At 72.5% G+C, this 85894-nt stretch carries 76 protein-coding genes and 3 pseudogenes; 38 read left to right on the top strand and 41 right to left on the bottom strand.

Going from position 1 to position 85894, the window contains the following annotated elements; all coding sequences use genetic code 11:
• Positions 1–139: 139 nt before the first annotated feature.
• The 4 genes from ACFWPI_RS08490 to ACFWPI_RS08475 form a co-directional block, all read right to left on the bottom strand.
• Entirely contained in the window at positions 140–1189 is a 1050-nt protein-coding gene (locus ACFWPI_RS08490; RefSeq protein ID WP_079136575.1) for a transglycosylase family protein, read from the bottom strand.
• A 38-nt stretch (positions 1190–1227) separates the two neighbouring features.
• Positions 1228–2478 (bottom strand): VCBS repeat-containing protein, encoded by a 1251-nt coding sequence (locus tag ACFWPI_RS08485; RefSeq protein WP_380379467.1) that lies wholly within the window; start codon positions 2476–2478, stop codon positions 1228–1230.
• Between the two features lie 150 nt (positions 2479–2628).
• A complete protein-coding gene (locus ACFWPI_RS08480; RefSeq protein WP_063352620.1) occupies positions 2629–2961 on the bottom strand; it encodes a hypothetical protein in 333 nt (110 codons plus the stop codon).
• Positions 2962–2968: 7 nt separating this feature from the next.
• Positions 2969–3103 carry a hypothetical protein gene (locus tag ACFWPI_RS08475; protein ID WP_380379470.1) on the bottom strand — a complete coding sequence of 45 codons (135 nt, stop codon included), beginning with the start codon at positions 3101–3103 and terminating at the stop codon, positions 2969–2971.
• Between the two features lie 353 nt (positions 3104–3456).
• Here ACFWPI_RS08475 and ACFWPI_RS08470 point away from each other — a divergent pair, with 353 nt between their 5' ends.
• Positions 3457–4425, top strand: a complete 969-nt coding sequence (locus tag ACFWPI_RS08470; protein WP_380379473.1) for a LuxR C-terminal-related transcriptional regulator — start codon at positions 3457–3459, stop codon at positions 4423–4425.
• A 168-nt stretch (positions 4426–4593) separates the two neighbouring features.
• Entirely contained in the window at positions 4594–5358 is a 765-nt protein-coding gene (locus ACFWPI_RS08465) for a DUF4232 domain-containing protein (RefSeq protein ID WP_380379475.1), read from the top strand.
• Between the two features lie 342 nt (positions 5359–5700).
• Here the strand turns inward: ACFWPI_RS08465 and ACFWPI_RS08460 are convergent, their stop codons facing one another.
• On the bottom strand, positions 5701–6675 hold the full coding sequence (locus ACFWPI_RS08460) for a helix-turn-helix transcriptional regulator (RefSeq protein ID WP_380379477.1): 975 nt from the start codon (positions 6673–6675) through the stop codon (positions 5701–5703).
• A gap of 55 nt (positions 6676–6730) precedes the next feature.
• Between ACFWPI_RS08460 and ACFWPI_RS08455 the strand changes: the two genes are divergently transcribed.
• On the top strand, positions 6731–6922 hold the full coding sequence (locus tag ACFWPI_RS08455; RefSeq protein WP_380379479.1) for a hypothetical protein: 192 nt from the start codon (positions 6731–6733) through the stop codon (positions 6920–6922).
• Positions 6919–7524: an NIPSNAP family protein gene (locus ACFWPI_RS08450; RefSeq protein ID WP_380379482.1), complete on the top strand. Its 606-nt coding sequence runs from the start codon at positions 6919–6921 to the stop codon at positions 7522–7524. Before ACFWPI_RS08455 ends, ACFWPI_RS08450 begins: the two co-directional genes overlap by 4 nt.
• A 226-nt stretch (positions 7525–7750) precedes the next feature.
• Here the strand turns inward: ACFWPI_RS08450 and ACFWPI_RS08445 are convergent, their stop codons facing one another.
• A complete protein-coding gene (locus ACFWPI_RS08445) occupies positions 7751–8797 on the bottom strand; it encodes a glycosyltransferase (RefSeq protein WP_380379485.1) in 1047 nt (348 codons plus the stop codon).
• A gap of 362 nt (positions 8798–9159) precedes the next feature.
• Between ACFWPI_RS08445 and ACFWPI_RS08440 the strand changes: the two genes are divergently transcribed.
• On the top strand, positions 9160–9375 hold the full coding sequence (locus tag ACFWPI_RS08440) for a hypothetical protein (protein ID WP_380379488.1): 216 nt from the start codon (positions 9160–9162) through the stop codon (positions 9373–9375).
• Positions 9376–9629: 254 nt separating this feature from the next.
• Here ACFWPI_RS08440 and ACFWPI_RS08435 read toward each other — a convergent pair whose 3' ends face one another.
• Together ACFWPI_RS08435 and ACFWPI_RS08430 are read right to left on the bottom strand one after the other, a co-directional pair.
• Positions 9630–10178 carry a hypothetical protein gene (locus ACFWPI_RS08435; protein WP_380379491.1) on the bottom strand — a complete coding sequence of 183 codons (549 nt, stop codon included), beginning with the start codon at positions 10176–10178 and terminating at the stop codon, positions 9630–9632.
• 485 nt (positions 10179–10663) lie between these two features.
• A complete protein-coding gene (locus ACFWPI_RS08430; protein ID WP_380379493.1) occupies positions 10664–11251 on the bottom strand; it encodes a GNAT family N-acetyltransferase in 588 nt (195 codons plus the stop codon).
• A 233-nt stretch (positions 11252–11484) separates the two neighbouring features.
• On the opposite strand from ACFWPI_RS08430, the gene ACFWPI_RS08425 reads away from it, so the two are divergent.
• Positions 11485–11760, top strand: coding sequence for a hypothetical protein (locus ACFWPI_RS08425; RefSeq protein WP_380379496.1), 276 nt, complete (start codon positions 11485–11487; stop codon positions 11758–11760).
• 24 nt (positions 11761–11784) lie between these two features.
• Here ACFWPI_RS08425 and ACFWPI_RS08420 read toward each other — a convergent pair.
• Positions 11785–12362, bottom strand: a pseudogene (locus tag ACFWPI_RS08420) (XRE family transcriptional regulator).
• 194 nt (positions 12363–12556) lie between these two features.
• Here ACFWPI_RS08420 and ACFWPI_RS08415 point away from each other — a divergent pair.
• From ACFWPI_RS08415 to ACFWPI_RS08405, 3 genes are all read left to right on the top strand, one after another.
• Positions 12557–12931 (top strand): hypothetical protein, encoded by a 375-nt coding sequence (locus ACFWPI_RS08415; RefSeq protein ID WP_380379499.1) that lies wholly within the window; start codon positions 12557–12559, stop codon positions 12929–12931.
• A 244-nt stretch (positions 12932–13175) separates the two neighbouring features.
• Entirely contained in the window at positions 13176–13661 is a 486-nt protein-coding gene (locus ACFWPI_RS08410) for a hypothetical protein (RefSeq protein WP_380379501.1), read from the top strand.
• A gap of 363 nt (positions 13662–14024) precedes the next feature.
• Positions 14025–14618 (top strand): DUF4291 domain-containing protein, encoded by a 594-nt coding sequence (locus ACFWPI_RS08405; RefSeq protein WP_380379504.1) that lies wholly within the window; start codon positions 14025–14027, stop codon positions 14616–14618.
• A 138-nt stretch (positions 14619–14756) separates the two neighbouring features.
• On the opposite strand, the gene ACFWPI_RS08400 is transcribed toward ACFWPI_RS08405, so the two are convergent.
• Positions 14757–15521 carry a TetR/AcrR family transcriptional regulator gene (locus tag ACFWPI_RS08400; protein WP_380379507.1) on the bottom strand — a complete coding sequence of 255 codons (765 nt, stop codon included), beginning with the start codon at positions 15519–15521 and terminating at the stop codon, positions 14757–14759.
• A gap of 98 nt (positions 15522–15619) precedes the next feature.
• On the opposite strand from ACFWPI_RS08400, the gene ACFWPI_RS08395 reads away from it, so the two are divergent.
• Positions 15620–16483 (top strand): NAD(P)H-binding protein, encoded by an 864-nt coding sequence (locus tag ACFWPI_RS08395; RefSeq protein ID WP_380379509.1) that lies wholly within the window; start codon positions 15620–15622, stop codon positions 16481–16483.
• A gap of 130 nt (positions 16484–16613) precedes the next feature.
• Here the strand turns inward: ACFWPI_RS08395 and ACFWPI_RS08390 are convergent, their stop codons facing one another.
• Entirely contained in the window at positions 16614–16979 is a 366-nt protein-coding gene (locus tag ACFWPI_RS08390) for a hypothetical protein (RefSeq protein ID WP_063352607.1), read from the bottom strand.
• A gap of 392 nt (positions 16980–17371) precedes the next feature.
• Between ACFWPI_RS08390 and ACFWPI_RS08385 the strand changes: the two genes are divergently transcribed.
• Complete coding sequence (locus tag ACFWPI_RS08385; RefSeq protein WP_380379512.1) at positions 17372–20176, top strand: SdrD B-like domain-containing protein; 2805 nt, start codon at positions 17372–17374, stop codon at positions 20174–20176.
• A gap of 136 nt (positions 20177–20312) precedes the next feature.
• On the top strand, positions 20313–20804 hold the full coding sequence (locus ACFWPI_RS08380; RefSeq protein ID WP_380381091.1) for a helix-turn-helix domain-containing protein: 492 nt from the start codon (positions 20313–20315) through the stop codon (positions 20802–20804).
• A 76-nt stretch (positions 20805–20880) separates the two neighbouring features.
• Here the strand turns inward: ACFWPI_RS08380 and ACFWPI_RS08375 are convergent, their stop codons facing one another.
• From ACFWPI_RS08375 to ACFWPI_RS08365, 3 genes are all read right to left on the bottom strand, one after another.
• Positions 20881–21483: a ClpP family protease gene (locus ACFWPI_RS08375; RefSeq protein WP_380381089.1), complete on the bottom strand. Its 603-nt coding sequence runs from the start codon at positions 21481–21483 to the stop codon at positions 20881–20883.
• Position 21484: 1 nt separating this feature from the next.
• Positions 21485–22123: an ATP-dependent Clp protease proteolytic subunit gene (locus tag ACFWPI_RS08370; protein WP_380381087.1), complete on the bottom strand. Its 639-nt coding sequence runs from the start codon at positions 22121–22123 to the stop codon at positions 21485–21487.
• 286 nt (positions 22124–22409) lie between these two features.
• Positions 22410–24344, bottom strand: coding sequence for a PIG-L family deacetylase (locus ACFWPI_RS08365; RefSeq protein WP_380374470.1), 1935 nt, complete (start codon positions 24342–24344; stop codon positions 22410–22412).
• A 430-nt stretch (positions 24345–24774) separates the two neighbouring features.
• On the opposite strand from ACFWPI_RS08365, the gene ACFWPI_RS08360 reads away from it, so the two are divergent.
• The 3 genes from ACFWPI_RS08360 to ACFWPI_RS08350 are packed head-to-tail and all read left to right on the top strand — an operon-like array spanning position 24775 to position 28769.
• Positions 24775–25704, top strand: a complete 930-nt coding sequence (locus ACFWPI_RS08360) for a phytoene/squalene synthase family protein (protein ID WP_380374468.1) — start codon at positions 24775–24777, stop codon at positions 25702–25704.
• Positions 25701–28049, top strand: a complete 2349-nt coding sequence (locus ACFWPI_RS08355) for an MMPL family transporter (RefSeq protein ID WP_380374465.1) — start codon at positions 25701–25703, stop codon at positions 28047–28049. Before ACFWPI_RS08360 ends, ACFWPI_RS08355 begins: the two co-directional genes overlap by 4 nt.
• A gap of 48 nt (positions 28050–28097) precedes the next feature.
• A complete protein-coding gene (locus ACFWPI_RS08350; protein ID WP_380374463.1) occupies positions 28098–28769 on the top strand; it encodes a hypothetical protein in 672 nt (223 codons plus the stop codon).
• Positions 28770–28929: 160 nt separating this feature from the next.
• On the opposite strand, the gene ACFWPI_RS08345 is transcribed toward ACFWPI_RS08350, so the two are convergent.
• The 4 genes from ACFWPI_RS08345 to ACFWPI_RS08330 form a co-directional block, all read right to left on the bottom strand.
• Positions 28930–30231 carry a glycosyltransferase gene (locus tag ACFWPI_RS08345; RefSeq protein WP_380374460.1) on the bottom strand — a complete coding sequence of 434 codons (1302 nt, stop codon included), beginning with the start codon at positions 30229–30231 and terminating at the stop codon, positions 28930–28932.
• A gap of 190 nt (positions 30232–30421) precedes the next feature.
• Positions 30422–32572, bottom strand: coding sequence for a glycoside hydrolase (locus tag ACFWPI_RS08340; protein WP_380374457.1), 2151 nt, complete (start codon positions 32570–32572; stop codon positions 30422–30424).
• A gap of 134 nt (positions 32573–32706) precedes the next feature.
• Positions 32707–33453, bottom strand: coding sequence for a tRNA-dependent cyclodipeptide synthase (locus tag ACFWPI_RS08335; RefSeq protein ID WP_380374454.1), 747 nt, complete (start codon positions 33451–33453; stop codon positions 32707–32709).
• A 192-nt stretch (positions 33454–33645) separates the two neighbouring features.
• Positions 33646–34191 carry a hypothetical protein gene (locus ACFWPI_RS08330; RefSeq protein ID WP_380374451.1) on the bottom strand — a complete coding sequence of 182 codons (546 nt, stop codon included), beginning with the start codon at positions 34189–34191 and terminating at the stop codon, positions 33646–33648.
• 825 nt (positions 34192–35016) lie between these two features.
• On the opposite strand from ACFWPI_RS08330, the gene ACFWPI_RS08325 reads away from it, so the two are divergent.
• The 7 genes from ACFWPI_RS08325 to ACFWPI_RS08295 all read left to right on the top strand — a co-directional run bounded on the left by ACFWPI_RS08325 (position 35017) and on the right by ACFWPI_RS08295 (position 43511).
• Positions 35017–35661 carry a sensor domain-containing protein gene (locus tag ACFWPI_RS08325; RefSeq protein WP_380374448.1) on the top strand — a complete coding sequence of 215 codons (645 nt, stop codon included), beginning with the start codon at positions 35017–35019 and terminating at the stop codon, positions 35659–35661.
• Positions 35658–37613 (top strand): DNA/RNA non-specific endonuclease, encoded by a 1956-nt coding sequence (locus ACFWPI_RS08320; protein WP_380374445.1) that lies wholly within the window; start codon positions 35658–35660, stop codon positions 37611–37613. The genes ACFWPI_RS08325 and ACFWPI_RS08320 overlap by 4 nt, the downstream gene beginning before the upstream one ends.
• Before the next feature lie 53 nt (positions 37614–37666).
• On the top strand, positions 37667–38743 hold the full coding sequence (locus ACFWPI_RS08315) for a hypothetical protein (protein ID WP_380374442.1): 1077 nt from the start codon (positions 37667–37669) through the stop codon (positions 38741–38743).
• Positions 38744–38973: 230 nt separating this feature from the next.
• Entirely contained in the window at positions 38974–39237 is a 264-nt protein-coding gene (locus ACFWPI_RS08310; protein WP_363373866.1) for a hypothetical protein, read from the top strand.
• A 61-nt stretch (positions 39238–39298) separates the two neighbouring features.
• The gene (gndA, locus tag ACFWPI_RS08305) at positions 39299–40744 is read left to right on the top strand and encodes an NADP-dependent phosphogluconate dehydrogenase (RefSeq protein ID WP_380374439.1); all 1446 of its coding nucleotides are present in this window, start codon (positions 39299–39301) and stop codon (positions 40742–40744) included.
• Positions 40745–40878: 134 nt separating this feature from the next.
• The gene (locus ACFWPI_RS08300; protein WP_380374436.1) at positions 40879–42624 is read left to right on the top strand and encodes an amidohydrolase; all 1746 of its coding nucleotides are present in this window, start codon (positions 40879–40881) and stop codon (positions 42622–42624) included.
• 323 nt (positions 42625–42947) lie between these two features.
• Positions 42948–43511, top strand: coding sequence for a hypothetical protein (locus tag ACFWPI_RS08295; protein WP_380374434.1), 564 nt, complete (start codon positions 42948–42950; stop codon positions 43509–43511).
• A gap of 234 nt (positions 43512–43745) precedes the next feature.
• Here ACFWPI_RS08295 and ACFWPI_RS08290 read toward each other — a convergent pair whose 3' ends face one another.
• Positions 43746–45296 carry an alpha/beta hydrolase gene (locus tag ACFWPI_RS08290; RefSeq protein WP_380374431.1) on the bottom strand — a complete coding sequence of 517 codons (1551 nt, stop codon included), beginning with the start codon at positions 45294–45296 and terminating at the stop codon, positions 43746–43748.
• A 215-nt stretch (positions 45297–45511) separates the two neighbouring features.
• Positions 45512–45610 (bottom strand): annotated as a pseudogene (locus tag ACFWPI_RS08285) (oxidoreductase); the annotation flags it as partial.
• A gap of 210 nt (positions 45611–45820) precedes the next feature.
• On the opposite strand from ACFWPI_RS08285, the gene ACFWPI_RS08280 reads away from it, so the two are divergent.
• Positions 45821–46501 (top strand): hypothetical protein, encoded by a 681-nt coding sequence (locus tag ACFWPI_RS08280; protein ID WP_380374429.1) that lies wholly within the window; start codon positions 45821–45823, stop codon positions 46499–46501.
• A 34-nt stretch (positions 46502–46535) separates the two neighbouring features.
• On the top strand, positions 46536–46946 hold the full coding sequence (locus ACFWPI_RS08275; RefSeq protein WP_380374426.1) for a PPOX class F420-dependent oxidoreductase: 411 nt from the start codon (positions 46536–46538) through the stop codon (positions 46944–46946).
• A gap of 225 nt (positions 46947–47171) precedes the next feature.
• Here ACFWPI_RS08275 and ACFWPI_RS08270 read toward each other — a convergent pair whose 3' ends face one another.
• Positions 47172–48584 (bottom strand): protoporphyrinogen/coproporphyrinogen oxidase, encoded by a 1413-nt coding sequence (locus ACFWPI_RS08270; protein ID WP_380374424.1) that lies wholly within the window; start codon positions 48582–48584, stop codon positions 47172–47174.
• Positions 48585–49051: 467 nt separating this feature from the next.
• Here ACFWPI_RS08270 and ACFWPI_RS08265 point away from each other — a divergent pair, with 467 nt between their 5' ends.
• From ACFWPI_RS08265 to ACFWPI_RS08255, 3 genes are read left to right on the top strand one after another with little or no spacing between them, the layout of a single operon-like run.
• On the top strand, positions 49052–49840 hold the full coding sequence (locus ACFWPI_RS08265; protein WP_380374421.1) for a class I SAM-dependent methyltransferase: 789 nt from the start codon (positions 49052–49054) through the stop codon (positions 49838–49840).
• Entirely contained in the window at positions 49837–50865 is a 1029-nt protein-coding gene (locus ACFWPI_RS08260; protein ID WP_380374419.1) for a terpene synthase family protein, read from the top strand. The genes ACFWPI_RS08265 and ACFWPI_RS08260 overlap by 4 nt, the downstream gene beginning before the upstream one ends.
• A complete protein-coding gene (locus tag ACFWPI_RS08255) occupies positions 50849–52168 on the top strand; it encodes a cytochrome P450 (RefSeq protein ID WP_380374417.1) in 1320 nt (439 codons plus the stop codon). Before ACFWPI_RS08260 ends, ACFWPI_RS08255 begins: the two co-directional genes overlap by 17 nt.
• Positions 52169–52248: 80 nt before the next feature.
• Here the strand turns inward: ACFWPI_RS08255 and ACFWPI_RS08250 are convergent, their stop codons facing one another.
• Complete coding sequence (locus ACFWPI_RS08250) at positions 52249–52899, bottom strand: dihydrofolate reductase family protein (RefSeq protein ID WP_380374414.1); 651 nt, start codon at positions 52897–52899, stop codon at positions 52249–52251.
• 118 nt (positions 52900–53017) lie between these two features.
• On the bottom strand, positions 53018–53830 hold the full coding sequence (locus tag ACFWPI_RS08245; protein WP_380374472.1) for a DMT family transporter: 813 nt from the start codon (positions 53828–53830) through the stop codon (positions 53018–53020).
• A 138-nt stretch (positions 53831–53968) separates the two neighbouring features.
• Here ACFWPI_RS08245 and ACFWPI_RS08240 point away from each other — a divergent pair, with 138 nt between their 5' ends.
• Positions 53969–54874 carry a LysR family transcriptional regulator gene (locus ACFWPI_RS08240; protein ID WP_380374412.1) on the top strand — a complete coding sequence of 302 codons (906 nt, stop codon included), beginning with the start codon at positions 53969–53971 and terminating at the stop codon, positions 54872–54874.
• A 58-nt stretch (positions 54875–54932) separates the two neighbouring features.
• Here the strand turns inward: ACFWPI_RS08240 and ACFWPI_RS08235 are convergent, their stop codons facing one another.
• Entirely contained in the window at positions 54933–56141 is a 1209-nt protein-coding gene (locus ACFWPI_RS08235) for an SMI1/KNR4 family protein (RefSeq protein ID WP_380374408.1), read from the bottom strand.
• A gap of 434 nt (positions 56142–56575) precedes the next feature.
• Positions 56576–57205, bottom strand: a complete 630-nt coding sequence (locus ACFWPI_RS08230; protein ID WP_380374405.1) for a TetR family transcriptional regulator — start codon at positions 57203–57205, stop codon at positions 56576–56578.
• 68 nt (positions 57206–57273) lie between these two features.
• On the opposite strand from ACFWPI_RS08230, the gene ACFWPI_RS08225 reads away from it, so the two are divergent.
• From ACFWPI_RS08225 to ACFWPI_RS08215, 3 genes are all read left to right on the top strand, one after another.
• The gene (locus tag ACFWPI_RS08225) at positions 57274–58755 is read left to right on the top strand and encodes an FAD-dependent monooxygenase (protein ID WP_380374402.1); all 1482 of its coding nucleotides are present in this window, start codon (positions 57274–57276) and stop codon (positions 58753–58755) included.
• Between the two features lie 172 nt (positions 58756–58927).
• Positions 58928–59506, top strand: a complete 579-nt coding sequence (locus ACFWPI_RS08220; RefSeq protein ID WP_063352578.1) for a TetR/AcrR family transcriptional regulator — start codon at positions 58928–58930, stop codon at positions 59504–59506.
• A gap of 145 nt (positions 59507–59651) precedes the next feature.
• The gene (locus ACFWPI_RS08215) at positions 59652–61040 is read left to right on the top strand and encodes a hypothetical protein (RefSeq protein WP_380374400.1); all 1389 of its coding nucleotides are present in this window, start codon (positions 59652–59654) and stop codon (positions 61038–61040) included.
• A 68-nt stretch (positions 61041–61108) separates the two neighbouring features.
• Here ACFWPI_RS08215 and ACFWPI_RS08210 read toward each other — a convergent pair whose 3' ends face one another.
• The 3 genes and pseudogenes from ACFWPI_RS08210 to ACFWPI_RS08200 all read right to left on the bottom strand — a co-directional run bounded on the left by ACFWPI_RS08210 (position 61109) and on the right by ACFWPI_RS08200 (position 63213).
• Entirely contained in the window at positions 61109–61888 is a 780-nt protein-coding gene (locus ACFWPI_RS08210; RefSeq protein ID WP_380374398.1) for an SDR family NAD(P)-dependent oxidoreductase, read from the bottom strand.
• A 32-nt stretch (positions 61889–61920) separates the two neighbouring features.
• A pseudogene (locus tag ACFWPI_RS08205) lies at positions 61921–62274 on the bottom strand (SDR family NAD(P)-dependent oxidoreductase); the annotation flags it as partial.
• 102 nt (positions 62275–62376) lie between these two features.
• Positions 62377–63213 (bottom strand): helix-turn-helix transcriptional regulator, encoded by an 837-nt coding sequence (locus ACFWPI_RS08200; RefSeq protein WP_380374396.1) that lies wholly within the window; start codon positions 63211–63213, stop codon positions 62377–62379.
• 685 nt (positions 63214–63898) lie between these two features.
• Between ACFWPI_RS08200 and ACFWPI_RS08195 the strand changes: the two genes are divergently transcribed.
• The 3 genes from ACFWPI_RS08195 to ACFWPI_RS08185 all read left to right on the top strand — a co-directional run bounded on the left by ACFWPI_RS08195 (position 63899) and on the right by ACFWPI_RS08185 (position 70328).
• Positions 63899–68056 (top strand): hypothetical protein, encoded by a 4158-nt coding sequence (locus ACFWPI_RS08195; protein ID WP_380374393.1) that lies wholly within the window; start codon positions 63899–63901, stop codon positions 68054–68056.
• 223 nt (positions 68057–68279) lie between these two features.
• Positions 68280–69212: a DsbA family protein gene (locus ACFWPI_RS08190; protein WP_380374391.1), complete on the top strand. Its 933-nt coding sequence runs from the start codon at positions 68280–68282 to the stop codon at positions 69210–69212.
• Positions 69213–69449: 237 nt separating this feature from the next.
• Positions 69450–70328, top strand: a complete 879-nt coding sequence (locus ACFWPI_RS08185; protein ID WP_380374388.1) for a DsbA family protein — start codon at positions 69450–69452, stop codon at positions 70326–70328.
• 49 nt (positions 70329–70377) lie between these two features.
• Here the strand turns inward: ACFWPI_RS08185 and ACFWPI_RS08180 are convergent, their stop codons facing one another.
• Together ACFWPI_RS08180 and ACFWPI_RS08175 are read right to left on the bottom strand one after the other, a co-directional pair.
• Complete coding sequence (locus ACFWPI_RS08180; protein ID WP_380374385.1) at positions 70378–70851, bottom strand: STAS domain-containing protein; 474 nt, start codon at positions 70849–70851, stop codon at positions 70378–70380.
• 177 nt (positions 70852–71028) lie between these two features.
• Entirely contained in the window at positions 71029–71358 is a 330-nt protein-coding gene (locus ACFWPI_RS08175; protein ID WP_363373927.1) for a helix-turn-helix domain-containing protein, read from the bottom strand.
• A 406-nt stretch (positions 71359–71764) separates the two neighbouring features.
• Between ACFWPI_RS08175 and ACFWPI_RS08170 the strand changes: the two genes are divergently transcribed.
• The gene (locus tag ACFWPI_RS08170; protein ID WP_380374382.1) at positions 71765–73909 is read left to right on the top strand and encodes a catalase; all 2145 of its coding nucleotides are present in this window, start codon (positions 71765–71767) and stop codon (positions 73907–73909) included.
• Positions 73910–74050: 141 nt separating this feature from the next.
• Here the strand turns inward: ACFWPI_RS08170 and ACFWPI_RS08165 are convergent, their stop codons facing one another.
• The 11 genes from ACFWPI_RS08165 to ACFWPI_RS08115 all read right to left on the bottom strand — a co-directional run bounded on the left by ACFWPI_RS08165 (position 74051) and on the right by ACFWPI_RS08115 (position 82879).
• Positions 74051–74509, bottom strand: a complete 459-nt coding sequence (locus tag ACFWPI_RS08165) for an SRPBCC family protein (RefSeq protein WP_063352569.1) — start codon at positions 74507–74509, stop codon at positions 74051–74053.
• Positions 74510–74630: 121 nt separating this feature from the next.
• Positions 74631–75440, bottom strand: a complete 810-nt coding sequence (locus ACFWPI_RS08160) for a ribonuclease BN (protein ID WP_380374379.1) — start codon at positions 75438–75440, stop codon at positions 74631–74633.
• A 274-nt stretch (positions 75441–75714) separates the two neighbouring features.
• A complete protein-coding gene (locus ACFWPI_RS08155) occupies positions 75715–76140 on the bottom strand; it encodes an ATP-binding protein (RefSeq protein ID WP_380374377.1) in 426 nt (141 codons plus the stop codon).
• 144 nt (positions 76141–76284) lie between these two features.
• A complete protein-coding gene (locus tag ACFWPI_RS08150) occupies positions 76285–76650 on the bottom strand; it encodes a hypothetical protein (protein ID WP_380374374.1) in 366 nt (121 codons plus the stop codon).
• A 130-nt stretch (positions 76651–76780) separates the two neighbouring features.
• Positions 76781–79129: a PP2C family protein-serine/threonine phosphatase gene (locus ACFWPI_RS08145; RefSeq protein WP_380374372.1), complete on the bottom strand. Its 2349-nt coding sequence runs from the start codon at positions 79127–79129 to the stop codon at positions 76781–76783.
• A complete protein-coding gene (locus tag ACFWPI_RS08140; RefSeq protein WP_380374370.1) occupies positions 79126–79689 on the bottom strand; it encodes a response regulator in 564 nt (187 codons plus the stop codon). The genes ACFWPI_RS08145 and ACFWPI_RS08140 overlap by 4 nt, the downstream gene beginning before the upstream one ends.
• Before the next feature lie 185 nt (positions 79690–79874).
• Positions 79875–80252, bottom strand: coding sequence for an STAS domain-containing protein (locus ACFWPI_RS08135; RefSeq protein ID WP_380374367.1), 378 nt, complete (start codon positions 80250–80252; stop codon positions 79875–79877).
• Between the two features lie 37 nt (positions 80253–80289).
• A complete protein-coding gene (locus ACFWPI_RS08130) occupies positions 80290–80448 on the bottom strand; it encodes a hypothetical protein (protein ID WP_380374365.1) in 159 nt (52 codons plus the stop codon).
• A gap of 104 nt (positions 80449–80552) precedes the next feature.
• A complete protein-coding gene (locus ACFWPI_RS08125) occupies positions 80553–81542 on the bottom strand; it encodes a SigB/SigF/SigG family RNA polymerase sigma factor (RefSeq protein ID WP_380374363.1) in 990 nt (329 codons plus the stop codon).
• Between the two features lie 416 nt (positions 81543–81958).
• Positions 81959–82444 (bottom strand): ATP-binding protein, encoded by a 486-nt coding sequence (locus ACFWPI_RS08120; RefSeq protein WP_380374360.1) that lies wholly within the window; start codon positions 82442–82444, stop codon positions 81959–81961.
• Positions 82445–82456: 12 nt separating this feature from the next.
• On the bottom strand, positions 82457–82879 hold the full coding sequence (locus ACFWPI_RS08115) for an STAS domain-containing protein (protein ID WP_380374358.1): 423 nt from the start codon (positions 82877–82879) through the stop codon (positions 82457–82459).
• A gap of 314 nt (positions 82880–83193) precedes the next feature.
• Between ACFWPI_RS08115 and ACFWPI_RS08110 the strand changes: the two genes are divergently transcribed.
• From ACFWPI_RS08110 to ACFWPI_RS08100, 3 genes are all read left to right on the top strand, one after another.
• Positions 83194–83661 (top strand): hypothetical protein, encoded by a 468-nt coding sequence (locus ACFWPI_RS08110; RefSeq protein WP_380374355.1) that lies wholly within the window; start codon positions 83194–83196, stop codon positions 83659–83661.
• Positions 83662–83856: 195 nt separating this feature from the next.
• On the top strand, positions 83857–84999 hold the full coding sequence (locus ACFWPI_RS08105; protein WP_380374353.1) for an AI-2E family transporter: 1143 nt from the start codon (positions 83857–83859) through the stop codon (positions 84997–84999).
• A gap of 183 nt (positions 85000–85182) precedes the next feature.
• On the top strand, positions 85183–85713 hold the full coding sequence (locus ACFWPI_RS08100) for a hypothetical protein (protein ID WP_380374350.1): 531 nt from the start codon (positions 85183–85185) through the stop codon (positions 85711–85713).
• Positions 85714–85894: the final 181 nt, after the last annotated feature.

Below are 85894 nucleotides of genomic sequence, written 5' to 3'. Positions count from 1 at the left end.
GGCCTGCACCTCATGGTGCAGGCCGCCGCCCGGTGTGCGCGGTGTTGTCCGGCCGCGGTCCTCAAGGCCCGCCGCCGGCCCCGGTTCGCGTCCGGGTGAGCTGGTCGGTGAGCGGTTACCAGCTTCCCTTGATGAGCGGTTACCAGCTTCCCTTGAGGGGGATCCAGCCGGGGTTGCCGAACTTCGTCGTCACGGCAGCGGTGCTGTTGTCGTTGCTGAGGTAGAACGTCGCGGTGGCCGGGTCGTAGCCGCCGACGCTGTCCTTGCCGGAGCCGTTCCAGTCGCCGACGAGGGGCTTCCAGCCGGGGTTGCCGAACTTCGCGGTCACGGCGGTGGTGCTGTTGTCGTTGCTGAGGTAGAAGGTCTGGGTGTTCGGGTCGTAGGCGCCGATGCTGGTGACGCCGTCGCCGTTCCAGTCGCCGACCAGCGGGGTCCAACCGGGGTTGCCGAACTTCGCCGAGCCCGCAACGGTGCTGTTGTCGTTGCTCTCGTAGAAGGTGGCGGTGGCCGGGTCGTACGCGCCGATGCTGTCCTTGCCGTCCTTGTTCCAGTCGCCGACCAGCGGGATCCAACCCGGGTTGCCGAACGTCGTGGTCACGGCGACCGTGCTGTTGTCGTTGCTGAGGTAGAACGTCGCGGTGGCCGGGTCGTACGCGCCGACGCTGCTGACACCGTCGCCGTTCCAGTCGCCGACCAGCGGGGTCCAACCGGGATTGCCGAACTTCGCCGAGCCCGCAACGGTGCTGTTGTCGTTGCTCTCGTAGAAGGTGGCGGTGGCCGGGTCGTACGCGCCGATCCGGTCCGAGTACGGCTTGGCGTGGTCGGTGCTCAGGCCCGCGTTGCAGTTGGGCCAGGCGCCGGGGCCCTGGCCGGCGAGGATCTTCTCCCCTACGAGGATCTGCTGCTTCTTGGTGGCGAGATCGGGCCGGGAGGCGTAGGCCAGGCCTCCGTAGGCCTTCCAGGTGGGCAGCGTGATCTGCAGGCCGCCGTAGTTGCCGTTGTTGGTGTTGATGCTCCAGTTTCCGGTGCTCTCGCACTGGGCGACCCTGTCCCAGGTGCCCACCGAGGCGGCTTGGGCCGGTGCCTGGGAGGCGGCGGACAGGACGGCCGCCCCCAGGGCGACAGCGGCGAGCGAGCGGGTGCGACGGGTGTGACCGGTGTGACGGGTGGTCGACTTGTTCTCGGGCATGCTCAGCTGACTTCCTTTCGTGTCGGTTGGGGGGCGGACTACCAGCGGCCGGCGATCGGGACGTCGCCGGGGCTGCCGTAGACGAAGCTGGCGGCGGTGGTGCTGTTGTCGTTGCTGAGGTAGAAGGTCTGGGTGCTCGGGTCGTACGCGCCGATGCTGGTGACGCCGTCGTTGTTCCAGTCGCCGACCAGCGGGGTCCAGCCTGCGTTACCGAACTTCACCGAGCCCGCGACCGTGCTGTTGTCGTTGCTCTCGTAGAAGGTCTGGGTCGTCGGGTCGTACGCGCCGATGCTGTCCTTGCCGTCCTTGTTCCAGTCGCCGACCAGCGGGATCCAACCCGGGTTGCCGAACGTCGTGGTCACGGCGGCGGTGTTGTTGTCGTTGCTGAGGTAGAACGTGGCAGTGGCGGGGTCGTACGCGCCGACGCTGGTGACACCGTCACCGTTCCAGTCACCGACCAGCGGGATCCAACCCGGGTTGCCGAACTTCGCGGTCCCGGCGGCGGTGCTGTTGTCGTTGCTGAGGTAGAACGTCGCGGTGGCCGGGTCGTACGCGCCGACGCTGGCGACGCCGTCACCGTTCCAGTCACCGACCAGCGGAGTCCAGCCCGCGTTGCCGAACTTCGCCGAGCCCAGCGTGGAACCCGTGTTGTCGCCTTCGTAGAAGGTCTGGGTGGACGGGTGGTACACGCCGGCCTTCGTGGCTCGGGTCTGGACGTCGTCGACGATGTTCTTGTAGCGCAGCGCCTTGTACTCGCTGTTGGGGTGCGAGTCGAGGGTGCCGTTGATGGAGGCGCCGGTGACGTGCTTCACCGGGGTGGAGCCGAAGGAGTAGTACGAGAAGGTCGTGTGGGCGGCGTCGTCCCACTTCTCGAAGAGCAGGACGTGGTTGTAGTAGCTGTTGAGGACGTCGCCGGCCTTGAGCTCGCTGCGCTGGATCCCGTAGGTGTAGGAGTCCTCGATGGCCCGGGTGTCGGGGCCGGTGCCGGCGCCCAGGTGCCAGGCCATGGAGACGTAACCCGAGCAGTCCGTACGGTAGTTGCGGCCGCTGGAGTCCGGGTACGAGCCGCCCTGGTTGTAGGGGATCGACTTGCCCAGCCAGTACTGCGCCCGCTGGATGACCTCACTGCGGGTGATCTTGCCGTCGATCGAGGACGAGGCGGCGGTGACGGCGCTGGTCGCCGCGTGGGCCGCCGTGGTGGTGACGGCGGTCGCAACTATCGCACCGGAAGCGGCGAGGGAGGCCGCGAGGGCGACGTGGGCAAGCCTGGACAGCGTGGACGAAGGCATGGCGGAGCTCCTCATGCGCGTTGCGCGTTGCGGGTTGCGAGTTCGAGACGGCATCGGATGCCGGACAGCGTCGTGCGGGTTCAACGGCCGGGGGGCGCGGGTGCGGCGGTGGCGCAGCGGCCGCGGTGCGGGTTCAGCGGCGGCGTGGGTTCAGCGGCCGGGGGGCGCCGGTGGCTGGTAGCGCCGGCGCATCAGGGGTGAGGCCTGGTGGCCTCGGGCGATCAGGACGTGGGCCCGGCTCAGGGTGTCCTCCGCGACTGCGGGGTCACGGCTGGCGAGGTAGACGAGCAGGTCGACGCGGTCGGCCTCGCTTCGGACGGTGATGTGCTGGAGGCCGTCGTCGGGGCGGGCGTGGGCCCACAGGACGGCGCGGACCTCGGCCGCCTCACCTGCCTTGTCCACCTCGGTCACCTCGGCCGCCTCGCCAGCTGGAACCGGCCCGGCGCTCTGCCTGCGGTGCAGGGCGGCGTAGATGACGTCCATCCGCGGGTCAGCCGCCCCAGCCGAAGCTGGCGTTGACGGCGGTGTCCTGGGCGCTCACCGACAGGACGGCGGGGGCGGCGAGCAGCGCGCCCAGCGAGATGGCGATGGCCGCGGCGGCCTTGGCGATACGGGTCTGGATCACGATCGGTTGTCCTCAACTGTTGTTGACACGAAGGGATTTCTCCGATCGGTGCGTCCCGCGGTCGACGCGCCGTCCGGCTGCCGTCCGGGCTGACTTCCTGGCTGACTCCCTGGCGGCGATCACTAGCTTTGCCGGTCGGGGGGCGGCTCGGAAGGCCTTGCGGGTGTCGCCAATCGGCCTGTCCGACTCCGGACAGGCTGTCGCGGGCATGACAAGAACTGGACGGCGCGGCCTGCCGTCGAGGCCGGATATCCGACCTTGAGGGCGGTGTCATCCCATGAAAGGATCATGAAGCTTCGTGTGCTGTCACAGCCACGAGAGCTCACGGATCATCACACAAGGGGGACACCCTGTTGCAGGCGCTTGGACTATCGGCCCGCGCCGAGCAGGTCTACCAAGCCCTGCTCGACCACCCCGCCGCCGACGTCGAAGCGATAGCCGGGCGCTGCGCGACCACCGCCACCCAGGTCCACGACTGCCTCGACGAACTCGGCGCCCTCATGCTCGTACGCGCCTCCGCCGACCACCCCGGCCGGATGCGGGCCGTCGACCCGGCCGTCGGCCTCGCCGAGATGCTCGCCCGCCAGGAAGCCGACCTCGCCGCCCGCCAGGCCGCCCTCGCCGCGTCCCGCGCCGCCGTCACCCGCATGGTCGCCGAACGCGCCGAACACCACGCCGCCCACGGCGAACGCCTGCTGGGCATGGACGCCGTCCACCACCGCCTGGAACAGATGAGCCGCACCACCACCACGGAAGCCCTCAGCAGCCAGCCCGGAAACCAGCGGCCCGAAGACCTCGACTCCTCCCGCCCCGGCGACGCCGGCGCCCTCGCCCGCGGCATCACCATCCGCACCCTCTACCAGGACTCCACCCGCCACCAGCCGCACGTCACCGGATACGCCCACTGGCTGCTCAGCCAGGGCGGAGAAGTCCGCACCGCCCCCACCATCCCCCAGCGCATCGTCATCGCCGACCGCCGCGAGGCCCTCGTCCCCATCGACCCCGAGGACCACCGCAAGGGCGCACTGCACGTCACCGAACCCGGCATCCTCACCGCCCTGCTCGACCTCTACGAACAGGCCTGGAACACCGCCGTCCCGCTCGGCGCCACCGCCCCCGGCGACCCCACCACCGGACTCACCGCCACCGAACGCGAACTGCTGCGCCTGCTCGGCACCGGCCTCACCGACGACACCGCCGGCCAGCGCCTGGGCATCTCCTCCCGCACCGTCGGCCGCCACATGGCCTCCATCATGGAGCGGCTCAACGCCAGCAGCCGCTTCGAGGCCGGCATCAAGGCCGCCCAGAACGGCTGGCTCTGACCGGCCCGGAGTACGGCGTGTCAACCCGCAGCTCCCCAACCGAATGTCACAGTCCGATCCTCGGGATGTCCTGACGATTGTGACGCCACGCGTGCCACCGAAAGCCACTGACCGACCGTCATGGTGGGTGTCCAGCAAGCCAGCACGCACTGTCATCGGGGAGCCACCATGTCCGTCCGCCGCCGTCGCCCGCTGCTCGTCACCGCCGTCCTCGCCGTCGGGGCCGGTCTCGTCCTGACCGCCTGCGGGCCCGACAATGCCGACCCGGCCGCCGGCCCGAAGGCCTCCCCCACCACCGCGGCCGTCGCACCCGCCCCCACCGGTGCGGCTCCCACCGGCTCTGCTCCCGCAGCGGGGTCACCGACCGCACCGGCCACGGGCGCGGCGTCGCACACCCCCACGGGCGCACCGCACACCCCGTCCGGCACCAGCCCCTCCACCAGCACCCGACCCGGCGGCGGCAACGCCCCCGCCCCCACCGACGCCACCCCCTGCGACATCGGCAACCTCTCCATCCACGTCACCGCACGCCCCGGAGCACCCAGCCAGCGGGTCATCGAAGTCCACAACACCGGCACCAGCGCCTGCAGCCTCAGCTCCTCCCCCGGCGTCAACCTCGGCAACTCCACCGCCCGCGACCAGAGCAACAACATCCGGCCCGTACTCGCCAGCGGCACCCTGCGCTTCCCCGTCCCCGCAGGCCAGAACGCCTACGTCGTCATCGACCTCAACCCCGGCGGCGCCACCACCGGCACCACCCCCGACATCAACGAAATCAACGTCCTCGCCGACCAGGACGACACCAACATGCCCCTCGCCGCCACCCACAACTTCCCGCTCACCCCCGACACCCGCGTCCTCAACCCCCACATGGGCAACTACCGCGCCACCATCGCCGACGCCGTCACCTCCATGGCAGCCGCCGGCAAGTAGCCCCGGCCACACCACCGGCACCCACCGACGGCCGGACCCGAGTGAGGCGACGCGGCCACGGGCCCGGTCGGCGCTCCGGCGCGACGGTGATCAGCGGATGGAAGTGGGCGAGTTCGGCGGGTTCGTCGACTATCAAATAGCCCCGCCGGAACGGTCAAGCGTCTCGATGCACCACATCGCACCGCGCGACCCAGCGGATCGACCCCAGCGAATCGACCCCAGCGAATCGGCTCAGCGGATCGGGCAAGCAGGCCGGCCCGGGCCGGCGGACAGGCAACCCGGCACCCGTCCCGTCAGGGTCGGAGGGCAGGGGCGGAGGGCAGGGACGGGAATTCGCCCACGTCAGGCCCCGTACCGGTCGGCGAGTGCGCGGGCGGTCGCGGCCAGCCGGGCACGCAGCTCCGGTGGTTCGAGGACCTCCACGTCGGTGCCCAGTCTCAGGAACTCGTCGTGGGCGTGGCCGAGGGACTCGATGGGCACGGACGCCCTGGTCCAGCCGTCCGCCTCGGCCACCCCCGAATCCGCGACCGCCCGGTCGAACGCGCGGCCGAGCTGCTCGCGACCCCGGGCGACACCGCTCGGCGACAGTCGCACCGTCGCCTCCGCGGTGTGCAGTCGGGCATGGAAGTCGGCGAGCCCGTCCCGCCAGTGTGCAGCCAGGTCGAAGCTCGTGGGTATCTCGAACTCCTCTTCCAACTCTCGTAGTTCGAGGATCTGGTCGACCCGGTAGGTACGCGGGGTGGCACCGTCCGCGGCGGCGACCAGATACCAGCGGCCGGCCTTGAGGACCAGTCCGTACGGCTCCAGTCGCCGTTCCACCTCGGTGGGCGCCTTCCACCGCCGGTAGCGGACCCACACCCTGCGCCGGTCCCAGAGCGCGGCCGCGACGGCCGCCAGGTGCGGCGTCTCGTCCACGTCCCCGTACCAGCCGGGCGCATCGAGGTGGAAGCGCTCCTGGATCAGCCCGGCCCGCTCGCGGAGCTCCGCCGGCAGGGCGGCCCGCAGCTTGAGCTGGGCGGCCGCCAGTACCTCGCCCAGGCCCAACTCGGCCGCCGGGCCGGGCAGCCCGGCCAGGAACAGGGCCTGCGACTCATCGGCGGTCAGGCCCGTCAGCCGGGTGCGGTACCCGTCGAGCAGCTGGTAGCCGCCGCCGTGACCGGCCTCGCCGAACAGCGGGATCCCGGCGGCGCCGAGCGCTTCGAGGTCCCGGTAGACCGTGCGGACCGACACCTCCAGTTCGTCGGCGAGCTGCCGGGCCGTCATCCTTCCCCGGTTCTGGAGGAGCAGGAGCAGTGAGATCAGTCGGCTGGCGCGCACGGCTGTCAGTATCCACTGACAGGAGGTGTCAGTGGACCGGTTCTAGCCTGCGGCCATGATCGATTCCGACTTCCTCCACGGTTCCCGGGGCATGCCCGTCCGCAGACTCACCGGGGTTCCGGCCGGCGGTGACGGCCGGGAGCAGGAGTTCTCCGTGAACGGCGGACACAGCCGGGCGCTCGACCGGGTCACGGAGCTCGACCGGGTCGCGGAGCTCAGCCGTGTCCAGTTGCAGGACGCCTCGTGAGCATCGTCGAACTGCGCCAGTACACCCTGCACCCAGGTGCCCGCGACACTCTGATCGCCCTCTTCGAGCGGGAGTTCGTGACCGGACAGCAGGCGGTGGGCATCACCGTCGGCGGCCGGTTCCGGGACCTGGACGACCCGGACCGCTTCGTCTGGCTGCGCAGCTTCCCTGACATGGCGTCGCGGGCACGGGCACTGCACGCCTTCTACTACGGGCCGGTCTGGCAGGAGCACCGGGACGCCGCCAACGCGACGATGGTGGACTCGGACGACGTCCTGCTGCTGCGCGGCCCGGGCTTCACCGCCCCGGCCGACGCCGGACCGGTCGTCGCGACCATCTGCCACCCCCTGGACCCCGCCGCCTTCGCCGACCACTTCGAGCGGCACCTGCGCCCCGAACTGGCCGCCCGGAACCAGCCGTTGGCGGTTCACCGCACCGAACACGCGGAGAACGACTTCCCCGCCCTGCCCGTACGGGCCGGCGAGGACGTCCTGGTGTGGTTCACCACCGGCGACACCGCCCCCCTGCCGGACCTCTCGACACACCTGCACTCCGCCCCGCAGCAACTACACCTCTCACCCGTGCCGCAACCCTCCCGCTGAAGCCTGTCGCAGAGGGCCGTGGGTGGGCAGGCCGACGTCCGGCCCGACCTGCTGCTTCACCCGCCGGGAACGGGGTTGTGCGAGGTGGCGACGGCCTGCACCACGCTGGTGCGGGCCGTCGCTCCCCGCTTTCGGGCCTTTCGGGCCTTCGGGCCTTCGGGCCTTTCAGAGCTTTCGGGCCTTTCGGTCCGGTGGCCGGCGGGAACGGAGCAGTCCGGCTGGAGCACTACGAAGCGGCCGGTGGTTCCACCCGGGCGTGTGTCTCCGGCGGCACCGGGAAGCGCCTCAACAACTCGTCCATCCAGGCGGCCGGATGGGTGGCCGTCGCCGCGCCACCGGGGAGGGCCCGCGCTTGGCGGATGCCCTCGGTCAGCGCCTCGACGGCGGCCCGGGTGGTGTACCGGTCGGCGACCCACTGACGGCCCGCCCGCCGCACCTCGTCCTGGCCGGGCAGGTCGAGCAGCTCAAGGGCCTTGTCCGCCAGCCGATCCGTTTCGAGCTCCGGGATCCGCCACGCGGACGGCGAGTCGAACAGCTCCGCTCCGCCGCCGGCGGCGTAACCGGTCACCAGGCAGCCGCTGGCCATCGCCTCGGCCAGCGGCAATCCGAAGCCCTCGCCCTCGGGTGCTCCCAACGCGATGAACACCGACGTGTCGGACAGGACGCGAGCGACCTCCTCGTGGGGGACCGCGTGGATGTCGTACAGGTCCACACCCTCGGACCGCGGGTCGGCGTGCAGCAGACGGCGGAGCAGCGTGGTCTCGATCGGGCGCTTGCGGGACATCCACGCGATGCGCCGAACCCGCTCGGTCGATGCCGGCCGGAACAACTCGGTGTCAATGACGTTCGGCACCAGGTGCGGTTCGAACTCGGGCAGGGCGCGGCGGAACATGTCGACGCCCGCCTTCGAGATCGTCCACAGAGCCGGCCGGTCCGACCAGCCCGGATACGGGCCGGGGTCGGGGCAGGTCAGGAAGTTGACGTAGTGCCCCTGCGAGTAGATCACCTTGTGGCCGCCGGGCGCCGGGTCGTGCCCCGGGACCACGCTGACCTCGTGCAACACGAGCACGTCCTCGGGCCCGAGGTCCAAGGTCATGCCGGACAGCGTCGGCACATCGTCGTCGAACCACGTGTAGCGGAACCCCGGCGTGGGCGTCCAGCGGAACGCCTCGACGCCGACGGCCCGCAGCAGCGCGACCTGCTGGTTCAGCACCCGAATGCCGCCCAGCGGGAACTGGAACTCGAACGACGCGTAGATGACTCGGCCGGTCACCGTACCTCCCGGAGAAACAACGATCGGTGGGACCAGAGCATGGGTGGTTGGGCCAGAGAGGCGGCATCACCCTCCCGGGGCCGTGGAGCAACGTCCGTGCACAGCGGCTGGGCCTGGCCCGTACTCATACGCCCAGGGTGGCAGCAATGCCCCCGCGTGTCACCGGCCCGACACGGTCGGGGAACGTCGCACCGCTACCGGGCTGTCGGCGCGGTGTTGTTCCCGGCGCCGATCGCCATAGCCACTGCCGGTGCCTGAAATCGCGATGGTCACATCGTCTCGCCAGCAAGGTCATCGACGGCCTCACCCTGCCCGAACCCACACAAGCCCCCGCAGAGCCCGCCACCGTCCGCCAGCGCATCGTGACCGCCTTCAACGAGCGGCTCGGGCGGATCTTCCGGGTTCGCGACCTGCACGAACTACTCGGCCTGCCCGTCGACGAGCCCTCCATCGACATCACCGCTCCCGCCTGGGACGACTCGTTCGTCAGCAACTCCTCGACCAACCCGGGCGCGGCCGCCACCGGAAACGGACTACTGACTTCGGCTCGTCAGGGTGAACCTTCGCGAAGTCCCTGATGGGTCTGGAGCGGTGGTTGTAGGTCCTGGTGTGTGAGATATGCGGATGGGGCGGGCTGACCGCCGCGGGACGTGAGCGCCGGCAACTGGCGCCGGCTCCCGGTCCCCGGCGGACGCGGCCTGGTCGAATGCGTCGCGGAATGCCCCGGCCATCGCCCGCCATGCGCTCGTTGATCAGTGCCGCGAGCGGCATGGAAAGAGCGCCCCAGACCGAACGGGTCCGGGGCGCTCGGGCGCCGAACGTCAGCTACTGATCACGGGTAGACGGTCTTCGTGAGGTTCCGAGCGTACCCGCCCCACAGCGCAGTTGCCCCACCAAATGACACTGTCGCCTTCGCGACCACGCTCGGCTCACCCCACGAGAGAATCCCGAGGCGCAGCTCGCTGTCGATGATGTAAACCGCGAACTTGATGTACCTGTTCTCCCCTTCCGGATGACCCTTCAGGGACTTGAGAATGTAGTAGTTCGAGCCGATTTCTGTAACCTGCACCGGGGCATTCCCCGGCATGAGCGCGCACGTCTGGTTCACCTTCAGCACGTCTCCGCACCCACTGAAAGGGAAGTAGTCGGAGAAGTGGGTGACGGCGAGCTGGAAGACTCCGTTCTTGACGGCCCCGCCAGCGGGAGTGTCAGCCAGAGGGAAGATCCCGAACTCGCATCGGTACTGATAGTTCGAGCTGGTGTCGACCTCCGCTGAGCACCGCTCTGAAGCCGGTGACGCAACGGAGGGCGTGGCAGCTGCGGTCAAGCCGAGCATGACCGTGACGAGAAGTGCGAAAAGCCTTAGAGCCAGGCGCTTCACATCATCCCCCTTCAAGTCAGTAAGTCAGTCGATGATTTCGATTGATCCTTGCCGGATAGACCGGTCAGCGAACCATACAACTCTCAGCATGGACAGGTCACTTCATATTCAGTCACACATGCAGAATCTTTGAAGAGTTGAAAGTTTGCAGGTCAAGCCATCTTCATGTGAAGCCAAAGAATCAGTAACGCCCCATACATCACGATTGTCGACAGAGGATTCCGGCCAACATTGAGGCCGCCTGGCACGATCTGCTTCGGCGGGTCAAAATACGACGCCATTCTCCGCATCAACCCCACCGCACCGCGCGGTACGCGGCGCCAACCTGACCAGTCAACGGGCCCCGTCTATCACTCGGGCTCGCCTTCGCACGAACCGTGGGGAATCGCATCTGATGCAGGTGCGGCCCTCCTCGACCTGTGCGCACAGACGCATCCGGCCGTCCTTCAACGCCGCCTCGGCGTCCGATCGTTCGCGGCCGAGCGCTAGTAACGCCGCACTTCGTAGACTGGAATCGGCACAGCCGACGGCCGCCACTCTCGCCTGATCAACCCGAACACCCACGAGTCGGATACCTCGCCGTTCACGACGCAGTCTTCTCGCAACGTCCCTTCACGCACGAATCCGACCTTCTCCAGGACCCGGGCAGATGCCACGTTGCGTGTATCGGTCTCGGCCTGAACCCGATTCAGGTCCAGCGCGTCGAATGCCCACTGCAGCACGGCGGTTGCGGTCTCCGTCGCGAAGCCGTGGCCCCACATCGCTTCGTCGAGGCAGTAGCCCAACGACGCGCTGCGGTAGTCCGGATTCCATCCGGTCAGACCGCACCAGCCGACGAAGGCCCCGTCGGAAGCACGGTTGATGGCCACCCGGGCCCCGGTGCCTTCGTCCGCCATCTTCCGGCACATCGCGATGAAGCGCTCGGCGCGGGCCTGTTCGGTCCACGGCGGGGAGTCCCAGTAGCGCATCACACGGGTGCTGCTGTGCAGCGCGAAGAGGGAGTCCGCGTCGGCATCGGTGAAGGGGCGCAGTCGCAGGCGAGCCGTGTGCAGAACGGGGGTGGCCAGAGTCATGCGCACCATCCTGTGTCCTCTTGGGCCGGCAGAACACCGAATATCCCTCAGGGGGTACTGACGGCCGACAGGCCGAACAGGAGGGCCAGGGCGAGCTGGAGGGTTGCGGATGCCGGGCGCCGCCGCCAGAGGCACAGACCGCCGGTGACCAGTGTCGCCGTGAACGCGACGACCAACCGGGGGACAGCAGTACGGGCGCCGCATTGACGCCCGCCGAGGGCCGGGCAGAGTCCATGCCCAAGCGCGGCCTGAAGGACGGCGGCGAACAGGACGACATCCAGCGCCAGCAGACACGCCACCACGATCGGCGTGCCGTTCGAGCGATCCGACCGACCAGGCCGTCGAAGCCTCATGAATCCCCCCAGGAAGTGCGCCGCCGCGATGACCTCGTTGGCGTGACACCGAAGACCGTACAAGCCTCCGGTGACTCGACGCGATCGGCCGGCACCACCCTGCATCGCCTCAACCACCCTACTGGCGCCGCGACTTCTGCCGAGCCGGCCGCATGAGGGCCGGTACGGCCGGGGTGCGGGTCAGGTGGTGCGGGCTCGGAGGTGGGCCCGCTCGCCCTGGTGCCCGAAGAGGACGAGGAGTTCGACGGTCCGGTCGCCGTCGGGTCCGAGCCGGTGCGGTACGTGGGTGTCGAACTCGGCGGCCTCGCCCGCCCTGAGGACCAGGCTCTGGTCGCCCAGCAGCAGGCGCAGCCTCCCCGGGAGTACGTAGACCCACTCGAAGCCCTCATGGGTCTTCAGTTCCGGCTCGATGCCGGGCGCGGGCGGGATGAGGAGTTTGTGGGCCTGGACGCCGCCGGGGTGGCTGAGCGGCACGTAGGTCATCCCGTCCCGGACCACCGGACGCAGGTGGATGCGCGGGTCGCCGGTGCGGGGCGCGCCCACGAGGTCGTCGAAGGGGCACGGCGTGGACCTCGGCGAACGGCAGCAGCAGTTCCTTCCAGGGTGGGCTTGCGGGTGCCGCCCTCCAGGCGGGAGAGGGTGCTCTCGTTGATCCCGGTCCGCTCGGCGAGTTCCGCCAGCGTCATTCCGCGCCGGCGGCGCAGCTCGCGCAGGCGGGGGCCGACCGCGTCCAGGACGTCCTTCTTCGCGTTCGCCATGCCACCAGGTTGCCGAAACGGCATGGAGCGTTGCTCGGGCCCGGGGCGGTACGGGGGGCGCAGCAGCAAGGGGGAAGGGAGACGGCGGAGGCCCTGCCACCGGGGGCCGTACGCCGTGCAGCGACCGCGGATAATGGCCGTGGCCGCGGGCCGGCGGCGCCGGCGGCCTCGATCGATGGAGAGGTAGAGGACGGATGACCCTGAAGGCAGGCCGGCGCGTCAGGTTGGCCGAGGATCTCGGGATCGGTGAGGCGGTCGCCGGGGAGCCCGGGGCCGTCGTCGGGTTCCTCTCGCTGGGATCCGGGATGGAGGGCACCGTCGAGCGGGTGGACGGGGAACTCCCGGAGAGCCATGAGGTCCGCGAGTACCAGCGGCTCAAAGCGCTGTTCGAGGACTACGGGCACACCATGCCGGTGGCGAGCCGCGAGCGCCTGGAGGCGGAGATCGCCGTGCTGGAGCCGCAGTGGATCGCGCACCGGGAACGGGGGAACCGGGTGACGGTCCGGGTCCGGCTGGACAACGGCTTCGTCCTCGACGGGGCGGACCAGGACATCCTCACTCCACTGTGAGGGAGGACGTCCCGCAGCGGCGACAGTCCCGGCACTCGACTCCCGGGCCTTCGGCGGGACGGGCGGCCGCCCGGGTGCTCGTACACCACGCCAACTGACAAATGATGGACGGGCGTTGCGAACGGTGCGGTGAACGGCGCGGGCCGCACCGTCCATCGTTTGTCTGTCGGCGCGGCGCATCGTTCATCACGGCGCGGGACACAGCCCGCGCCACCCACCGAAGGCACACGGAATCGAGGGAACCATGCGTACCTCCGCACGCTTCGCGGCGTTGGCTGCGGTAAGCGCCATCGGGCTCGGCACCATCGCCACCGGCACCGCCCAGGCCGCCCCGGCCACCGCCCAGGCCACCGTCCAGGCGGCCCGGAGCACCACGGTCCACCTGCACAACGGAACCGGCTGCTCGCTCTACCGGACCAGCTACGCTCTGGCCCACGGCATCTGGACGCAGGGCCAGGAGCCGCCGCAGATCCTGGGGAACACCGGCGACGCCACCTTCCAGTCGGAGAGCAACGGGTTCCTGACCGGCACCGAGGGCTGGGCGACGTTCAGCACCTACGGCTGCGAGGAAGGCTGGCGCAACAACAACACCGTCCAGCTGCACTGGGCCAACCCCTACGCCGGCTCCAACAGCTACGACGAGAACGGCACCAGCAGCGTCTTCCGCACCACCCGTGAGAGCGGCTCCGGCGACAACGCCGACGTCTACTGGGGCGTGTGGAAGAACTGATCCCGGCCGTCGGGCACCGCCAGGGTCGGGCAAGCGCCGCCAGATAGTCCAGGATCTGTCCGGCCCCCGCCCCCCGGCGCCTGCGTCGGGTGATGCGGCGCCTGTACCGCCGCGCCGCTCGCCGCACGCCACCGCATGAAAAGCATGAAAAGCATGAAAAAACGGTGCCCCGCCCACTGGGTGCCGAACGGCCCGGGCCGTTCGGCACCCGCCGGCCAGCACCGCCGGGAAGCGGAGGGACCCGGGAACACCTCCACCACGTGCTCACCGCAGTTGCCGCAGCAACCGCCGAACGCCCCACCAGCCCCCTCCGGCCCGGTAATTCGATGGCGCGATGCGCGCCGAACCCCGACCCTGGTCACCGTGCCAGAACCCAAGCATCGGATCCGCGCCCTCCACACGGCCACCACGGTGACCGTGTACCAGGCGTACGCTCCGGAGATCGGCCTGCCCGCCGCACAGGACGGCCACTTCCCGGCTGCCTGGAAGAGGGACCGAATGACGTGGATCAAACCGTCGTTCCTGTGGATGATGTACCGCTGCGGCTGGGCGGGCAAGGAGGGCCAGGAGACCGTCCTCGCGATCGAGATCACCCGTGAGGGCTTCGAATGGGCCCTGGCAAACGCCTGCCTGGCCCACTACGAACACGGGCTGCACCCTGACCGCGCCACCTGGAAGCGCCAGCTGAAGCGGGCCCCGGCCCGGGTGCAGTGGGATCCCGAACGCGATCTGCACCTTCAGCCGCTTCCCCACCGTTCCCTTCAGCTCGGCCTCGCCGGCGAGGCTGCCGAGCGCTACGCGGAGCAGTGGATCGTCTCGATCGACGACGTCACCGCACTCGCGCACACGATCCAGGCCCAGGTGAGGGACGGTGCTCTGGAGGCCGCCCGGCAGCTCCTTCCCGCCGAGCGCCCCTATCCGATGGACGACGCGCTGCTGAACCACCTGCGCGGCTGAGCCGGTCCCGAGCGCTCGGGGCCGCGGGCTGCTCGTTCCGTCGCCGTCCGCCAGGGCGGCTCGCGACGGTCCGAGGCGTGGTGCACCGTCAGGTGACACCGGGGCCGGGGTGGCGTCGCCCGTTTCAGCCGCCGGTGATCAGCCGTCGGCGGCGAGGCGGTTCAGCCACTCCCCCAGCAGATGCTGCTCGGCGCTGCTGAGCTTCGTCTGTTCGGGCAGCGCGGCGCGCAGGGCGCGGGCGGCGCCGGCCGGGCCCGGCTCCTTCACGGCCGGCTGCCGGTTGGTGACGGCGGCGACCATGCACTCCCGAAGGGTGGTCAACAGGGCCGGGTCGCGCCGGTCCTGGGGCAGGGACAGCCAGGTGAGCACGGCGCCGCGCGCCGTGGCGTGGATGATCTGGGCCGCGAGTTCCTCGTCGACGCGGAGCCAGCCGCCGGCGGCGAGGCGCCGGATGCGGCCCATCAGGATCTCCATGCCGGCCTTGAAGGCGGCCGAGGTGGTCCCGGCGGGTTCGGTGTACATCAGGGTGTACAGCGCGGGGTTGGCCAGGCCGAACTCGACCGCGACGTCCCAGCCGGCTCTCAGGTCCTCGATCGGGTCCCGGGGGTCGGGGTCGACGTGCTTGGTGGCGAGGAACGCGGCGAAGCCGTGCTCGGCCACGGCGTCGAGCAGCCCGTCCTTGTCGCCGAACAGCCGGTAGATGGCCGGCGGCTGCAGGCCCGCCGCATCGGCGACGGCGCGGGTGGTGACCGCGTCGCGGCCTCCGCGCGTCAGCAGGCCGATGGCGGCCTCGATGACCCGCTGCCTGGTCTGCTCCCGGGCCGGGGACGCGCTGGCGGACTCGACGGCGGTCCCGGACGCGGTGCCGGTGGCGCCGTCCCGGCCGCGTGAAGGCGATGGCATGAATCAACGATACCGCACCAATGGTTCCATCGTTATTATCGGTGATACCGTGAAAGTGTTTCCACTGGAACCACCTCGTCGCGACACGGGAGCACATCATGATCATCGTGACCGGAGCCACCGGACAGCTGGGGCGTCAGATCGTCGAGAGGCTGCTGACGCGCGTACCGGCGGCCCGCATCGGCGTCAGCGTCCGCGACCCGCAGAAGGCGCAGAACCTCGCCGACCAAGGGGTACGGGTACGCCAGGCCAGCTTCACCGACGCCGCCGGCCTCGCGCACGCCTTCGAGGGCGCCTCGCAGGTGCTCGTCGTCTCCGTCGACAAGATGGGCGAGGAGTGCGTCAGGCAGCACCGCACCGCGATCGAAGCGGCCGCCACGGCGGGCGCCCGTCGCATCCTCTACACCAGCCAGATGGGGGCCGGCACGACGTCGCGCTTCCAGGCCTGCCGCGACCACGCCGCCACCGAAGAGGCCCTGCGCACCTGCGGCGTGCCGTTCACCTCGCTGCGCAACGGCTTCCACGCCACCAGCGCGGCACACTTCCTCGGCAACGCGGCACAGTCCGGCCGGCTCGCGCTCCCCGCGGACGGGCCGGTCGCCTGGACCGCGCACGCCGACCTCGCGGACGCGGCCGCCGCCATCCTGGCCGACGAGGGCCGCTTCGACGGCCCCACGCCGCCGCTCACGGGCCGACAAGCACTCACCTTCGACGACGTCGCCGCCCTCGCCACCGAGCTCACCGGCCGCCCCATCACGCGGACCGTCGCCCCCGACGACCAGTTCCGCACGCAGCTGACAGGCCAAGGCGTCCCCGCGGAAGCCGCCGACCAGCTGCTCGGCATCTTCGCCGCCAGCCGCGCCGGCGAGTTCGCCACCACCGACCCCACCCTGGCCGCCCTGCTCGGCCGCGAGCCCGTCACCCTGCGCACGGTGCTGCGCGAGCAGCTGTCCGAAAGCTGATCCACAGCGGGCGGCCGGGTGCCGGTGCCCGGTCCTGGCCGCTCGGCGCCGTCCGCGCCTCGCCCCGGGTGTGCCGGCCTGGGCCCTGTCCGGCCGATCTTGCCGGACAGGGCCCAGCGGAGTCGCCCGGTCAGGAGACGCGCTTCAGCTGCCAGGCGTTGTTGTTGAAGCTCGGGTTCGACCAGGCGACGCAGCTGCTGGTGTAGTACGAGCCGGTCTGGACCCAGCCCGCCGGCGGGTAGGTGGTGGAGCAGGCCTGGACCACGGTGCCGACGGGCAGTCCGGTGAGCTGCTTTATCTGCTTGATGTTCGGGCTGAAGCTCTGCGTGCCGCAACTGCTGCTGTAGCCCCAGCTCACGTCGACGAAGCCGGCCGGGGTCAGAACGCTTCCGCACGAGGTCGTGACGTCGCCCGGGGCGGCCTGCGCGGGCGCGGCGGCCAGGGCGAACATCGCCGCGGCGCCGGCGATGGTCATACAGGTGCGAAGACGGATCATGGGTGAGGGCTCCTTCTGATCGCGGGTGGGTGGCCGGTCAGGCCGTGGAGCCATTCCTACGGTTTGATCACCGGCTTCGGATAGCAACTTTCAGGCCTAATGGCCCCCCGGGCAGGACGGCGGCCGGGTACCGGAACGACGGCGAGGCAGGGGGCGTTGCGGTGGACGCCGTCGGGCGGGACTGCGGGGAGTTGCGGATCCGGTTCGCCGCAGGGGTCCGGGCGCTCCGGGCGTCGGGATTTCTCCTGCGGTATGCGAACTTGTGCGGTCGTATCCGAACTTGATGCGATTTCCTGCCCTTCATCTGTCACACACACCGGTGAATGCGCCCCGAAACCAGGACGTGGACGACCGGTTGTCGCTCTGCTGGGGGTCCTGTCCGGATCGGGCAGATGTCCGCCGACCATGAGAGTGGGGATCAGGTGGGGACGAGAAGGAGAAGGAAGGGCGTCGCGCGGGCCGCGGTGCTCGCCGCCGCGCTGTGCGGGGGCGGGGCGCTGACGGCGCCGGCGGCGTTCTCGCAGACGGAGGACGGGACGGTGACGGTCCGGGTGATCCGGGCCGTGGACTCCTCCGGGGTGTGGACGCCCGCGCTGGAGCCGGGGCTGGCGGGCGTGAAGGTGACGCTCACCGGCGAGGAGCGGGCCCACGTCGAGGGCACCACCGGGGCCGACGGGACGGTCACGCTGGCGCCGCCGCGGAGCCGGGAGCACGGCGGAACGTACCGGGTGCAGGTGGTGAATCCGAAGCCGGGCGTGCTGTTCCCGGCGTTCGCCTCCCGGCAGGGGCTGGACGGCGCGCCGAACCGGCTGAGCTCCAACGAGGAGTTCGTCGACCTCTCCGGCGGCAAGAACGTCTCGTACACCACCGGGCTGTGGTACCCGGGGGACTACTGCCAGCAGAACGCGCCGCTGGTGACGACCTGCCAGAACACCACCTTGGGAGGCGGCGCGCAGCGCACGCTGGTGTCGTTCCCGTACCGCGCGCGCGGCCAGGACGGCGTGGACGTCAACGTCACGAACCTCGCCACCGACGCGCAGACGGGCACGCTCTACGGCATCGCGTGGAACAAGGCCGACCGGCGGGTGTTCTCCTCGGCGTCGGCCAAGCGCACCACGGACTACGGTCCGGGCGGCGCCGGCGGCATCTACGTGACCGACCCGGCGCAGGGGCGGACCACGCTGTTCACCACCGTCCCGGACGCCGGCGGCACGGCGCACGGGCCGGGGACGGACGACGCGTTCCTCGTCGCGCCGGGCAAGGAGAGCCTCGGCGGGCTGAAGGTGACGGACGACGGCCGGGACCTGTTCGTCGTCAACCTCAACACCCGCACGCTGTACCGCTACGACGCGACCGCGCCGACGGCCGCGCAGCCGAGGGGCGTCTACCCGATCCCGGACCCGGGCTGCGCCTCGGCCGGGGACTGGCGGCCGTTCGGCCTGGGCCTCCAGGACGGCGTCGGCTACCTCGGCGGTGTCTGCTCGGGCGAGTCGACGGGCAAGGCCTCGGACCTGCGGGCGGTCGTGCTGCCCTTCGACCTGGCCACCGGCCGGTTCCGCACGGCCGTGCTGGACCAGCCGCTGGACTACCCACGCCAGTCGACCGTCGGCTCGGGCCCGTGCGACGGCGCGGGCTGGTTCCCGTGGACGAACACCTACCCGACCACGCAGAACGGCCAGACCTGCGCCGGTTTCCGCGCCCAGCCGGAGCCGGAGCTGGGCGAGATCGGCTTCGAGACGGACGGCTCGATGCTGCTGGCCTTCCGCGACCGCATGGCCGACCGGGCGACGGGCCAGTCGGGGTCGGGCGCAGCGGTGGGCGAGGTGCTGTCGGGCGGTGACCTGAACAAGGCCTGCCTGGCCGGCGGCACCTACGTGCTGGACGCCAACACCGGCTGCGGGCTCTCGCCCCGGGGCGCCCGCTTCTTCGACACCAGCCGGATGGGCGTCCACCACAACGCGGCCTACGCCGGGATGGCGCTGTCCAAGGTCGAGAACACCATCGGGACCTCCGGGTTCGACCCCAACAGCACGGCCTTCGGCTACGGCACGTCGTTCGTCCAGCGCGACGGCAGGCAGGACCCGGCGTTCGGCCTGCGGCTCAACCCGGCGAACGTGCCCGCGCCGTTCGGCAAGGGCGCCTCGATGGGCGACCTGGAGGTGCTCTGCGACCAGGCGCCGCTGCAGATCGGCAACCGGGTCTGGTACGACACCGAGCACAAGGGCATCCAGAAGCCGGGCCAGCGCCCGGTGGAGGGCGCCACCGTCCACCTGTACGACGGGCCGGGGAAGCTCGTCGGCACGGCGCGGACGACGGCGCGCGGCGAGTACTACTTCGACGACTCGAATGTGGACGGCGGGCTCAAGCCGCACACCAAGTACACGATCCGGCTGGACAACCCCGCCGACTACGCCCAGGGCGGCCCGCTGTACCAATGGGTGCCCACCCGGCACGACGTCGGCGACAACCCGTTCATCAACTCCAAGGGCGTCGTCCCGCCGGGCGCAACGTACGCCGAGCGGGAACTGACCACCGGCGGGCCGGGCCAGGACGACCACACCTTCGACTTCGGCTTCCGACCGCAGGAGGGCACGCTGACCCTGGTCAAGCACGACCAGGACGGCAAACCGCTGGCCGGGGCGACGTTCCAGCTGTGGCGCTGGAACGGCGGGCCCAGCTGGCCGCAGACCACCGGCGGGCACAAGGACTCGCCGATCGGCGATCCCTGCACCACCGGGGCCGAGGGCATCTGCCGGATCGTCGTCGGGCCGGGGACGTACTACTGGGTGGAGGTGAGCCCGCCCGACGGCTACGCGGCACCGGCCATCGCGGTCTTCGGGCCGCTGGTGCTCACCTGCGAGACCCTGGACGACGGGATCACGGTGACGGTCGTCAACCGGCTGCTCCCGTCGGCCGGTTCGGGCGCGGCCACGTCGTCGCCGGGTGCGGTCTCGACCCCGGCCCCGTCGCCGGGCCCGTCGTCGTCCTCGGCAGTGGCGGTGGCGGCGGTGGCGTCCCCGCCGCCGCCGTCGCCGAGCGCCGGGCCGTCCTGGCCCGATGAGCGGCCCGGCGGCGCGCTGCCGACCACCGGGGCGGGCAGCGTGCTGCCGCTGGGCGCGACCGGTGCGGCGGCGCTGCTGGGTGCGGGCGGCGTGCTGGTCGTGGTCGCGCGCAGGCGCGGCGCACGGCACGCGTAACGGCACGCGTAGCGGAACCCGGCCGGGCCCGTGGCGAGTTCGACGGCCACGGGCCCGGCCGGGCGGCCCGCACGGCTTCACCCAGGGCAGAACTCCACTCCCTTCCCCCGACGCCCCGGATCCCTAGGCTGGAGGAGTGAGCACTCATGCGCCGAACGAAGCCCGCGTCATCCCCCTGCGCCCGCACACCTCGTCGCCCGGTTCCGGCGGGGCGACCCGCGACCCGCAGCGGCCGGCGGGAGCGCCACCGGCGCCCGCGCCGAGGGAACCCCTGTGGCGCGACCTCGTCGGCGATGCGATGCGCCGCGAACGGCTCGCCCAGGAACGGACGTTGAAGGACGTGGCGGAGGCGGCCCGGATCTCGATCCCGTACCTGTCGGAGTTGGAGCGCGGGCGCAAGGAGGCCTCCTCCGAGGTCCTCGCGGCCGCCGCCCGGGCCCTCGGACTCGGCCTCGCCGACCTGCTCTCGCTCGCCCAGGACGAGCTGACCCGGCACACCCGGAGCCAGGCGGGCCGAGGCCTGGTGGGCCGGAGCGGGGTGGGCCGCAGTCAGGTGGGCCGAAGCCGGTTGGACCGGAGCCGCACGTCGCCCACGGGGCAGTACGACGGGCTCTGCCTCGCCGCCTGACCTGACCCGGCCCGGCCCGGCCGAAGGCCGGTACGACGGTGGTGCACCCCGCCGTACCGGCCACGGCCGCGCGGAGTCAGCCGAACGCGAGCCGTCGGCTCAGCACCTCGTCGGCGAGCCCGTAGGCGACGGCCTCCTCGGCGGTGAACACCTTGTCCCGGTCCATGTCCGCGCGCAGCGTCGCCACGTCGTGACGGGTGTGCCGGGACAGCACCTCCTCCACCTGCGAGCGGGTGCGGACCATCTCCTTCGCCGCGAGGCTGAGGTCGGACACCGTCCCCTGCCGGCCACCGCTGGCCGGCTGGCCGAGCAGCACCCGCGCGTGCTGGAGCACGAACCGCCGCCCGTGGTCTCCGCCGGCCAGCAGCACCGCCGCCGTCGACGCCGCCTGACCGACGCAGAACGTGGAGATCGGCGCCTGCACGAACGTCATCGTGTCGTAGATCGCCATCAGCGAAGTGAACGATCCACCGGGCGAGTTGAGGTAGATCGAGATCTCGCGTTCCGGGCTCTCCGACTCCAGGTGCAGGAGCTGCGCGATGACCACGTTGGCGACCCCGTCGTCGATCTCGGTGCCGAGGAAGATGATCCGCTCGTTCAGCAGCCGGCTGAAGACGTCGTAGGAGCGCTCGCCCTGCGCGGTCCGCTCGATCACGTAGGGAACCGTGTACGACCCCATGTCACAGCCCCATCCGTCGGCGCGACGCGGCCGGGCGGATGTCGGCGACCGACTCCACCACCCGGTCCACGATCCCGTACTCCCTGGCCTGCTCGGCCGTGAACCAGCGGTCCCGGTCGCCGTCGCGCGCGATCGTCTCCTCGCTCTGCCCGGTGTGCTCGGCGGTGATCCGCTCGATGGCCTTCTTGGTGAACTGGAGGTTCTCCGCCTGGATCTCGATGTCGGCGGCGGTGCCGCCGATGCCCGCCGAGGGCTGGTGCATCATGATCCGCGCGTTCGGCAGCGCGAGCCGCTTGCCGGGCGCCCCCACGGTGACCAGGAACTGGCCCATGCTGGCGGCGAACCCCATCACCAGCGTCGAGACGTCGTTCGGGATGAGCCGCATGGTGTCGTAGATGGCGAGCCCCGCGGTGACCGACCCGCCGGGGCTGTTGACGTACAGGCCGATGTCGGTGCGCGGGTCCTCCGCCGACAGCAGGAGCAGCTGCGCGCACACCCGGTTGGCCGACACGTCGTCGACCTGGGTGCCGAGGAGGACGATCCGCTGGGCGAGCAGCTGCGCCGCGAGGTGGTCGTCGAAGCGGCTGGGCGGCGTGCCGCCCTCCTCCGCGCGGGGCGCGAGCGTGGTGAGGGGAGTCATCCGGTCTCCTTGTCGAGATGCCGAGGTGTCGAGGTGTCGAGGTGTCGGGGCGGGCTTGCCCTCGACTCCACTCTTGACCCCGGGAGACCTCCGGATGCGTTTTCTCTGCCCGCCGCAGATTCGCCACGGGCAGAGGCGACGGCCCGGGCCCGGGGGGCCGCCGGGAAATAAAACGACACGGCCCCCGGGCCCCGCCGGGGGGGGGCGGACCCCCGGGCCCACCACCGCCCCCCGGTGGGCCGCCCGTAATGGCACCCCCCGGGCCCCCGGGCCCCGGGCGGGACGGTCAGACCGGCATGCCCTGCCAGCCGCCGAGGTTGGTGGGCGTCGTGCCCGCGCGGTAGTAGACGCGGCCGTCCGAACCGATCGCGAACACGTGGAGGACACCGCCGCCGTCGACGAGCGCGGCCGGGTAGTCGAGGACGGTGCCGCCGAGGTCCTGCCAGGTGCCGTAGCCGGAGTTCGGGGCGGTCTGGGCGGTGGTGCTCACGCCGCCGCCGCGGTTGCGCTCGAACAGGACGACCCGTCCGCCGGCGGTGGCCGCCGCCGGCTCGCCCACTCCTCCGTCGCCGCCGAGGGGGGCCGGGGACTGGCTCCACTCGCCGCCGGGCCGGGTCTGGTAGCTGACCAGCATCGCCCCGGTGCCGACCTCGCGGTAGGCGAGTTCGATGCGGCCGTCCTGGTCGAGCGCGGCCTTGGGCGGGCTGGCCGGCCGGGCGCCCGGGATCGGGTTCGGGCCGCCGAAGGCGCCGTTCGGAGCGGTCTGCCACCAGCCGAGGATTCCGGTGCGGCTGCTGGCGAACACCTCGATCGCGCCGACGCCGTTGCGGATCGCGGTGACCGGGTCCTGGAGGTCGGTGCCGCCCAGGTTCGTCCACGTGCCCGTCCACACCCCGCCCGGGGTGGTCTGCCGGATGCTGCTGAGGCCGCCCCCGCCGTTCTTGACGAACAGCTCCAGCCGCCCGTCCTGGTGGCCGGCCACCACGGGCACGCCGACCTGGTCCTCGTTGCCGAGCCCGGTGTTGGGGTTGCCGTGGTCGGCCCAGCTGTTCCACCACCAGCCGTTGGGCGTGCCCTGGGGCAGGGAGATGATGTGGTGATCGGTCAGGCGGCGGGCGAAGACCTCCAGCCGGCCGTCGGCGTTGGTGCCGACCGCGATGCCCGGCGCCAGCCGCCCGCCCGGGTCGGCCATCCGCACCGGACCGCCCCAACTGCCGTCCGCCTGACGCCAGTACGTGTAGAGGGCGCCGGCCCGGACGACGAAGACCTGCGGCCGGCCGTCCTGGTTCAGCCCGGCCCAGGAGGTGCCCCGCGACCAGCGGTAGTACATCCGGGAGTACCAGGCGTCGGAGTAGTTCCCCGAGTGGTCGTGGCTCGCGTACTCGGAGACGAACACGCCCTTGGCGCCGGTCGTCGCCGGGTCGAGGTTCACCGGGGAGTCGCTGATGTTGTAGTCCCGGTAGTTCACCTGGATCAGCCCGCCGCCGTACAGCAGGGCCGCCTGGCCGGCGAACTTCGCGGCGGAGACGTGGTCCGAGTGGTCGCCCGAGTAGCGGCTGTCCGGGAGTTCGTCCTGGGCCCGGAGCACGGTCGGCTGGTACGTCACCATCAGCTGCCGCAGCACCTCGACGACGTCCGCCGCCGTGTAGGTCGACGGCCCGGACAGCGGGCTGCCCACCGGGACGACCGTGGTGTCGGTGCCGCCGGCCAGGACGGCGCCGAGCCCGGCGTCGTGCAGGTTGAGGAAGATCAGGTGCACCTGGCGGTCCTTGAGGACGTACCGTTCGACCTGCTTGCCCGCGACGGTCCACGCCTCGACCGTCCAGTGCCCGACCTCGTCGGTCGCCGGGTCGGTGTCGCCGACCCCGGCCATCCGGGAGTAGGCGTTGACGGCGCCCATCTGCCGGTTCCAGGTCCGCAGCGGCTCGCCGGCGGTGTCCCAGCAGACCGTGGCGCACGGGTCGCCGGTCGCGTTGCCCGCGGTGACGAACACCGTGACGGACGGGGTGCCGAGGGCGATCGCGTTGGACAGGTCCGGGTTCATGAACAGGATGTCGTCGTCCTCGTGCGCGACGACCTGCATGAACAGCGGCCCGGAGGCGGCGGCCGGGGCCGCCCCCACGGCCGCCGCCGCGCGGGTCGCGGTCCCCTTGGCCAGGACGGGCGCGGCCAGGGCGGTGAGCGCGACGGAGGTGAGGAGTTGTCGTCGTCCGATTGCCATGTGATTCCCCCCAATTCGAGATCGGCATGTGATCACGCCAGGAGGAGGTTAGCGCATTGCCGGGCGGAAATGCCCGGGGCTGCGTCGGGTGAATTGCCAACGGGGAAAAGTCAATTGACGTGTGATCAAGTCACTTCGTTCACTCCCCGCTCATCGGACGCATTTCCGGAAGAGCCCGTTCCTGCACAGGTGGAATCGGACCAGCGGGCGATAAGACGACAAACCGAATCCAGCTCTGTGCGCCGAGCGGGGGGAGGCTGGTCGCGTGATATGACGGCGTGTCACCAAATCTGCGCCGATCGGCCTGCGGGACGATGAGCCCGCTTCGGCGCCCCACCTGGGGAGCCACGCCCGGACGGCCCTTCAGGAGATGTGCGGCCGCCGGCTCGGAGCGGGAGCCCGACCACTCGCCGTAGGAGTTCCGTTGTATTTGGACCGCTGGTCACTGGACCGGGCCGGCATCACCGATCACACGTTGCGGGAATCCTACGAGTTCTGCCGGCGGATGCTGATCTCGGTGGACGGGCGGACCTACTGGGCGGCGAGCTGCTGCGCGCCGCCGGCGGTGCGCCCGCACCTGTGGGCGGCGTACGCGTTCGGCCGGCACGCCGATCAGCTGGTGGACGGGGGTGACCGGCCGGGCCGGGCCGAGGAGTTCGAACGGTGGGCCGAACACCTCACCGCAGCTCTCGAAGACGGTGACGGCAGCAGCAGCGGTACGGGAGATCCGATCACACGTGCGCTGACACACACGGTGCACAGCCGTGGCATCCGCGTCGAGGACCTGATGGCCTACGTGGACGGCCTGCGGATGGACCTGTCCCCCGCCCACTACCCGACGTTCGCCGAACTCCGGCCCTATCTGCGGGCCGTGGGCGGCGCCCCGGCCCGGATCCTGCTCCGCGTCTTCGAGGATCCTTCACCCGCCGCCGAGCAGGCGATGACCCGGCTCGGGGAGGCCGCGCAGTTCACCGACATCGTGTGCGACATCGCCGAGGACCTGCGGATGGGCCGGCTGTACCTGCCGCTGGAGGACCTGGAGCGCTTCGGGCTGACCCGCGACGACCTCGCCGCGGAGGACAGCAGTGCCGCGGTGCGCGAGCTGCTGCGCTTCGAGGTCTCACGGGCACGAGAGCTGTGGGAGGAGGGCCTCGACGTCCTCGACCTGGTGCATCCGACCAGCCGTGCGGCCTGGCAGGCCGGAGCCGCGTTGCTGCGCGCGCCCCTGGACCGGGTCGAGCGTCGCGGCAACCAGGCGGTGGGCGCCAAGGACTGGACCACGGCACCACGCACCGCGGCGATCCTGGTGCGCAGCCTGCTGCACCCGCCGGTCGGCGCCGCAGTTCCGGCACGCCCGTGAGCGCCCACGAGGTCACACTCCCCACCCAGCCCGCACCCACCCACCCCGTACCCACCCAACCGGCACCCTCGCCGCCGCAGGCGCCGGGCCCCCTGTCGCGTCCGCCCCTCCTGCACCGGCTGGGCGTGTTCTCGGCGCGCCGGCGGGGGCTGGTCTGCGGTGTCTGGCTGCTGGCGGTCGCCGCGTCGATCGGGCTGCTGCCGCACTTCCTGTACTCGCTGCGCGCCCCTGTCGTCCGCGTCGACGGATCGGAGTCGGTGCGGGCGGACGGGTTGGCCGCCAGGGGCTTTCCGCTGCTGGGATCCGAGCAGCTCCTGCTGGTGTTCCACTCCGAGCAGCTCGATGCCACCGATCCCCGTTACGCCGACACGGTCGCGTGGACCGCGGCCGCGCTGCGGCACCAGCACGGCGTCCGGGCCGTGGCCGTGCTCCCGACCGCCGAGCAGGCGGCCGCCTCGCCCCCCGCGGACGATGTCGGCGCGCTGATGGCCGCCCTCTCACGGCTGAGCCACGATCCTCACAACGCCTACGCCTTGGTCGGGCTCGGCGGTGACGAGAGCAGACGCCAGGAGCGGATCGGCGCCCAGCAGGCCCAGGTGGGGCGGGTGGCGCAGCACTTCAGCGACGGCGCGGTCAGCGCCGCCCTGGTCGGCAGGACGCCGGTCAACGACGACCTGCGCTCCGTCGAACTCGCCGATCTGCGCGATGTCGAGGGCGTCGCCGTGATCCTGGCCCTGGTGGCGCTGCTGCTGGGCCTGGGCACGGTGGGCGCGGCCCTGGTCCCGGTGGTGCTGGCCGGCGCCGCCATCGCGCTCACTTTCGGTCTGATCGCCGCGGTGGGGCTGATCGACCCGACGCTGCGTCCCGACACCCTGCTGGTGACCGTGGTGACGGTGGTGGGGCTCGGCATCGGCATCGACTACGCGCTGTTCGTCGTCGTCCGCTTCCAGGAGGAGATCGCCGCCGGCGCCCCACCGGAACAGGCCGCCGGCCGGGCGCTGGCCACCAGCGGCCGGACGGTCTGCTACTCCGGCGCGGTGGTGGCGGCCGCCGCGACGAGCATGCTGCTGCTGCCTTCCCGGGTCTTCCGCGACCTCACCGCCGGGACCTGCACGGTGACGGCCGTGGTCCTGGCCGCGACGCTGACCCTGCTGCCTGCCGCCCTCGCCGGGGCCGTCCCCTGGCTGGGGCGCGGCGCGCTGCCCGGCCACCGTCCGGCCCGCCAGGACGTCGGCGATGCGGAGGGGCAGCCGTGGGCCCGCTGGGCGCGGCGCCTGATGCGGCGTCCGGTGCCCTACCTGCTGGCCGGCCTCGCCCTGCTCGGCGCTGCCGCGGCCCCGGCCCTGGGCCTGAGCCTGGGCGTCGACTTCGGACGCCACGCACTGGCCGGCACCCCCTCCGGCGCGGCTCTGGCGGTCCTGGAGAGCGACGCGCTCGCCGGAGCGGCGGGCCAGGTGACGGTCATGGTCCCGCACACCGCCGCCGGGCCCGCCCCCCAGCTCCCGGCGCTCCTGGATGCCTTGCGCGCGCAACCGCAGGCGGCCGTCGTCCAGGCCGTCGACAACGGCCGCGACCTCACCATGGTGGTCGTCGTCCCGGCCGTCGCCCCGGACTCTCCGGCGGGCGTCGAACTGGTGCGTCGCATCAGGGAGTTGACCGAGCCGCTGCGCCAGTCGGGCACCCCGGTCGCGGTCGGCGGGTTCGGCGCGCTGCTGCTGGACATCACGCGGGAGGTGTCCGCGACGGTGTGGTGGGTGATCGGCTCCGTACTGGCGCTGTCCCTGTGCTACCTGGTCTTCGTGTTCCGCAGCCTGCTGTTGCCGCTGAAGGCCGTGGCGATGAACCTCCTGGCCACCGGGGCGAGTTACGGCCTGACGGTGGCGGTGTTCCAGCACGGCTGGGCCCAGGGCCTGCTCGGGTTCACCTCGACGGGCCGCGTGCAGGCGTATCTGCCGGTGATCGTCTTCGCCGTCCTGTTCGGACTGTCCATGGGCTACGAGGTGTTCCTGGTGCGCCGGATCCGGGAGGAGTACCTGGCCACCGGCGACAACACCCGCGCCGTGGCACTGGGGCTGCAGCGCACCGCGCGCCCGATCACCACCGCCGCGCTGGTGATGGTGCTGCTGTTCGCCGGCCTGCTCGCCGACCGGGTGCTGGAGATCAAGGAGATCGGCTTCGCACTCGCCGTGGCCGTCGCGCTCGACGCCACCGTCGTCCGCCTGCTGCTGGTGCCCACCGTCATGCGCCTGCTGGGGGAATGGAACTGGTGGCTTCCGGCTCCTCCGATCCGGTTCCGCACCCGCGCGTCGCGCAGGGATGACGGCGTACCGAATCAGGATCTGTAAGCATACGAACGATATTTGCCCTGCACTTCCCTCGAACCAGGAGACAGCATGCGCACCGGTCGATATGTACTGGCCCTGTCCGCGGCCGCCGTGGCGATCACCGTGGCCGGCCTGACCGCGCCGCCCGGCACCTTCGACTCCCACGCCTCAGCGCAGGCCCGCGCCGCGGCTGCCGCCGCCGAGCAGGACGTCGCACTGTCCAACGGCCAGGCCGACGTCCAGCTCACCGGTCGCGCGAACCTGACGCTGGACCAGGCCGGCATCCAGGAGAACCAGAAGGGCGGGGACACCACGGGGCTCGTCGACGACGAGACCCACTGCTCCGGCGCCGGCGGCACCGCGGACCTGATGCCCGACGGCTCCCTCACCGGCACCGTCAGCTGCCAGGACGACGTCGTCTTCACCCCCACCGACGAGGCCGGCGCGGACAACGGGACCACCGGCCAGCAGGTGGAGGTGACGCAGATGACCGAGAACCTGGCCACCGGCGAGGTCGACGTGATGCTCGACGGCAAGAAGGTCCCCCTGCTCACCTGCCCCGATCGCTCCTCCGACGTCACCGTCAGCGGATCGAGCGCGCAGACCGACGACGTGGGATGCGACGTCACGCCCGGCGCCGCCGACACCTTCAACAAGAAGTTCAGGGTGAGCGTCTTCGAGCCGGGCGACGAGATCGCCCACGGCACCGGCAGCGCCACCGCGAAGACCACCACCAAGTGATCCGCACTCCCGACCCGGAAAGGCCTCCCCCATGACCGACCAGAGCACGGCCGACGACTCCCCCCGCCACACCGCTCCCGACGAGATCGCCCCCGGCCGGGGGCGATTCCCCCCCCCGGCCGGTCGATCCTCCCGAGCACCCGGCGGCGCCCAGCGGCGGTCAGCCGAGCGAGTCCACCAGTTCGGCGATCGCCGTCAGCGGCTGGTGGGCCGCGAGTTCGGCGGCCAGGTCGGCGGCGTTGGCACGGTAGGCCGGGTCGGCCAGGACCCGGTCGACGGCCTCGCGCAGCTCCGGTTCACCCGGGCGCCCGGTGCGCAGGTCGATGCCGACACCGCGCCAGGCCACCCGGGCGGCCACCTCGGGCTTGTCCTCGCTGCCGCCCGCGACCACCAGCGGCACCCCGAAGGCCAGCGCGGTGTGGACACCGCCGTAGCCGCCGTTGCTGATCAACACGTCGGCGTGCGGCAGGAGCCGGTCGAACGGCAGGTAGCCGGCGGCCCGCACGTTGTCCGGCAGGCCGCCGAGCGCCTGCGCCAGCAGCTCGGGCCCGTCCGGGCGGACCGTGGCCGCGACCACCAGCAGGTCGGGGCGGTCGGCCAGCGCCCGCACCGCGGGGACCAGCAGCTCGGTCAGGTCGTCATTGGCCAGGGTGCCCTGGGTGACCACCACGACCGGACGGTTAGAGGCCAACTCAGGCCACCACTGCGGCAGTTCCACCTCGATCCGGCTCTGCGGCGCCAGCGCGCCGATGTAGCGCAGCGAGGCCGGCGCGTCACTGCGCGGGTACTCGAACCCCGGGACGGTCAGCTGCAGGTAGTGGTCGGGCCCGGTGACGGCGGCGTTCGCCCGGGGCCCCGGCGGCAGTTCGGCCCCGACTCCGGCGAAGACCTCGGCCGCGTACTGCCGCAGCGGTTCGCCGCGCAGTGCCGCCTCGGCGTTCAACTCCCGGTTGCGGGCCAGCCCTTCCGGTCCCGCCTGGGGCGCCAGCGCGAGGCCGAAGGGCGCGGTGTCGACACTCTGCAGCATCGGCGGGGACACCCCGATGCCCACCACGGCCGGCCGCTCGTCGCGCGGATGGGCCAGCGCCAGAGCCACCGCGCCGTGGAAGAAGCAGTCACCGAGCACGACCGTGGCCGGGAACTCCGCCAGCAGCGCGCGCAGCGCCCGGTACTGCGCGGGCACCGGGTCGATGAAGATGTTCCGGGCGTCGAAGGCCAACCGCTGCGGCCCGGGCGGCAGTTCGGACCGACCCGGGAAGGAGTCGTTGATCCGGCGGTCGTCGAAATCCGCCTCCGGCGGCAGGGCGACGAAGCGCGCCCCGGTCTCCTCGGCGGCCCCGGCGAACCGCGCCCCGCCGAGGAAGACCACCTCGTGCCCGCGCGCCACCAGGTCGGCGGTGATCGCCAGCATCGGCGCGGTGTGCCCGTGCGCGGGCATGGCGGCAGTGATGATCCTGGACATGTGAAACCCCCCATAGTTGTTCCTCGGCCGGTCCGTGCGCACCCCGTGGTCCTCCCCGTGCACCCGGCCCACAGCGCAGGCTAGCCCACCACGCCGCGTCCACCCGACACCGACACCGGCGGCGGGGCGGCGGGGCCAGGCGGGACGGGCGAGGCCGCCCGTCCCGCTGGATCGTCAGGTCGTCAGGTCGTCAGGAGACCACGTCGGCCGGGCAGAGCCGCTGGGTGCCCGGGCGGCCGCGCACGGTGGCGTCCACGCAGCCGCCCGGCAGGCCGTCGTGGACCGTGGTGCCGAAGTTGGCGGTGACGGTCAGCGTGCCGTCGCCGAAGACGGTCCGCTGCACCAGGTGGTCGCCGGTCAGCCAACGGAAAGAGGTCAGCTGCCGGGTGCCGGCCGCCTGGTGCAACGGCGCGAAGTACTGCTGCAGGGCGGCCAGTTCCCGCTGGTTCTGCCCGTCGCGCGGGTCCTTGTCGCTGAGCACGAAGTTGAGCGGGGTGTTGTCGAGCATCGCCAGCAGCGCACGCGTGGTCTTCTGCTCCGGCAGTTTACTGAAGGGCAGTTCCCAGCGTTCGACGTTGACCAGCGACCCGTGCAGCGCCGTCTCGTACAGCGGCACCCGGTACCGCGGGTCGTACATCGCCTTCAGGGCGGCGGCCACCCTGGCCTGGTGCTCGGGCTTGAAGTCCGTGGTCCGCACCGGCTTGAAGAAGGTGGCGGCGGCCTGTTCCGGGGCGTAGCCGCCCCAGGCGCCGTCGTCCTTGGGGTCCTGCGGCCCGTTGTCGAAGTGCCCGGACTCCATCGCCCACAGCCGCCCGTCCACCGGGGTGCCCGAGCCGTGGTCGAAGGCCAGCACCTGGTTGGCCCAGGAGCCGGCGGACTCCGAGCCCAGGACCAGCGGGGCCGGCCGGCCCGTGGACGCGTCGTACGAGCCGTCCGTCAGGCGCCGCATCCGGGCGAGCCGGTTGGCGCGGTCCTCGTCCATGGTCATCGCGTGGGCGGGGTCGAAGTCCCGGAAGAGCTCGCCCGCCGCGTCCACGTCGAGGAAGTAGCTGTCGGCCCCGTTGGCGACCAGCGAGCGGGTGCGGTCCGCCAGGTAGTGCTGTTGCGGCTCGGCCTGCTCGAACGCCTGCGAGCTGAGGTAGCAGCCCTTCTTGTGGAAGCCGGGTTGCGGCGTCCCGTCGGCCCTGAGGACGCAGAACCGGGGGTAGACGTCGTCCGGCCAGACGGAGTTGGGGGACGAATCGTCCGTCTTCTGCTGGCCGTTGGCGAAGGAGTCGTACGGTCCGACCAGGTAGCCGGCGGCCTCGGCGGCCTTGACGTCCTCGCTCGTCATCGGGGAGTCGTCGGAGTCGTAGCCGAGCCAGAGCCGGGAGACGCCCAGTTCCTTGAGCCGGTCGAGGTAGGCGGGCCGGCGGGCGCCGCCCCAGGCGTAGGCGTGGAAGGCGCCGAGCAGCTTCGCGGTCTGCGGGTTCTGCTTGATCTTTTCGCTCAGGCTGCCCAACTGCCCGTGCTCCGCAAGCCAGTTGCGGTAGTCCACGGCCGGGGCCACCGGGGAGCCGTCGGTGAGGGAGAGGGCCACGGTGTACGTGCCGGTGCCGTTCCCGGCGGCGAACCCGTGCTCGGCCGTGGCCCGCAGCCGCCCGTCCTGGGAGGCGAACGTCAGCGACGTGCCGATGTCGGTGGGGACGATGTAGCTGACGCCGGCCCGGCCGGAGCGGAGCGTGTAGCCCCACATCGGCATGGACAGCTGCGAGCTCAGCTCCTGCTCCTCGCCGACCAGCGCCCCGTCGGAGGAGTTCCAGAACGGGTCGTCGACGGGAAGGGACAGCCCCTCGCCGCGCGGGAGTTGGACCTCGGCGGCGGCCGGGTCGGTGGCGGTCACCGGCCACCGCACCGAGGTGTCGCCGCCGCTCCCGGTGGGGGCGGTCCCGGTGAGGGCGGTCCCGGTGAGGGTGACCAGCAACCGGCCGTGATCGGCGCGGACTTCGGCCCGCAGACCCTTCTCCGGGTACGACCAGGCGGCGCCGCTCGCCGTCCTGACCGGGTCGCTCGCCCTGCCCAGCCCCTGGGCGGCCGGAGCGGACAGCAGGACCACCCGCCCGTCCTCGGTCCGGGCCTCGGCCCGCAGCGTGGCCGCGTCGATGGTGGCGGTACCGCCGCGTACCGGCACGTCGACGCGCCCGTCATGGACCCGCACCTGCATCTGCGAGGCGGAGCTGGCGCTGGCGCTCGCCACGGTTCCGGACACCAGCGCGGTGGCCACGGCGAGGACGAGAACGGCGCGCGGAACGTGCCGGCGGGCGGGGCCCGCAAGGGATGACGTATGAGTACCGGTGTGCATGACACAGTGATACGGAGGACTCCTAAGAAGTCCTTAAGAAGCGACCATTGACCACCGGTCATGCTGACGGCACCCGGGCTCGGACGTGCTGGTCCGGCGGCCTGGCAGAGCGCCCGGCGGGATGAGGGGCGCCGTCAACGCCTCCGCAGATCGAGCGAGACGACGGTCAGCCGGCGCAGTTCCTCGGGTGCGTCCGGGTGCTTCCCGTCGGTGATCTCGGAAAGGGTGCCGAACGAACCGGGGTAGACCATGACGGAAAGGCCTTCCTGGGCAAGACACGCGAATATCGCGGACTCCTCCAGAAAGTACTGTGCGGACATTTCGACCCGCCTCTCCAGGTCGGCCTCGGCGAGTTGGCCGGAATACCTGGCGTGAAAGCGCCGCCCGAACGCATCGACGGACTCCCGGAAGTTCCGGTCGGCCCGGCGGTAGTCGGCGAGGCTTCGATGGTGCTTTGCGTAGGAATCCCACCGCTGCACTTCGGAGCAGCGCAGGAACGTGAATTCGGTCCGCTCGCGTTCGGCCTCGAACAGGGCCCGGGTGTCGGCGATGAAGCGGTCGCCCAGGGCCAGCGCCCGGGAGAGCGCCTCGTCCTCCGGCAGTCCCTGGGTGGACGCCAGGGTGATCCGGTGGATGCTGTCCCCGACCAGCACCGTGCAGCGGGGGAACCGCCCGGCTATCCAGCGGAGCATCGCGGCGAGTTTTCCCGGAGCGAAGTTGCCGTTCTCCAGGCTGACGCCGAGGAAGCACTGGCCCCGATCCGCCAGTCCGGCCCGCCGGGCCGGAGGGGAGACCAAGTCAACACTCGCCTTGTAGGAGGTTTTCGGCCGATTCTCGGAGATTCCTGATATGCCGACAGAAGTCTGTTCGTAAGGAGGCACGCGAAAACCCCTCCGGGCCATCGAACGGGTGAGCGATGATCGGTACGGGATCGAAGTTAGGTTTCGCCCGATCAAGCGTCAAATTGCTTCAACTCGCCCACAGCACAGTGGCCGGTCCCGGAGTGGACCGCGTCTCCATCAGCCCGATGGCTTGAGGCCTCATAAGTCTGACGGTGCGTCTCGCCGAGTTGTTCAGTGTTCGGCGGCGCTGCGGAACTGCAGGGCGATCGCCCCGGCCTGGTGAATGTCCGTGATGCCGAGGACCGCGACGGAGCCCACCGTCGAGGCGTCGCCCCAGCGGCACACCACAGCTCCTCTGCCGATCTGGTGCCCGCACTGCATGGCTCCGCCGAGCGGGCCGGCGTCGACGTCCTGGGGGTCTTCGATCTTCGCGCCCGCGAAGAAGTTGGTCAGGCCCCAGGAGAGGGAGTGCGTGGCGTTCTCCCGGGCGAGCTTGGGATCCCACTGCGTAGTGGAGGCGTTGAAGACGAGGCTCGGCCGGGTGCCGTCCGGCGTGTCCGTATAGAACCAGTAGCGCTCGGGGGTCGCGCCCGGCACCCGGGCCGACAGACCGACTGCGGCCTCACCGGTGATCAGGTGGTAGCCGGCGACGGTTGCCGGAGCGTCGATGGTGCGCCCGGCCGGGCCTGACCGGGCCGCAGGGCCGTAAGAGGAGTCCGAACCCACCTCTACGACCACTGCGATCACCCCGGCGCCGACGAGGAGGAGAGTCGCCACAATGCTGACGCTCCTGCGCCTTCTCCGCACCGCGGCGACGCGGGGCGCCTCTTCGAGGGTGCGGGCGACGGGGTTTCGCCAGGTGCCGGTGAACCGCCAGGCGAGAAGGACAGCGATCAGAGCGGGTATACCCCACGTCCCCATGGACTGTCCGATTTGGTACGCATGCGAATGCGTGTCAACAGCGAGAAGCACGTGGCGCATCGTAGCGGGCCCACTCAGCCTCGGGAGCAGGCGGCTGCCCTCCGTCCGTGGACGGACAAGCAGGCTGTCCGCCTGCTCCGGGGGCTCGGACTCCTCACCTCCGAGCGATCCTCGGAGCCCGGTGGTCCTCCGGGCGTCCTGACTCCTCGCCGCCGAGGGTTCCGATCCGTCGGCTCGGCGCGGCACGACGCGGGTTGATCCAACTCCGGAGCACTGACTGGCAGTTGGTGGTTTCGGCGAAATGCTCAGACGGTCCTCAAATCCGACCGGAAGGTCTTGCCCCGCTGCGCTGGATGAGTGACGGTATGTCCCGGCTTCGTTTACAGAACGCAACCTGAGTCGCCCGGATGGCGGCGTGTCGTGGGGGAGATCAGCGTGGCCGAAGACGCCGACTACATCATTCCGCCGCCGGCGGGCCCGGGCGGTGGTGGCCCGCCAGGCGCTGGGGCGGCCCGTCCTGCCGGGCCGCCTTCGGCATCCGGCGCGGCGCCGTCGCCGCAGTCGCAACCGCCGTCGCCGCAGCCGCAGCCGCCGGTTCCGCAGCACGCGCCGACGGCAGGCCCGGAGAGGCCCCGGCTCACTCGGGTACCGCGCCACTGGCAGCTGATCGTGGCCGCGGTCGTGCCCTGCCTCGTCCTGGCCGGCATCGGGTGGTGGCTCTGGCCGCAGCAGCCGACGGGCCTGCCGCCGCACGTGGCCGCGGGTACGGTCCAAGCGGACCTCGTGAGCCCTGACGGCGTCAGCCGGCTGGCCGGGACGACGCTGGTCGCCGGCCCGCAGTCGGACCGGCCGCACGCCCCGCTCGCCGTGTCGCCGTCGGAATGCGCCGTCGCGGCGGGACCGACGACCCAGTCGGTCTACGGACAGGCGTGGACCGCGTTCCTGTCGGCGACCTACCAGGACGCAGGGGCCACGGGCGCCTACACCGCGAACCAGGTCATCGGCGTGTTCCCGGACAGCGAGAAGACCGGCGCGGCCTTCCAGGCGCTCACCGACGGTCTCACCAAGTGCCCGTCCTCGACGGTCACCGACCAGGCAGGTCGTACCGCGAAGTGGGCCTACACGGCCCACCCTCCCACCGAGGTCGCCGTGGCGTGGACGGCGGCGCAGGACGGCGCACAGGACGGCGGCGCGCAGTGGGCCTGCCACCACCAGGCGCGGGTGAAGGGCACGAGTCTGGTCCAGGTCGCCGTCTGCCAGGCGGGCGACGGCCAGCCGACCACCGCGAAGCTCGCCGACGAGCTCACCGGGAAGGTGAGCGGATGACCGCGTCCCCGTACGGGCCGGCCGCTCGCCACCGGCGAACCGTACGAACGACCGTGCGGACGGCCATACGGACGACCGTACGGACCACCGCACGGCGCGTCGTTCTCCTGGTGCTGGCGGCCGTGCTGGTGCCGGTCGTCGGCGCGGGAGCGCCCGCGTTCGCGGCCACCGGCGCTGCGGCCGTCGCGGCCCAGTCGGGCGGCGTCGCTCTCCTGGTGCCGTCCGGGGACGTCGCGGCCGCCTCGGCGGACCTCATCCGGGAGATCGAGGACTTCAACCGGCAGGAAGCGGAGATCGCGCAACAGGGCAAGGCCGTGGTCGCCGAGGCGGAGCAGATCACCAAGGATGCCGCCGCCCTGCGCAACGACACCGCGGCGTTCGAGAGCAAGGCCGCTGCCGCGAAGCAGAAGGCCGGCAGCTTCGGAACGCGCGCGGCGGCCCTGGCCTCCAGGATCGATGCCCACAACAACAAGCCGCACACCTTCCAACTGCCCGCGCAGGCCGCCGCGTCCAGCGCGTACGACGCCGAGGCGAGCGAACTGAGGGCCGAACAGGCCCAGCTCCAGGCCGAGAAGGGCAGCCTTGAGAGCGAGCAGTCCCAGCTCGGGCAGGAGGAGTCCAAGCTCAGTTCCAGGCAGTCCCAACTCGCCACCGCCGCCAAGGCCCAGGAGGCGAAGGCCAAGGCGCTCCAGGCCAAGGAGCAGCAGCTCCAGCCCCGGGCCCAGCAGTTGCTCCAGCAGATGGCCCAGGCCACCCAGAGCCTCGCCGACAATCCACCGGACCCGGCGGCGGCGATGGACCAGGGCGGTGACGCGGCCGCCCCTCCGCAGCACCGCGCTCACGCCCCGTCCCAGAACCAGAGTCAGAGCCAAAGTCAGAGCCAGAGCCAATCCCAGAGCCGGAGGCGGGGAGCCGACACCGTCGACACTGCCGACACCGCTGACACCGCCGGCACCGCCGACAGCCCGTACCAGCAGCCGCGCACCTCCGCCCTGAAGGCCTACGCGAAACAGGCCGGCACCACCGTCGACATGCGCCCGGGCACGGCGTACCTGCTGCCCGAAGCCGTCGGGCAGCTTCCCGCCGCACAGGCAGCGCAGCTCGGCAGCCCGTCCATCGCCTACGACGGGCTGGTCCGCAAACCCGACGGGACCTACACGGCCCTCCAGGTGCAGATGCCGGGGGCTGCCACGGCCCCCGCCCTGGAGGTCTTCAGAACCGCCATGGACCGCCGCGGCCGGCTCGTCGCGTACAAGGCCGGCGTGAAGCTCGTCATCGACGAGATCAAGTCCGTCCAGCCGGCGCCGGAGCCCCCGGCGACCGGCCCCGGGAGCCCGTCGCCCTCTCCTTCCGGCAAGGCCGCCTGCCTGACCCGGCCCCGGGGGAGGGCGAGCGGCGGCGGATGGATCCTCAACACCGAGCAGCCCGTGCCCAGTCGCAACCGGACCGCGGGCCCGAGTCCCTCCGGCTCCCGGGCCCCCGCGCCGGCCACCAGGGCCGGCAAGGCGGAGGCCTGCCTGACGAACCCCTTGGTCAAGGGGGACGAGGCCGACGGCGACATCACGGGCTGGGGGGACGCGAACGCGCAGTCTCCCAGCGGCGGCCTCGCCCGCTGCCATCTGATCGCCAACGTCCTCGGGGGAAGGGGCAGTCACAAGGAGGACTGGATCAACCTCGTCCCGTGCTACCAGCTCGGGATGAACATCAAGGGGATCAGCATGAGGATGTTCGAGGCCAGGGTCCAGAAGGAGGTGAACGCGCTGTCCGCGGACGGGGACGCCGCCGTGTACTACGTGGTGACGCCCCTCTACCGGGACGACAGCAGCACCATCCCGTGGGGCGCCAGCATGAGTGCCACGGTCCAGCTGCCCGACGGCACGTCATGGCCCGTCTTCAACGAGCAGACCCTCCTGAACGTCCCCTGGGACGGCGGGCCCAGTCTGGGGAACTGAGACCGGGCAACCGGGGACCGGGGACCCGGGACCGGTACGGCTTGGAGGCCGGCATGACCCGCACCACCCCGCCGAGGCCGGACGACATCGTGGCGGCCTTCCCACGGCTGGCCCCGCTGGCCCGGACGGCGACCCGGCTGCACCCGCGGCCCGGATCGCCGTCCCCGCGGGAGAGCTCGGTCGGAGGTCCGCTGCTGTGGCCCGCCACCGAGCCGTGGCCGCACTGCGAAGGCACGCACCGGGTGCCGGCCGTGCTGCCGGCGACCTCCCCAGCGGATGTCCGGCTGTTGCGCGAGATCCGGGCGGCCGCCCGGAGCCGACCAGCGGGTGCCCGCACCTACACCCCGCAGGAGCGCGCCGTGCTGGATCGGGCCGGCGCCGGCCGCCCGTGCCCGCAGGGGCCGGTCGCGATGCTGGCCGTGGCCCAGCTGTACGTCCGCGAGGTGCCCGACCTGCGTCCGCCCGAAGGCGCGGACCTGCTCCAGGTTCTGTGGTGCCCCTTCGACCACCCATTCGAGCACCCTTTCGACTACTCCTGGGAGAGCATGCCGAGGACCGAGCTGTTCTGGCGGTCCGCCACCGCGGTCGGCGAGGTCCTCACCGCGCCTCCGCAGCCGCCCGCGATCCAGTACGAGGACTACCTGCCGCAGCCGTGCCTGGTCTCCCCCGAGCAGGTCACCGAGTACCCCCTGGCGGTGGAGCTCGACCCGGACCTGCGCGCGCAGGTCCGGGCGTGGAGCGCCCGGCGGAAGACCGGTGCGAAGCCGGGCAGCGCCTACGACGGGGCGGAGGACGGGTACTACGACTGGGAGTTGTCCGTCGCCCCCGGTTGGAAGGCCGGCGGCTGGGCTCCCTGGAGCTTCACCGATCCCGCTCCGCAGTACTGCCGCGCCTGCGGTTGCCGGATGGACCCGATGCTGACCATCGCCACGACGGAGTGGCGCGCGGACGTCCGCAGCTGGATCCCGTACGAGGACCGGGCCGGCGCGACCCAGGCCGGTGCGACCCGGGACGCCGTCCGCCCCGACCCGGCGGCACCGACCATGATCACCGTCGGCGACGGGTACAACCAGCAGATCTACGCGTGCCCGGCGGCCCCGGAGCACCCGCACGCCGCACTGCTGCAGTAGCCGACCGGAGCCGCCGCGCTGCGCCCGGGCCGACGCCCCGTTACCCGAACGGAGTATGCCGGGCCCGGCAACTCGGCCGCCCCACCGCGGGCGACGGGCGGCGGGAGGCGGCCGCGCCGGTGCGTGAACGTCGAGCGGCTGGTGGGGCGGTCCCGGACGCGGATCGGCAGAATCGGGGTGTGGGGGCGGCCCCGGCTGCGCCGCAGGCGGCTACGTGAGAGGACCATGCCATGCCCGACTTCCACCCGAAGCACGATCATCTGATCGTCAAGCCGATCGGGGTTTCGACCCCGCAGGACCCGGAGACGTGGACGGGCGAGGTGGTGGCGGTGGGGCCCGGCCGGCAGTTGGGGAGCGGCAAGCCGCACCCGGTGGACGTCAAGGTCGGCGAGAAGATCCTCTTCAACAGGCTCTCCGGATCGGAGATCCGGGTGGAGGGCGAGGAGTACGTCGAGCTTCCCGAGGACGAGATCCTCGCGCTCTCCGCTGAGTAGTCCCGACAGCCCCAAGCACCCGAGCACCTGTGCCCCCGAGACCCCCTTGGAGATTCCCACCATGACCGAGCAGGCACCGGCCCGGATCGGCGTCACCGGATTGGCCGTGATGGGCCGCAACCTGGCCAGGAACTTCGCCCGCCACGGCTATCGGGTGGCCGTGCACAACCGCACGCAGGCGCGGACCACGGCGCTGCTGGAGGAGTTCGGGCACGAGGGTGAGTTCGTGGCCGCCGAGACGACGGAGAAGTTCGTCGCGGCCCTGGAACGCCCCCGCCTGATCGTGATCATGGTCAAGGCCGGGGCGCCGACCGACGCGGTCATCGACGAGCTGGTGCCGCTGCTCGACGAGGGCGACGTGGTGGTGGACGGCGGGAACGCGCACTTCCTCGACACCAGGAGGCGGGAGGCGGCCCTGCGCGGACGCGGCCTGCACTTCGTGGGCAGCGGCATCTCCGGCGGTGAGCAGGGCGCCCTGGAGGGGCCGAGCATCATGCCCGGCGGCACCCCGGAGGCCTACCGGGTCCTGGGACCGCTGCTGGAGGACATCGCGGCCAAGGTCGACGGCAAGCCCTGCTGCACCCACGTCGGGCCGGACGGCGCCGGCCACTTCGTCAAGATGGTCCACAACGGCATCGAGTACGCCGACATGCAGCTCATCGCCGAGGCGTACGACCTGCTGCGGCACGGAGCCGGACTGCAACCCGACGCGATCGCCGAGGTCTTCCGGACCTGGAACGGCGGACGCCTGGAGTCCTACCTGATCGAGATCACCGCCGAGATCCTCGCCCACACCGATGCGGCGACCGGGAAGCCCTTCGTCGACGTCGTGCTGGACCAGGCCGAGCAGAAGGGCACCGGCCGCTGGACCGTCCAGAGCGCGCTGGAGCTCGGCGTGCCCGTCAGCGGGATCGCCGAGGCCGTCTTCGCCCGGGCGCTGTCCGGCAGCGTGCCGCTCCGGCAGGCCGGCCGGGGGCTGCCCGGCCCCACCGAGACCTGGCTCGACAGCGCGGCGTCGGACCGGTTCGCGGACGACGTCGAGCAGGCGCTGTACGCCTCCAAGATGGTGGCCTACGCCCAGGGCTTCAACCAGATCCAGGCCGGCAGCGCGGAGTACTCCTGGCAGATCGACCCCGGTGAGATGGCCGCGATCTGGCGTGGCGGCTGCATCATCAGGGCCCGGTTCCTGGACCGGATCAGGGCCGCGTACGAGGCCGACCGGGAGCGCCCCACGCTGCTGACCGACGCGCACTTCCGGGAGGCGCTCGGCTCCGCGCAGTCGGCCTGGCGACGGGTCGTCTCGACGGCGGCCCAACTGGGGGTGCCCGCCCCCGGCTTCGCGACCGCGCTCGCCTACTACGACGGCCTGCGGGCGGAGCGCCTCCCGGCCGCGCTGGTGCAGGGCCAGCGGGACTTCTTCGGCGCGCACACCTACCACCGTGTCGACCGGGACGGGACCTTCCACACCCGTTGGGAGCTGGAGAGGCGCCCGGAGGAACAGCGCTGAGACACCTGAGACACCTGAGGCACCCGCAACCACCGTGCGGGAGCGACATGCGGACAGACCGGCGCCACAGAAGGTGATTTCGCGGTCACCATGGGTAGGAGCGTGGCGCAAACCCCTACCTCCAGGAGACCCGCATGGCCCAGCAGGCCGACCTCATCCTCCACGGCGGCGAGATCGTCACCGTCGCCGAGAGCGCCGGGAGTACCGAGAGCAGCGAAAGTGGCGCCCGGCCCCCCGAGGCCGTGGCCGTCAAGGACGGCACGATCGTCTTCGTCGGCCCCCGGCAGGAGGCGCTGGACCAGTGGAGCGGCCCGCACACCGTCGTACGGGACCTTGAGGGCCGCGCCCTGCTGCCCGGGTTCGTCGACGCGCACGGGCACCTCGGCGGCATCGGCCTCCAGGCCACCATCGCCAACCTGCTGGCCGCACCGGACGGCGACGTCACCGGGCTCGACTCGCTGAAGGACAAGCTGCGCGCCTGGGCCGGGAGCACGGTGGGCGCGGACTCCGAGTGGATCGTCGGGTTCGGGTACGACGACGCGATGCTCGCCGAGGGCCGCCACCCCACCCGCGAGGACCTCGACGAGGTGTCCACGGACCGCCCGGTGCTCGCCATCCACCAGTCCTTCCACCTCGGCGCGGTGAACAGCCTCGGCCTGGAACGGCTCGGCTACTCGGCCGCCACGCCCGACCCCGAGGGCGGGGTGATCCGGCGGCGCGAACTCGCCGTCCCGCCCGCGCACGGTGAGCCCGACGGGGTCCTGGAGGAGAAGGCGTTCACCCCGGCCTCGGACCTGGCGCTCGCGGGGCTGCCCGAACGGGCGCAGCTGATGCTGTTCATCACCGGCGCGGCCACGGCGGCGAGCTTCGGCTTCACCACCGTCCAGGAGGGCGGCACCACCCTCGCCAACCTCAAGGCGCTGCGGGACACGGCCGCCGCCGTGCCGTTCGCGGTCGACGTGGTCGCGTACGTGAAGGCCGGGGAGGTCATCTCCTCCGCGCTGGACGACCCGATCGGGGTGAGCGACGAGTACCTGGACGGCGTCCGCGCGGCCGGGGTGAAGCTGGTGCTGGACGGTTCGCCGCAGGGCCGCACGGCGTGGCTCACCGCGCCGTACCTGACGCCGCCGGCCGGGCAGCCCGAGGACTACTGCGGGTACCCGGCGGAGCCGGACGACGCGGTGGTGGCCAAGCAGGTCAGCACGGCGGTCGAGCGGGGCTGGCAGGTGCTGGCGCACGTCAACGGCGACGCGGCGATCGACCAGTTCCTCCGGGCGGTCGAGGCGGCCGGGCCGGGCCGGCGGCCGACCGTGGCCATCCACGCGCAGACCGCCCGCGAGGACCAGGTCAAGGCGTTCGCCCGGCTGGGGATCGTGCCGTCCTTCTTCTCCATGCACACCTACTACTGGGGCGACTGGTACCGCAGGACCGTCCTCGGCGAGGAGCGGGCGGCCACCATCTCCCCCGCCCGCTGGGCGCTCGACCGCGGCCTGCGCTACACCTCGCACCACGACGCGCCGGTGGCGTTGCCCGACTCGATCGCCGTGCTGTCCAGCCAGGTGACCCGGCGCACCCGAACCGACGGGGTCGTCCTCGGGCCGGAGCAGCGGGTGTCGGCCCTGGAGGCGGTCCGCGCGATCACCCTCAACGCCGCCCACCAGTACGGCGAGCAGGACCGCAAGGGCAGCATCGAGGTCGGCAAGCTCGCGGACCTGGTGATCCTCAGCGCCAATCCGCTGACGGTCGACCCGGAGGCGATCCGCGACATCGAGGTCGTCGAGACGATCAAGGCGGGAACGACCATCCACCCGCCGGCACCCGCCGCCCGGGCCTCCGCGATCCCGGCCACCGCGCCCACCCCGCAGTGGGGCTGCTGCTGAGCGTCCGGGGCCGGGCCGGGAAGCTCCGAGATCCCCACCCTCCAGTTGGACGGCGGGACGTTCTGAGCGCCCCGCGCGGGTCCAGCTCGCTCTCGTCCAGGTGGTTGCCGCCGTAGAGCACCTCGTAGACCCCGGGAGCGTCCTGCGGGTCGAAGGCGGTGAGCGGGCGGGCGGGCCGGAAGCTGCCGGTGGATCTGCCGATCGGCGGCGCGCCGCGGACCTAACGTTCGGTGCGGCGCCGGACGCAGCGGGACGGGCGCCACAGGAAACCCTCCCGCTACTTCGTCAACTCCGCTTTCCCCGGAAGGACTTCGAGCCCACCCATGTCCAGACTCCGCTCCCGGGTCGCCGCCCTGGCCGCCCTCGCCACGATCGGGTTCGGCGCCCTCACCACGGGTACCGCCGACGCCGCCCAGGCCGCCGCCCCCGCCTCGGCTCCGGCCGCCGTGGCCGCCGCGCTGTCCGAGCCCACCCACATCCCGATGAACAGCCTGCTGAACCGCAACCAGGCCTGGTACTCGCCGAACGGCCACATCATGCTGGCCATGCAGGGCGACGGCAACGTCGTCCTGTACCGCGACACCACCCCGATCTGGGTCGCCAAGGGCGCCATCCCCGACGGCAACATCCTGGTCATGCAGGGCGACGGCAACCTCGTCGTGTACTCCGCCGCCAACACCGCGCTGTGGGCCAGCAACACCGGCGGCAACCCCGGCGCCGAGCTGGCCGTCTACAACGAGGGTGCGATCGCCGTCCAGCTGAACGGCAAGATCCTGTGGACCAGCGCCCAGTCGGCGCCGACCCTGCCCAAGTGCCCGCCGTGGGGCCCGCCCTACCCGGGCCAGGTCACCTGGCCGTGGTGCCCGACCTGGCCCTTCCCGAGCTGACCCCCACCCCGGACGGTCACGCGACCGGCCCGTGCCCCCGCCGCCCGAACGGCGGCAGGGGCACGGGCCGGTGCCCAGGAGGTGCTGGGCGACGAGCCCGCCGACCGGGTGGCCGATGATCACGGGCGGGGTGCCGAAGGACCGCACGACGCGCGCGTAGTGATCCATGAGCACGCCGAACGACTCAGAACTCGCGCAGATCGGCGGGGTGGGGGCTTCGACGGTGCCGTGGGGCTAGTTGCCGCAGGTCAGGTCCTTGGCGGGCAGTCGACCGGTGGTCAGGTAGCGGTTGACGTCGGCGCTCGCGCAGGACGGGCCGGCCACCACCACACCGTGGCCCTCGCCGCCGGCCACCGTGATCATCCGTGCACCGTGCAGCGCCCGCCGCATGCCCTGTGCCATGGCCAATGTCGCCTGCGGGTCCCACTGGTTCTGCACGATCAGCGCGTTGACGTCGTTGTTCACCACGGTGGCCGGCTCGCCGGGCGCCCGCTTCCAGAACGCGCACGGCTGGATGTTGGCGCCCAGGTCGCCGGCCAGCGGGTAGCGGGCCTTGTCCCGGATCGCGTCCCGGCGGTACTGCTCGGGGTCGCGCGGCCAGTCGCGGGTGTCGCCGCAGAAGACGGCCCACACGACGGCGGCCCGGTTGTTCTCCGGGTCGACCGCGTCGGCGGCCCGCGCGCCCGCGCCCTCGTCGGTGGACCGGACCGGGGCGGCGTCGGACACCGCCGCGCCGGTCGCCCCGGCCGAAGCGGCCGAAGCGGCCGGCCCGCCCGCGGCTGCGGCCTTGAGCGCGACGATCCAGGGCGTGACGGCCTCGACGCGGACGAACTCGGCGTACCTGGACCGGATGGCGTCGCCGCTGAGCGCCCCGCCCTCCACCGGAACGGGCGTGCGGTCGGCGTGGGCGATCAGGTCCCAGTACGCCTTCCGGACCTCCGCCGCAGTCGCGCCCAGCCCGTACGCGGTGTTGCGGGCGGCGGCCCACTCGGTCCACCGGGTGAAGGCGAGTTCGGCCCCCGCCGACCACCCCCGGAACATCCCCCGCCACGCGAGCGCCGGATCGAGCGCGCTGTCGAGCACGAACCGGTCCGCGCGCCGGGGGAACATCTGTGTGTAGACGGCGCCCAGGTAGGTGCCGTACGAGTACCCGAAGTAGGAGATCTTCTGTTCCCCCAGCACCGCCCGGACGATGTCCATGTCCCGGGCCGTGTTGCGGGTGGTGATGTGCGCCAGCGTGTCCCCCGCCTTGGCCCGGCACTTGTCGGCCACCGTCCGGGCCCGGGCCACGTCCTCGGCGAACTTCCCTTCTGCGTAGGGGTGTTGGTAGACCTGCTCGTCGGGCGTCAGGCCGCAGCTGATCGGCGAGCTCTGCCCGACCCCGCGCGGGTCGAAGCCGACCAGGTCGAACCGCTCCCGCACCTGCGCCGACAGCAGCGGCTGCATCTCCACGGGCAGGCCCAGCCCCGGGAAACCCGGGCCACCGGGATTCATCAGCAGCACTCCGTGCCGCTGCTTCGCGCTGCCCGCCTTGATCCGCGATATCGCGAGGTCGATCCTCCGGCCCCCGGGGTTGCCGTAGTCCAGAGGCACCTTGACCTTCGCGCACTCGAACCCCGCCGGCCCGCCCGCGTCGCAGCGCTCCCAACGGAGCTCCTGCTGCGCGTACTGCTGGAGCGGGTCCCCGCCCGCCGCGAACGCCGTCACCGGAGTGAGCGCCGCGATCACGGTCGTCACCGCGCCGACCGTCAACAGGGAGATCGTTCGTCCGTCTCGCAGCGCCATGCCCGTCCTCTGTGCAGAATCGGTGTTCTCGGATCGCCTCCAGTCTCCGTTCAGGCGCACTCGTCCCCCGTACGGCGCAGGGATGGGTTCATGATCAGACTTGCGGCGTACGCCGACGGGCTGACGTAAGGCCAGAGTCCCATCTCCCGCCGACCGTCGGTCAGGGTCGACGACCTGTCGGCCGCCGGCCGGCGCTCGCGCTGCGCGCTCCTCGGCCCGCAGCCTGCGACGTTCTCTCGCAGGTGTGCCACCGACGAGGTGCCGCGGATCAGCAGGATGTTCGGCGACCGCCGCAGCAGCCAGGCCAGGGTGATCCACCCGTCGCGGCGGTTGCGGATGGTGGTTGTCGATTGTGTGATGTCCTGTCGACGCCGCCTCGCTCTGTCGGCGTGCTGCTCGCCCGGGCGTCGGGAATGGTACTGCACGACCCCAGGGAATGCCGTACGCCGCCTGCACCCTCCTACACGGAAGCTCCAGCGTGAGTACCATGCGCAACGTCATCCATTACTAAGGAGTGAACGGTTGTGACCAGCCAACCAGCCAGCACGCTCCGTACGCGGCTCGTCGATCAGGCCGCATCGGATCTGGAAGAGAACCGTCGGCGTCAGCGGGAACTGGCCGAGGAGGTCAGGATGCTGAAGCAGGAGGAAGCCCTCCTGGTCGACATCCTCCAGCTCGCCGAACGGTACGAGGGCCTGTCGGAACCCTCGCCCCTGCCCCAGCAGGCACAGGACGAGCCCGTGCTCACCGGGGCGAAGCGACGCCGGGCGTCCGCTGCGGCCCCCGCCCGCACACCTTCGCCGCGTTCGGCTCGTTCGGCTCGTTCGGCTCGTTCGGCACGGACGGAGAAGACGGCGAAGCCCGCGAAGCCCGCGAAGGCCGGGAACACGGCGCGGACGGTGCAGGCGGGGAAGCCGGCACGGGCCGCCGCGGCGGGGAAGTCGCGGCAACCCCTGCTCGGAGAGCTCCTGTTGTCCCTGCTCAGCGGTCACGACGAACCGCGCCTGGCGAAGGAGCTGCGGGACGAACTGCTGGTGAAGCACCCGGACCGCACCCCCACCGCGCAGGTCGTGCGCAACACCCTGGAGTCGCTCGTGGCCAAGGGGAGCATCCAGCGCCACAAGCAGCAGCGGTCCGTGCTGTACACCCTCGCCGAGTCCGGCCGGCACGCGCTCGTGGCGCAGGAGGGCGCTCAACGGCCTTGACCTCAACCGCCCTTGAGCTCCTAGGGTCGTCCGCATGATCTTCACCGAGAGGGAGCGCGAGTATCTGCTCGCCCAGCCACTGGCCCGACTTGCCACCATCGGCCCCGACGGCCGGCCGCAGATCCGCCCGGTGGGCTTCAGGCTCAACGACGACGGGACCATCGACATCGGCGGGCCCGCCATGGCCCGCAGCCAGAAGTACCGCAACGCGCAGGCCCGCCCCGAGGTCTCCGTCCTGGTCGACGACCTGGCTCCGGCCGATGACCCGGTCGCGGGCGGGTGGGGGCGCGGGATCGAGATCCGGGGCCGGGCCGAGGTGCTGACCGTCGACGTGCCGCCGGTGGCGCCCGACCGCTTCAGCCGGGACATCGTCCGCGTCCACCCCCGCAGGGTCATCACCTGGAACCTGGAGGAACGGGGGTCCGCCGCCCGCGACACCGGGTGACGAGGGTGGCGGAGTTCGTCGTGGATGCGGTCCGCGTGGACGGCGAACGTGATGCCCCCGATCCCGGGCTCCTCCTCGTTCGGCGCTCAGGAACGCGTACGTGTGTCCACCGGCCTCGCGTATGACAGTCACGTGTCTCGCCCATGCGGTCACGTGACTGTCATACGTGTGAGGAAGCCGGCCGTACAACGCGACCAGCCGCCGGCGGTGGCGGATGTCATCGCCTCAGGTCGCGAGGGGCAGGTCCAGGATCCGGCGCGCGGCGCGTTCGCCGGTGGCGAGCGCGGCGTTGGTGGTGCTGTAGGCGAAGTGGTCCCCGGCCAGTTGGACGGGGGAGGCCGGATCCAGGCTCGCGGTGAAGGCGGCGAGGTCCCGGTATCCGCCGGCCGGGCGGGCGAGGACCGCGTTCTCCCAGCGCTGGACGACGGCCATCTCCCGGTGGTCGTCGATGTGGGCGGCCAGGTCCGGCATCACCTCGCCCAGGGCCGCGCGGGCGTCGGCGATCACCGTGTCGTCGTCGAGGGCCATCCGGGCGGCGTTCCAGTCGTGCCGGAAGATCAGGGTGACCAGGCCACGGCCGGCGGGGGCCCGGCCGGGGCCGAGGTTGTGCTCGTACAGCGCGACGCACAGGTCCGGGTGCTCCCGGCGCGGCACGGCGACGCCCAGGGCCGTCTCGGCGGGAGGCCGGCGCAGCCCGAAGGTGACGTGGACGTCGCTGGTGTACCGGACCCCGTCGAGGTAGCGGCGCTGGTCGTCGTCGAGGGTGGTGACGATCCGGGCCGCGACCGGGGCGGGTACGGCCACGACGCAGGCGCGGGCCCGCTCCGTCCGGACCTCGCCGTCCCGCTCCCACACCACCGCAACCCCGGCCCCGTCCCCGTCCCCGTCCCCGTCCCCGTCCCCGTCCCGGCGGACCTCGGTCACGTGGGCGCCCAGTTCGACGCGGGTGCCCGGGGCGCGCATCACGGGGGTGTCGAGGAGGTGTTCGGGGAGGCTCCCGACGCCGCCGTCGAAGGTGAAGCTCGCGGCTCCGAACGTGCCCCACATGATGCAGAAGGCGCCGACGGCGGCGACCTCCTCGGCGGGTACGAGGAACTGGGTGCCGCACAGGGGCTCGATCAGGTAGTCCAGGAGTTCCCGGTCGAGCCTGCGCAGGGCGTGCTCCCGGGCGCTCTCCCCGTCGATCCCGGCGGCGCCGGACATGTCCTCCCAGCGCAGCCGGCGGCGGGCGGCCGCCAGGTCGCGCAGCAGGTTCAGCGCCTTGAACTTGGCGCGCCACCCGAGCAGTCCGGTCCGCAGGAGTCCCGAGGCCTGGACGAGGGAGAGCCGGTGCACCCGGCCGTCGCGCAGCACGCCCAGTTCGTCCGAACACGGGAGCATGCGCGTGGCGAGCCCCGCGTCCTCCAACAGCCGGATCATGGGTGCGTAATTCCGGGAAAGCCAGCTCGCGCCGCGATCGACGCGATATCGGACGTCTCCGACCGGCACTTCGCGGGTGGACATCCGCCCTCCGACGTGGCCTTCCTTTTCGAACAGGGTGACGTCGCAACCGGCCTGGCGCAGCCGAAAAGCGGCGGCCGTTCCCGCGATTCCGGATCCGACCACGATCACGCGGTCCTCACGGGCCTTTTCGGCCATGTGGCGCCTCCTCGGACATCCCGGTTCCCCGGGTTTCTTTTCGCGCGGGCAGAAACACTCTGGGACGGCGCGGAGTTGTCCGTCAACCCCACCGGATCTCCGCCGAAGCGGTCATCGCGCCGCCCCGGCCGGCACCTTGACGCCCCGTTGACACCCGTGGACACCGGTGTTGAGATCGATGCGAATCGAGGGCGGCGGCGGTGCGCCGCCGTCACCGTCGCCGTGTTCACGGTCTCCCGCGCGAGAAACCGCGAGAAGCCGCGAGGAGCTACAGGAAGCCGCGAGAAGCGAAGCATGAAATCCGGTGCGCCGCACCGAACGGACTGGCGTGTCGCCAGGGGGCGGTGCAACGGCGCTGATCCAATCGGCGAGGAAAAAGGAGGTACCGCATGCGGAAGGAACCGCCGACGGAACGCGAACTCCCGGCGTACGGGGACGAAGTCCTCGCCTTCGCCCACCCCGCACAAATGGAACGTCTGAACGCCCTGGCCGGTTTGTGCGATCCCGCGACGACGGGCGATCTGGCGCGTTGGGAATTACCGGCCGGGGCCCGTTGTCTGGAAATCGGGGCGGGCGCCGGGACCTTGGCCCTGTGGCTCGCCCGCCGTCACCCCGAGGGCGAGGTGACGGCCACCGACACGGACCTCCGCTTCCTCGCGGGCCTGCGCCACCCGGCCCTGCGGGTGCTGCGGCACGACGTGCGCACCGAAGGGTTCCCGCCCGACACCTTCGACCTCATCGTCGCCCGCAGTGTCCTGTGCCACCTGCCCGATCGCGCCTCGCTGCCGGGGCGCATGGCGTCCTGGCTGAAGCCGGGCGGCCGCCTGTACATCGAGGACCCCTCGTTCTTCCCCTCCGCGTCCTCCCCCGATCCGGTCGTGCGGCGCCTCGGGGCCGCGGTCACCACCACCCTGGCCACGACGCTCGGCAGCGACGTGGCGGCCTGGGCCCGGTCGTTCCCCGCCCCGCTGCGGGGCCTGGGGCTCGGCGAAGTGGGGATGCGGGTGCACTGCCCGACGCTGACGGCGACCAACGCGGCGGGGCGGGCCTGGGCGCTCTCGATCGCCGATCTCCTGCCGGCGATGGCACGCTCCGGGGCCCTCGCGCAGGCGGAAGGGGCCGAGGCGCTGGCCCACCTGCGCCGCCCCGGGTTCGTCGACACGGCGCACGCGATGATCGCCATGTGGGGCGTGCGCCCGGCGCAATGCCAGCCGGAACGACAAACGGCGCAACAACCGAAGGCGGGGGCCGCATGACGATCGACGTGCTCAAGGGCTCCGCGATCCGGGACGTCCCGGCCCGCCACGGCGACCACGCCGAAACCGCCGACGCGCAGACCCTGCGGTGGGTGGAGGCCGCCGGCCTCTGCGAGACGCCGGCGGAGCTGCGCAACCTCGCGCGGATCCGCCCCGGGCTGTTGGCGGCGTGGTGCCATCCGCGGGCCGGCCGGTCGGACAGCGCCCTGGTGGCGATGTGGATGGCCTGGCTGTTCCTCCTCGACGACCGGATCGACGAGGGCGACCTGGGGCGTGACGCCGATCGCCTGGAGGAACACCTGCACGAGCCGCTCGGCATCGTCTCGTACGGGTCGGCGCCCACCTCGCCCATGGGGCGGGCCCTCGCGGAGATCGTCGAGCGGGCCTCGGACGCCATGCCCGACCCCTGGGTCCTGCGGTTCCGTCGTCACGTGGCCGACTACCTGTCCGCCTGCGTCTGGCAGGCCGCCCACCGGCAGGCCGGCCACGTCCCGTACCCGGACGGGTTTCCCGCCTGGCGCCGGGCCTTCGGAGCGATCATGCCCTCGTTCGACCTCGTCGAGCGGACGGACGGCTGCTTCCTGCCCCCGTCCCTGTACTACTCCCGCCCCTTCCAGGACCTCCTCGTCGCGGCGGCGGACCTGGTGTGCTGGACCAACGACCTGATGACCGTGGACAAGGAGGCCGCCCAGGGCGACCCCCACAACCTGGTGCTCGTCACCGCCCACCACGGCGGCATGGACCGGCACGCCGCCGCCCTCCTCGTGACGGACGCCTTCGAGGACCGCCTGCGGGCCCACGCGCGGGCCCGCCGCGAACTCACCGACCTCACCCGTGCGTTCGCCACGCCACCCGCCCTCCGGCGGCAGGCCGACCACTGCGCCGAGGCGCTCCTCGACTGGGCCCGGGGCCACCTGGAATGGGGCCTGGGCACGCCCCGGTACCGCACCGGAACGACAACGACAACGACCGCGCCTGCGCCGCCTGCACCCACGGGAGAGGACCACCATGCCGACACCCCCTGACCCCACCGGCCGCCGCCCGGCCCGGGTGCCGGGCGCCGTCCCGCTCCTCGGGCACGCGATCCGGCTGGCCAGAGCGCCCCTGGCCTTCCTCGACGCCCAACGCCGGTACGGGGACGTGGTCGAGTTCCGCATCGGCCCCCGGCCCTCCTACCTCCTCAACCACCCCGACCTGGTCATGGCCCTGCTGACCGGACCCGGGGGGCGCTTCGACCGCGGCGAGATCTTCACCAAGTCCCGCCCCCTGTTCGGCAACGGCATCGCCGTGGCCGACGGCACCCACCACCGGGACCGCCGCCGCGTCGTCCAACCCCTGCTGAGCGCCGCCCGCCTGCCCGGATACCTCGACACCATGGCCGAGTTGGCCACCGCCCGGGCCGACTCGTGGCACCACGGCCAACGGATCGACCTCAACGCCGAGATGGCCGAACTGACCCTGAACGTGGTGGCCGCGACCCTCTTCGGCCGTCCGCTCCCCGCCGGCGCAGCCTCCGTCGTCCACCACGCCCTGCCGGTCGTCGTGGCCGGACTGGGCCGCAGGGCCTACGGGCCCGCAGCCGCGTTCCTCGACCGGCTGCCCAGCGCCGAGCGGCGGAGCTACCACACCGCCCTGAGCGACCTCCACGGCGTCGTCGACGCCCTCATCGACGCGGACCCGCACAACGCCGCCCTGACGCACCTGTCGGCCGGCGCCGACCGGCGGCAGGTCCACGACGACGTGACCTCCCTGCTGGTCGGCGGCTCCCACACCAGCGGCGCGGCCGCCGCCTGGCTGTTCATCCTCCTCGCCCGCCACCCGGAGCTCCGCCGCCGGGTCCGCGAGGAGATCCGCCGGGTCGTCGGCGACCGCCCCGTCGAGCCGGCGGACCTCCCCGCGCTCGTCCTCACCCACCGCGTCGTCCAGGAGACCCTCCGGCTCTACCCGCCGATCTGGCTGTTCCCCCGCCGTACGGGCAGTGCGGTGGAACTGGGCGGCCACCGGCTCCCGCCCGGGGCCCAGATCTTCTACAGCCCCTACGCCCTGCACCGGGACCCCCGCTGGTACCGCAACCCCGGCGCGTTCGACCCCGACCGCTGGGACCCGCAACGGCACCCCGCTCCCCCGCGCGGCGCCTACCTGCCCTTCGCCGCCGGTGTGCACGGCTGCCCCGGCGGCGACTTCGCCCTGGCGGAGCTCACCCTCCTGACGGCGGCGGTCACGGCCGCCTGGCGAGTGGACCCGGTTCCGGGCAGCCGCCCCCGCCCGATGGCGGCGGCCACCCTCGGCCCCGCGCCCCTCACCGCGACCGTGACCGCGCACTCCTGAGCCCGCCTCCGAGCCCGCCTCCGAGCCTGCCCCTGAGCGGCCGTCACCCGGGCGTCGGCCGCCCGAGGCGGGCCCTCACGTCACCTCCGCCAGAACAGGTGGTGCGTCACCCCGCTCGGGCTGGGCACCACCTCCAGGTGGAACCGGTCCAGCAGGTCGTCGGGGGACTCCCAGAGCCGTAGCCCGGGGCCGAGCTCCACCGGCGACACCGCCACGTGCAGGGTGTCGACGAGGTCGGCGGCGAGGAACTGCCGGATGGTGCTCACCCCGCCACCGAGCCGGACGTCCTTGCCCTCCGCGGCCTCCCGCGCCCGTGCGAGGACCGTGGCCGGGTCGCCGTCGACGAAGTGGAACGTGGTGTCGGAGAGCGTGAACGACGGACGCTCGTGGTGGGTCATGACGAACACCGGAGTCCGGAACGGGGGTTCGTCACCCCACCAGCCGCGCCACTCGTCGTCCTGCCAGGGCCCGCGCTGGGGCCCGAACTTGTTGCGGCCCATGATCTCGGCACCGATGTTGCGCGCGAAGTCCCGCGTGAAGTGGTCGTCGAGGCCCCGGCTCCCCCCGGGAGCCGTCCGCATGGGCCAGCTCGCCGTGGCCCCGGCCCAGGCGAACAGCTTCTCGGGATGGTCATGGCCGAACGGCCGCTCGAAGCTCTGGTGCTCGCTGGCACCGGCACCGACGCCGTCACCGGAGACGTTGAAGTTCATGACTCTGAGCAGTTGGTCCACGTGTTCCCTCGTCAGATCTCGTCGCATCACCGTGCGGCAGGGCGCCGCACATCATGACGTCGCAGCGGACCCGGCCGAATCGACATCGGCCCGAAACTCTTTCTCGGGGCTCCGCTCATCACTCGGGGTTGGCGGGGGCGGTGGTGACGGCGACCGCGTTCGCTCCGACGATCACCAGCATGGCGAGCCAGGACGCCGCGCCGAGGTGCTGGCCGAGCACGACGAGACCGATCAGCGCGGCGAAGACCGGGTTGACGCTCATGAACACGCCGAAGAACTGCGTGGGCACCCGCCGCAACGCCAGCAGATCGGCCAGGAAGGGCACCGCCGAGGACAGCACGCCGGCGGCCAGCGCGCAGGCCAGGGCGGCGGCGGTCGGGGGACGAAGGCACAGCACCACGATGCCGACGGGCAGGTAGAGCACCCCCGAGAGCGCGGCGGCGGCGCCCGAGCCCTCCAGCCCGGGCAGGCGGCGGCCGACGACACGGTTGAGCAGGATGTAGCCGGCCCAGCACACCGCCGCGAGCAGGGCCAGGACGATGCCCGGGTAGTCGGTGGAGGGCGAGGGCCGGGCCAGGACGACCACCGCGGCCGCGGCGGCCACCGCACACAGGGCGTCGATGCGCCGGCGCGAGCCGGCCAGGGCCACCGCGAGCGGGCCGAGGAACTCCAGGGTGACGGCCAGCCCGAGCCCGATCCGGTCGATCGCCGTGTAGAGGGACAGGTTCATCACGGCGAACACCATCGCGAGCCCGAGGACCGGACGCCACTGCGCCACCGTGAACGACCGCGGCCGCGGCCTGCCGACCGCCCACAGCACCCCGGCGGCCACCCACTGGCGGACGGCCACCACACCCGCAGGACCGATCACCGGGAAGGCGAGCGCCGCCATCGAGGCTCCGGCCTGGTTGGACAGGCCGGAGCCCAGCATCAGCGCCACCCCGGCCAGGCGCCCGTCGCCCTGGGCGGTGACGCCCTCATGAGAACCCTTCAGCACCATGCCCTCCACAGTGGAGCCGGCGCAGCCATGCGCAAAATGCATTCACCGACCCATTGATACGCTCGGCGTATGGATGAGCGACGACAAAGTCCCGCCGATCTGGAACTGAAGCACCTGCGCTGCCTGGTCGCCATCATCGACACCGGCAGCTTCACCGACGCCGGCCCCGAACTGGGCATCTCCCAGGCCGCCGTCTCCCGCAACCTGCACGCCCTGGAACAGTTCCTCGGGGTGCGGCTGCTGCACCGCACCAGCCGCACGATCGCGCCCACGCCGGCCGGCGTACGGGTCCTCGCCCGCGCCCGCGTCCTGCTCGCCGGCGCCGACGACCTGGTCGCGGAAGCGACCGCCGGCCACGCCCGACTCCACCTCGGCCACGCCTGGTCCGCCTTCGGCCGCCACACCACCGACTTCCAGCGCCGCTGGCACGAGCGCCACCCCGACGTCGAGCTGCGCCTCGTCCGCCACAACTCCCCCACCGGCGGACTGGCCGAAGGCATGTGCGACCTCGCCGTCGTCCGCGCCCCGCTCGACCTGAAGCCCTGGTCACACGCCCTGATCGGCCACGAACACCGCATCGTCGCGCTCGCCTCCGACGACCCGTGGGCCCGCCGGCGCAGCATCCGCCTCGACGAGATCCCCGCCCGCACCCTCGCCATCGACCGCCGAACCGGCACCACCGCCCTGAACCTGTGGCCCGAGGACCAGCGGCCCGCCGTCATCTACACCCACGACATCGACGACTGGCTCGCCGCCATCGCCACCAGCCGCTGCATCGGCGTCACCCCCCAGGCCACCGCCGCCCAGTACCGCCGCGACGGCATCGTCTACCGCCCCCTGCGCAACGCCGCCCCCGTCCCCGTCCACCTCATCTGGCGCCGCCAGGACCCCCACCCCGCCACCCACGCCGCAGTCGCCCTCGCCATCGACCTCTACGGCGAGAAGCCCGGCCCCCCACCGCCCCCACGAAAGTGACAGCGGCACCCCAGCAGAGCCGCCTCACTCTCCCGGGCACACGAGATCCGCGACACGGCTACGGCAGGGGGCCGAGGTCGCCTTCGATGACGGTCTCCGTGATCAGGGGGCGCTCCCACAGGGTGAGGAGTTCGTTCGCGAGGGCCATGATCGGGCGCAGGTCGTGGTCGCTCGGGGCCTCGATGGCGGCGGCCGACAGGCCGCGGGGGACGGCGCCGACGTCGAGGAGGCAGCGCCAGTCCTCCGGGGTCAGCTCCAGGAACTCCAGTCCGGTCAGCCGGGTGACCTCCCGGGGGTCGGCGAGCGCCCCGGGGCCGGCGTAGAGGGTGCGGAGCCGGGGCAACCCGACGACAGGGGTCAGACTGACCGGTTCGCCGCGCCACCCTCCGAGGGTCAGGACCTCCAGGTCGGGGTGGGCCGCCGCCTCGACGCTGTTGGGGACTTCGCCGTGGAGCCTCGCCACCACCGGCATCGGGTCCAGGCTCCGACCGGAGTACCAGCTCCGGTCCGGGTCCCGCACCAGGTCGGTGAGGGACTCGGCGAACAGGCAGGCGCCGACGCTCCGCTCGTGGTCGAGCACGATGAGCTGCCCGAGGTGGCCGCCAGGGCCGGGGGTCAGGTCGACGACCACCAGGTCCCCGCCGCCCGTGTCGCCGATGACGATCCACCCGGGCGAGCCGACCAGGTCCTGCACGGCGGCGTCGGGCGGGGTGACGCACGCCTCCGTCGCCGCGTGCTCCCAACGGAACGAGGAGCGCGAGCGGTCGGCGATGACGAGCCTGTCCAGGGAGCTCAGCTCGAAGCCGAGCGCGTCGCCGACGCGGTCGGACGCCTCCCAGCACGCCTCGGCGTCCTCGACGTCCTCGTCGTTCTCGTCGTTCTCGTCGTTCTCCGTGTGCTCCCACCACCGCGCGGCGGTCACCCGGTAGAGCACCTTGATCTCTTCTGGCAGCGCCACACCCAGGCGGGCCTCCGCGGCGGCGATCTCCTCCTCGGTGGCGCTGGTCTCGTCGGGCATCCGCTCGCGCAGCGTCCGCTCCAGCAGCTCCAGGTCCACGGAGGGAGCCGGCGCCGCCCCGGGCACCGGCTCGGGCAGGCGCCGCCACGGCTCGGGCACCGCGCCCTCGACCAGGGTGAGCGCGCCGGGGTGGGCGTTGCCGATGCCCGGGTCGACGGCCGGGCCGTGGTCGAACAGATGGAGCGCCGCCTTCCCGCAGATGGAGCGCCGCCTTCCCGCTCGCCGGTATCTCCACGGCGAAGGCGACATCACCGGTCCCGGCCTCGATGAGCGCGGCCCGGACGCGTTCGATCGCGTCGTGCTGCTCCTGGTTGTCCGACACCAGCATGGCCCGCCCGGCCTTCGGGTAGCGCATCCTCACCGGCACGCTCCACCCGTGCCGGCCGATCAGCCCCGCCACCTCGCCGCCCGGCGCGGCGAGCGCCTGCGCGTGGTCAGCCCGCAGGAGCCGCAGCAGGGGCTCCCAGGTCGCGAAGTCGTACAACGAGGACGACGAGGACGGCAAGGACGGCAAGGACGGCAAGGACGGCAAGGACGGCAAGGACGGCAAAGGCGACGAGGACGGCAAGGACGACGACGAGGACAACGAGGGCCTCCAGCAGATCCGGTGATCACGGCAGTGGCGATTATGACGCCCACCCCCGACAGTCCGGAGTGCTCCGGGAGGCCGATGCACCTGGGCGCTACCCGTGCTGCCCCAGTCCGTCGCGCAGCAGGTCGAACGCCCGCTCTGCGGCGCGGACGGCCTCCGGGTAGCGGTCGTCGGCGGACGCGCCGTCGGCCAGGCATTCCTGGTTCAGGACCGCCAATTCCCGCTGCACCACGATCACCTGGGCAGCCACCAGGCGTGCGTCGAGCGGGTCGATGCCCGCTTCCAGTAGTGCCTCGGCCAGTGCGTCGCTTCCGCGCACGGTGTAGCGGATCATCCGCGCCGCCAGGCTCTCGGTACCGACGATCATGCGGAGGAAGGCCATGACCTCGGGGTCGTCGCACAGGCCGGTGTTGGGGTCGCGGCGTGCCAGGGCGTCGAGCATGGCGGCGCGCAGCGCCTCCAGCGGCGGCTGGTCGGCCGGGCGGGCGCGCACCGTCCGGGCCGCTTCGCTCTCGTGGTCGGCGAACCGCTGGAGTACGAGGTCTTCTTTCGTCGGGAAGTAGGCGAAGAGGGTCCGCCGGGAGACCTCCGCCGCCTCCGCGATCTCGGTGATCGAGACCTGGTCGAAGCCCCGGTCGAGGAAGAGGCGGATCGCCGTCGCCGCGATCGTCTCCCGGGTGCGTTCCTTCTTGCGTTCCCGCAGGCCCATCTGCTGATTCATGCACTCAGTCTACCTCGTGGTAGACTGAGTGCAGAATTGCACCCAGTTTCTTCTTTCGGGAGGTCATCGTGCGAACCGAGGTCATCGTGGTGGGGGCGGGCCCGACCGGGCTGATGCTGGCGTACGAGCTGACGCTGGCCGGGGTACCGGCCGTCGTCGTCGAGAAGCAGCGCACCCCCAGCACCCAGTCCCGGGCGGGCGGGCTCCAGCCGCGCACCGCCGAAGTGCTCGACCTGCGCGGGCTGCTGGAACCGCTGCTCGCGCAGGAGCCGTCCGAGACCACCGGCGGGCACTTCGCCACCCTGCCGGTCGAGCTGGACTGCCGGCCCTGGCGCACCCGGTACCCCCACCCGGTCAACGTTCCGCAGGTCCGGCTGGAGGCCCACCTCGAACGGCTCCTCGGCGAGCAGGGCGTCCCCGTGCTCCGCGGCCACGAGGTGACGGCGGTCGCGCAGGACGCGGAGGGGATCACAATCACCTGGCACGCGGACGGCGCCCCCGGCGGCGGTGACGCGCCCGGCGACGGTGAGATCCGCGGCCGCTACCTCGTCGCGTGCGACGGCGGGCACAGCACGGTCCGCCGGCTGCTGGGTGTCCCCTTCCCCGGCCGGGAGCGCCGGATGTCCGCCGTCGCGGCCGACCTCACCCTCGCCTCCCGGTCCGAGACCGTCCCCACCGAGCGCAAGCACTTCAGCCAGTACACCCGCGTGGCCGGCGGCTTCCACGCGATCCTGCACCCCATCGGCCCGGACCTCTACCGGATGCTGTTCGGCAGGCTCTCCGGACAGGGCCCGGACCGCGAGACGCCGGTCTCGGCCGACGAGGTCCGCGAGGCGCTGCACGCCGTGTACGGCCCCGACACCGAACTGGGCGAACTGCGCGCCGCCTCCCGGTTCGGCGACGCCGTGCGCCAGGTCGAGCGCTACCGCGAGGGCCGGGTGTTCTTCGCCGGGGACGCGGCGCACATCCACATGCCGATCGGCGGCCAGGGTGTGAACCTGGGACTCCAGGACGCGGTCAACCTGGGCTGGAAGCTCGCCGGCACGATCCGCGGCTGGGCGCCCGACGGTCTGCTCGACAGCTACCACGAGGAGCGGCACCCCGTCGCCGCGCGCGTGCTGCGCCACACCCGGGCCCAGGCCGTGATCATGAATCCCGGCCGGGACGAGGAGCTCGGCACGGTCCGCGAGCTCGTGACCGAGCTGCTGGGTCTGCCCGACACCAACCGGTACGTCTCGGGCATGATGTCCGGCCTGGACCTCCGGTACCCCGGCGTCGGCCCCCGGCTGATCGACCTGGACCTGACCACCGAGGACGGCCCGACCCGGGCGAGCCGGCTGATGCGCTCAGGCCGGGGCCTGCTGCTCTCCCTCGACGGCAGGCGACGGTCGGTCGGCGACCGGTCCGACCGGGTCGAGCACGTCCTGGCGAAGACCGACGAGGACGTGGACGGCGCCGGTGCCCTCCTGGTCCGCCCCGACGGCTACCTCGCCTGGACCGACACCGACGGCACCCCGCTCGACACGGCCCTCGCCCGCTGGTTCGGCTGAGGCCCCGGGCGGTTCGTCGGTACGCCGCGGTCCACGGCGCACCGACGGACCGCCCGTCGCGCTGTCGCCACCTGCCGCACGGGGCATCCGCCGGTTCTGCGGAGGCCTCACGTCGGGAGGAGCGCGGCCGCTCTATCTGGAGCATTCGATCCAGATAGGCTACGGTGAAAGCATGGCAAGGACCCGGGAGTTCGACACCGAGGCGGCGGTGAGCCGCGCCATGGAGCTGTTCTGGACGCGCGGCTACGAGGCGACCTCGGTGCGCGACCTGACCCAGCACCTGGGGATCGGGCAGGGGTCCCTGTACGCGGCGTTCGGCGACAAGGCCGGCCTGTACCGGGCCGCGCTGGACCACTACCGCGCCACCCTCGCGGCGGATGCGCTGCGCAGCCTGGAGGAGGGGACGGATGTCCGCTCGGCGATCCGCACGATGCTGATGGAGCGGGTCCGCATCGCCGCCGAGCACGGCGGTCGGGGCTGCCTTGCGGTCAATGCCGCCTGCGAGCGCCTACCGGGGGACTCGTCGATCCGGCGCACCGTACGGGACATGCAGGATGTCAGCCGGGACGCGCTCGCGGAGGTGCTGCGGGTCGCGGCGGAACGGGGTGAGATCGCGGCGCGGCACGACCCGCACAGCCTCGCCGCCTTCTTCGTCACCTTCCTCAACGGGCTGCTGGTCTCCTCGAAGATCACACCGGACCCCGAAGCCCTCGAACCCGTCGTGGAGGTCGCGCTCGCCGCCCTCGACTGACTTTTTCATGCCCGCAATCTGTATCGCACGATCCAGATAAGGGGCCGGACCCGCATCCGGCGCTCCACCTCTGCTCCACCTCTGCTCCATCCCTGCTCCATCGAAACGCGCCATCGAAACGCGCCATCGACACTTCGGAGGACCCGTGCCCATCGCACCCACCCCGAGTACGCCCGCTCTCGGCGGCAGCCGCTGGAACACCTTCCCCGCGGCCGGCACCGCCCTGACCGCCCGTGACTTCTTCACGGCCACGGAGCCGCTGCTGCAGGGCGTCATCGATGACAACGCCCTCACCGCCGCCGACGGCGAGGTGCTGGAGACCCAGATCCGCGCGACCCTCGCCCTCGGGACCCGGGAGACCTCCCTGCCGCTGGCCGTCGGCCCGGGCAGCGCCCCGGCCGCTCGCGAACTGGGCGCGCAGGCCGAGGAGATCGGCCACGAGCTCGCCTCCTGGGCCGCCGCGGCCCTGGAGCGACTGCTCGCCGACCGGATCGCGCTGCCCGCCGGCCCGCTGGTCGTCCGCAGCCACTGCTACGGCCACCTGCTCACCCCTCCCGCGACCGACCTGCTCCTCGGCCGCCGGGGCGGACCCGTCACGATGCAGCTCTACAACGAGTGGCTGCACCAGGTCGTCCTGCTGCGCGACGCCCTGCTGCCCTTCACCAACTGGCAGGACGTCCCGCTGCTGATCACTCCGACCGGGCTGCGGCACATCGAACCGGCCCGGGACGCGTTCCTCACCGAACTCCTGGTCCGCCGGATCCGGCACACCAGCATCGTGGCCTTCGCCCGCCACGCCGTCACCGGCACCTCCGACACGTCCGGCACCTCCAACCCCTCCGGCCCGGCCGGCTACGGCTTCGAGTCGAGCGGCGGCACCGCCCTGCCGGCCGTCCTCGACCAGCCGCCCCTGACCGCCCCCCGGTACCTGCTGACCTGGCGCCCCGACCCGGCCGCCGACGAAACCGTCACGCACGTCGCCGAGTTGCGGGACTACTACGCCGCGCCGCGCACCCTCGTCGAACACCTGCCGCCCGCCACCACCACACCGGGGCCGCTCACCGGCCGTATCACCGGCCGCATCGTCGCCGGGCCGGTCGCCGACGGGGCCCGCACCGCCGCCATCGAGCTCACCCACGACGGCGCCACCGCCCACGTCGACCTCGGCCAGGCCCTGCGCGGCCACCGCTTCGCCCACCGGCCGGACAGCGCCACGGGCGCCGACGCGCTGCCCGCCGACGCACCGGCCACCATCCCGCCCGCCGCCGCGGACGTGTGGACGGCCCTACGCGCACCGGGGCTGGTGTGGACGGAGGCGGGCGACGCCGTCCTGGACGCCACCGGCCAGGGCGACCTCGTCGTCCTGGCCCTGCTCGGCCGGCTCTACCCCGAGAACGTCACCCTGCACCCCGCCGACCGTCCCGTCACCCACCCCACCGACCGCACCACCGACCACTCCGCCGACCGGGCGACCGCCTCCGGCAACGGCCCGAGCCGGCTGGTGGCCCGGATCGACCCGCCGCGGACCAGCTGACACCCGCTCCACCTGGAAGGGGCCGCCCCTCGGTAGCCGACACCCGGCCACCGAGGGGCGGGTACGGGTCAGCCGGCCCGGTAGCGGGTGGCGAGTTCGGGGCTCTGCGCGCCGAACGCCGCCAGCTCGGCCCGGAAGACGGCGTCGAGGAGGCTCGCGTCCTCGACACCGGGCGCGCAGACGACTTCGCCGAGTTGCAGGCCGCGCAGGGCCGCGGTGACGACGTCCTCGGCACTCATCCTGGGTACGGCGCTCAGATCGAGGCCCTGGCGCTCGTGGAACTCGGTGGCCACCACCCCCGGACAGACGACCTCGACCTGGACACCGGTGCCTTCGAGCTCGGCCGACAGCGTCTGGCTCATCGCGACCACGTGGGCCAGGGCGCCGGCGTAGACGGCGCGGCGGGGCAGCTGGGAGTGCGGGGCGGGGCCGCTGAAGGCGATCATGCCGGCCACGTTGATGATCGCGCCCCGGCCGCGCTCCTGCATGCCCGCGACGGCGGCACGGGTGAGCAGGGTGGGGGCGAGGACCTTGACGCCGACCAGTTCGCGGGCCAGGTCCGCGGGCAGGTCGGCGAGCGGCATGTAGTGGGCGACGCCCGCGTTGTTGACCAGCAGCGTCAGCGGTTCGGCCGCGCAGATCCGCGCGACGGTGTCGATGCCCTCGCCGGTGGACAGGTCGGCGGCCACGGATCGCACCTCGACCCCGGTGTGGGCGGCGGCGAACTCCTCCAGCCGCTCCCGGCGCCGGCCGACCAGCACCAGGTCGTAGCCGTCGCCGGCCAGCCGCTCGGCGAATGCCCTGCCGATCCCGGAGGTGGCGCCGGTGACGAGTGCGAGGTTGCTCATGCGCGTCGTTCCCTGTCGGTAGTCGGCCGTGGCGGCCGGAAGGCGTGGGTGACGCGGACGAGGCCGAAGACGTTGGTGGCGTAGACGCTCTCCAGGTCGGCGGCGGTGATCTCCGCAGGCGGGTTCCACCTGCCCGAGATGCCGGCGTTGTTGACCAGGACGTCGAGCCGGCCGGCTTCCTCGCGGATCAGCCGCGCGGCGGCCTGGACGGACTCCTCGTTGGTGACGTCGAGCTGGACCGCGCGGGCACCGATCCGCTCGGCCGTCTCCCGGCCGCGCCCGAGGTCGCGCGCCCCGAGGTAGACGGTGTGCCCGGCCCCGGCCAGTCGGCGGGCGGCCTCCAGGCCGATCCCGCGGGTGGCTCCGGTGATGAGTGTGGTCGTCATGGCGTGCTGTGAAGGCGTCGGGCCCCGCGTGATCCGGGGCTCCTCGCGCCTTCACCTCCTTTCCGGGTGGGTGGGAAGCGCACGGTCGCGCCGTGCGCGTTCCTACGGTGTGCTCAGGGCTGTGAGCCGTTGTCTGCTCTCCTCGTCGGCGGCGGGCATGACCGCGAGGAACTGGTCGCGTTCCTGGGCGACGGTGAGGACCTGCCAGTCCAGCCGGACCTCGCCGACGACCGGGTGCAGGATCCGCTTGCTGCCGAAGCTCCTGCCGGAGACCCGGTACGTGGTCCACCAGTGCTGGAAGTCGGAGTCCCCGGCGCTCAGCTCGGCGACCAGTTCGGCGAGCCTGGGGTCGCCGGGGTAGCGGCCGGCGTCCATCCGCAGGTAGGCGACGCACTCGCCCGCCGACAGGTCCCAGTCCGACACGCGCTCGCGCGTCCGCGGGTCGAGGAACGTCAGCCACAGGTAGTTGCGGTGCTCCTCGGGGACCGCGGCGAAGTCGAGCAGCAGCTCGGCCGCGAGGTCGTTCCAGGCCAGGATGTCCATGAACCGGCCCAGGACCACGGCGGGCGTGGTCCGCAGATCGGCCAGTACGGCCAGCACCGCGGCGGGCACGACCTGGTGCCGTGAACGCCGCTGTCGGCGGGCCGGGGCCAGGTCGGCCAGCCGGCGCAGGTAGTCACGCTGGTCGTCGTCCAGCAGCAGGACGCGGGCCAGCGCGTCCAGGACACTGCCGGACGGTGCGGGCAGCCGCCCCTGTTCGAGGCGGGTGTAGTAGTCCACGCTGATCCCGGCCCGCCCGGCCACCTCCTCCCGGCGCAGCCCGGCCACCTTGCGGGACCGTTCGTACACGGGGAGTCCGACCTGTCGGGGGGAGACCTCCGCGCGTCGGGCACGCAGGAACGTGGCGAACTCCCGGCGCTTGTCGTTGTTCGTGCTCACACCGGCCACTGTGCCAGGGCGCAGCGCGGCACTTTGGTGCGCCCGCGTTCTGATCGCAGCCCCGCCCCTCCACCCCTGCCGCCGGAGCGGCCGGGCCGAGGTCGGGCCGGGCCGGGCGCCGGGTCCCGGGAACCGGGTGTGCCACGGGCGGCGGTCTGCGGTGTGGCCAGCCGGGTGAACCTTCGCCAATTTGTCCGTATCGCCTCGTTTATCACATTTTTTTAAGAAAAACTGACTGCAGAACAGCCCGGCTTGTCCTGCCCTGCTGCGCGGCGGCCCCGTGCGTCCAGTACTCGCCGACGCCGGCCGTTCGTCCGACAGGCCCTGGGAGCACCGATTCACCAGACACCGGCAACAGACGCGGCCACTGATCCGCCCGACGATGCGTCCGACGATGCGCACGACCCGGTGTGCCGAACGGTGCTGCCCGACCGAGGCCGCCGCCGATCGCGGCTGACGCTCCGCCGGCTCTCCCCCGGACCGGTCCGGACGGTGCGGGCGCCCCCGGCGCGGGCGGGCGCCACCGGACGGACCGTAGGTCCGACTCCACCGCATCTCCCAGACCCGTGTACCGGCACGGCCGGCCCCTTCTGTTGCTCCCTCAACGCGCCGCCACACCATCCGCAACCCCCGTTCCGCTTCTCCGGGCCGACGCGGCCCCGGCGCAGGATCGAAAGGAATCGTCATGAGGCGCTGTGCGACCGCACGCACGGCCCGGGACCGCCGCCGTGCAGCCCCGTCCGGCGTACGACGGCAGGGCGGGGCGCTGCGCGCCCGGTCCCCGTACGGACCCGAGGCACGCGCGGCAGTGGCCGGACTGCTCGGCATCGTCGCGAGCATCGGGCGACTGGCCCGCAGGACCGCCGTCGCGCTCCTGCCACCACGCGAAGGCTCCGCCGCCGAGGCTCTGCGGGCCTTCCGCGCCGCGCTCGCCGTGCTGGTGGCGGTCGCCGCGACCGTCACCTCGCTCGCACTGCCGGCACACGCCGCCCCGGCCACCCCGCGTGCCCCCTCCACCGGGAAGCCGGCGGGCCGGCAGCAGCCGGTGACGTTGGAGAAGACCGGGACCGACCTGGCGACCGGCAGCAGCACCACCACCCAGGGCGACACCGTCCAGTGGGTGGTCTCGGCCACCAACCCGGACGGCGCCCCCGCCAACACCGTGATCACCGACGTGATCCAGGGCGGCCCGGGCAGCACCCCGCAGACCCAGTCCTACGTGCCGAACTCGCTGAAGGTGCCTCCGGGCTTCAGCAGGCAGTGGTCCACCGACGCCGGCACCTCGTTCACGTCGACGGACCAGGGGGCGGCCACCAACGCGATCCGGGCGACCAACCCGGTGTTCGCGTCCCCGGCGACCGGTCAGGTGGTGCAGATCCCACCGCCGTTCACCCCCATCAACACCGCCACCGGCGGCGACGGCTTCACGCCGATCCTCTATACCGCCACCATCAACGGCATGCCCACGCCCGAGGTGTGGAACATCTACCACCACGGCGCGTCCAGCCAGGCTGCCGTGGTCTGCACGGACCTGCTGACGAACGGTCCCTGTCCCCTGCCGGACGGCACACCGGCGTCCTGGCCCCAGCCGCTCAACTCCGCGGCCGTCGGCGGGACGAGTGGGGACCTCGGCAGCACCCGCACACCCACCTACGTGCAGTCCAGGTCCAAGCTGTACTACGCGGCCGTCAGCCGGGTGACCTTCGCCGAGATCGGCGTCGGCTGCATCGACCTCCAGGCGCAGAAGAGCTGCGGCTTCGCGCCTCTGCAAACCGGCTCCGGCAGTGTCGTCGGCGGCGTGGTGGAAGCGCCGAACGGTCTGATCCACGCCGTGTCCGGCACCGGTGAGATCCTCTGCTACGACCCCACCGCCAACGCGTCCTGCGGGACCTTCTCCATCGGCCTGCCCCCCAACGAGGGCCAGGGCGGCTTCACCGGGGACTACTCGGGCACGATGACGGTCATCAACGGCAAGATCTACGTCAGCGACAACGAACCGGTGCCCAATCCCACGGTGATGTCCTGCTTCGACCCGACGACGAACGCGGCCTGCACCGGCTGGACCACGCCCAAGGTCCTGGTCACTCCGACGGCCGGCGGCGCCGCTCGCGCGGACAACGTCTTCGCCACGTACGACTCCGCAGGCACCGCCATCGGCGTCTGCTCGGTGGTCGGCGGCGTGCTCGCGGAGACCAACCCGCCGGTGGGCACCGTGGTCTGCTTCGACTTCGTCGGAAACCCGATCGCCGCGGCACCGGGCCTACAGACGCTGGTCAGCACCAACGTGGCCTCGGGCGAGAGCAACTTCCAGATCCCGCTGACCATCACCGCCCCCAACGGGCACCTGGACACCGAGTTCCCGTACTGGATCTACCTGGGCAACACGCCGACCCTGAACAGCACCGAGTACTGCTACGACTGGACCACTCAGTCGCCGTGCGGCTCGTTCGGCAACGCGGGCGTCGTCAACGGCCCGCCCAACGTCGACGGCGGCTACACCAGCCCCTACGGGTTCGCCTACGACGGCCAGTGCAAGTACAGCCTCGGCGACGTCGGGTTCCTGTTCTCGATGGACCCGACCACCGGCGCCTCCCCGTGCCTCAAGACCAAGGCGCAGGGCAGCCTCGACCCGAGCGCGTACTACTGCGACGGCAAGACGGGGCACGTGACGTCGTACGGCACGGTGAGCCTCGTCGACATCGATCCCACGACGGTCAACTTCGCGCAGTCGTCGGTGACCGTGAAGGACTCGAACGGCGCGGCCCTGGGCACGTTCCCCTTCGACACCACCACCATGAAAGCCGACATCTCGTCCGTCCCGATCAGCGCCTCACCGATCCAGGTCGTCGCCAACCTCACCCTGATCAGCGGGGCGTCGTTCACTCCGGACAACCAGCCGAAGATGCAGGTGACGTTCGTCGGCGACCCGCCGCAGGTCTGCTACCAGACCAAGGTCAGCGAGGACTGCACCGTCACCTCGGTGAGCGACCAGGCCACAGCGACCACCAACGGCATGGCCCCGGTCACGTCCAACACCGTCACCCTCCAGGTGACTCCCGGGCCGTCCTGCAAGCCTGAGCTGACCGTGCTCAAGGAGGTCTGCACCTCGGCGAACCCGGGTGACTGCGGGCCCGGCGGCAGCGGCCCCTGGGCGAGTCTCACCACGGTCGCACCGGGCGGTACGGCCTACTGGCGCATCACCGTCACCAACCCCGGGACGGTCCCCGTCACGGGCATCACCCTGACGGATGCCGTCACCCCCGCGTGCGCCACAGCGGCAGGAACGTTCAACCTGGCGGCGGGGGCCAACAGACAGGTCTTCTGCAACCTCCCCAACGTCACCGCCCCGACGACGAACGTCGTCACGGCGACCTTCCCGGGGCCCGGCGGCACCCCCATCACCACCCCGCCCTCCGAAGCAACGGCCAACGTTCCGTCGCTGACGATCGTCAAGGAGGTCTGCACCTCGGCAACCGCCGCCGACTGCGGATCCGGCGGCAACGGCCCCTGGGCCGGCGTCACCACCCTCCCGCCCGGCGGCACCGCCTACTGGCGCATCACCATCACCAACACCGGTGCGGTCCCGGTCAACGACATCACCCTGACGGATGCCGTGACCCCCGCGTGCGCCACAGCGGCAGGAACGTTCAACCTGGCGGCGGGAGCAAACAGGCAGGTCTTCTGCAACCTCGCCAACGTCACCAAGCCCACCACCAACGTCGTCACCGCGACCTTCCCGGGGCCCGGCGGCACCCCCATCACCACAGCGCCGTCGGAAGCGACCGCCAACGTGCCGTCGCTGGCCATCGTCAAGGAGGTCTGCACCTCGGCAACCGCCGCTGACTGCATCGAGGGTGGTAACGGCCCCTGGGCCGGCGTCACCACCATTCCGCCCGGCGCCACCGCGTACTGGCGGATCACCGTCACCAACACCGACGGCGTCGACATCTCCGGCATCACCCTGACGGATACCGTCACCCCGGCATGCGCCACAGCCGCCGGCACCTTCAACCTCGCAGCAGGAGCGAACAAGCAGATCTTCTGCTCCAGCTCGCACCTGACGGAGTCGACGACGAACACCGTCACGGCCACGTTCCCCGGTCCCGGTGGGACGCCCATCACCACCCCGCCCTCCGAGGCCACGGCGAACGTTCCCTCGCTGGCCATCAACAAGGAGGTCTGCCAGTCCGACGTCCCCGGCAACTGCGCCGAGGGCGGGTCCGGTCCGTGGGGCAAGGAGACGACTCTCCACAAGAACGACGGCAAGGAGGACTGTGACCGCGACAAGTGCAAGGCGTACTGGCGGATCACCGTCACCAACACCGGCGCGGTCGACATCAGCGGCATCACACTGAACGACCAGCAGGAGGCCTCCTGCGTCGTCGCTGCGGGGATGTTCAGTCTGGCCTCCGGGCAGGAGAAGAGGTTCTTCTGCTCCAGCGTCATCACGGAGGACACGACCAACACCGTGACGGCCTCCTTCCTGCCGCCGAACGCCGCGCCCGGGACCCCGCCGATCACCACTCCCCCGTCCTCCGCGATCGCACGCTGCACCCCGCCCTGCGACAGGGACAAGTGCAACGAGCACAAGCCCGAGCCGGGTGACGGCCACGGCCACGGCGGTCACGGCGACGGGATGGAGGTCGGCCACGGACCGGAGCCGGCCGGCTACCCGCAGCCGGGTGGCGGCAACGTCTCCGGCCCGAACGGCGGGGTCCTGCCGCACACCGGCGCCGCTGTGGTGCCCTTCACCCTCACGAGCGCGCTCCTGGCGGGCCTCGGCGCCCTGCTGGTCGTGGTCGTCAGGGTTCGGCGGAACCGGAAGGGAGTGAGGAGCGAGTGATCGCAGCCTGACCGGGGTCTGATCGGCCCCGACCGGTGGCCCGGGAACACCCGTTTCCGGGCCACCGCCCTGTCGTGGCGTTGCTGCGTTCGCATAATTGCTGATTGACGATCGGTACGGTGAGCAGCTCATCGCTCTGCTCATGTCTATAAACGGGGGGGGGGGAACAAGGCAATCACTCGACATCCGGCCGTCGAGTGTCGAACCGATTGGAACGAATCCCATGGCCTTCTGGGACGACGAGGATGCCCCGAATCCGACAGATGACTCCCCCGCGCCGTCCGATCGGCGGCAATCCGTCCGGACCGGGTCGGCGCACCGGACCCGCAAGCGCGTCCTGCTGGCCGTCACCGTGGCGGCCGTGGTCGTCGGCGGCGGATTCCTGTTCCGTCCGGGGTTCGGACCCGACCACGCCGAACCCCCGTCCGGGTCCAGCGGGGACTCGATCCCGGTCGGCTACCAGCAGGCACCCGCCACGCTGGTGGTCTACGAGGACTACGACTGCGCCGCCTGCCGGAAGTTCGCCGAGCGGTTCGACCCGACACTCCGCCAGCTGGTCGCCGAGAATCGCCTGGTCATCCAATACCACCCGGTGACGACCGACGGCCGCAAGACCTCGGCCCAGGCCGCCAACGCGGCGGCGTGCGCCCAGGACGCGGGAAAGTTCACCGCCTTCCGCGAGGTGCTCGTCGCGGAAGGCAAGCAGGATCCGGACGCGAAGCAGGACCTGCGCTCGCTCGCCGACCGGGTGAGCGAGCTGCGGTCCGCGGCGTTCGACCGGTGCGTCGACGACGGCACGCACGCGGGCTGGGTGAGCCGCGAGAGCGGCACGTTCGCGAAACAGTTCCACACGGACGCACCGGTGGCCGTGCTCAACGGCGACCGGGTCGAAATCGACGGTGACGGAGCTGCCACCAAGCTGTGGAAGACGGTCGAGGACCTCGCGCTGAAGGACCCTGGCTTCCACCCGCCGGTGAGCACCCCGTCGCACCCGCGCGCCTCGACGGGCCCGGCCGCCACCGCCTCGGGCTCGGCGCACGCGGCCTCCTCCGCCTCGGCGGCCTCCTCGCCCAGCAGGGCGAGGACGGCCGAAGCGTCCGGGCGTACGGCGGCGGCTTCCGGCGCCAGGGAGTCATCACACGCTTCCGACGACTGACGACCAGTCGCCCCGGCCGTTGTCACGCGACGGAACACCCCCGCCCGGTTCAGCGCCGCGCGTCACTCCCGGTCAGGACCGACCCGGCGGCTGAGGGCCACTGCGAGACGGCGGCCCGGAGTAATTCTTCCGGTGGACGCGGAAGGGCGGAGAGGCATTCCGTCCCCTCCGTGGGCAGAACTCGCACCGAATAATTCGGGTTCAACGTTCAGAAACCAACCAGCGAACGAGGGGAACATGAGCCGGGCAAATCGAAATGGGAAGCTGATTGCACATGAGCGCAGGCGCGCGGAACGCGCGGCGCGGGAAATTCTCGCGAAACGTCGACGCCGTTTCATGGCATTCGGCCTCGTGCCCGCCGTCGTGACCTCTGCGGTGATCACAGGGGTCGTCGTGCAGACGTACCGGTCCCAGGACGACCGGCCCGCCCTGGCGCCCCTCGGAACCGTGGCCGGAGGCAAGGCCATCGAGGTGGGGGCGGAGAAGGCTCCGGCCACCCTGGAGGTATACGAGGACTTCCGCTGCCCCGCCTGCCAGGCGGCCGAGGCGCGCCTCGGCGAGGTACTGCAGAAGTACGTGCAGTCCGGTCGGCTGCGCCTGGAGTACCACCCCCTCGCGGCCATTGACGCCGGCCTTGGCGGGAAGGGTTCGCTGCGAGCGGCCAACGCCGTCGCGTGCGCGCAGGACCTGGCCAAATTCGCCCATTACCATGCCGTCCTCTTCTCCAACCAACCCGAGGAGAAGAACGACAGGTTCGCCGACCGTGCGGAACTCCTTCGGCTCGCCGAAAATGTCCCCGGACTGCGGACACCGGCTTTTGAGCAATGCGTCAACAAGGGAACGCACGAGGCTTGGGTGCGCACTGTCACGGAGGAGTTCCGCGACCACGAATTCCGGGGGACGCCGGCCATGCTGCTCAACGGCAAGCAGCTCGACGGGCATGCCGGTGGGGCCATGGCCTCGAAGGAGGCGTTCGAGGGCGCGGTGCTCGAAGCCGTCGCCGAGGCCGGCGGGCCCTCACCGTCGCCCTCGGCGTCACTCCCCTCTTCGCCTGCGCAGCCGCCCGAGCATGCGGCCCGTCCGCGTTCGACGCCGAGTTCGGCCCCATCGCCCTGATCCGTACCGGCAGGCCCGCGCCAGGGGGGAGGGGGGAGTCGGCGTGTGGCTATGGGTCTGCGTTCTCGGTGTGCGGGGGGTCGGCGGGGCGTTCGGTGGCGGCGGGGGTGAAGAGGCCGGTCGTCTCGGTGATCGCGAGCAGGCGCTCGACCTGGGTGCTGGCCGCGGTGATCGCGAGGGTGCGGTCGGTGCGGTGCGCGGTGCTGCGCAGGCCCAGCAGGAGGTTGAGGCCGGAGCTGTCGCAGAAGGGGACGGCGGACAGGTCGACGTCGAGCCCGGTGCCGCTGGCCCGCAGCGCGCGTCCGAGGGTCTCGTCCAGGCCGCCGACGACGTCGAGGTCGATCTCGCCGCGGACCGTCGCACGGACCCGGTCCCCTTCGACGGCGAGCCGGACCAGCAGGCCCTTGGCGACGTGCAGGTCCGCGGGCAGGCTCCCGTCGGCCGGGGGCGGCGGGGGCGGCGCGGGGGATGGAGGAGTCGGGGTCGGGGCAGCGGGACGCGCCACGGGCGGCTTACCGCGCATGGTCTCTTCTCCTGCCTGTGAGCCATGGGACGACATCTCCAGCGTCTGCCGAATCCCTTCTCACGTCAACCAATACGTGAACGGAAATTCGTCAATGGCAATGCGTGCAATCGGGTTCGGCCATGCGTGCCATCGGGGTGTCATCGGCCTGTCATCGGCGTGCCATCGGCGGCGTGGTCAGCGCAGCAGGACGGCCAGTAGCTCCGCCAGCGTCGGGCCGCTGTCGGCGGGGTGGCGCAGCTGCTTGCCGTCGATGACGCGGTAGACGTTCGAGCGCCCGACCCGGTGGTGGCTGAGATAGCCCGCCGCTTCGAGGTCGGCGATGATCCGCTGGACCGCTCGCTCGGTCAGCAGGCAGCTGGTCGCGATGTCGCGCACCCTGATGCCCGGGTCCCGGGCGATCTGCACCAGGACGCGCGCGTGATTGGTCAGGAACGTCCACTGGCGCCCGATGGCCGGCTGTTCTTCCACGCCCTCAGGATAGGGCGGTCGCGTTGGCTGAGACATGAGAGGAATTCGCGTGCTCCTTCCCGCTTTTCGTGGTCGCGGCGCGGTCTCGCGCACGGCCTGCATCCGCTCGCCGATCTCCCCCCTTGTGGTCCTCCCGGTGGTCCTCCCGCAACAGGACGATGGCATCGTTCGACATTGCCCGTCTCCTCACTCAGAGGCTTCCCCTCCCGACTCCGGCGTGTCCCCCGCTGCCCCTGTGCCAAACACCGCACTCAAACACCGCGCTCAAACACCGCGCTCAAACATCGCGCGCCTCTGCCGAACACCGCTGACCTCCTGCTTCGGCGCCGACGGCCGCTCGCGCGCGGTTTGCCGGGCCGCCCATCGGGCAGCCGCCCCGCCGACACGAGCCGGGGCCGACGGCCCGGCCGCCCCGCGCCGTTCCCAGGACGGAGACCGCGACATGCCCATCAACCCCGAAACCCCCCAGCCCGAGCCGCCCGCCGACCCCGGACCCGACGCCAAGGACACCACCGACGCCAAGGACGCCGCACTCGACGCCTTCCGCGCCCCGGACCCGGACGGCCCGCTCACCACCGACCAGGGTGTGCGCGTCGACGACACCGACAACTCGCTCGTCATCGGCGACCGCGGCCCCACCCTGCTGGAGGACTTCCACCTCCGCGAGAAGCTCACCCACTTCGACCACGAGCGCATCCCCGAACGCGTGGTGCACGCCCGCGGCGCCGGCGCCTACGGCTTCTTCGAACCGTACGAGTCGCTCGCCGGGTTCACCTGCGCCGACTTCCTCCAGGAGGCCGGGCGCCGCACCCCGGTGTTCGTACGTTTCTCGACCGTGCAGGGCCCGCGCGGCTCCGCCGACACCGTACGGGACGTCCGCGGCTTCGCCACCAAGTTCTACACCCGGCACGGGAATTACGACCTGGTGGGCAACAACATGCCGGTGTTCTTCATCCAGGACGCCGTCAAGTTCCCGGACTTCGTCCACGCGGTGAAGCCCGAACCGCAGAACGAGATCCCCACCGGCGCCTCCGCGCACGACACCTTCTGGGACTTCTGCTCGCTCCAGCCCGAGTCCACCCACATGCTGATGTGGGTGATGTCCGACCGGGCGATCCCGCGCAGCTACCGGATGATGCAGGGCTTCGGTGTGCACACCTTCCGCCTGGTGAACCGGGACGGGCGCGGCACGTTCGTCAAGTTCCACTGGCGGCCGCGGCTCGGCGTCTGCTCCCAGGTGTGGGACGAGGCCCAGGTCACCGCCGGGCGGGATCCGGACTTCCACCGCCGGGACCTGTGGGAGGCGATCGCGGCGGGGGACTTCCCCGAATGGGAGCTCGGTGTCCAACTGGTCACGGCGAAGGACGAGTTCGCCTTCCCCTTCGACCTGCTGGACCCGACGAAGCTGATCCCGGAGGAACTGGTGCCGGTGCGTCCGGTGGGGCGGATGGTCCTCGACCGCAACCCGCAGAACTTCTTCGCCGAGACCGAGCAGGTGGCCTTCCACACCGCCAACGTGGTGCCCGGGATCGACTTCACCAACGACCCGCTGCTCCAGGGCCGCAACTTCTCCTACCTGGACACCCAGCTGATCCGCCTGGGCGGCCCCAACTTCGGCCAGCTGCCCGTCAACCGCCCGCTGGCCGACGTGCGGACCAACCACCGCGACGGCTACGGCCAGCAGGTCGTCCACCCGGGGACGAGTTACGCACCGAACTCGGTGGGCGGCGGCTGCCCGTTCACCATGGGCGGCGGCCACCTGCCGGAAGGGGTGTTCCAGCACTACCAGCAACGGGTCAACGGCAGGGCGATCCGGCGGCGCAGCCCCAGCTTCGCCGACCACTACAGCCAGGCCGCGCTGTTCTGGCGCAGCATGGCGGGCTGGGAGCAGCGGCACATCACCGCCGCGTTCGCGTTCGAGCTCGGCAAGGTGGGCGACCAGGAGGTGCGGCGCCGGATGGTCGGCAACCTGGTGCGCGTGGACCCCGACCTGGCGGCGGAGGTCGCCCGGCGCATCGGCGTGCCCGAGCCACAACCGTCACCCGGAGAGCGGGCGGCAGCGAAGGGCGGCGAGGCGGCGGGCCCCCGGGTCTCCCCGGCGCTCAGCCTGGAGAACCTGCGCGGCAGCGGCATCCGCACCCGCAAGGTCGCCGTGCTGGCCGCGCCCGGGGTCGACGGCGGCCAGGTGCGGGCCGCGCACGAGCGGCTGGGCGCGCAGGGCGCCGTCGTGGAGACGCTGGCCGCGCACGGCGGTCACGTGGCCGCCCGTGGTGGTGACCCTCTGCCGGTGGACCGCCCGCTGCCCACCACCGCCTCGGTGCTGTACGACGCGGTGGTGGTTCCGGACGGCGCCGGGCCCGCGCTGGCCGCCGATCCGGACGCCGTCCGCTTCCTCGCGGAGGCGCTGCGCCACGGCAAGCCGGCGGCGCTGCTCGGCTCCGGCGTCGACCTGGCCCGGGCGGGCGGTTACGACGCGCCCGGGAGCCTGGCCGGCGTCGCGCTCCACGACCCGCAGGAGCCGGCGGATCCGGCCCTGTGGGACGGCTTCGCCCGGCTGGTCGAGCGGCACCGCTTCCCGGAGCGCTGACCCCACAGCGGCGCCACGTCCGTGCCCGTGCCCGCCGGCGGGGCACGGGCACACGGCGGCCCCGACCGTTCGAGCCGGGGCCGCCGCCAGGGGAGGTGCGGTCAGGGGGGCGTGGTCAGGGGACCTGGACGGTGACGGGGCTCAGCCGGGGGTGATCCGGCCGCGCCAGCCACCCTCCTCCCGGCCCTGGTCCTCGATGAAGTCCTTGAAGCGCCGGAGGTCCCCCTTGACCCTGCGGTCGACCATGCCCAGCATGTCGCCGGTCTTCTCGGCCATCCCCTCCGGCTGGAAGTTGATGGCCAGGTTGATCCGGGTGTGCCGGTCGTCCAGTTCCTGGAAGGTGACGACGCCCTTCTGCCGCACGTCGCCGTCCGTCGTGCGCCAGGCGATCCGCTCGTCGGGCAGCTGGTCGATGATCTCGGTGTCGAACTCGCGGGTGACGCCGCCGATGCTGGTCCGCCAGTGGTTGTGGCGCTCGTCCAGCTGGGTCACCGCATCGACGCCCTCCATGAAGCGCGGGAACTCCTCGAACTGGGTCCACTGGTTGTACGCGGCGTGCAGCGGCACGTCGACGTCGACCGTCTCCTTCACCATGCTCATCTGGGGCCTCCTCACGTGTGCGGTGGCCGAGCCTTTCCCGGCCGCCCGCGCGCCTGCCCGCTGCGCCGCGCCCTAACCCACCCGCGCGCCGTAGCGTCGGCCACCCGGCCTGGCGCCGGCGCTACGGCGTGCGGCGGGCCTGGACCACGGCGCGCCCGGCCAGCGCGCCGCCGTAGACGGTGTAGCCGACGCCGATCAGCCAGGACTGGACGATCAGTACCGTCCCGACCGTCCCGTAGGAGACCGCGTTGGACACCAGCAGCGGCGCGAAGACCAGCCGGGAGAAGAGCCGCAGGCCCGCCAGCGCCACCATGGTCGCGACGGCTCCGGGCAGCAGCTGCCTCGGCGGGACGCGTCCGGCGAGCAGCAGGTGCTGGAGCCACCAGAACAGCAAGAGGCCGCCGACGGTCGTGACGGCGATGCGGAAGGAGGGCTGGACGGCCGAGTGGCGCCAGGGCGCGCCGCTGGAGGCGGCCAGCACGATGTACCCGATCAGCCCGGCCAGGCCCAGGGTCTGGCGCCAGACCGCGTGCCACGGGCCGCGGTCGAGCTCCCACACGCGCTCGTAGACGCCCTGGACGGACGCCATCAACGAGACCCCGAAGACCGCCAGCGCGGCCAGGCCGAAGCCCGTGGTCGTGCTGAGCACCTGGCCCCGGGAGGCGAAGAGCCGGTGGACGGCGTCGGCGCCCGCCCCGCTCAGGCCGAGGCCGTCGGTGATCCACTCGGAGATCCCGCTGCCGCGCGAGGGGAAGGCGGCCGCGATGACGATCAGCAGCGGCACGAGGGTCACGAAGAAGAGCGCCGCGAAGGCCATCGAGCGCTGGAGCAGTTCGATGGTGCGGCCGTGTTCCCACACGCCGACGACGGCCGCCCGCAGGACCTGCCACCAGCTGCGGGCGATCTCCGTCAACCGGCTGCGGCGGCGCACGCCGCTCAACCCAGGACGCCGCGCGGCGACGGCGACGGCGACGGCGGGGACGGGGACGGGGACGGGGACGGGGACGGCGACGGTCGGTTCACGGCCACTGGATCCTCGCTGTGCTCGACGCCCACGGACGGACCTGCCCCGTCAGGATGCCACCGCGCGGGGCGCGTCCGGCGCTCCGGCGTCGCGACCGGCGCCCGGTGGCGCCGGGTGGCCGCGCGCGGACACCGCTCCTCCCGGACGCGGAACACCCGCCCGGCAGGCCGCCGACAGGCCGTCAGCTCGCGGGCAGCCGCAGGTCGCACCACACCGTCTTGCCCGTCCCCGACGGGTGCCAGCCCCAGCGCAGGGTGAGCCGGCTCAGCAGGAACAGGCCGAGGCCTCCCGATTCGTCCGGGGGGTGCGGGGGCCGGGGCAGCGGCGGGCGCGGGCTGGCGTCGCTGACCTCGATCCGCAGCCGGCCGGTGGCGCGGATCAGGAGCAGCGTCCCGGGCTCGCCGGCGTGGCGCAGGGCGTTGCCGACGAGTTCGGAGACCAGCAGGACGGCGTCGGCGACCAGCAGCGGGTCGCCGACGTCGGCCAGGAACTCGGCGGTGAAGGCCCGGGCGTCGGCGGCCGCCCCGGGGTGGGCCCGGAGCGGCAGCCGCTGCGCCCACGGCCTCGTGGGGAGCGGGCGTCCGGCGGAAGGCCGTGGTCCGGTCATGCGGTCGCCTCCTTCCCCGACCCGGTGAGGGGCCCGTGGTCGTCGTGGGATCGGCTCCGGGGGCGTCGCGCCTCAGTGGCCGAACAGGTGGCGGATCCGGCCGCCGCGCGGGGGCTCGACCGGTAGGCCGACGTCCTGGCCGCCCTACTGGGCGGGGCGTTCCTCGGGCGGCGCGGGCTGCTCGCCCCCGTCGGGCGGGAGGGGTCGCTCGGGCGGGTCCGGCCGCACCACCGGCTGGGACCGCTGGTGGGCCGCCCGGTGCGCGGCCGGCCGGACGGGGCGTCGGGTTCGCCGGGACCGCCGGACCGTCAGGACCATCAGGGCCAGGCCCAGGCAGAAGAGCAGGGCGAGGGCCAGCCCGGCGAGGAAGATGCCCAGGCTGTCGAGCGCCGGCAGGCGGATGCCCAGCACCGTCGCCTGGTAGTCGGGCCCGCCGGAGAGGTTGTCCGCGATCAGCAGTCCGGCGAAGGCACCGGCCGCCGCCATCAGCAGGAGTCCTAGCAGCAACATGGGGAGTCCTCTCCGTCGTCCGGTTCCGGTCGCCCCCGCAGGGCCGCGCCTACCCGGGCGGGCCCGTGCCTAACGCCGCGCTTCGCGGGCCTGCTCAGGGCGAGGGGACCGGGGTTCACGCGGCAGGGGGCTACCGGCTCTGGACGGCGATCAGGCAGGTGTCGTCGTCGGTGTCGGCGGGGCTGAGCTCCAGCAGCCGGTCGAGGTAGCGCTCCAGGTCGGGGCCGGGGGCTCCGGCGGCGCGGATCAGCTGGTCGACGGACTCCTCGACCGGGCGGTCCCGGCGTTCGACCAGGCCGTCGGTGTAGAGGACCAGGACGTCGCCCGGCGGCAGGTGGGCGGTGTGCTCCTCGTACCGGGCGTCGTCCAGGGCGCCGAGGAGCACGCCGTGCGGCAGCGGCAGCACCTGGGCGCCGTCCGCTCCGACCAGGATCGGGGGCAGGTGCCCGGCCCGCGCCCAGCGCAGTTCGCCGACGGCCGGGTCGATGAGCACGCAGACGGCCGTCGCGGTGATCTGGCCGGGTTCGCGCAGGGCGACGGTGTTGGCCCACTCCAGCATCCGGGCCGGGCCGGCCCCGGTGACGGCGAGGCCGCGCAGCGCGTGCCGCAGGGCGACCATGCCGGTGGCCGCGCCGACGCCGTGCCCGGCGACGTCCCCGACGGTGAGCAGCACCCGCTTGTCGGGCAGCAGCAGCACGTCGTACCAGTCGCCGCCGACCCGGTCGTGCTGGGCGGCGGGGCGGTAGCGGACGGCGGCGCGCAGGCCGGCCGGGCCGAGCGGGGGCGGAGCGGCGGGCAGGAGGGCCTGCTGGAGCCGCAGCGCCAGTCGCTCGCTGTCGGCGGTCTCCTGCTCGCTGTCGGCCAGGCGTGCCCGGGTGGCGCCGAGCGCGACCTCCGTACGGTGCTGGGCGGACACGTCGTGGAAGGCGCCGCGCACCCCGGTGAGCCGGCCGTGGTCGTCGAGGAGGGGCTCGGCGATCACCCGGGTGTACCGGTGGGTGCCGTCCTGGTGGGCCAGGCGGACGACGGCGGAGGCGGTCCGGTGCCGGCGCTGGACGGTGTCCAGCAGGCGCCGGATCGCGGGCTCGTCGTCGGGGTGGGCGTGCCGGGCGAGCTGGGCCAGCGGGACCGGGTCGGTGTCGGGCGGCAGCCCGTAGATCTCGTGCAGGCCGTCGCTCCAGCGGATCCGGCCGTCGGCCGGGCACTCCTCGAACCCGGCCACCCGGGCCAACCGCTGGGCCTGGCGCAGCAGGGCGCTCTGCTCGGCCTCACCGGCCCGCGCGGTCTCCGTCTGCCAGCCGACCAGCACGCGGCCGCCGACGGGGGCCGCCGCGAGCAGGACGGTGGCGGGAAGCGCGAGTCCGCCCTGCTGGAAGACCAGCCGGACCCGCTCGCCGGGCAACGGGACCCCGGTCTCGTGCACCCGGATCAGCCGTTCGAAGAGGCCGCCGGCGCACGCGGCCGGGTAGACCTCCAGGAGCGAGGTGCCCTCCAGCGTGTCCCGGGGGCGGCCCAGTGGATCGCGGAAGTGCGCGTTGGTCCGCAGGAGCGTGAAGTCGGCGACCTCTCCTCGGCGGACGACCGGCTCCAGCAGCAGGGCCGGGGTGGGCAGGCCCTCCAGGAGGGCGGTGTCGTCGCCGGGCGGGACGGGGACGGGGGTGGGGGCGGCGTCGGCGTCGGCGTCGGCCAGGAGGGTCGCGCAGAGGTCGGCGAGGGCGTGGAGCCGACGGCGTTGGGGCCCGCCGAGCACGGGGGCGGGGGCGGGGGCGGGGCCGGGTGCGGGGGCGGGGGCGGGGCCGGGTGCGGGTGCGGGTGCGGGCCACAGGACCTCCAGCGCGCCCCGGCGGCGGCCTGCGTCGATCAGCGGGAGGACGGCCCGGGCCGAGCCGGCCCCCACCGACGGGCCTGCGGCCTCCGGATCGCCGGGCCACAGCTCCGCGCCGCCGACCACGACGCGCTGGGCCGGGGTGGGGACGCCGGGTGGCACCCGGCTCCAGGCGTCGGCCTCGGCAGCGGACAGCCCGGCGTGCGCGGCGAGGGCGAGCACACCGCCCGGCAGCCGCAGCCACAGCGCGACGGCGTGCGCGCCGAGCGCATCTGCCGTCTGCTCCAGGACGGCTTCGGCGACGCCTTGCAGATCAGCGATGGCGGCCAGCGCGGGCGTCACGGGTTCGGCTGTGCCCGCGAGCAGCCCGGGTGCCTGGCCGGGTGGCTGGCCAGGTGGCTGGCCGGACATCCCGGCGATGTCGGCGGCCAGGGCCGCCACGGGCACGGCGGCCTCCCGGGCGAGCCTGGCGAGTCGGGCGGCGGCTTCGGCGGGGAGCAGGCCGAGGCGTTCGGCCAGGATCCCGGTGGCCAGGTCGACGACGGCGCGGGCGCGGGCGTCGGCTTGCACCCGGGCGGCGGTGCTCTGGAGCCGGCGCACGGTTTCGGCGAGGGCCCGGGCCGTGGTGTCCGAGGGCTCGTGCCCGGCGGTCATGGCGTGTCCAGCCAGTGCCGCATCCGGCCGAGCAGGTGTCGGGTGTCGACGGGTTCGGTGACGTGGTTGTCGGCGGCGGCGAGGCTCTTGTCCTGGTCCCCCGGCATGGCCTTGGCGGTGACGGCGATGACCGGCAGGCGGGCGAAGCGCTCGTCGGCGCGGATGGCGGCGATCGCGGTGCAGCCGTCGAGGCCGGGCATCATCACGTCCATCAGCATGAGGTCGGTCTCGGGGCGGGTGCGCCGCAGGTCGAGCCCGGCGCGGCCGTCGGGGGCGTGCAGCAGGCGCTTCCAGGTGCCGGAGACGCCCTCGACCCGGGCCTGGCCACCGAGCCGGCCCTCGCTGCCGACCTCGCGGGCGATCCTGGTCACCTCGCCGGCGAACGCGGACGGCTGGTCGACCATGGCGTTGAAGATCGTCGCGATCTCCCCGAGCACGCCGGGCCGCTCGGGCGCGGGCCGGGTGGCGAAGTCCCCGTCGCGCACGGCGGTCAGCCCGGCGCGCAGGTGCCGCAGGGCCTGCTCGGCCGGATCGGCGCCGGGTGCCGGCCGCTCGTCCATCCGTTCCACCGCCCGGGTCCGCCGCACGCCCGGGGTGCCCGACCGGGCGCCCCGACCCCGGGGCGGCGGGCCGCCGCCCTGCTCCCACTGTGCCACCGGAGGGCGAAGGGCGACAGGCAGGACAGGTGTCGGTCCGACGGGCCGAGGCCCGGGGCCCGCGCGGCCCGGGGCGACGGGCCGCGCGTTCACTCCGGTGGCGCGTCCCGCAGCACGAAGACCTCGACGGCCCCGGTCAGTTCGAGCATCCGCAGGACCAGCGGGCGGGGGCGGGCCAGTTCGATCCGGCTGCCCTCGGCGGCCGCGCGGGCGTGGGCCCGGAGCATCGCGTTGAGCCCCGTGGAGTCGCAGAACTCCAGGCCCGCGCAGTCGAGCACGATGACGGTGAGGGGCGCGGCCAGGGCCGCGTCGAGGGCCGTGTGCAGGGCACCGACCGAGTCGAGGTCGAGTTCGCCGTCCAGCGCGAGCACGGTGCCGCCGGCCCACGGCCGGGCCCGTGCGGTGAACCCGCCCGGCCCCGGGGCACCCGGCGCCGGGGCACGTCCGGTCGGTGGTCGGCGGGTCATGGTGTCGGCTCCTTCCGTTACCGGCCGGTCGGGCGGTTCACGCCGTACGGTACGCATCCGCTCGGGCGGGTGCGGGGCGCAGCCCGTGGCCGGGGGCGCCGCCCGCGCCGGGGGTGACGGTGCCGCCCGCCGGGTCGGGGGCGCCGTCGAAGGGCAACCGCTCGACCCGGACGTGGTCGGAAACCTTCGGGGACACGGTGTTCCTCCTTCATCACGCTTCATCACGCTTCGCCCAGGGCGGCCCCCCCGCAGCGCGGCTATCCGCTACGGGGGGCCGGAAACGCCCGGGAGGGAGGGAAATCAGCGCGGCGCCTCGGGTTCAGCGGCTCCCTCGTCGTCCGCTCCACAGTCGTCCGCTCCACAGTCGTCCGCTCCCTCGGGTTCGGCCGGACCTGCGGGTTCGTCCGCCCAGCCGGGGGCGTCGCGGTCCTCCAACTGCTCGCGCAGGCTGGTGAGGGTGGCGGTGAGCAGGCGGGAGACATGCATCTGGGAGACGCCGATGCGCTCGGCGATCTCGGACTGGGTCCAGCCGTCCCAGAAGCGCAGCTTGAGCACCGTCTGATCGCGGCACGACAGTCGGGCGAGCAGGGGGCGCACGGCGGTGCGGAACTCCGCGAGTTCGATGCCGGGGTCGCAGGCCCCCAGGCGGTCGAGCATGGCGCTGCCGCTCTCGTCGAGGTCCTGCTCGCGCGGCGCGTCCAGCGAGTCGGGCCGGTAGACGCGGCCGGCGACCAGGCCCTCGGTGGCCTGCTCGACGGTGATGTGGAGGTCCTCGGCGATCTCGTCGGGGTGCGGGAGGCGGCCGAGTTCCTGCTCCAGCCGGTCGGATCCGCGGGCGACGGTCAGGTACAGCTCCTGCATGCCGCGCGGGACCCGGACCGGCCAGGAGGTGTCGCGGAAGAAGCGCTTGATCTCGCCGGCGATGGTGGGGATGGCGTAGGTGACGAACTCGACGCCGCGCTGCGGGTCGTAGCCGTCGACGGCCTTGATCAGGCCGATCGTGCCGACCTGGAGGATGTCGTCCATGTCCTCGGCGCGGTGCCGGAAGCGGGCGGCGATGAAGCGCACCAGTGGCATGTTGAGTTCGATGATCGTGCCGCGCACGTAGCTGTACGCGTGCGTTTCGCGGGCGAGTGCGGCCAGGCGCTCGAACAGCGTGTCGCTGAGTTCGCGCGCCTCGTACTTGCCCATCGCGCGCAGTTGCGCGTCCGTCGGGCGGGGTGGCACGTCGGGCGGCAGGCCGGACGGCGGGGCGGCCGTCCGGTCGGTGGGGCGACCGGTTTCCATCATGGTGGACACGGTGGCTCTCTCCTGGGGCATCGGGGCGAACGCCCGGCACCGCGAGCGGCTCGCGCCGAACGCGACGGGGCTGCTTTCCGGAGGACCTGTGCCCGGCTTCCGTCGGGCGACGGTCCCGGTGGCACCCGGCGAGGGTGCGGACGCGACTGGCTGCGATCCACGGCCGCGTCATGCGTTCTCTACCCGACACACGACTTCCAATTCATGCTTTGGGCGGTTTATTACCTTATCTACGGGTGCACGCGCATGCCGACCACGCCGGTCAGGATGACCATCCCGACTCCCCCGGGCCCGGACACCGAGCCGCCCCCCACCCGAACCCCGCCCCGAAGCCGGGCGAGGACCCCGACCCGAAGCCGCCGCCCCAGCCGCACCCCGGTCAGCTCTGACCCCCTGTTCCCGGGGGGTCAGAGCTGGAGGGCGCCGGGATCCACCGGGGGCGCGACCTCCAGCCAGACCAGCTTCCCCTCGCCCTCGGGCAGGCAGCCCCAGTCGCGCGCCAGCCGGTCCACCACCCGCAGGCCGTGGCCGCCGGGACGGCCCGGGTCCGCGAACGGGCGCAGCCGCGGCGCGGCCGGGCTGGCGTCCGAGACCTCCACCCGCAGCCGCTCGCCGTCCCAGCCCAGCCGCAGCTCCCGGGGACCGCCGGGCGCGTACAGGCACGCATTGGTGACCAGCTCCGACACCATCAGCAGCACGTCCTCCGCCGCCGCCAGCCGCCCGGCATCCGGCGCGGGCAGCCAGTGCCAGGCGAGCAACGCCGCACGGCTGAAGTCCCGGGACCGCTGGACCGCGCTCTCACTGCCGGCCAGTACGAGCCGCCTGGTCCGGTCGGAGCCGCTCGGCCGCTGGCCGGAGTCCTTCGGCAACGCTCCCTCCCCGGAGCTCTTCATGCCGGGTTCTCCTCACTCCACGTCGTCGCAGCCGCGCTGCGGCGGGTCCGCGGTCTTCAGAGCGGCGTCGAGGTCGGGGTGGATGCGCAGCACCGTATCGGCCTCCGTGATCGCGAACAGCCTCGCCACCACGGGCCTCGGACCGGCGAGTTCCAGCCGCAGGCCGGCCGCCTCGGCGTCCAGGCGTGCGCGCAGCAGCAGGTTCAGCCCGGTGGAGTCGCAGAACCTCAGGCCGGTGAGGTCGACGACGATCCATTCCTCGCCCCCGGCCACCGGACGGGACAGCGCCGTCCACAGCCCGTTCGCGCTGCCATGATCCAGTTCGCCTTCGACGGAGACCACCCGCGCGCGGCCCTCCCGGCGCACCGCGACGCGAAGGCCGCCGACTTGCTGCTCCTCCTCACCCCCGCTGAGCTGCTCGGCCGGCCGTGGCATGGAGGGCTCCCGGCCCGGTCGCGGCGGCGTCCTGTCGTCCCGACCGCCACCCCGCGCGGCGGTTCGGGTCGCGCGTCCGGCCCGGGCCGGACGGACCGCCGCCCCGGGCAGCGCCGGGCCCACCACCCGCTCCTCATCCATGCCCCGCGTGTGCCCGCAGCCACGGTGGCTACACGTGTGCCGGCGTTCTCCACCGTCGGGCACGTCGGCCTGTTCCTGACCACCGCGGCGGTGTACGTGGCTGGCCACGCGGGGGCCAAGGCCGCGCTGTCCGGCCTCACCGGCGTCCTGCTCGACCGATACGGCTCGGCTCGGTGGACGAACGCGGACGGCACGGCCGCGCCCGCGAACTGCGGCTGCCCGGGGCGCTGTTCGGCCTCGGCGCGCTGGCCCTGGCCGGGCTGTCGCCGTTCGGCACCGGGCTCGACAAGACCGTCGCCGAGGAGGTCGCCGGGCGCGAACTCGGTCGGCTACCCGCCGTGTTCGGGCTGGTCTCGGCGCTCACCGGCGGCGCGGCGCCGGCCGTACCCGCAGCGTCGGCTCCCGAGACCTGGTGGACGACCTCCGGGATCGGGCTGGGCCTGCTCTCCGCCCTGATCGCGGTCGACTTCGCCGTCGCCGCCGCCGCCGTGCGCCGCGACCCCAGGCGCGGCACCGGCGGGCCGTACCGGACGACCGTCCGGCCGCTGCGCCGCCTCCACTCCGGGCTGCTCGGCGACTACGTGGCGTGGTTGGCCGTGGGCCTCACGGCGCTCCTGGTCGCGCTCACGGCGCAGCTGTGAACGCGAGCGTTCCGACCCGTCGACCGTTTCCGCCCCGTCGGCCCGGGTAGCCGCGCGACGCCGGACGAAGCCCGGCAGACGCCAGGGAGGCCGCCCGTGCGAGTGAACGGCGCGAGACCGGCCCGGCGGCGCCACCCGACCCGGGTGGTCCTGCCCCGGGCGCGCCCCATCGTGTCCGGCGGGTCCGGAGGCCGCGTGCCGGCCGGGCTGCGGACCGCCGCCGGGTACACCTGGCGGCTGCTCCTGCTCGGGGTGGCCGCCTACCTGGCCGTCTCCGTCCTCGGCCAGCTCCAGATGCCGGTCATCGCCGTGTTCCTGGCGCTGGTCATCACCTCGGTCCTGCGGCCGCTCGTCGACCTGCTGGCACGGGCGCTGCCCCGCTCGATCGCCGTCCTGCTGGTCCTCGTGTGCGCCATCGTGGTCGTGGGCGGCGTTCTCGCCCTGGTGGGGACGACCGTCGCCGGCGAGTGGGGCCGGCTGGGCACCGAACTGCGCGGCGGCCTCGGGCAGATCGACCACCTGCTCGCCGGCGCCCCCTTCCACCTGCGGGCCGGCACCGTCACCGACCTGCGCGCGAAGCTCGGCGAGTTCATCACCGCACACCGCTCGGCGCTGCTCAGCACCGCGCTCAGCGGGGCGAGCCGGGTCGTCGAAATGCTCACCGGGCTGGCGCTCGCGGTGTTCTGCTCGGTGTTCTTCCTCCACTCCGGCGACCGGATGTGGTGCTGGGCGCAGCACCAGCTCCCGGCCCGGTCACGATCTGCCTGGAACCGCGCGGGGCACGCCGCGTGGCGCACCTTCGCCGGCTACACCCGGGGTGTGCTGATCGTGGCGGCGACCAACGCGGTGCTGGTCGGCATCGCGCTGGTCGTCCTGCGGGTGCCGCTCGTGCTGCCACTGATCATGTTGGAGTTCGTCGCGGCGCTCGTCCCGCTGATCGGCTCCCCCATCGCGCTGGCCGTCGCCGCGCTGGTCGCCCTGGCGGCCCGCGGCCCGGTGGTCGCGCTGCTGGTGCTCGGGCTGATCGTGGTCATCGGCCAGATCGAGGGCCATCTGCTGCACCCGCTGGTCATGGGCTGGTCCGTCCGGATCCACCCGGTGGCGATCGCGCTGTCGGTGATCGGCGGCGCCGTGCTGGCCGGTGTCCTCGGCGCGGTGGTGGCGGTGCCGGTGGTGTCGGTCGCCTGGGCGGTGATCTGCGAACTCCGCGACCACGGCCCACCACCCCGCCCGAGTCCACGCACCGGCCCCCCAACGGCACACCACGGGCAGCCGCACCGCCAACACGACGAACGCCGCCCCCCGCACCGACCCGCCCCCGGCCGGGGCCCCCGGTGATCGGACTGATCACACCACGACGGCCCGAAGGGTCGAATCTGCGCAGGGATTGCACGCGGCCCGTTCCCTTCCGGGCCGGGCGTCGTTGAGCAGGTGATTGACGTGATCCGGCCCGAACGGTCCGCGCATTGCCAAGTGACCCGCCCAGGGCTCGACCCATTGGCATGACGAGGGAGACTGACGATGAAGCTGAGTGTTCGACGCGGGCTGCTGGCGGCGGCCGCCACGGTCGGGCTGATCCTGGTGGCGGCCGCGCCGCAGGCCACGGCGGCCGGCCCGCAGCACCCCGCCTCCACCACCAGTACCGAGCAGGCGGGCGGGCAGCGGGTGGCGCCGGGGGACCCGGTCCGCGACGGGAGCCCGGACTCCGCGGTCGACCGGGTCGCCGACTTCTACGGCGCCTACATCGACGCCGTCTCCGACGGCACCGACAACCTGTCGGACGGCCTGCGCGCCCACTACCTCACGGCGGACTTCCAGCAGCGGCTGGCCGCCTGGGAGCAGGCCAACCACGCCGACGGCGTCCTCCGCGCCCAGGACGTGCCCACCCACTGGGAGGTGCGGTACCACGACTCCGGAGCCGGCCACCTGTTCACCACCGTCACGCTCACCTGGGGCACCGGCCCCAACGCCACGCACACCAAGCTGGCCGTGCAGAGCGACCTGAGCACCAAGCTCATCTCGGACATCGAGGACGCCCCGGCCGGATACTGACACGAGCCCGGAGCGGGTGACGGAGCGGACGGTGGGAACGCGGGCGGCCGACGACATCGCGTGAGAGCGAAGCCGCCGATCCGCCTCCCGCCGACTGCCGGCAGTGGGGGGGGGGGGGCCCCCCCCCCCGGGCCCCCCCACCCGGCCCGGCCCCGGCCGCGGGGGCCCGCCCGCGGCGGGC

The organism is Kitasatospora sp. NPDC058492 (genome assembly GCF_042720685.1).
Classification (GTDB): Bacteria; Actinomycetota; Actinomycetes; order Streptomycetales; family Streptomycetaceae; genus Kitasatospora.
This window is presented reverse-complemented; position numbering and strand designations above follow the sequence as displayed.

Bases quoted from the DNA above. Each gene is read 5' to 3' on its own strand.
- ACFWPI_RS08490 (WP_079136575.1), bottom strand. From the start codon at position 1,189: ATGCCCGAGAACAAGTCGACCACCCGTCACACCGGTCACACCCGTCGC.
- ACFWPI_RS08485 (WP_380379467.1), bottom strand. From the start codon at position 2,478: ATGCCTTCGTCCACGCTGTCCAGGCTTGCCCACGTCGCCCTCGCGGCC.
- ACFWPI_RS08480 (WP_063352620.1), bottom strand. From the start codon at position 2,961: ATGGACGTCATCTACGCCGCCCTGCACCGCAGGCAGAGCGCCGGGCCG.
- ACFWPI_RS08465 (WP_380379475.1), top strand. From the start codon at position 4,594: ATGTCCGTCCGCCGCCGTCGCCCGCTGCTCGTCACCGCCGTCCTCGCC.
- ACFWPI_RS08455 (WP_380379479.1), top strand. From the start codon at position 6,731: ATGATCGATTCCGACTTCCTCCACGGTTCCCGGGGCATGCCCGTCCGC.
- ACFWPI_RS08430 (WP_380379493.1), bottom strand. From the start codon at position 11,251: ATGACTCTGGCCACCCCCGTTCTGCACACGGCTCGCCTGCGACTGCGC.
- ACFWPI_RS08425 (WP_380379496.1), top strand. From the start codon at position 11,485: ATGCCCAAGCGCGGCCTGAAGGACGGCGGCGAACAGGACGACATCCAG.
- ACFWPI_RS08415 (WP_380379499.1), top strand. From the start codon at position 12,557: ATGACCCTGAAGGCAGGCCGGCGCGTCAGGTTGGCCGAGGATCTCGGG.
- ACFWPI_RS08410 (WP_380379501.1), top strand. From the start codon at position 13,176: ATGCGTACCTCCGCACGCTTCGCGGCGTTGGCTGCGGTAAGCGCCATC.
- ACFWPI_RS08400 (WP_380379507.1), bottom strand. From the start codon at position 15,521: ATGCCATCGCCTTCACGCGGCCGGGACGGCGCCACCGGCACCGCGTCC.
- ACFWPI_RS08395 (WP_380379509.1), top strand. From the start codon at position 15,620: ATGATCATCGTGACCGGAGCCACCGGACAGCTGGGGCGTCAGATCGTC.
- ACFWPI_RS08390 (WP_063352607.1), bottom strand. From the start codon at position 16,979: ATGATCCGTCTTCGCACCTGTATGACCATCGCCGGCGCCGCGGCGATG.
- ACFWPI_RS08385 (WP_380379512.1), top strand. From the start codon at position 17,372: ATGTCCGCCGACCATGAGAGTGGGGATCAGGTGGGGACGAGAAGGAGA.
- ACFWPI_RS08375 (WP_380381089.1), bottom strand. From the start codon at position 21,483: ATGGGGTCGTACACGGTTCCCTACGTGATCGAGCGGACCGCGCAGGGC.
- ACFWPI_RS08370 (WP_380381087.1), bottom strand. From the start codon at position 22,123: ATGACTCCCCTCACCACGCTCGCGCCCCGCGCGGAGGAGGGCGGCACG.
- ACFWPI_RS08365 (WP_380374470.1), bottom strand. From the start codon at position 24,344: ATGGCAATCGGACGACGACAACTCCTCACCTCCGTCGCGCTCACCGCC.
- ACFWPI_RS08350 (WP_380374463.1), top strand. From the start codon at position 28,098: ATGCGCACCGGTCGATATGTACTGGCCCTGTCCGCGGCCGCCGTGGCG.
- ACFWPI_RS08345 (WP_380374460.1), bottom strand. From the start codon at position 30,231: ATGTCCAGGATCATCACTGCCGCCATGCCCGCGCACGGGCACACCGCG.
- ACFWPI_RS08340 (WP_380374457.1), bottom strand. From the start codon at position 32,572: ATGCACACCGGTACTCATACGTCATCCCTTGCGGGCCCCGCCCGCCGG.
- ACFWPI_RS08320 (WP_380374445.1), top strand. From the start codon at position 35,658: ATGACCGCGTCCCCGTACGGGCCGGCCGCTCGCCACCGGCGAACCGTA.
- ACFWPI_RS08315 (WP_380374442.1), top strand. From the start codon at position 37,667: ATGACCCGCACCACCCCGCCGAGGCCGGACGACATCGTGGCGGCCTTC.
- ACFWPI_RS08310 (WP_363373866.1), top strand. From the start codon at position 38,974: ATGCCCGACTTCCACCCGAAGCACGATCATCTGATCGTCAAGCCGATC.
- gndA (WP_380374439.1), top strand. From the start codon at position 39,299: ATGACCGAGCAGGCACCGGCCCGGATCGGCGTCACCGGATTGGCCGTG.
- ACFWPI_RS08300 (WP_380374436.1), top strand. From the start codon at position 40,879: ATGGCCCAGCAGGCCGACCTCATCCTCCACGGCGGCGAGATCGTCACC.
- ACFWPI_RS08295 (WP_380374434.1), top strand. From the start codon at position 42,948: ATGTCCAGACTCCGCTCCCGGGTCGCCGCCCTGGCCGCCCTCGCCACG.
- ACFWPI_RS08290 (WP_380374431.1), bottom strand. From the start codon at position 45,296: ATGGCGCTGCGAGACGGACGAACGATCTCCCTGTTGACGGTCGGCGCG.
- ACFWPI_RS08275 (WP_380374426.1), top strand. From the start codon at position 46,536: ATGATCTTCACCGAGAGGGAGCGCGAGTATCTGCTCGCCCAGCCACTG.
- ACFWPI_RS08270 (WP_380374424.1), bottom strand. From the start codon at position 48,584: ATGGCCGAAAAGGCCCGTGAGGACCGCGTGATCGTGGTCGGATCCGGA.
- ACFWPI_RS08265 (WP_380374421.1), top strand. From the start codon at position 49,052: ATGGAACGTCTGAACGCCCTGGCCGGTTTGTGCGATCCCGCGACGACG.
- ACFWPI_RS08260 (WP_380374419.1), top strand. From the start codon at position 49,837: ATGACGATCGACGTGCTCAAGGGCTCCGCGATCCGGGACGTCCCGGCC.
- ACFWPI_RS08255 (WP_380374417.1), top strand. From the start codon at position 50,849: ATGCCGACACCCCCTGACCCCACCGGCCGCCGCCCGGCCCGGGTGCCG.
- ACFWPI_RS08245 (WP_380374472.1), bottom strand. From the start codon at position 53,830: ATGCTGGGCTCCGGCCTGTCCAACCAGGCCGGAGCCTCGATGGCGGCG.
- ACFWPI_RS08240 (WP_380374412.1), top strand. From the start codon at position 53,969: ATGGATGAGCGACGACAAAGTCCCGCCGATCTGGAACTGAAGCACCTG.
- ACFWPI_RS08235 (WP_380374408.1), bottom strand. From the start codon at position 56,141: ATGTCGCCTTCGCCGTGGAGATACCGGCGAGCGGGAAGGCGGCGCTCC.
- ACFWPI_RS08230 (WP_380374405.1), bottom strand. From the start codon at position 57,205: ATGAATCAGCAGATGGGCCTGCGGGAACGCAAGAAGGAACGCACCCGG.
- ACFWPI_RS08220 (WP_063352578.1), top strand. From the start codon at position 58,928: ATGGCAAGGACCCGGGAGTTCGACACCGAGGCGGCGGTGAGCCGCGCC.
- ACFWPI_RS08210 (WP_380374398.1), bottom strand. From the start codon at position 61,888: ATGAGCAACCTCGCACTCGTCACCGGCGCCACCTCCGGGATCGGCAGG.
- ACFWPI_RS08195 (WP_380374393.1), top strand. From the start codon at position 63,899: ATGAGGCGCTGTGCGACCGCACGCACGGCCCGGGACCGCCGCCGTGCA.
- ACFWPI_RS08190 (WP_380374391.1), top strand. From the start codon at position 68,280: ATGGCCTTCTGGGACGACGAGGATGCCCCGAATCCGACAGATGACTCC.
- ACFWPI_RS08185 (WP_380374388.1), top strand. From the start codon at position 69,450: ATGAGCCGGGCAAATCGAAATGGGAAGCTGATTGCACATGAGCGCAGG.
- ACFWPI_RS08180 (WP_380374385.1), bottom strand. From the start codon at position 70,851: ATGCGCGGTAAGCCGCCCGTGGCGCGTCCCGCTGCCCCGACCCCGACT.
- ACFWPI_RS08175 (WP_363373927.1), bottom strand. From the start codon at position 71,358: ATGTCTCAGCCAACGCGACCGCCCTATCCTGAGGGCGTGGAAGAACAG.
- ACFWPI_RS08170 (WP_380374382.1), top strand. From the start codon at position 71,765: ATGCCCATCAACCCCGAAACCCCCCAGCCCGAGCCGCCCGCCGACCCC.
- ACFWPI_RS08165 (WP_063352569.1), bottom strand. From the start codon at position 74,509: ATGAGCATGGTGAAGGAGACGGTCGACGTCGACGTGCCGCTGCACGCC.
- ACFWPI_RS08155 (WP_380374377.1), bottom strand. From the start codon at position 76,140: ATGACCGGACCACGGCCTTCCGCCGGACGCCCGCTCCCCACGAGGCCG.
- ACFWPI_RS08150 (WP_380374374.1), bottom strand. From the start codon at position 76,650: ATGTTGCTGCTAGGACTCCTGCTGATGGCGGCGGCCGGTGCCTTCGCC.
- ACFWPI_RS08145 (WP_380374372.1), bottom strand. From the start codon at position 79,129: ATGACCGCCGGGCACGAGCCCTCGGACACCACGGCCCGGGCCCTCGCC.
- ACFWPI_RS08140 (WP_380374370.1), bottom strand. From the start codon at position 79,689: ATGGACGAGCGGCCGGCACCCGGCGCCGATCCGGCCGAGCAGGCCCTG.
- ACFWPI_RS08135 (WP_380374367.1), bottom strand. From the start codon at position 80,252: ATGACCCGCCGACCACCGACCGGACGTGCCCCGGCGCCGGGTGCCCCG.
- ACFWPI_RS08125 (WP_380374363.1), bottom strand. From the start codon at position 81,542: ATGATGGAAACCGGTCGCCCCACCGACCGGACGGCCGCCCCGCCGTCC.
- ACFWPI_RS08120 (WP_380374360.1), bottom strand. From the start codon at position 82,444: ATGAAGAGCTCCGGGGAGGGAGCGTTGCCGAAGGACTCCGGCCAGCGG.
- ACFWPI_RS08115 (WP_380374358.1), bottom strand. From the start codon at position 82,879: ATGCCACGGCCGGCCGAGCAGCTCAGCGGGGGTGAGGAGGAGCAGCAA.
- ACFWPI_RS08100 (WP_380374350.1), top strand. From the start codon at position 85,183: ATGAAGCTGAGTGTTCGACGCGGGCTGCTGGCGGCGGCCGCCACGGTC.